Annotated in this window: 111 protein-coding genes and 4 pseudogenes (2 of these 115 only partly in view); 92 read left to right on the plus strand and 23 right to left on the minus strand. The window is 44.0% G+C overall.

Annotated features, from left to right (window positions below):
* From ASL14_RS20905 to ASL14_RS20960, 12 genes are all read left to right on the plus strand, one after another.
* Positions 1-92 carry the final stretch of an ABC transporter permease gene (locus ASL14_RS20905; protein ID WP_189338192.1) on the plus strand. Its footprint begins 919 nt before the window's first position, so the window shows 92 of its 1,011 coding nt (coding positions 920-1,011); its start codon lies off the left edge, out of view; its stop codon occupies positions 90-92.
* A gap of 33 nt (positions 93-125) precedes the next feature.
* The gene (locus ASL14_RS20910) at positions 126-1,034 is read left to right on the plus strand and encodes an ABC transporter permease (protein WP_134913302.1); all 909 of its coding nucleotides are present in this window, start codon (positions 126-128) and stop codon (positions 1,032-1,034) included.
* A gap of 35 nt (positions 1,035-1,069) precedes the next feature.
* Complete coding sequence (locus ASL14_RS20915; RefSeq protein ID WP_134913303.1) at positions 1,070-2,662, plus strand: ABC transporter substrate-binding protein; 1,593 nt, start codon at positions 1,070-1,072, stop codon at positions 2,660-2,662.
* Between the two features lie 134 nt (positions 2,663-2,796).
* Positions 2,797-4,068 (plus strand): M20 family metallopeptidase, encoded by a 1,272-nt coding sequence (locus tag ASL14_RS20920; RefSeq protein WP_134914598.1) that lies wholly within the window; start codon positions 2,797-2,799, stop codon positions 4,066-4,068.
* A gap of 14 nt (positions 4,069-4,082) precedes the next feature.
* Entirely contained in the window at positions 4,083-5,018 is a 936-nt protein-coding gene (locus tag ASL14_RS20925) for a DUF1177 domain-containing protein (RefSeq protein ID WP_134913304.1), read from the plus strand.
* A 59-nt stretch (positions 5,019-5,077) separates the two neighbouring features.
* A complete protein-coding gene (locus ASL14_RS20930) occupies positions 5,078-6,067 on the plus strand; it encodes an ABC transporter ATP-binding protein (protein WP_134913305.1) in 990 nt (329 codons plus the stop codon).
* The gene (locus ASL14_RS20935) at positions 6,051-7,052 is read left to right on the plus strand and encodes an ABC transporter ATP-binding protein (protein ID WP_134913306.1); all 1,002 of its coding nucleotides are present in this window, start codon (positions 6,051-6,053) and stop codon (positions 7,050-7,052) included. Before ASL14_RS20930 ends, ASL14_RS20935 begins: the two co-directional genes overlap by 17 nt.
* Positions 7,053-7,320: 268 nt before the next feature.
* A complete protein-coding gene (locus ASL14_RS20940; RefSeq protein WP_134913307.1) occupies positions 7,321-10,098 on the plus strand; it encodes an alpha-L-rhamnosidase in 2,778 nt (925 codons plus the stop codon).
* 28 nt (positions 10,099-10,126) lie between these two features.
* On the plus strand, positions 10,127-11,323 hold the full coding sequence (locus ASL14_RS20945; protein ID WP_134913308.1) for an MFS transporter: 1,197 nt from the start codon (positions 10,127-10,129) through the stop codon (positions 11,321-11,323).
* Between the two features lie 86 nt (positions 11,324-11,409).
* Entirely contained in the window at positions 11,410-12,408 is a 999-nt protein-coding gene (locus tag ASL14_RS20950; RefSeq protein WP_134913309.1) for an AraC family transcriptional regulator, read from the plus strand.
* A 168-nt stretch (positions 12,409-12,576) separates the two neighbouring features.
* Positions 12,577-13,584 (plus strand): phosphotransferase, encoded by a 1,008-nt coding sequence (locus tag ASL14_RS20955; protein ID WP_134913310.1) that lies wholly within the window; start codon positions 12,577-12,579, stop codon positions 13,582-13,584.
* Between the two features lie 366 nt (positions 13,585-13,950).
* A complete protein-coding gene (locus ASL14_RS20960) occupies positions 13,951-14,490 on the plus strand; it encodes an SMI1/KNR4 family protein (RefSeq protein ID WP_134914599.1) in 540 nt (179 codons plus the stop codon).
* Positions 14,491-14,578: 88 nt separating this feature from the next.
* Here the strand turns inward: ASL14_RS20960 and ASL14_RS20965 are convergent, their stop codons facing one another.
* Positions 14,579-16,303, minus strand: a complete 1,725-nt coding sequence (locus ASL14_RS20965; RefSeq protein ID WP_223264075.1) for an ABC transporter substrate-binding protein — start codon at positions 16,301-16,303, stop codon at positions 14,579-14,581.
* Positions 16,304-16,522: 219 nt separating this feature from the next.
* A pseudogene (locus ASL14_RS29660) lies at positions 16,523-16,756 on the minus strand (GyrI-like domain-containing protein); the annotation flags it as partial.
* Between the two features lie 275 nt (positions 16,757-17,031).
* Here ASL14_RS29660 and ASL14_RS20975 point away from each other — a divergent pair.
* Positions 17,032-19,425 carry a polyprenyl synthetase family protein gene (locus ASL14_RS20975; protein ID WP_134913312.1) on the plus strand — a complete coding sequence of 798 codons (2,394 nt, stop codon included), beginning with the start codon at positions 17,032-17,034 and terminating at the stop codon, positions 19,423-19,425.
* 104 nt (positions 19,426-19,529) lie between these two features.
* Here the strand turns inward: ASL14_RS20975 and ASL14_RS20980 are convergent, their stop codons facing one another.
* Entirely contained in the window at positions 19,530-20,108 is a 579-nt protein-coding gene (locus ASL14_RS20980) for an RBBP9/YdeN family alpha/beta hydrolase (protein ID WP_134913313.1), read from the minus strand.
* Between the two features lie 326 nt (positions 20,109-20,434).
* Between ASL14_RS20980 and ASL14_RS20985 the strand changes: the two genes are divergently transcribed.
* The gene (locus ASL14_RS20985) at positions 20,435-22,180 is read left to right on the plus strand and encodes a methyl-accepting chemotaxis protein (RefSeq protein WP_134913314.1); all 1,746 of its coding nucleotides are present in this window, start codon (positions 20,435-20,437) and stop codon (positions 22,178-22,180) included.
* Positions 22,181-22,379: 199 nt separating this feature from the next.
* On the opposite strand, the gene ASL14_RS20990 is transcribed toward ASL14_RS20985, so the two are convergent.
* On the minus strand, positions 22,380-22,949 hold the full coding sequence (locus ASL14_RS20990) for a DUF1697 domain-containing protein (protein WP_134913315.1): 570 nt from the start codon (positions 22,947-22,949) through the stop codon (positions 22,380-22,382).
* Between the two features lie 31 nt (positions 22,950-22,980).
* On the minus strand, positions 22,981-23,367 hold the full coding sequence (locus tag ASL14_RS20995; protein ID WP_134913316.1) for a hypothetical protein: 387 nt from the start codon (positions 23,365-23,367) through the stop codon (positions 22,981-22,983).
* A 466-nt stretch (positions 23,368-23,833) separates the two neighbouring features.
* Here ASL14_RS20995 and ASL14_RS29120 point away from each other — a divergent pair.
* From ASL14_RS29120 to ASL14_RS21060, 13 genes and pseudogenes are all read left to right on the plus strand, one after another.
* Positions 23,834-23,992 (plus strand): annotated as a pseudogene (locus tag ASL14_RS29120) (winged helix-turn-helix transcriptional regulator); the annotation flags it as partial.
* A gap of 66 nt (positions 23,993-24,058) precedes the next feature.
* A complete protein-coding gene (locus ASL14_RS21010; protein WP_134913317.1) occupies positions 24,059-24,604 on the plus strand; it encodes a GNAT family N-acetyltransferase in 546 nt (181 codons plus the stop codon).
* 147 nt (positions 24,605-24,751) lie between these two features.
* Entirely contained in the window at positions 24,752-25,291 is a 540-nt protein-coding gene (locus tag ASL14_RS21015) for a CueP family metal-binding protein (RefSeq protein WP_134913318.1), read from the plus strand.
* Positions 25,292-25,957: 666 nt separating this feature from the next.
* Complete coding sequence (locus ASL14_RS21020; protein WP_134913319.1) at positions 25,958-26,383, plus strand: AAA family ATPase; 426 nt, start codon at positions 25,958-25,960, stop codon at positions 26,381-26,383.
* 8 nt (positions 26,384-26,391) lie between these two features.
* The gene (locus ASL14_RS21025; protein ID WP_189338193.1) at positions 26,392-26,907 is read left to right on the plus strand and encodes an OLD family protein; all 516 of its coding nucleotides are present in this window, start codon (positions 26,392-26,394) and stop codon (positions 26,905-26,907) included.
* Positions 26,908-26,971: 64 nt separating this feature from the next.
* On the plus strand, positions 26,972-27,754 hold the full coding sequence (locus tag ASL14_RS21030) for a hypothetical protein (RefSeq protein WP_134913321.1): 783 nt from the start codon (positions 26,972-26,974) through the stop codon (positions 27,752-27,754).
* A gap of 33 nt (positions 27,755-27,787) precedes the next feature.
* On the plus strand, positions 27,788-28,453 hold the full coding sequence (locus ASL14_RS28350) for a DNA cytosine methyltransferase (protein WP_223264076.1): 666 nt from the start codon (positions 27,788-27,790) through the stop codon (positions 28,451-28,453).
* Between the two features lie 139 nt (positions 28,454-28,592).
* Positions 28,593-28,721: a DNA cytosine methyltransferase gene (locus ASL14_RS29665; protein ID WP_223264077.1), complete on the plus strand. Its 129-nt coding sequence runs from the start codon at positions 28,593-28,595 to the stop codon at positions 28,719-28,721.
* A gap of 560 nt (positions 28,722-29,281) precedes the next feature.
* Positions 29,282-30,277 carry an ABC transporter substrate-binding protein gene (locus ASL14_RS21040; RefSeq protein ID WP_134913322.1) on the plus strand — a complete coding sequence of 332 codons (996 nt, stop codon included), beginning with the start codon at positions 29,282-29,284 and terminating at the stop codon, positions 30,275-30,277.
* Between the two features lie 385 nt (positions 30,278-30,662).
* Entirely contained in the window at positions 30,663-32,726 is a 2,064-nt protein-coding gene (locus tag ASL14_RS21045) for a methyl-accepting chemotaxis protein (RefSeq protein ID WP_134913323.1), read from the plus strand.
* 306 nt (positions 32,727-33,032) lie between these two features.
* Complete coding sequence (gene xerA / locus ASL14_RS21050; RefSeq protein ID WP_134913324.1) at positions 33,033-34,172, plus strand: site-specific tyrosine recombinase/integron integrase; 1,140 nt, start codon at positions 33,033-33,035, stop codon at positions 34,170-34,172.
* Positions 34,173-34,342: 170 nt separating this feature from the next.
* Positions 34,343-34,765 (plus strand): GNAT family N-acetyltransferase, encoded by a 423-nt coding sequence (locus ASL14_RS21055; RefSeq protein ID WP_134913325.1) that lies wholly within the window; start codon positions 34,343-34,345, stop codon positions 34,763-34,765.
* Positions 34,766-34,935: 170 nt separating this feature from the next.
* On the plus strand, positions 34,936-35,202 hold the full coding sequence (locus ASL14_RS21060; protein ID WP_134913326.1) for a hypothetical protein: 267 nt from the start codon (positions 34,936-34,938) through the stop codon (positions 35,200-35,202).
* A gap of 24 nt (positions 35,203-35,226) precedes the next feature.
* Here ASL14_RS21060 and ASL14_RS21065 read toward each other — a convergent pair.
* A protein-coding gene (locus ASL14_RS21065) for an IS3 family transposase (protein ID WP_248844508.1) occupies positions 35,227-36,383 on the minus strand; the annotation gives its coding sequence in 2 pieces (ribosomal slippage) (positions 35,227-36,128 and positions 36,128-36,383; 1,158 coding nt in all).
* A gap of 380 nt (positions 36,384-36,763) precedes the next feature.
* Here ASL14_RS21065 and ASL14_RS28850 point away from each other — a divergent pair.
* From ASL14_RS28850 to ASL14_RS21090, 6 genes are all read left to right on the plus strand, one after another.
* Positions 36,764-37,756 carry an AAA family ATPase gene (locus ASL14_RS28850; RefSeq protein WP_134913327.1) on the plus strand — a complete coding sequence of 331 codons (993 nt, stop codon included), beginning with the start codon at positions 36,764-36,766 and terminating at the stop codon, positions 37,754-37,756.
* A complete protein-coding gene (locus ASL14_RS21075) occupies positions 37,657-38,541 on the plus strand; it encodes a TOPRIM nucleotidyl transferase/hydrolase domain-containing protein (protein ID WP_237171588.1) in 885 nt (294 codons plus the stop codon). Before ASL14_RS28850 ends, ASL14_RS21075 begins: the two co-directional genes overlap by 100 nt.
* 218 nt (positions 38,542-38,759) lie before the next feature.
* Positions 38,760-40,118, plus strand: coding sequence for a HEPN domain-containing protein (locus ASL14_RS21080; protein WP_134913329.1), 1,359 nt, complete (start codon positions 38,760-38,762; stop codon positions 40,116-40,118).
* A gap of 553 nt (positions 40,119-40,671) precedes the next feature.
* On the plus strand, positions 40,672-40,764 hold the full coding sequence (comI, locus tag ASL14_RS27495) for a competence inhibitor ComI (protein WP_007431380.1): 93 nt from the start codon (positions 40,672-40,674) through the stop codon (positions 40,762-40,764).
* A 424-nt stretch (positions 40,765-41,188) separates the two neighbouring features.
* A complete protein-coding gene (locus ASL14_RS21085; protein ID WP_134913330.1) occupies positions 41,189-41,785 on the plus strand; it encodes a DUF2441 domain-containing protein in 597 nt (198 codons plus the stop codon).
* A 314-nt stretch (positions 41,786-42,099) separates the two neighbouring features.
* A complete protein-coding gene (locus ASL14_RS21090) occupies positions 42,100-42,336 on the plus strand; it encodes a hypothetical protein (RefSeq protein ID WP_134913331.1) in 237 nt (78 codons plus the stop codon).
* A gap of 13 nt (positions 42,337-42,349) precedes the next feature.
* On the opposite strand, the gene ASL14_RS21095 is transcribed toward ASL14_RS21090, so the two are convergent.
* Positions 42,350-43,390, minus strand: coding sequence for an IS630 family transposase (locus ASL14_RS21095; protein ID WP_134913332.1), 1,041 nt, complete (start codon positions 43,388-43,390; stop codon positions 42,350-42,352).
* Positions 43,391-43,508: 118 nt separating this feature from the next.
* Between ASL14_RS21095 and ASL14_RS21100 the strand changes: the two genes are divergently transcribed.
* On the plus strand, positions 43,509-43,907 hold the full coding sequence (locus ASL14_RS21100) for a hypothetical protein (RefSeq protein WP_134913333.1): 399 nt from the start codon (positions 43,509-43,511) through the stop codon (positions 43,905-43,907).
* A 386-nt stretch (positions 43,908-44,293) separates the two neighbouring features.
* Positions 44,294-44,677, plus strand: a complete 384-nt coding sequence (locus ASL14_RS21105) for a hypothetical protein (RefSeq protein ID WP_223264078.1) — start codon at positions 44,294-44,296, stop codon at positions 44,675-44,677.
* Positions 44,678-44,873: 196 nt separating this feature from the next.
* Here the strand turns inward: ASL14_RS21105 and ASL14_RS28365 are convergent, their stop codons facing one another.
* Entirely contained in the window at positions 44,874-45,161 is a 288-nt protein-coding gene (locus tag ASL14_RS28365; RefSeq protein WP_134913334.1) for a hypothetical protein, read from the minus strand.
* 171 nt (positions 45,162-45,332) lie between these two features.
* Here ASL14_RS28365 and ASL14_RS21115 point away from each other — a divergent pair, with 171 nt between their 5' ends.
* From ASL14_RS21115 to ASL14_RS21150, 9 genes are all read left to right on the plus strand, one after another.
* Complete coding sequence (locus ASL14_RS21115) at positions 45,333-45,536, plus strand: helix-turn-helix domain-containing protein (protein WP_045244330.1); 204 nt, start codon at positions 45,333-45,335, stop codon at positions 45,534-45,536.
* Between the two features lie 194 nt (positions 45,537-45,730).
* Positions 45,731-46,132, plus strand: coding sequence for a hypothetical protein (locus ASL14_RS21120; protein ID WP_189338194.1), 402 nt, complete (start codon positions 45,731-45,733; stop codon positions 46,130-46,132).
* Between the two features lie 38 nt (positions 46,133-46,170).
* Positions 46,171-46,353 (plus strand): hypothetical protein, encoded by a 183-nt coding sequence (locus ASL14_RS27500; protein ID WP_189338195.1) that lies wholly within the window; start codon positions 46,171-46,173, stop codon positions 46,351-46,353.
* Between the two features lie 178 nt (positions 46,354-46,531).
* A complete protein-coding gene (locus tag ASL14_RS28370) occupies positions 46,532-46,765 on the plus strand; it encodes a hypothetical protein (RefSeq protein ID WP_223264079.1) in 234 nt (77 codons plus the stop codon).
* A 366-nt stretch (positions 46,766-47,131) separates the two neighbouring features.
* Positions 47,132-47,707, plus strand: coding sequence for a GNAT family N-acetyltransferase (locus ASL14_RS21130; protein WP_134913335.1), 576 nt, complete (start codon positions 47,132-47,134; stop codon positions 47,705-47,707).
* A 244-nt stretch (positions 47,708-47,951) separates the two neighbouring features.
* Complete coding sequence (locus ASL14_RS21135) at positions 47,952-48,305, plus strand: hypothetical protein (protein ID WP_134913336.1); 354 nt, start codon at positions 47,952-47,954, stop codon at positions 48,303-48,305.
* A 245-nt stretch (positions 48,306-48,550) separates the two neighbouring features.
* Entirely contained in the window at positions 48,551-48,931 is a 381-nt protein-coding gene (locus tag ASL14_RS21140) for a VOC family protein (protein ID WP_134913337.1), read from the plus strand.
* Between the two features lie 311 nt (positions 48,932-49,242).
* Entirely contained in the window at positions 49,243-49,581 is a 339-nt protein-coding gene (locus ASL14_RS21145; RefSeq protein ID WP_134913338.1) for a P-loop NTPase family protein, read from the plus strand.
* A gap of 280 nt (positions 49,582-49,861) precedes the next feature.
* Positions 49,862-50,032, plus strand: coding sequence for a hypothetical protein (locus tag ASL14_RS21150; protein ID WP_223264080.1), 171 nt, complete (start codon positions 49,862-49,864; stop codon positions 50,030-50,032).
* An 84-nt stretch (positions 50,033-50,116) separates the two neighbouring features.
* Here the strand turns inward: ASL14_RS21150 and ASL14_RS21155 are convergent, their stop codons facing one another.
* The 4 genes from ASL14_RS21155 to ASL14_RS21165 all read right to left on the minus strand — a co-directional run bounded on the left by ASL14_RS21155 (position 50,117) and on the right by ASL14_RS21165 (position 55,550).
* Complete coding sequence (locus ASL14_RS21155) at positions 50,117-51,799, minus strand: type 2 periplasmic-binding domain-containing protein (RefSeq protein ID WP_134913340.1); 1,683 nt, start codon at positions 51,797-51,799, stop codon at positions 50,117-50,119.
* 104 nt (positions 51,800-51,903) lie between these two features.
* A complete protein-coding gene (locus ASL14_RS21160) occupies positions 51,904-53,181 on the minus strand; it encodes a helix-turn-helix transcriptional regulator (RefSeq protein WP_223264081.1) in 1,278 nt (425 codons plus the stop codon).
* Complete coding sequence (locus ASL14_RS28375) at positions 53,181-53,513, minus strand: response regulator (protein ID WP_223264082.1); 333 nt, start codon at positions 53,511-53,513, stop codon at positions 53,181-53,183. The genes ASL14_RS21160 and ASL14_RS28375 overlap by 1 nt, the downstream gene beginning before the upstream one ends.
* A 237-nt stretch (positions 53,514-53,750) precedes the next feature.
* On the minus strand, positions 53,751-55,550 hold the full coding sequence (locus tag ASL14_RS21165) for a cache domain-containing sensor histidine kinase (RefSeq protein WP_134913341.1): 1,800 nt from the start codon (positions 55,548-55,550) through the stop codon (positions 53,751-53,753).
* Between the two features lie 174 nt (positions 55,551-55,724).
* Here ASL14_RS21165 and ASL14_RS21170 point away from each other — a divergent pair, with 174 nt between their 5' ends.
* The 4 genes from ASL14_RS21170 to ASL14_RS21185 all read left to right on the plus strand — a co-directional run bounded on the left by ASL14_RS21170 (position 55,725) and on the right by ASL14_RS21185 (position 59,540).
* The gene (locus ASL14_RS21170; protein ID WP_134914601.1) at positions 55,725-56,675 is read left to right on the plus strand and encodes an ABC transporter permease; all 951 of its coding nucleotides are present in this window, start codon (positions 55,725-55,727) and stop codon (positions 56,673-56,675) included.
* Positions 56,676-56,691: 16 nt separating this feature from the next.
* The gene (locus ASL14_RS21175) at positions 56,692-57,564 is read left to right on the plus strand and encodes a carbohydrate ABC transporter permease (protein WP_134913342.1); all 873 of its coding nucleotides are present in this window, start codon (positions 56,692-56,694) and stop codon (positions 57,562-57,564) included.
* Between the two features lie 585 nt (positions 57,565-58,149).
* The gene (locus ASL14_RS21180; RefSeq protein ID WP_044649242.1) at positions 58,150-58,734 is read left to right on the plus strand and encodes a histidine phosphatase family protein; all 585 of its coding nucleotides are present in this window, start codon (positions 58,150-58,152) and stop codon (positions 58,732-58,734) included.
* A gap of 359 nt (positions 58,735-59,093) precedes the next feature.
* Positions 59,094-59,540 carry a DinB family protein gene (locus ASL14_RS21185; RefSeq protein WP_134913343.1) on the plus strand — a complete coding sequence of 149 codons (447 nt, stop codon included), beginning with the start codon at positions 59,094-59,096 and terminating at the stop codon, positions 59,538-59,540.
* A gap of 375 nt (positions 59,541-59,915) precedes the next feature.
* Here the strand turns inward: ASL14_RS21185 and ASL14_RS21190 are convergent, their stop codons facing one another.
* Positions 59,916-60,203, minus strand: coding sequence for a hypothetical protein (locus tag ASL14_RS21190; RefSeq protein ID WP_134913344.1), 288 nt, complete (start codon positions 60,201-60,203; stop codon positions 59,916-59,918).
* Positions 60,204-60,371: 168 nt separating this feature from the next.
* Here ASL14_RS21190 and ASL14_RS21195 point away from each other — a divergent pair, with 168 nt between their 5' ends.
* From ASL14_RS21195 to ASL14_RS21215, 5 genes are all read left to right on the plus strand, one after another.
* Positions 60,372-60,575, plus strand: coding sequence for a helix-turn-helix domain-containing protein (locus ASL14_RS21195; protein WP_019686344.1), 204 nt, complete (start codon positions 60,372-60,374; stop codon positions 60,573-60,575).
* A 207-nt stretch (positions 60,576-60,782) separates the two neighbouring features.
* Positions 60,783-61,175, plus strand: coding sequence for a DUF6979 family protein (locus ASL14_RS21200; protein WP_134913345.1), 393 nt, complete (start codon positions 60,783-60,785; stop codon positions 61,173-61,175).
* Between the two features lie 215 nt (positions 61,176-61,390).
* Positions 61,391-61,939 (plus strand): GNAT family N-acetyltransferase, encoded by a 549-nt coding sequence (locus ASL14_RS21205; RefSeq protein ID WP_134913346.1) that lies wholly within the window; start codon positions 61,391-61,393, stop codon positions 61,937-61,939.
* Between the two features lie 117 nt (positions 61,940-62,056).
* Positions 62,057-62,293 (plus strand): hypothetical protein, encoded by a 237-nt coding sequence (locus tag ASL14_RS21210; protein ID WP_134913347.1) that lies wholly within the window; start codon positions 62,057-62,059, stop codon positions 62,291-62,293.
* A 630-nt stretch (positions 62,294-62,923) separates the two neighbouring features.
* Positions 62,924-63,964, plus strand: a complete 1,041-nt coding sequence (locus ASL14_RS21215) for an NAD(P)/FAD-dependent oxidoreductase (RefSeq protein ID WP_134913348.1) — start codon at positions 62,924-62,926, stop codon at positions 63,962-63,964.
* 467 nt (positions 63,965-64,431) lie between these two features.
* On the opposite strand, the gene ASL14_RS21225 is transcribed toward ASL14_RS21215, so the two are convergent.
* Positions 64,432-65,295 carry a sulfurtransferase gene (locus ASL14_RS21225; protein ID WP_134913350.1) on the minus strand — a complete coding sequence of 288 codons (864 nt, stop codon included), beginning with the start codon at positions 65,293-65,295 and terminating at the stop codon, positions 64,432-64,434.
* 74 nt (positions 65,296-65,369) lie between these two features.
* The gene (locus tag ASL14_RS21230; protein ID WP_134913351.1) at positions 65,370-66,314 is read right to left on the minus strand and encodes a DMT family transporter; all 945 of its coding nucleotides are present in this window, start codon (positions 66,312-66,314) and stop codon (positions 65,370-65,372) included.
* A gap of 210 nt (positions 66,315-66,524) precedes the next feature.
* Between ASL14_RS21230 and ASL14_RS21235 the strand changes: the two genes are divergently transcribed.
* From ASL14_RS21235 to ASL14_RS21265, 7 genes and pseudogenes are all read left to right on the plus strand, one after another.
* Complete coding sequence (locus ASL14_RS21235) at positions 66,525-67,430, plus strand: hypothetical protein (protein WP_134913352.1); 906 nt, start codon at positions 66,525-66,527, stop codon at positions 67,428-67,430.
* A 111-nt stretch (positions 67,431-67,541) separates the two neighbouring features.
* Positions 67,542-68,255, plus strand: coding sequence for a 2,3,4,5-tetrahydropyridine-2,6-dicarboxylate N-acetyltransferase (dapD, locus tag ASL14_RS21240; protein WP_134913353.1), 714 nt, complete (start codon positions 67,542-67,544; stop codon positions 68,253-68,255).
* 186 nt (positions 68,256-68,441) lie between these two features.
* Positions 68,442-69,578 carry an N-acetyldiaminopimelate deacetylase gene (locus ASL14_RS21245; RefSeq protein ID WP_134913354.1) on the plus strand — a complete coding sequence of 379 codons (1,137 nt, stop codon included), beginning with the start codon at positions 68,442-68,444 and terminating at the stop codon, positions 69,576-69,578.
* Between the two features lie 74 nt (positions 69,579-69,652).
* Complete coding sequence (locus tag ASL14_RS21250; RefSeq protein WP_044647358.1) at positions 69,653-70,762, plus strand: ABC transporter ATP-binding protein; 1,110 nt, start codon at positions 69,653-69,655, stop codon at positions 70,760-70,762.
* On the plus strand, positions 70,752-71,564 hold the full coding sequence (locus ASL14_RS21255) for an ABC transporter permease (protein ID WP_044647357.1): 813 nt from the start codon (positions 70,752-70,754) through the stop codon (positions 71,562-71,564). Before ASL14_RS21250 ends, ASL14_RS21255 begins: the two co-directional genes overlap by 11 nt.
* Positions 71,554-72,375, plus strand: a complete 822-nt coding sequence (locus ASL14_RS21260) for an ABC transporter permease (RefSeq protein ID WP_025685655.1) — start codon at positions 71,554-71,556, stop codon at positions 72,373-72,375. The genes ASL14_RS21255 and ASL14_RS21260 overlap by 11 nt, the downstream gene beginning before the upstream one ends.
* A pseudogene (locus ASL14_RS21265) lies at positions 72,372-73,444 on the plus strand (ABC transporter substrate-binding protein). The gene ASL14_RS21260 and the pseudogene ASL14_RS21265 overlap by 4 nt, the downstream one beginning before the upstream one ends.
* Positions 73,445-74,000: 556 nt before the next feature.
* Here the strand turns inward: ASL14_RS21265 and ASL14_RS21270 are convergent.
* Positions 74,001-75,164 (minus strand): aminotransferase A, encoded by a 1,164-nt coding sequence (locus ASL14_RS21270; protein WP_134913355.1) that lies wholly within the window; start codon positions 75,162-75,164, stop codon positions 74,001-74,003.
* Positions 75,165-75,346: 182 nt separating this feature from the next.
* Here ASL14_RS21270 and ASL14_RS21275 point away from each other — a divergent pair, with 182 nt between their 5' ends.
* From ASL14_RS21275 to ASL14_RS21330, 12 genes are all read left to right on the plus strand, one after another.
* Positions 75,347-76,582 carry a hypothetical protein gene (locus tag ASL14_RS21275; protein ID WP_134913356.1) on the plus strand — a complete coding sequence of 412 codons (1,236 nt, stop codon included), beginning with the start codon at positions 75,347-75,349 and terminating at the stop codon, positions 76,580-76,582.
* Between the two features lie 116 nt (positions 76,583-76,698).
* Positions 76,699-78,717 carry an S-layer homology domain-containing protein gene (locus ASL14_RS21280; protein ID WP_134913357.1) on the plus strand — a complete coding sequence of 673 codons (2,019 nt, stop codon included), beginning with the start codon at positions 76,699-76,701 and terminating at the stop codon, positions 78,715-78,717.
* 111 nt (positions 78,718-78,828) lie between these two features.
* Positions 78,829-79,230 carry a VOC family protein gene (locus ASL14_RS21285; RefSeq protein ID WP_134913358.1) on the plus strand — a complete coding sequence of 134 codons (402 nt, stop codon included), beginning with the start codon at positions 78,829-78,831 and terminating at the stop codon, positions 79,228-79,230.
* A 111-nt stretch (positions 79,231-79,341) separates the two neighbouring features.
* Positions 79,342-79,872, plus strand: a complete 531-nt coding sequence (locus tag ASL14_RS21290) for a GNAT family N-acetyltransferase (protein ID WP_134913359.1) — start codon at positions 79,342-79,344, stop codon at positions 79,870-79,872.
* 201 nt (positions 79,873-80,073) lie between these two features.
* Positions 80,074-81,483: an aspartate ammonia-lyase gene (aspA, locus tag ASL14_RS21295; RefSeq protein WP_134914602.1), complete on the plus strand. Its 1,410-nt coding sequence runs from the start codon at positions 80,074-80,076 to the stop codon at positions 81,481-81,483.
* Positions 81,484-81,648: 165 nt separating this feature from the next.
* Positions 81,649-82,239 carry a restriction endonuclease gene (locus ASL14_RS21300; protein WP_134913360.1) on the plus strand — a complete coding sequence of 197 codons (591 nt, stop codon included), beginning with the start codon at positions 81,649-81,651 and terminating at the stop codon, positions 82,237-82,239.
* A 131-nt stretch (positions 82,240-82,370) separates the two neighbouring features.
* Positions 82,371-83,375, plus strand: a complete 1,005-nt coding sequence (locus tag ASL14_RS21305; protein ID WP_134913361.1) for a BMP family lipoprotein — start codon at positions 82,371-82,373, stop codon at positions 83,373-83,375.
* A 28-nt stretch (positions 83,376-83,403) separates the two neighbouring features.
* Positions 83,404-85,068 carry a methyl-accepting chemotaxis protein gene (locus ASL14_RS21310; protein WP_134913362.1) on the plus strand — a complete coding sequence of 555 codons (1,665 nt, stop codon included), beginning with the start codon at positions 83,404-83,406 and terminating at the stop codon, positions 85,066-85,068.
* A 231-nt stretch (positions 85,069-85,299) separates the two neighbouring features.
* On the plus strand, positions 85,300-87,756 hold the full coding sequence (locus ASL14_RS21315) for an AraC family transcriptional regulator (protein ID WP_134914603.1): 2,457 nt from the start codon (positions 85,300-85,302) through the stop codon (positions 87,754-87,756).
* 130 nt (positions 87,757-87,886) lie between these two features.
* On the plus strand, positions 87,887-88,894 hold the full coding sequence (locus tag ASL14_RS21320; RefSeq protein WP_134913363.1) for a tripartite tricarboxylate transporter substrate binding protein: 1,008 nt from the start codon (positions 87,887-87,889) through the stop codon (positions 88,892-88,894).
* A gap of 48 nt (positions 88,895-88,942) precedes the next feature.
* Positions 88,943-89,944, plus strand: coding sequence for a 2-keto-3-deoxygluconate transporter (gene kdgT / locus ASL14_RS21325; protein WP_134913364.1), 1,002 nt, complete (start codon positions 88,943-88,945; stop codon positions 89,942-89,944).
* A gap of 153 nt (positions 89,945-90,097) precedes the next feature.
* On the plus strand, positions 90,098-90,457 hold the full coding sequence (locus ASL14_RS21330) for a hypothetical protein (protein ID WP_134913365.1): 360 nt from the start codon (positions 90,098-90,100) through the stop codon (positions 90,455-90,457).
* 107 nt (positions 90,458-90,564) lie between these two features.
* Here ASL14_RS21330 and ASL14_RS21335 read toward each other — a convergent pair whose 3' ends face one another.
* Positions 90,565-90,918 (minus strand): DUF3139 domain-containing protein, encoded by a 354-nt coding sequence (locus ASL14_RS21335; RefSeq protein ID WP_134913366.1) that lies wholly within the window; start codon positions 90,916-90,918, stop codon positions 90,565-90,567.
* Between the two features lie 141 nt (positions 90,919-91,059).
* Here ASL14_RS21335 and ASL14_RS21340 point away from each other — a divergent pair, with 141 nt between their 5' ends.
* Positions 91,060-91,521: a hypothetical protein gene (locus tag ASL14_RS21340; protein ID WP_134913367.1), complete on the plus strand. Its 462-nt coding sequence runs from the start codon at positions 91,060-91,062 to the stop codon at positions 91,519-91,521.
* A 267-nt stretch (positions 91,522-91,788) separates the two neighbouring features.
* On the opposite strand, the gene ASL14_RS21345 is transcribed toward ASL14_RS21340, so the two are convergent.
* Positions 91,789-92,271, minus strand: a complete 483-nt coding sequence (locus ASL14_RS21345; protein ID WP_134913368.1) for a helical membrane plugin domain-containing protein — start codon at positions 92,269-92,271, stop codon at positions 91,789-91,791.
* A gap of 13 nt (positions 92,272-92,284) precedes the next feature.
* A complete protein-coding gene (gene fdhF, locus ASL14_RS21350; protein ID WP_134913369.1) occupies positions 92,285-95,227 on the minus strand; it encodes a formate dehydrogenase subunit alpha in 2,943 nt (980 codons plus the stop codon).
* A 641-nt stretch (positions 95,228-95,868) separates the two neighbouring features.
* Between fdhF and moaA the strand changes: the two genes are divergently transcribed.
* The 8 genes from moaA to ASL14_RS21390 all read left to right on the plus strand — a co-directional run bounded on the left by moaA (position 95,869) and on the right by ASL14_RS21390 (position 103,420).
* The gene (gene moaA / locus ASL14_RS21355; protein WP_134913370.1) at positions 95,869-96,882 is read left to right on the plus strand and encodes a GTP 3',8-cyclase MoaA; all 1,014 of its coding nucleotides are present in this window, start codon (positions 95,869-95,871) and stop codon (positions 96,880-96,882) included.
* A gap of 40 nt (positions 96,883-96,922) precedes the next feature.
* The gene (gene fdhD, locus ASL14_RS21360; RefSeq protein WP_134913371.1) at positions 96,923-97,735 is read left to right on the plus strand and encodes a formate dehydrogenase accessory sulfurtransferase FdhD; all 813 of its coding nucleotides are present in this window, start codon (positions 96,923-96,925) and stop codon (positions 97,733-97,735) included.
* Between the two features lie 133 nt (positions 97,736-97,868).
* Entirely contained in the window at positions 97,869-98,117 is a 249-nt protein-coding gene (locus ASL14_RS21365) for a MoaD/ThiS family protein (protein WP_134913372.1), read from the plus strand.
* Between the two features lie 55 nt (positions 98,118-98,172).
* A complete protein-coding gene (locus ASL14_RS21370) occupies positions 98,173-98,901 on the plus strand; it encodes a molybdenum cofactor biosynthesis protein (RefSeq protein ID WP_134913373.1) in 729 nt (242 codons plus the stop codon).
* A gap of 63 nt (positions 98,902-98,964) precedes the next feature.
* Positions 98,965-100,044 (plus strand): thiazole biosynthesis adenylyltransferase ThiF, encoded by a 1,080-nt coding sequence (locus tag ASL14_RS21375; protein WP_189338196.1) that lies wholly within the window; start codon positions 98,965-98,967, stop codon positions 100,042-100,044.
* A gap of 103 nt (positions 100,045-100,147) precedes the next feature.
* Entirely contained in the window at positions 100,148-100,969 is an 822-nt protein-coding gene (gene modA, locus ASL14_RS21380; protein WP_134913374.1) for a molybdate ABC transporter substrate-binding protein, read from the plus strand.
* Positions 100,970-100,996: 27 nt separating this feature from the next.
* On the plus strand, positions 100,997-101,662 hold the full coding sequence (modB, locus tag ASL14_RS21385) for a molybdate ABC transporter permease subunit (protein WP_134913375.1): 666 nt from the start codon (positions 100,997-100,999) through the stop codon (positions 101,660-101,662).
* A gap of 222 nt (positions 101,663-101,884) precedes the next feature.
* Positions 101,885-103,420 carry a right-handed parallel beta-helix repeat-containing protein gene (locus ASL14_RS21390; protein ID WP_134914605.1) on the plus strand — a complete coding sequence of 512 codons (1,536 nt, stop codon included), beginning with the start codon at positions 101,885-101,887 and terminating at the stop codon, positions 103,418-103,420.
* Between the two features lie 209 nt (positions 103,421-103,629).
* Here the strand turns inward: ASL14_RS21390 and ASL14_RS21395 are convergent, their stop codons facing one another.
* Positions 103,630-104,940, minus strand: a complete 1,311-nt coding sequence (locus ASL14_RS21395; protein WP_134913376.1) for an amidohydrolase family protein — start codon at positions 104,938-104,940, stop codon at positions 103,630-103,632.
* Between the two features lie 156 nt (positions 104,941-105,096).
* Here ASL14_RS21395 and ASL14_RS21400 point away from each other — a divergent pair, with 156 nt between their 5' ends.
* Together ASL14_RS21400 and ASL14_RS21405 are read left to right on the plus strand one after the other, a co-directional pair.
* Positions 105,097-105,525, plus strand: a complete 429-nt coding sequence (locus ASL14_RS21400; RefSeq protein ID WP_134913377.1) for a MarR family winged helix-turn-helix transcriptional regulator — start codon at positions 105,097-105,099, stop codon at positions 105,523-105,525.
* 270 nt (positions 105,526-105,795) lie between these two features.
* Positions 105,796-106,143, plus strand: a complete 348-nt coding sequence (locus ASL14_RS21405; RefSeq protein ID WP_025685630.1) for a Na-translocating system protein MpsC family protein — start codon at positions 105,796-105,798, stop codon at positions 106,141-106,143.
* Positions 106,144-106,160: 17 nt separating this feature from the next.
* Here ASL14_RS21405 and ASL14_RS21410 read toward each other — a convergent pair whose 3' ends face one another.
* On the minus strand, positions 106,161-106,589 hold the full coding sequence (locus ASL14_RS21410; protein ID WP_134913378.1) for a DUF4395 domain-containing protein: 429 nt from the start codon (positions 106,587-106,589) through the stop codon (positions 106,161-106,163).
* 398 nt (positions 106,590-106,987) lie between these two features.
* Between ASL14_RS21410 and ASL14_RS21415 the strand changes: the two genes are divergently transcribed.
* Positions 106,988-107,431, plus strand: coding sequence for a hypothetical protein (locus ASL14_RS21415; protein WP_134913379.1), 444 nt, complete (start codon positions 106,988-106,990; stop codon positions 107,429-107,431).
* 646 nt (positions 107,432-108,077) lie between these two features.
* Here ASL14_RS21415 and ASL14_RS21420 read toward each other — a convergent pair.
* Complete coding sequence (locus ASL14_RS21420; protein WP_134913380.1) at positions 108,078-108,293, minus strand: helix-turn-helix domain-containing protein; 216 nt, start codon at positions 108,291-108,293, stop codon at positions 108,078-108,080.
* A 170-nt stretch (positions 108,294-108,463) separates the two neighbouring features.
* Between ASL14_RS21420 and ASL14_RS21425 the strand changes: the two genes are divergently transcribed.
* The 6 genes from ASL14_RS21425 to ASL14_RS21440 all read left to right on the plus strand — a co-directional run bounded on the left by ASL14_RS21425 (position 108,464) and on the right by ASL14_RS21440 (position 111,071).
* The gene (locus tag ASL14_RS21425) at positions 108,464-109,114 is read left to right on the plus strand and encodes a hypothetical protein (protein ID WP_134913381.1); all 651 of its coding nucleotides are present in this window, start codon (positions 108,464-108,466) and stop codon (positions 109,112-109,114) included.
* An 84-nt stretch (positions 109,115-109,198) separates the two neighbouring features.
* On the plus strand, positions 109,199-109,312 hold the full coding sequence (locus ASL14_RS28380; RefSeq protein ID WP_223264084.1) for a putative holin-like toxin: 114 nt from the start codon (positions 109,199-109,201) through the stop codon (positions 109,310-109,312).
* 153 nt (positions 109,313-109,465) lie between these two features.
* Positions 109,466-109,627, plus strand: coding sequence for a hypothetical protein (locus ASL14_RS29670; protein WP_442953269.1), 162 nt, complete (start codon positions 109,466-109,468; stop codon positions 109,625-109,627).
* On the plus strand, positions 109,551-109,775 hold the full coding sequence (locus tag ASL14_RS27505; RefSeq protein ID WP_189338197.1) for a hypothetical protein: 225 nt from the start codon (positions 109,551-109,553) through the stop codon (positions 109,773-109,775). The genes ASL14_RS29670 and ASL14_RS27505 overlap by 77 nt, the downstream gene beginning before the upstream one ends.
* A 3-nt stretch (positions 109,776-109,778) precedes the next feature.
* Entirely contained in the window at positions 109,779-110,231 is a 453-nt protein-coding gene (locus ASL14_RS21435; RefSeq protein ID WP_134913382.1) for an ATP-binding protein, read from the plus strand.
* A gap of 9 nt (positions 110,232-110,240) precedes the next feature.
* A complete protein-coding gene (locus ASL14_RS21440) occupies positions 110,241-111,071 on the plus strand; it encodes a siderophore biosynthesis protein (protein ID WP_134913383.1) in 831 nt (276 codons plus the stop codon).
* 38 nt (positions 111,072-111,109) lie between these two features.
* Here the strand turns inward: ASL14_RS21440 and ASL14_RS21445 are convergent, their stop codons facing one another.
* Entirely contained in the window at positions 111,110-111,598 is a 489-nt protein-coding gene (locus ASL14_RS21445) for a hypothetical protein (protein WP_134913384.1), read from the minus strand.
* A gap of 1,024 nt (positions 111,599-112,622) precedes the next feature.
* Here ASL14_RS21445 and ASL14_RS21450 point away from each other — a divergent pair.
* Together ASL14_RS21450 and ASL14_RS21455 are read left to right on the plus strand one after the other, a co-directional pair.
* Positions 112,623-114,088, plus strand: a pseudogene (locus tag ASL14_RS21450) (hypothetical protein).
* Positions 114,089-114,380: 292 nt separating this feature from the next.
* Positions 114,381-115,343, plus strand: the 5' portion of a protein-coding gene (locus ASL14_RS21455; RefSeq protein ID WP_134913385.1) for a transthyretin-like family protein. 504 nt of this gene lie beyond the right edge of the window; only the first 963 of its 1,467 coding nucleotides appear in the window; its start codon is at positions 114,381-114,383; its stop codon lies off the right edge, out of view.

Below are 115,343 nucleotides of genomic sequence, written 5' to 3' on the forward strand. Positions count from 1 at the left end.
TTACCTTGGTAAGTGCGCTGATTTACAGCTTTATCAATCTTGGAGTCGACCTGGTTTACGGATTGATTGATCCACGTATCCGGTATGAATGATAACGAAGCACAAAAGTAGGGGGAGGTACTCGGATGAGCACTGCAAGTGATTTGGTGGCAAAAGCGGCTGTACCTCAGCCTAATGCAACCGCTATACCGAAACGAAAAACCTTTTGGCGATTGCTGTTTGGCAACAAGCTCGCTTTAATCGGATTCATTTTTATCGTTGGGTGGACGCTCATTGCCATCCTCTCATCCTGGATCGTTACACATGACCCTTACGTAACCGACCCGGCGAACAAGCTGCTGCCGCCAAGTGCAGAACATTGGTTTGGGACCGATAATTACGGACGTGACATTCTCAGCCGTGTTATTTACGGAGCGAGAATCAGCATATGGACAGGGATGATCGCCGTGTCGATCTCATTTATCATCGGCGTACCGCTTGGAGCAATCGCAGGTTTCTATGGCGGTCGAATGGGCAGCATTATTATGCGCTGTATGGATATTCTGCTTGCTTTCCCGTCGCTGGTACTCGCCATGGCGATCGCTGCAGCGATGGGGCCAGGACTGATGAGCGCACTCATCGCCGTGGGAATTGTAGGCATACCCGAATTCGCCAGACTGATTCACGGACAAACCATCTCTCTCCGGGAAAAGGAGTTTGTTGAGGCCAGCCGGGCGATCGGTGTAACGAACGGAACGATCTTGTTTCGCCACATTTTGCCTAATGCACTTGCCCCACTGCTTGTGAATGCAACGCTTGGAATGGGCTTCGCCATCCTGACCTCTGCCAGTCTCAGCTTCCTGGGACTCGGTGTCAAACCCCCGATTGCCGAATGGGGCGCAATGATTTCGGAAGGGCGAGCGTATATAATTTCCGGTGAGTGGTGGATTGTAACCTTCCCGGGTCTTGGAATTGCGACAGCTATATTGGGCTTCAATTTGCTTGGAGACGGTTTGCGGGATGTTCTTGATCCTAGACTGCGCTCTAGCAAATAAAAATAAATAGATCATTAAAGGGGAGAACGTAAGCCATGTTGAAAAAAAGTCTTTCTTTAATTGTCGTCTTGTCTACGTTGCTTTGGACGGCAGGCTGCGCAAGCAATGCCAACAGCCCGTCCGCTTCGCCTGGAGAGAAAGGAGCAGATGCCCCATCCCCACCAAAGGCGATTACACTTGCTTACTCGGAGGGAGGGTCAACCATGGACCCTGCTGAGGCAAGTGATCTTACATCGGACACCCTTGTGCTTGCGCTCTATGATCAGCTTGTGACCTATGGCAAAAAGTCTACTGATAGCGGCGAAGTGGCAGATACGGAAGCAATTAAGCGCATGCTGGCTGAAAAATGGGATGTTTCCGCTGATAACATGACTTATACATTGCATCTGCGTAAAGACGTTAAATTCCAAAGTGGCAATCCACTGACCGCCAATTCCGTGTTGTATTCCTTTGAGCGGCTTAAAAATTCCGATTCCGGTAGCTTTCTGTATGGTATGAGCTCCATTAAAACCGCTACAGCACCGGATGAGCACACCGTTGTTATTACATTGTCCCAACCCAATCATATGTTTCTGCAAATCCTGTCATTGTACAACTTCTCCATTGTGGATGATGTGGTTGTCAAAGAAAATGGCGACGGCGACTATTTGAAAACACATGCGGCAGGTTCAGGTCCGTTCAAGCTTGAAAAATGGGACCCTGCGACAGAAGCTGTCTTTAATGCTAATGCCGGCTACTGGCAAGGAGCGCCAAATCTGAGCAAAGTAACGATGAAGTTTACCAAGGAAGCTTCCAACCGTGTACTTCTGCTGGATAAAGGCGATGTGGACATGGCGATTGAGATTCCTGCAAAGGACGTTTCGAAGCTGGAAACCAACGCTGATTTGAAGGTTCAATCCAATGCAAGTAACCGGATTCTGTATTTCGCCATGAATAACAAAGTTAAACCTTTTAATGATCCAAAAGTGCGTCAAGCGATTGCTTATGCCATTCCTTACGACCAATTAATCGACGATGTCATGTACGGTCAAGCAAAGCAAATGAAGAGTTCTGTAGCGAGTAACACGCCTGGCTACACCGATGCGGGCTACAGCTACAAGCACGACCTGGACAAAGCAAAACAACTGCTTACAGAAGCGGGTTATCCTAATGGGTTTAATTTTGACCTGACACTGGGTTCCGGCTTCCAGGACTGGGCAGATGATGCTGTATTGATTCAAGCTGAACTTGCCAAGATTGGCGTAAAGATGAATGTTGTCAATGTTGCTCGTGCACAGTTCCTTGAACAGCAACGAGAAGGCAACCTGACAGCATACATTTCCAAATGGACTTCTTTCGTCAACGACCCTGGTTACCATCTCGGGTTTCTGATGTACAGCGGCGGTTCTTCGAATTATATGCATTACGCTAATGCAGAAGTGGATAAGCTTTGGGAGCAAGCAGGCAAAGAGCAAGATGAAAATAAACGTAAAGAGCTGTATGGCAAAGCACAAGAACTTATAAATCAAGATTCGCCATGGGCGTACCTGTATGAATACAATCGGGTTGTTGGCATGAGCAAAGACGTCACTGGATATGTTTACTACCCAGATGAGGTTATCCGATTCTATTCATTGAATAAAGAGTAAGTTGTGATCTTACCTTATGCCTTCGGTTTTTACAGCCGAAGGCTATCATTTTACACCTGAAGTATGAAGCTGATCCCGAGGGATCGTAAAAAATTTTGTTGGCTAAATGGAAAACGTGAAGGGACTGAATGGAAATGACAGATTGGAAAACGTTAGTTCTTAATGAAATAGATAAACGGCAAGACGAATTGCTTGAGCTATGCTCGCGATTGATTCAGTTTCCTTCGGAAAATCCTCTAGGTGACTCACGCGAAATTAGTCAGTTCATTATGGACTATCTTAAAGAAGCAGGTATAGAAACAACGGTGTATGAATCCGGGCCGAATATGTGGAATCTCATTTCTGATTATGGCGCTGAAACGGCGAACGGAAAAAAACTGATTTTCTGTGGGCATACAGACGTTGTGCCGGCAGGGGATCGTTCTCGTTGGGATTTTGATCCGTTTTGTGGTGAAGTACGGGATGGCTATCTCCTGGGCCGCGGTGCTTCGGACATGAAAGCAGGACTGGGCGGATTAATATTTACCGTTGTGCTGTTCTCCAAATTGGGCGTACCGCTCGAAGGTGCGTTGTCGTTGCTTGTAGTTCCAGACGAGGAAACCGGGGGACATCTTGGAGTACCTTGGGTGCTGGAAAGAAAGCTGATTGAAGGAACGGCTGCTGTGATCGCAGAGCCTTCAGGCCCGCAAAACCCGACAATCGGTCAAAAGGGAAGCTGCTGGTTTGAGTTTACCGTTGAAGGTACGCCGGGTCATGGCAGTCTGCAACCGATCGCAGGTGAAAGTGCTATTTTGAAAGCGGCCAGAGGGATTGAAGCCCTGCAACAACTGTGGGACATCGAACCGGACATTCCGGAAGAAGTCAAAGAGATCATTGAAATTTCCAAGCGTTATGTAAGCGAACGGGAAAACCCGGCTTATGGACAAGCCTTTGACCATGTAACAGTGAACATCGGTACGATTCAGGGAGGCACCAAAGTCAATGTGGTTGCTGACCGTTGTACGGTACAAGTGGATTCTCGTGTTCCTTTTGGTGTAGACCATCGGGATGTACTGGCTAGAGCGAAAGAATTACTTGCTAGTGTAGACATTCACGTTGAACCCAAGCAGTTCGGGTTTTTCGGTAATGCCAACTGGACCCCACCAACCGAACCAATTGTGCATGATCTTGTGGATTCCATCGCTGAAGTCAGCGGTAAAGAAGCTTATGGCGTACTACAATGGGCAACCAGCGACGCACGTGCATTCCGCAAATATAATATTCCGGTATTGCAATATGGACCTGCCGACCTGGGAACCATCCACAACTTCAACGAAAGAGCTCCAGTATGGCAGATCCTTCAATCCGCGAAAGTATACGCCTTGACGGCGCTTAAATATCTGAACACAACAAAAACAGAAGCTTAAGGGGAGCTAGACGTATGATGAAACAAGTTTACGAGGTATATGATCTTTTGGACAGCCCGTCCGCTAGCGGGGCAGAAGTAAAAGCTTATCTGGAACAACTGGGTCAAGCGGACATCAGCGTCACAACCGTTGAGGGTCAGAAAGGCTCTACGGATTTTATCAAAGTTGTTATTGTTGGAAAAAACGGTCGTATTCGCGGTGGCGATTGCCCAACCCTGGGTGTGATTGGTCGTCTTGGCGGACTTGGAGCACGTCCGGAAATGATCGGATTTGTATCTGATGGTGATGGCGCGGCAGCAGCGATTTCAGCAGCAGCCAAGCTTTTGTCTATGCAGTCCAAAGGTGATGTGCTGGACGGCGACGTGATTATCTGTACACACATTTGCCCGGATGCACCTACCCAGCCGCATGATCCGGTTCCATTTATGGATTCGCCAGTAGATATTTTGACCATGAACCAGTATGAAGTGACTCCCGAGATGGAAGCTATTCTGTCGATTGATACTACAAAAGGGAATCGTGTCATCAATCATAAAGGGATTGCTATTTCCCCTACCGTACGTGAGGGCTACGTGTTGCGGATCAGTGAAGACCTTGTTGATATTGTGCAGACCGTAACCGGCGAACCGTGTGTTACTTTTGCTGTGACCACGCAGGATATTACACCTTACGGCAATGATCTGTATCATATCAACAGCATTTTGCAGCCAGCGGTGGCAACCTCGGCCCCGGTTGTGGGTGTAGCGATTACCGCAGCCGCCCCCGTACCAGGCAGTGCAACGGGTGCAAGCCACGAAGGCGATATTTCGCTGGCTGCTAAAGTGGCTGTGGAAACAGCCAAGGCCTATGGACGCGGCCAATGCTCTTTTCATTCGAAAAAAGAATTTCAACATATCACCAAGCTGTACGGAGACATGAAGCATCTGCAAACGATGGGCCAGTCCGAATAGGCTCGTCCTTTTAGATAAAAACGTGAAGATTCATGATGGACAAGGAGGGGAAAGAGGACATGGCACAATTGCTTGAAGTAACCAATCTCCGCACAGAGTTTAAGACTGCGGCGGGTACCATCCGGGCAGTGGACGGCGTCGATCTGTCGGTTGGCAAAGGGGAAACACTCGGGATTGTTGGGGAATCCGGGTGTGGCAAAAGCATCACTTCCCTTTCCATTATGCAACTTCTCCCCAAAGGGCTTGGGAAAGTAGCTGCTGGTGAAGTGCGGTTTAACGGCGAAAACATGCTGGATTACTCAGAGCGGAAAATGCGTTCAATTCGAGGTAATGAGATCGCTATGATTTTTCAGGAGCCTATGACCTCGCTGAATCCTGTGTTCAAAATCGGCAAACAAATTGCTGAATCTGCCCGATATCATCACGGTGTAAGTAAACATAAAGCCAAGGACATGGCAGTGGAAATGCTGATTAAAGTTGGCATCCCGCGCCCGGAAAAAGTAGCCGTTGCTTATCCGCATGAGCTCTCGGGTGGTATGCGCCAGCGGGTTATGATTGCGATGGCAATGGTCTGCAACCCGAAGCTGCTAATCGCCGATGAGCCGACAACGGCACTTGACGTGACCATTCAGGCGCAAATCCTTGATTTGATGCGTGACCTGCAAAAGTCCGAAGGAACTTCCATTCTGATGATTACCCATGATCTCGGCGTTGTAGCCGAAATGTGTGATCGGGTAGTTATTATGTACGCTGGGCAGGTGGTGGAAGAGACGGATGTCAAAACACTTTTTAAAGATCCAAAACATCCTTATACGCAAAGCTTGCTGGCTTCATTGCCGCAGTTGAACAGTGAGCAGGATCGACTGGCTTCAATTCCGGGTCAGGTTCCAAATCCGCTGGACATGCCGGCAGGCTGCCGCTTTGCACCACGCTGTCAGTTTGCCAAGGAAATTTGTCGTGAGGAGGCACCGGTGCTTAAAGAAGTGGAGTCCGGGCACAAATGCCGTTGCTTGCTACAGCAGGAGGGATATCATGAGTACACTGCTTGAAATACGTAACCTGAAAAAACACTATCCGATCAAAAAAGGACTTTTTGCCAAAGAAGTGGGAGCAGTCAAAGCGGTGGATGGTATAACGCTGTCGGTACAGCAGGGCGAAACTCTCGCCATTGTGGGGGAATCCGGCTGTGGCAAATCTACAACAGGTCGGGCAATCCTCAGACTGATCGAGCCGACGGATGGAGAAATTCTATTTAACGGTACGGATATACGGAAGCTGAATACCGAGCAGCTGCGCAAATTCAGAACGGATATGCAAATGGTGTTTCAGGACCCGTTTGCTTCACTTGATCCAAGATGGACGGTGCAGCAGGTGCTGGAAGAACCGCTAATCACTCATGAAAAGTTGAGCAAAACACAGCTCAAAGATCGTGTGGAAAACCTGCTCGAAGTGGTTGGATTGTCCCCTTATCACGCCAATCGTTACCCGCACGAGTTTTCAGGGGGTCAACGCCAGCGGATCGGGATTGCAAGAGCACTGGCGCTTCATCCCAAATTTATCGTTTGTGATGAGCCGGTTTCGGCGCTCGATGTGTCCATTCAGGCGCAGGTGCTTAACCTGATGAAGGACTTGCAAAAACAATACGACCTGACGTATATGTTCATTTCCCATGACCTGTCGGTCGTGAAATTTATTAGCGACCGTGTTGGTGTGATGTACCTGGGCAAGCTGGTGGAGCTCGCACCCACCCAAGAAATGTTCAAGGAGCCGCTGCATCCGTATACAAAAGCGTTGATGTCTGCGGTACCTGTAGCCGATCCAGAAGCGGAACGGGACCGGATCGTGCTTAAAGGCGATGTGCCGAGCCCGGAAAATCCGCCAAGCGGCTGCGCGTTTCATAACCGTTGTCCGGCAGCGATGGACATTTGCAGCAAAGTGCAGCCCCTCTTTGCCGAGGCGGCACTGGGTCGGCAGGTGGCTTGCCACTTGTACCCGACTTCTGCACCGGAACAAGCGATAGCCGGACAGGAATAAGCTAGCTGAAAAAGAATAAATATACTTTATAGTAAAAATGAAGCCTGAATCCGCCCCCAAACGGATTCAGGCTTTTTTAAGGAGTGCTGCTCTGAAAAAGTACATATTTATCTAATAGATCCATTTTAAGATTCAATATAAGGGGTGGAATTTCAACACCTGTAAATCAAGCATATAACATGCAGGGATACAACATTGCGCACAATCAATGGAAGCGTTTTAATTTGAATATAGAAACACAAAAGAAGACCTCAGGGAGGATATAAGAATGCTAAAAGTGAAAGCGCTTAGATGCGAACATTTAAATAATCCGATTGGATTGGGTTGTCTAAAACCGCGACTCAGTTGGCAGATTGAATCTGACAAAATGTATGTTTCACAAAAACGGTTCCAATTGCAAGTATCCGTTAATCCCACTTTTGAATCGCTGATCTGGAATCATTTTGCCTATTCGGATCAATCCATTCTGTTTCCATATGAAGGCCCTCCACTGGAATCAGGACAAAGATATTATTATCGGGTAAAAGTGTGGGCTCAAGGAGCGGGTGACACAGAAGCAGAAGAATCGAAATGGAGTGAGTCCGGCTTTTGGGAGATGGGGTTGCTCCATGAGCAGGACTGGAAAGCACAATGGATCACGGTGAAGGAGCGGAGCATAAATGAAGAGTTTCAGACAAGAGCTCCTTTTGCCACTTCCAAGTGTTTTTCAGTTGAGGGGAAAGTGAAAAAAGCAGTCATTTATGCTACAAGCCTGGGTCTATATGAACTGGAGTTAAACGGGCAAAAAGTGGGCGATGCCTACTTTACCCCAGGATGGACGGATTATAACGATCGTGTCCAGGTGCAAGCGTATGACGTGACTTCTGCCATTCAAGAACAAAATAACCGAATCACAGCAACGGTGGGAGAAGGCTGGTATAGCGGTTATCTGGGCTGGCAGAAGCGCAAGGACACCTACGGGGACACGAATGCATTGCTACTTCAAATGGAGATTAGTTATGAAGATGGCCGTTCTGAACTCATTTGCTCTGATTCTTCTTGGGAAGAAACGAACTGTGCCATTTTAATGTCGGATATTTATAACGGCGAAATCTATGATGCCAGACTTGAGCAGCGGGCACCCGAACATAGCTCTTTAACCGAACGGAAAATGATGCAGATCGTCCCGTTCCCATTAAGTCATCTGGTTGCTCAGGAGAATGAGCCTGTCCGTGTGATGAACCGATTGAAGCCTGTTGAGCTCATTCGAACCCCCAAAGGTGAGCTTGTGCTTAACTTGGGCCAAAATATGGTAGGCTGGCTGGAATTTAAAGTTGAAGCCCCTGAAGGTACGGTTTTGAAGCTGGTTCATGGTGAAGTGCTGGATCAGCAAGGGAACTTTTACAGAGATAACATTCGTGATGCAGCACAGCAGATTACGTACATTTGCAGTGGGAAGGGGAAGGAGATATTTCGGCCACATTTCACTTTTCAAGGCTTTCAATATGTGAAGCTTGAGGGCTTTCCGGATGGCGTTACAATTGAAGATTTTACGGGCGTTGTTCTGCATTCGGATATGGAGAATATCGGGGTGTTTGAGACATCCGATCCGAAGCTCAATCAATTACAGCACAATATTATGTGGGGACAAAAGGGGAATTTCCTGGATGTTCCAACTGATTGCCCGCAGCGCGATGAGCGATTAGGCTGGACCGGTGATGCACAGATTTTTGCCAGAACGGCCAGCTTCAATATGAATGCGGTTTCCTTTTTCCGAAAGTGGCTGAAGGATTTGGCTTATAACCAGCTGGAGAATGGGGCAGTGCCTTTTGTAGTGCCGGATGTCCTCAAAGGAACCTTTGCGGATAATATGGACAAAACGACAGCAGCATGGGGAGACGCGGCGGTTATATGTCCGTGGACCCTATATCAATGCTATGGGGATAAGCAAATTTTAGCTCAGCAGTATGACAGTATGAAAGCATGGGTGGATTACATCCGTGCCCAGGGGAACGAAGAATGTCTTTGGGATACCGGTTTGCAGCTGGGAGACTGGCTGGCGCTGGATAGCGAGGAAGGAAGCTATTTTGGGGCGACCGACGGAACACTGGTCGCAACTGCTTACTTTGCGTATTCGACTCATATTTTGGCGCAGACGGCCAGACTGCTTAATCGTTATACCGATTACAACACATATAAAAGCTTACATGAGGGGATTAAAACCGCTTTTGCGAACCGCTACTTCGATGACGCTGGCCAACTGACCTCCAATACCCAGACTGCACAGATTGTTGCTCTGCACTTTGGATTGGTGCCGGACAAGTATAAAACGCAAGTGATCCAGGAGCTTGTACGGCTCATAGAAAAAAATGATATGCATCTGGATACCGGCTTTGTGGGCACACCCTATCTATGTCTGGTTTTGTCCGACAATGGCTATACGGATGTAGCTTATAAGATTTTATTTCAAAATGATTATCCTTCATGGCTCTATCAGGTTGAACGGGGGGCAACGACCATGTGGGAGCATTGGGACAGCATCAAAGTGGACGGCTCGTTCTGGAGTACGGATATGAACTCGTTCAATCACTATTCATACGGTTCAGTTGGAGACTTTATGTACCAAAATATTGCCGGAATCGATGTGCTTGAAGCGGGTTATAAAAAATCACGATTAGCTCCTAAACCGCCTGCTAATCTTACTTCGGCCCACGGGGAACTGGAAACGCCATATGGTGCGCTGGAAGTCCATTGGGAAATCGTGAATGAAGAAATGCAGATGACGGTTCGCGTTCCGCATAATACGACGGCTGAGATTACACTTCCGGGAGTTATGGAGCCGGATGCATTACAGCAGACCATTGCCATGCAATATCCGTCGATTCAGAATCCGCCTGTTTATATACCACAGGAGCTGGCTGGGAGAATGGGGATTACGGGGGAGCAGGCGATTTTCCAAAGGAGCGAAGATCATGAAATTACGTTTACGGTCGGTTCAGGGCAGTATGTCTTCCAGTACAGATACTGCCAGACTACCCAAGTTCCTGCCCATGCAACCAGAGGCTAAATAACATAGACTAGAGGTGAGTAACTTGATGAATATAAAAAACAAAGTATGGTTTAAAACGGCGTTGCTGTCCATTTCCTTAGTCCTGACATCAGCGAGTGCCATTTCGGCTATCATACCGATGATGCTGAATCAATTATCAGGGGTTTCTAGTTCCTTGATTGAAAGCGTAGTTACTATTCCATCCTTCACGATGATGCTGTTTGTGCTGTTGAGTGGTCCGATCTCTTCCCGATTGGGCAAAAAAAATACAGTCATGCTAGGACTTTTGCTCGTGGTCATCGGCGGAATCCTACCTATGTTCACAACTAACATTACATGGATTCTCGCGTTGCGTCTGGTATTAGGTGCAGGTCTCGGGATGTTCAATTCGCTGGCCGTCAGCTTAATTAGTGATTTTTTTGAAGGGGACGAACGTGCCCAATTAGTAGGCTTTCAAAGCGCCGTTCAAGGGCTCGGAAGCAGCTTAGCTACTTTTGTGGCAGGACAGCTTGCCTTAATCGACTGGAAGTTTGCCTTTTTATGCTATGCTATCACCATTCCTGTTGCGCTGTTATTCTTTTTTATCATTCCCGAACCAGAGCGTGTGGAGCCTACAGCGGAGCGTTCAACAGGAACGGGCCACAAGAGCGGCGGAGTATCCATACCTGTACTTGGATTAGGAGCTGCACTTTTCCTGTTTATGACCTTTATCATGATTGTGTATACCAAAACAGGTATTATGATTGCTGAAAAGAATATGCCTAATCCTGGTTTTTTAGGAACGGCGTTAACGCTGTTCTCCCTGGCAACTATGATTGCAGGCTTCTTGTTTGGTAAAATTTATAAATGGTTTAGAAATTACGCTCCCTTTATCTCCAGTCTATTAACAGCAACAGGTTTTGTACTGCTGTGGTTTGCTCAGAATGTTACCATGGTTACCGTTGCCATGCTTATCATTGGCTTTAGCTTTGCGCTGTTTATTCCTTATATTTTTACCATACTAACTAAAATCGTGCCTAAAGGCAGTGAGACGATTTCCATTTCAATTGCGATGGTAGGCTCCAATTTGGGAGCGTTTGCTTCGCCTTATGTTATCAAGTTAGTTGGCATGTTGTTTGGAAATGAAACCGCCTCATTTTCCTTCCTCGTTTCTGCGATTGTGTTTACAATTGCTGCACTCATCTGTCTGGGAATCGCTATTAGAGGAAAGGGCAGTAAGGTTCAGGCGGCAGTTCACAGTTAATGGGAGGCATCAGGTATAGGTAGTTTTTTTAACGGGCGGAGAGCCGCCCTTTTTTCCATCATATAATGAAGGAGGAGCCAGTGTTTATGAACCTTCATGAGTTGGACCAGTTGCTGAGAATCAAAACGGAAATTGAACTTTTACAACAACAAAACAACCAGGTTATTAATGATCTTTCCGAAGAAGCGGAGGACGAACGATACTATGATATAAATCAGAACATGTATCGTATGCCCGCTTTGTTTTTCTTCGGAGAACATGATATTTATATTAGCAAGCACAATAGATTTGCTCCGATGCTGGAGCACATGCATGAATTTATTGAATTAAACTATGTCTATTCAGGTAAGTGCAATCAAATCATAGCAGGCAAAGAAATTCAGCTTTGTGAAGGCCAAGTGTGTGTCCTGGATAAGGATGTGCCCCACAGCATCGCTCCTTTGGGAGAAGACGATATCCTTATTAATATCTTGCTGCAAAGAGAAACGATTTCTTCCCTGTTCTTACAACGGTTATCTAAGAAAAAAAGTCTGATTGGTGAATTTCTCGCCAACTCTGTCCTCCAGCATCAGCACCATAATCACTTTATTATTTTTGAGTCGCAACATAATGAAAACCTTCAATATATATTGCGCAGAATCTTAATCGAATATTTTTCCAGTCAAGAGGATTCGATGGAATTGGTCAAGGCTTATTTGCAGATTGTTTTTGGAGAATTGGTTCGTGTATTGGAAAGCGAGCATAATATTCACTTAAACCAGCAGGAAAATAATATTACATCTATTCTGAATTACATGGAAGAGCATTATCAGCATTTAAGCTTGCAGCAATTATCTAATCATTTCAGTTACAATAGTACGTATTTAAGTAATAAGTTAAAAAAAGTAACTGGTCTTACTTATACTCAGCTTATTGCCAACATTAAACTCAATGCAGCTTATTCTCTGGTTGTGAATACCAACCTGCCGTTCGAAATGATATTTAAGCAAGTTGGATATAACAGCATGAGTTTTTTCTATAAAAAATTTAAAATGGCTTATGGTGCTACCCCGCAAAATATCCGAAACAAGCAGTTGAGGAAATGAAGGATATCAAAGGAGCATGTAAACGCTATGACCATTACATGATGTAATAGACGTCCAATTTTTATTGGGCGTCTATATGTTATAATATCTGCAAATTCATAAGCACAAGGCTAATGAAATGATAGGTTGCTGGATACCTTTATTTCCGGCAAGAGGGAGGATGCATCCTTGGAAGCGATACTAAGACGGCACTGGCCGGAGTGGAACGGAACGTTGCAGAAACGAACCGGGGGTTGGAATAATACGACGTATTTTGTTAAGGATGGTATGCGAAGCGGGGTGCTGCGCGTCTACGATACACACAGAGATAGGGACAAAATTGAATTTGAGCATGCGGTTTTGCAGGCGCTGAGTATGCATTCTCTATCATTCAGGGTGCCGATACCAATTCGAACAGTGACGGGAGAGACAATCGCTCAGCTTGAGAAGGAAAGCGGCAAATATGTCTGTCTGTTCGATTACATAGAAGGCAAATCACCACTGGAGCAGGATTCAAGCTTTTCCTATTCCTTTGGCGAGGCTACGGGTGAATTATCTGCTGTACTTGCGACTTTCAATCTTGATATGGCTCCAGTTTACCGACCGTATTACGCCTTGCAGCAATCCTACCCATTGTGTAACCAGGAGATCGTTCGAGAGATTTGCCTGCATCCGCCTGAGCCTCTAAAAACTTTGCATGACGAGCTGCGATGGATAGGAAAAGTATATGAAGAGATTACAGATTCGCTTCATACATTGGAAGAGTTGCCGCATCAGCTTGTACATGGGGACTTGAACGCTTCCAATTTGTTAGTAATGGATACTGATCATAGCCAAGTGACTGCATTGATTGATTTTGAGTTTTGTACGTTAGACGTTCGGGTCATGGAACCAGCGGTCATCTTATCAGGATTTTTGGGACAACCGGAGGAGACGCAAGCAGTTCGGGATTTTTGCCAGGGCTTCAGTTGCCAAGTTCATCTTTCCCATGCCGAGATTGATGCGGTGCCTGTATTGATGCTGCTTAGGAAGGTAGATGTATTTCTTCATTTCTTGAGTCGCTTTCTGGAAGGAACTGACCAGCCACATGTGTTACAAGAGCAGATCAAGCAGATCGCTGCCGACTTGCTGCAACTGTCTACCAGAAGTAGCTGGATTCAGGAGGAGTTAATCCTCGCAGGAATGGCGTATGAATGAACTTTATCACAAGATGAGGAGGAGATTGGCAGACACTCGTTCATATGGAGAAAAGGTACCACCTGAGTGGACGTATCCAAAGCATGAGATCACAGCAATTGTAAGAGGATACGACGAGCTGAATCAGTAGGTGATTTTGGATCAAACACAGGTCTTAAAGACTCAGCATGTGGATTGAAGGTTGAGATTAGGACAATGAGAGGGGAATGAACATGCATACTTTAACGGTTGATGAACTGTGTTCGCAAGCTTCAACCCGGCAAGGGACGAGGAGTAGAAGGGGTCAATAGCTGAAGTCTGGAGAACAAGTATAATATCCGTTATAATTTAGGTTAAGAGACACTGATTCATCGGAGGTTGGCTATCATCTGGAATATTCATTTTGAACATCAATTTGTAAAATGTCCAAGTGTAACGAATGAACAACTATCCCGTTTTCTGAACACATGGAACATAAAGCTTTCGGAGCAAGAGATTTATGAAATAAAAGAAAGACAAGTGAACCCTTTTTCGAAGTCTTCTCCATATTACGATCAATATAAACCTCTGAATCCTGTTGGCTGGCATCTGCCTCAAGGACAATTTCCGGACAGCTATATCCATTTTTTGAAATACTCTAACGGCGGGGAGTTTCAAAATGGAGAACGTTATTTTCAGTTTTTCGATACCGAAGATTTGAGAGAAATGAATCTAGCTTACGAGCTGCCGGAGTATATGCCGAATGCCGTGTCGTTTGGGATGGATGGGAGAGGAAATCATTATTTATTTGATATGAGAGAAGAAAAAAGAAACAACGAATATCCTGTTCTTTTTTCTCATTCTGGTAGTTTGGGGTATGACGATTGCAGACATGCTGCAAATTCTTTCATTGAGCTATGTACAGAAACATGGGAACTTTATGAATAGCAAATAGCGAGATGCCGATTTTTTTGGGCTTCTCGCTATTTTTAATCATTTTACCCCTGAAAAACGTCAATGAAGGTGCCGTATGTCCCTATGGCTGAATTTGAGATATTTGTTCAATCAACGAATCGACCGCCTCATCCACCAGGTAGGGGCCATTGTTCCATTTATCACGGGAAACATTAATAATGTGATTATTTTTCACAGCGGGAATCGTTTGGTACACAGGCTCGCTGAATAGCTGCATGGTTTGCTTCAACTCTTGATCGGTCATTTGAGTAAAGAAATAGTCAGCCGGACGATGGACCAGAGCTTCCATGGAAAGAGCAGTTCCGCCATCGGCATATGGTTTGAATTGCTTAGGCATTTGGAAACCGAAATCTTGGTAGATCAATTTTCCGAGCGTACCGCCCTCACCTCCAAGCAGTACCTCTCCCTTGTGAATAATGAAAGAGATTGCTGTAGTATCTGCTTTAATGGGGATGTGAGTTTGTTCCCGAATGCCCTGCAATTTTTTCTCGAACTTAGCAATCCAGGATTCTGCTTCTGTTTTCCGGTTCATAATGTCGCCAAACGTCCGTAGTGTATTCACCACGTCTGGATCGCCACCCCATGCTACTGCAATAGTTGGGGCGATTTTTTGGTACTGCTCAAAGGTTGCTTTGTCGTGAAAATCCGACAGTATAATCACATCCGGCTCCAATGCGGAAATGGCCTCGACATTACCTGTTCCTTTGCCTATGCTAGCGACATCAGCCATCTTCTCAGGATAAAGATCGAGTATCTCCTGATTGACACCTACCGGTTTTAAGCCTAATGGAAGCAAATAACCGCCGTATGTAATAACAACAGCCCTTTTGGGTTGAACAGGAATTTCCGTTTGCCGTCCAAGTGCATCGGTATACGATCTTGTTTCAACTGGCTTCGCAACGTCACTCGTACCACTGCAAGCTGCCAGCAGCAATGTTAAGCTGAACAAAAGGGTAACAGCAAAAGCAGGCTTAAAACTAACATTCATATCGTCCACTCTCCAAGCGTCATGTTGATAATGATTATCATTGTTACCAATATAACGTTGTCCTGATCCGGGAGCAATGAATGATTTGAGTGTAAAATTTGTATTCGTTGAACTTTTTATAACAAGGCTATGCATTTTAAATTGTGTTGGGGTTTCGCCGGTTTGCTTTTTGAAAAGTCTACTAAAATAATAAAAATTGGTATAACCAACGTTTTCGGCAACTTCCCGAATGGAAGCATCTGTTTCAGCTAACAAGGATTTGGCCCTGTTGATGCGGGTTTGAACGACATACTCGATAGGGCTGCATCCATATTTGCGCTTAAAAACCTTTACGAGGTAGTGGGTACTGTAATGAAATTGTTTAGCCATCGTCTCCATAGCGATTGGTTTTTGAAAACGCTCTTGAATATATTGGGCTATTTGTGTAGCCAGATCCGGCTTGGATATTTTGATCTCCTTCATCTGTAATTGACGAAAGTGTTCATGCACGAATTGATAGAACAATCCATTCACTTGCAGTTTGTCCAGTTCATTTCTATTAGACCACTGGTGATTCATTTGTTCGACAAGCGATATCAGGGGGAGCGGATAGAGGGCCTGAAACGCATAGTTTTGTCTAAATAGAGCCATCCGATCTTTTCGTTCGAACGGACTTTGACCCGCTTGTTCTTGAACGGGTTTGTATAAAATGAGGTAGTATTCAAACGGCTGGTTTAAGCACCAGATATTCAGACTTGCTCCTTTTCCGCCGTGGAGAACCTGAAACTTGGCTGCTGAGGTTTCGATTTCATCAAGCATTAATCTGGCTTCTCCTTGATTGGCGAATAGAAATCCGCTTGAAGGCAGGGAATAGGAACTCAATCTCTCTCCAGGCTTCATCGTAAAATGACGAATGTCCAGCACCTTAACCGGCGTTTGGTTCCATAATCTGATCGTTTCCAGCCACTCCATAAAAACACCTCGAAATAATATAAATTAACACATGCGTAGCAGTACATTCTGCTCTTGTTACATCGACTAAGCTTCCCAAGGCATATAAATATCTATCGTGCTGTCCTTTTGTTCCAGAGAATGAATATCAGTCCAATACTCGAAATCAAAAGAGCGAGAAGCGCTGATCCCCCTATCACGGATTGAGTCATAGGCTCCATCTATTTGGGATTCAGGTCCCTGATGAGTGACCTTCACATATTTTCCAGCCGGTATCGTATGACGAGCTAATCCCTCGGGAATATGTGCAAAATCGCTAACCTCTACCGCAACCCCCTATTCGTAACATTCATATTATAACTAGGTAGCCAGTCAACAGACGGTTTAAAATCGATTATACTATATAATTCGAACGGTATCAGACCAGTCAGTAAAGGTACATCTGCTTGATGAAGCCAATAAGTGTATTTCGGTAAGCAGCATGATAATTTCGTAACCTTACAGATTCTTTCCCGTATAAAGATAAAAACATGATCCGCCCCATTCCCGTTAGGGAAGAAATGCAACCATGTTTAACAAAAATAGAAGTTGAGGTAATGCATCGTATGAATGAGGAATTTATAAATCATGCCAATACAGGATATCAGCTGGCTGAGCAGAAGGCGGTTCAGTATTTTGCATCACTTTATGCACAGGTCATAGACAAAACTTATGTGACTACCCTGACAGAAGATATTCAAATGTGGAAAAGGGATCATATTCATCATTCTTCATGGCTATCCTTCTTTTCGAGGGCAAAGAGAAAACCTGATACTCGGGATTATCATAGATACATTCAATGGCTGAATTATACAGGCAAATTGGATGATTACCTGGATCGAAGCGTCTCCTATATTTATATGAGGGATCTAGGCAAAGCTCTGGATTCTCCTGACACACAGACCCGGATTCAGCGTGTCATTGCTGACATCAAAAAACACTTGATTCAATCCACCAGTGCAAACGGGGGAGACCAACCAGAATTTATGAATTTGGCCGGGTTGTATCGGTGGGCCCAGAAGGAAGGCATAGAAACCGCCACAATCTGGGTGATCAACAAACTTAGGTCCGTATCCTCCCATATTCCAAAGGAAATGGATGCCGAGCAAGCCCAGCGTAAACTGATTAAGATCATTATCGGAGTTATTCTGCATGTGATGGAAGAGATGGACGATAAAGTGTCACCTGTGGAACGTGCTCGCAGACTGGATGAAGCCATCAGGCTTGGTTATTCCTATGGTCTAACCTATCCTTTCATTGACGATCTTCTCGATTCCCAGGTTTTGACCGCTCAAGAGAAAGAACAATATTCCTGTATGATACGTGCCGCGCTTCTCACTGGATCTGTGCCTGAGTTGGGCGATTGGACCGGAAATAATATGGAGTTAATTCAATACATACACTCAGAGCTCTCGGATGCTTTTGAGTATATTAAGGAACATCAGCGGCCGGATACACAGCAAACATTTTTCGAGCAGTCCTATGTCTTTTTTCATTCCCAGGATATCGACCGTGTCAAGGACCTAACGCGTGCTAATTACACCAATGAAGAGCTTTATATACCTGTCATTTTAAAATCTTCTTCTTCCCGATTGATTGTCCGTTCCGTGATTGGTGCTCCCGAGGATGAGGGCTTTGAGCAACGAACATTCTTTTATGGTATCTATAACCAGTTGGCTGATGATTTTGCAGATATGGTTGACGATATGAGAGATGGTGCGGTAACACCCTATACCTACTATTTAAAATATCATGATCAGCGTTCGGATCTTATCAATCCCTTTGAATTATACTGGGCGGTTATTTCCTATTTGATCCATAACGTATATGATTCCGATGCCATGGCCCGTGAGGTGATATTGGATCGTGCAATGAATGGACTCAAACGTTATAAAGAACGTGTAGGTACTGAAAAGTATAATGAAATGATGGAGATTTTTGCATCTGGAAATCCGGAATTCAATCGTCTCATCCAGCAGATGGTGCGAAAGGCGGATGATGTAGATTTCTTTGATAAACTGCTTCGGGACCAGATGATTACCCATCTGAAAAACGATTCGAAGGAAAAGGAAGATTTTTTCAATACGTTCAAAACGATCCGCCATCAGATTAATAACCAATTGAAAATTACCAAACCTCACGGGATTCCGGTGATGAAGGAACAGCTTATCGATGCTGCAAATTACAGTCTTGAAGGGGATGGGAAGCGGATACGGCCTATATTAACTTGGGTGATGGGCGTGAACGAATATGGACTAGACGCATCGGCAATCGTGCCTCTTGTGAGATCATTGGAGTATATGCATACCGCATCCCTGATCTTCGATGATCTGCCTTCTCAGGATAATGCGTCTACCCGTAGAGGGCGTCAGACCTTGCATCAGGTACACAATAGCGCTACGGCGGAATTAACCGGTCTGTATCTGATCCAGAAGGCGATTGGGGAACAATCGTCACTTGACCAGTTCAATGCCGAAACCGTACTTGCTTTGATACAATACTCGGCCCAAAAGGCAGAAGATATGTGTATGGGACAGGCGATGGATCTGGATTCCAAAGGAAAGCAATTGACACTGGAGCAGTTAAATATGGTGTGCTTTTTCAAAACCGGAGTGGCATTTGAGGCTTGTCTGGTGATGCCAGCCATGCTTGCACAGGTCAAGGAGTCGGAAATTGCTGCTTTGAAGAAATTCGCGTATCACGCGGGGATTGCTTTTCAGATTAAAGATGATTTGCTTGATGTGGAAGGAGATATGCTCTTACTCGGAAAACCTGTTGGCCAGGATTCTGAGAACAACAATTCGAATTTCGTATCCATCCTGGGTCAGGAAGGTGCCGGTAAAGAGATGTGGGAACACTACTGCCTTGCTATGGAAGCGTTGAAAGAGGTACCCCGCAACATCGCTTTTCTGAAGCATTTAATGAATTATATGGTAACCCGGGACCGTTAAAAAGGGGCGTACCCCATTGCTTAATATAAGCGATGGGGTATTTTGCGAATTTAAGTGTTACCTTTTACGCTCACTCCACGGAATCCATTCGGGCCCAAAGCTTTTCAACTTTTCATCATATCCATTAAAACTTGATATGCAATGGGTAAGGAAGTAAAGCCGTCACGCTCTAAAAAGTGTCCTCCGTGTTCTACTTCGTGGAAATCAGCCTGGATGTCATTCGCAAGTTTCTTACTGAGTGCAAAGGGGACAATCGTGTCATCTTTTGAAGCAATAACTGTACGCATCTTTACTGAATCCATGATTTGCTCATAATCCAGCTTATCAGTTGTAAACTCATCTAATGACGGCAGGGTTGGCACTGGATCGGTAAAACCGGAGACGAAGACAAGACCACTGAGTTGCTCTGGGATACTTACTTGCTGCAAATATCTTAATATGGAAACACACCCCAAGCTATGACCAACAAAATAGGTATCCTTATGTAGAACCTCAATATTTGATAATAAATGTTGGGTCCACTCATGAAGCTGGGGAGCTTGCGAATTGGGCATATCCAATATAGCTACAGAAACGCCATCCTCCTGTAGCTTGTCTTGTAGCCAAGGAAACCAATGATCGGCTGGTGAAGCTGTATACCCATGGATGATATACACTTGTTTTTGATTTTGTAGGTTTGTCACTATAGGTTCTCTCCTATCATCCTGAGTTTGTTCTTGATTAGTTGATGATATATGTCCCACTTTGGTATAAAGACTACTATTTTAGTTTAGCAAATTTTCCAAGCTCGTGAGCACCTAAAATAATAATCACATTTGTCTGTCCCAAGCTCACTTTCACGGGACTGATATTCTTTATTTTAGCAGCACTGTTATTATTATTAAAATATTAAGCGCTTTCTACCGATATATATCTCATCACGGTGTAATCTCTTAATTTTTATTGTTTGGGGGATAGCGTTTATGAGAGCAGCGTGATCTATTATACATAGACGACTGGAGGAGTTTTGATGAGAACAAAACTATCAGACAGCACTAAAAAAGTAAAAGGATTTAGAGATTTAAAGGTCACGACAACGATGGTCTCCATGATCATGATCAGCTTGGTGGGCTTGCTTATTGTATCGTTGGTAGGGGTTTTGGGGATGAATCAAGCTAAAGAGGGCCAAGGTATTTTGTATATGGATCGCTTTCAGCACCAAACGAATATACTTGAAGTCAAAAGTGATTTCTATAATATGCGGGCTAATTATACAAAAATACTCGATAATAAGGAGTACACAGATAAACAGTATAAGCAGGTGCAGAAAGGAAAAGATAGCGTTGCAACCGGGCTAAATGAATTCTCACAAAGGGATTTGGATGCTAAGGAACAGAAATTGTACGAGGAACTACGGGGGAGTATAGACACATATTATCAGGATATTGAGCAAATCATGGCAGTCAAAAAAAATAGCGGAACGTATGACACGGAAGAGAGAGGCCGGATTAATAAATCCAGTACGGCAATTGTTACGATGCTGACTACGATTTCTGATTATAACAATGAGCAATCCGCCAACTTATATCAAAATACGCAAAATGAGATAAAAATGCGCACAATTGTTTTGATCGTGATTCTGACTCTAGTGCTGGCTGTCCTTAGTATGATCTCCTTTTCGGCCATTCGGAATATCCGTTCTCGGATGAGCACCATTACGAAATACTGTGAAGAGATTACCCAAGGCAATTTAACGGCAGCACTTGATCCGACCCTGCTCAAGGGAAATAACGAAATCGCTGTCATTGCACGTGCCATTCAACAAATGACAGATTCAACCTCAATGGTTATTACGGGGGTTATCAATGAATCTCGCCAAATTAATCAGCTAAGTGATCAGACGAATCATAATATGGCAGATCTCAATGAGCGGATTAGAGACGTATCGGCTACGGTCGAACAGCTGTCCGCAGCGATGGAGGAGACTTCGGCATATACAGAAAACATGAATCATTCTGCGGATGAAATGCAGCGGGCGGCAGAGTACATTTCGGTCAAGACTCAAGAAAGAGCCCAGTCTGCCTATGATACAAGTCTAAAGGCCGAAGCGTTGAAGCATGAAGCTATTGAGTCCAATAAAGCATCCAAAGAGATTTACCGGAAGACCAGTGAAAAGATGACGGAAGCGCTAGAACAAGCCAAGGCGGTAGACCAAATTCGCATACTCTCCCAGTCTATTCTGGAAATTACGGCGCAAACCAATTTGCTGGCTCTAAATGCATCCATCGAAGCGGCTCGTGCCGGTGAGTCAGGTCGGGGATTTGCGGTTGTGGCTAACGAGATTCGCAAGTTGGCAGATGGGTCCAAACAGGCGGTAGACCAAATTCAGAGTGTTACTCAAGAGGTTGTACAATCTGTAGCCAATCTAACGACTAATGCCGAGGAATTACTGGATTTCCTGCATGCCAAGGTGAGCAAGGATTATCAGCTGCTTGAGGATACGGCAGCACAATATTACAATGATGTAGTTGAGCATACGAATACAGTTAATGATTTGAACGCCACCTCTAAGCAGGTGAATGCAACGATCCAAACCATGGTGAGAGCTATCCATGAGATTGCAACAGCCAGCGAACAGTCCGCCGTATCTACCCAGCACATTGCTGAGAACATGGTTTCATCGACGGAAAAGTCTCTTGAAGTGGCACAACAGTCTGATCAGGTGAAGGAAAGCGCTGCCCGATTGAATGAACTGGTCGACGGTTTTACAATTTGACGAAGCTAGTCCGATGAGTGGTATTCCATATGAGGGTTGACTTCATCAGCTCGATAGCCAGAGTCTAGAGGGAACAATACATCCAAGAATTGCAGTTGGGGAGCCGCAAGAATGCTCCCTTTTTGATTTTTATCCTCTACGGTAGCTCTCGGATTTGTCTACTAAACGAAAACAAAATGCTTAGGAAGGAGGCTTCCAATCAGGAGTCTAATGCACGTAACTCTTCCTGTTTAGCCATTTGCATCAGCTTATATATCTGCCGGGTCGTGTTCACATTCCGCACCGTCATATGCTGGTATAGACTGGAGCCGACCAGTTTCGTCATCCCGCTTTTTGTGACATATTCTCTGCTGACAGAAAACAGAATGGCCCCAGGCGTATACATTATATTGCCTATTCCTGGCTTCAAAGGGAGCTTCTCCAGAACGGAGATATCGTTAATTTCATCCCACAGAAAAAATATATCACTTTTCATCTGTGTATCATTAGACCATTCCTCCGGCAATGCCTCCATAATAGTTTGTATTTCCCTCATATTGCGGACGATGACCCGGATAGGCAAGCTAAAATCCTCCAGAATCGCCTGCTCCAGTTGGAGCGACAGCTCCTCGTTGGATTGAACTTCACTGGAAAAAATGATGTTTCCGGAGTTGATGTAAGTCGTCACATGGCTCATGCCTGCCTTCTCAAACGTTTCCTTGAGTTTTTTCATATTAATCTTGTTGTTGCCACCCACATTAATGCCCCGCAGCAATGCAATATAAATCATATAAGGCCCACCTCTCTTGTACAAAAGGATTTTATTCACAAAGGGATAGGTATTCGAATAAATAAGCGGTTTGATTTTCGCCAAGCAAATGATGCAACAACGGTTCTACGTGCTCGATAAATTCATTTTTGGTTTCGTATGTGTCTTCGTCTTTTAGCTCTCCCTTAAAGGTACGAGCATCCCCGATTTCAACGGCCGTATTTTTCAATTTATGTGTTCCCGCTGCATTGGCATCAATCATCTCATAATAGCTATATAGATACTCAAGCTCAAGGGATACAGGAATCCGACTGTCCCAGCAATCTATTAATTTCTCCGTTCGGGGTCGGATGTCGTGGTCGTGGAACAGCCCGTAGACTTCATTATACAAGTTTTGTTGTTGTACAAAACGGGCCAGAGCTTCGCCTAATTGTTTCATGTGTGTTCATTTCTCTCTGCTTGCAGGAGACTTAAATACGCCTTTTTTCAGAACCCCCCTACATATTATCCGTTTCTAAGATATCATAATAACGAACGCATTTCTGATTTAAATCATGAATATTTTTTTTATTCCTATCCTGATCAAGAGCAGAATCTAAGAATATTAACCATGAATATAAACGATAAAGATGATATTTTGCTGGTGCGCTGGCATGATTTATTTAATGGGCCATCATTCGCGCCAATAGACCATGATTTTCTAAATGAAGCTGACGCCGAGCGTCTGATTAGACTGCTATCATTAGCTTTTAATGTTTTCGATATCTTATTATCAACATCAAGTTTCGCATCTAAGAGATGAATCCTATGGATTTGAGATTGCCCAGGACAGGGTGTTTTTTCTTCATCATCTTTTATTTGAATTGGATTTTACAGGTTCTTCTCGACTGTGTGAATGAGTATCAATCTCCAACAGAACAGTTAATCTCCCATCTGATACTGATGAAACTACCAGTCCTTCCAACTGTTTAGTTACTGACGGACTTATTGAACGAACAGTATATCCTGAAATACCGCCAAAGGTGTGTTATAAGATAACAGAGTATGGAGAATCTTTTAGTTCTGTTTTCGAGGCGACACTACATCAGGCCAAATGCAAAAAAAGACTAATGACCAGGAGTTTTGACATCATGAAAAAACAGTTCAGTATTCAACTTGCTGCTCCTTCGGATCTGGAGGCGGCGGATCTCGTTTTTGAAAGTTCCATATCTGTGGCATTTGAACAGGAGGGTCTGGAAGCCTTAATCGACGACATGCAGCAGGAGATTGAGCACAAAAAGCGGTTGCTGCGTACATCTTTGTCAGCTTTGAATTCAGACTTGTTCTTCCTGATGGCCAAACATAACCATAACGTCGTTGGAACGATCTCTTATGGCCCTTGCGGAGAAGCTATCAGGAAATGTACCAACGATGAACTCCGACATGTGGGGACATTGGGAAGTTTATATGTGCTGCCCGGTTACCAAGGACAAGGAGTAGGCTCGACGCTAATTCGGGCTTTGATGACCAGGCTGAAGGAAATGGAAGTTACGCATTTTTGCCTGGATAGCGGCTTCAAAATAGCCCAGACCAAATGGCTACGGAAATTTGGCGCACCCTACACCATTGCGAAGGATTATTGGGGCAAGGATGGAGATCACATGGTGTGGCTATGTGAAGTGCAGGATTTTTTATAAGAAATGGAGTGAAAACCGTCTGTTGCTCAATTCTTGACCTGTATAGCAGATGAATGTGAGCATATGGTGACATAAAGAGTCCATCCTGCCATCCTGATGTGCACTCGTTTATAATAGTAAAAAAAGGGACAAGGAGATGAACTCAAGATGAAAAAAATAACCTTGATAGCTACGGGGTTAGTTGCGGTTGCCATAGGGACATATCTGATTGCAGGAAATGCCCAGCGAGAAGAAGCCGACACCCAAGGAGCGTCAAATATCAAGCAATTGGTGCATGATTTCAGTACAAGAAAGGCAACGGCCCAGTCCGCTTCCATCACTTCCAGTCAGTTGAGCGTATCGGAGGATGGTACCACAACAAAGACCTACGCTCTGCCTGATAACGAGTTTTTCCTTTCGATAGCTCCATATATGGAACAGACCCACCCTTGTGCAACCCATAGCCTGACCGGTTGTCAAGGCGAAATGAAGGATGAAGAGTTCAGTGTAACGATCCACGATTCTGATGGAAATTCAGTCATGAATAAAACCTCAATAAAATCCCAGCCCAATGGATTTATTGATCTATGGCTGCCGCGTGACAAAACCTATAGCGTTACGGTGGAGCGTGAGGGGAAAACTGCAAAATCCAAAATCTCCACGTTTGAAAACGACGATACCTGTATTACCACGATGCAATTGGGTTAACGCAGTGAATTCAAATCTATATCCGGATTCCTGTGTGCAGGAAAGGGAATGGGAATGCCTACAAAGCTTTTAACATTCGGAAAATATAACAATATCAGGCCTGCGCAGATGTTGGCACTGGCCTGGTATTAGTCCCCACCCCTTACAGCATTCATATTGCTAATTGCCTACCACTTGCCAGCAAGATTAAGTATCCATATATGTATTTATGTAAAAAAAGGAATTATCCATTCATGAGCAATTCCGCCCCCTGTCTTTTATCCGAAGGTACCGGCTGGCAATCAAGAATTTAATTATTGCTTTCCGAACACTTGAGTCTAACTTGTACATAGGCTTCACCTTGTCTCTCAATCTGAATAGGGAAAGTGTTCGTCCCCGTTGCCGGAGAGTGTAGCATCTAATTCACCCAAATATCCGTGTGCTCTGCTCATTTCTGACACCCAAGTTTTATACCCGGCCACCCAAGGTTGCTTTCCTGATGACTAGCATCATCTTTGTGGGCATAATCGAAAGCATTTCATAAATAATAATATCTTTGATGTAGAATTTTGTAATATAATTAGGTTAACAGGGGTTACGAAAAACAATATGATCGGAGAAAACGACAGAGTTGCTTAGAAGTGATTGGTGAAGATAAGGGAAATATATTCGAAGTGAGGACTAATTTTGAGACAAGAAGAAATTAATGAAAGATTTGAAAAAACGATAGCCGATATTCTTAAGATGAAAAAAAAGGACGGTATATTTAATAATTATATTAATAGAATAGTTTTTCCTTTTTTTAAATACTTTACATTTCATTCCGAAATCAATTTTCAATTTCCTCTAACCATTTTAGCCGGAAAAAATGGATCAGGAAAAAGCTCTGTACTTCATGCCTTATACGGTTCTCCTAAAGGATACAATATAGGTGACTTTTGGTTTTCTTCACAGTTAGACCCAATAGAGGACTTTGGGGGAGAAGTTCAAGAAAGGCATTGCTATTTTATGACTATATTTTTGAAGGGAATAAACATTCAGTTTTATATCATAGAATCCATCACAAGAATCGTAATGACATGGAATACTGGGAGACTTCTCGACCCCGGGTAAAGTATCGTATGAATACTAGTCTGCAGCGATCTGCTCCAATCGAAAAAGAGTTAGTTTATATTGATTTTAGAAAAGAATTAAGTGCATTTGATAAATTCTTTTATTTTGGAAATATAGACCATTTAAAATCAAAATCAAGGCAAGACTATTTAAGATTGAAATCAGTGGAGTTAAAAAATCTAATTGATTCTGGTGAAATTCATGAGGTTCGTGGGAAGCCGCAAAATAAAGCTGTAATTCATTTAACTGATCCTGAAATACAAGCTATTAGATCAATATTACAAGAAAATTACGTGGACATAAAATTAATTAATCACAAGTTATTTCAAAGATGGGGCACATCCGTTGTGTGGAGCAAAGATGGGTTTACTTATTCAGAAGCTCATGCTGGTAGTGGAGAGATAGCTATTGTAATATTAGTGCATAAAATACTTAACGCTCAACCAAATAGTTTAATCCTTTTGGATGAGCCTGAAGTCTCACTACATCCTGGAGCTCAAAACTTTTATTACTTTTTTTATTAGAGCAAATTAAAATTAAAAAGCATCAGGTTGTTATGTCAACACATTCTCCTGCTTCGCTGAAGGGATGCCAGAAGCAGCAATTAAAAGATGTATTCGTAACCCGGACACAAATAAAATAGATATTCTTGATGAATGCTTTCCTAGTGAAGCTTTTAAATTTTTAGGACTTTCCTCAAAATATGATAATGCTAAAATACATGTAGAGGATGAACTTGCTCGAAGGTTAGTAATTAGTGTAATACAAAATAATTCAGATCGCTTTGATAACTTTCATGTTTTTTTTGCTCCAGGTGGAGCCTCATATATGAAACAAAATTATATATTGCACTATTCTCAAGAGAACAACAACAAAAATTTTGTATTATTTGATGGGGATCAACATTATGCTTGGCCCATTTTAGATTTGGATTCGTTACCAGCGAAAGATCTTAACAATAAAGATTATCTAAAACAAGAAATAAAAAACTTTACGCGCCAAGATATTGATTTTGCCAAAGACGGAGGTAATGGGAAAAGCAGAGACGACCAAATTATCGAAGCACAACAAAAGTATATTACCTTCTATAAGCGCTGCGTTAGGTTTCTACCTAAAGAAACACCCGAAGAAATTATTTGGGATGATAGTCTTGTAGGTAAGCTACTTCAAGAATCTGTATATTTAATAGATGTATTAAATGAGCCGAATTACAAACTTAAAATCTCTAAAACAGCTTTGGCATTTATAGGGAATTCTGATCCTGGATCCATACGTGCTATACAAGATATACTCATAAAGAATTGGATTGAAAAAGACGATGATTGTCAGTTGGAAATTAAAAAATTCTATTGGAGTTTATGGGGATTGTAAATGATTTGGAACTCATGTTGAGGTGATTTTGAAATGGAGATAACTGCAATAGATTTGTTTGCTGGTTGTGGTGGGTTAACTCAAGGGCTAAAGCAAGCAGGGGTAAATGTAGTAGCGGCGGTCGAAATTAATGGAAATGCGGCTAAAGCTTACAAAATGAATCATCCGGAAACTACTCTTATAGAAGACGATATCCGTAATATAGATGTAGAAGATATTTCGAACTTTGTTTCGGAGAAAAAGATAAATTTAGTTGCTGGGTGTCCACCTTGTCAAGGGTTTTCTAGTGTACGTACTAGGAACAGAGGAAACATTGTAGAAGATGAAAGAAACACACTAATCCTTGAATTTTTGAGAATAATAGAAGGGATTAAACCTAATTTTATTATTATGGAAAATGTTCCGGGTATCATACATTATCATTATTTCAAAGTAACAGTCGATCGCTTAATTGAACTAGGGTATTACCTCGATTATCGGGTGATTAACGTAGAGGATTATGGAGTTCCTCAACGTAGGAAAAGGTTAGTACTTCTAGGTTCCTTAGTGGGAGAAGTATCAATTCCTTCAGATACAGCGTACAAACGAACTACAGTGAAAGATTATATATATAATCTTCCTCCTGTGGAGGAAAGCAACGATCCGATGCATAGAATATTATCAAGGCATAGTGAAAAAGTAAAAAAATTATTTCTTTGATTCCTAAAAATGGTGGGAGTAGAAAAGATCTTCCTAAAGAATATTGGTTAGAGTGCCATAAAAAGAAGGGGTTGGATTCTCAGATATATACGGGCGTCTAAGTTGGGACAAAGTCTCTTCAACAATAACTGGTGGGTGTTTGAATCCATCTAAAGGAAGGTTTTTACATCCTATAGAAGATAGGGCTATTACAGCACGCGAAGCTGCACTACTTCAAACATTTCCAAGTGACTATAAGTTTCCTTCGGATATTTCAAAGGAGAATTAGCTCAAATGATAGGCAATTCTTTCCCACCTAAATTTTCCGAGATACAAGCATCTTATTTAAAGAGCTTGCTCACTACTGATGCTATAAAGTATAGGCAGAATATATGAAGATCATAGGGATAAATTTTATTGCCTAATTCCAATTAATACTGATTTGTTCAATTTATGTTGATTTGGAAATTAAATGGTTAAGAAACATAAAGGATTTAGGGTCAAGGTAGACAAGTGAACAGACGAAATCACAGCCCGTCATTAAGAAATTGAGATATGTTTGTATGTAGAGTCTCACATTCTTAGTGAGTAAAAAAGCACCACATATTTGGGGGAGGGCTACCCCATAGTGATGAAAATTCGAAATTAGACAAAACAGACACAGGCTGTTTACCCATTTACTATAAAGTTGCTAATAATTCACTGACCCAAACGGAAAATATCTGAGTTCCCGTTGAATACTCGATCCTGCCTGTTACCATTGACAAAATTATATTTCTCCGTCATAATCCAAAATGATAACGATTATCATTATCTATAAAATGTACATACACGAGGAGAATATGTTCTATGAAAAAAGGTTTGAGTGGGATTGTAATGTTGCTGATTTTTGCGCTTGTTCTGGCAGGCTGCGGAGCTGCAAGCAATACATCGGAAAGCCAGACGGCAACTCCGGACAGCACACCAGCCGAAGCGGCTGGTCCTGTGAAAGTAAAGCATAATCGTGGTGAGATCACACTCGACAGCCCGGCAAAGCGTGTTGTCGTGCTGGAATGGACATTTACGGAGGATATGGTTGCGCTGGGTGTTCAGCCTGTTGGTAATGCGGATAATGCCGGATACAAGCAGTATGTATCTTCGGAGGCGGGGCTGGACAGCAGCGTGACCGATGTAGGAACGCGCGACGAGCCCAATCTGGAGGCGATTGCTGCATTGAAGCCGGATCTGATTATTTCCAATGTTGATGGAAATGCAGCTATCTATGATCAACTGAAAGCTATTGCACCGACAGTCGAATTTAGCCTGAATAGCGGCAAAGGCTACGATTATGACAAAATGGTAGAGATATTCAATAACATCGCGGTCGCTCTTGGAAAAGAAGATAAAGCGAAGCAGGTGCTGAAGGAGTTGGATCAGCATTATGCGGAAGCCAAAGAAAAGCTCGCCACTGCGGGTAAAGCGGACTTTCATTATAGTTTGACACAGGCGTTCACTTATCAAAATGCGGCCAGTCTGCGTATGTTTTCGGATAACTCGGTAGTCGTCGGAACATTGGTGAAGATCGGGCTGATTAACGATTGGAAGCCGGACAAACTTGAAACGTATGGTTTTTCAACCGTGGGCATTGAAGCGCTGCCTGCCGTTCAGGACAGCAACTTCCTCTATATTGTGCAGCCGGACGATGATGTTTTCGGTGCAGCGCTGAAAAATAATTCGGTCTGGAACGGCCTGAATTTTGTCAAAGAAAAACGTACCTATGCATTGGACAGCAAGACATGGACGTTTGGCGGTCCTGTCTCGTCAAAAGCGTTGGTTGACAACGTTGTTGCGGCGATTACGAAATGAGCCGGGGCTGAGTATTCTGTCCAGTTTATAACTGGTGCATGGCAAGCATGAATGGGGCGGTCTAACCGCTCTCATCCATGCTTTTTTTTATAGGCTTATAGAATGGCTGCTATCTCGTTGCATCTCTATTCGTTGTTTCCCCATTTTGTTCATTCTTCAGTTTATTCTTCACCCGTAGCTACAGGGTTCTCCTCATAGCTAATCCAGTTGCTCGTCGACGGAAATCGAGCCTGGGGACATACGCTACATCTCCTGTATACTATAGGCATCCAGGTCCCGTTTAATACCTTAATTTGTATATACTAAAAACCTATTAAAACAGCTGCAAACTTCCGACATATTATCTAAGAGCTTCTCGCTCAATATTCCTCGGGGAGATGGCAGCATGTCACAAAATATTAAAAAGCGCGTATTCAGATCATCCAGCATCGCCAACACATTGGCCATGGTCTTGTTAGTCATTATCGTTGTCGTCTTTGCAACCTTGGGGACGTTCATGTTTGCAAGCACGCAAAGCATACTTGTCAAGCAGCAAGAGGCCATGCTCCAGACCAAGACGCAGGCCGTTGTCACTCAATTCGATGCGTTGTTTAAGGAAAAGGGATCACTTGTCAAACAAATGTCAACGAACAATCTTTTTAAACAATATTTAGAAACCACCCCATCGGCAGAAATGGTGAAAACTTCTCCTTATGCTGCGGAAACAGTAGCGACTTTGGCAGCCATTGTAAAGGCAGAGCCATCTTTTGCCGACGCCTGGATTGCAGGAATATCTGGTAAAGGCTTCTTTCTTCAGAATGATGGTGTTGCTTCTAAACCGGATTTTGATATCCATACACGCCCATACTTCAAGCCAGCTGTTGAAGCAGACGGTTTATACTACTCAGAACCCTATAAGGACGTCAATTCGGGTAATGTGCTCATGGGCATTTTCTATCCGATCAAAGATAGCAGTAACCAATTAATCGGATTTGCTGCTGTCGATATTGCTTTCAAAGACATCCCTGCCGTTATGCAAAGCTATTCGCTTGGAAGCACAGGTTATTCGATTCTTGCATCCAAAACAGGTGATATTTTGTATCACCCCGATCAAAATAAAGTGCTGAAAGAAAAGATTAATGAAAGCACAGGTGATCTTGGAGAGATCGGAAAGAAAATGATTGCCGGCGAGTCCGGAGTACAGCTAATTAATGATAATGGCGAACGTCGTTATATCGGGTATGCAACCAGTAAAGATACGGGGTGGTCTGTAGGCTTAACCATTTCTGAAGAAGAGGTGCTCTCAGAATTAAGAGCGTTTACCTGGATTACCATTGGCGGTTTTGCGGCAGCCACCATCCTGCTCGTTGTGATTTGTTATATAACGCTCCGTTATCTGTTGAGATCAATCCCGAAATTGCTTGCAAAAATCAAGCTGATTGAAAATGGAGATTTGACCGTTCAGTTTGATACGCATTCCAATAACGAAATCGGGCAAATTTCTCAAGGAATTTACAATATGGTTCAAAAAATTCAAGGCATGCTCCAAATGGTGGGCGGCTCAGCTCAAGTTTTGAATCAGTCTTCAAATGATTTGCAATCCATTTCTTCCAGAACCGCGATCACGATGAACGATACGGCGACAGCAATTAATGAGATTGCCAATGCAACGAACTACCAATCTATCGAAACAGATAACATTTTACAAAAAACCGGAGCATTATCCGGCCAAATTGACGAAATTGCCAATGATGCCAAAGCCATCGAAACGATGGTGCAAATCTCTGCTGAGCAAAGCGGACAGGGGCTTGCTGTAGTAGATCAGTTATCCAGATGGGCGGAAGAAAATCACAATTCCACACAAGCGATGTCGTCTATTATTCAGGAGATTGATCTGAGCCGTCATGAGATTTCCAGCATCGTGGATACGGTCAACCAAATTGCAACGCAGACCAACCTGCTGGCGCTCAATGCTTCCATTGAAGCTGCACGTGCAGGAGAACAGGGCAAAGGGTTTGCTGTTGTTGCCGGGGAGGTTCGCAAGTTGGCTGAGCAGACTGCACTGGCGACACAGGAAATCTACAAGAAGGTACGTGTGATTGAAGAAAAAACCAGTGTATCGGTTGAGCATACAGTTCATGGTCTGAAAATTGCAGAAGAAAATGCCAGATCGGTGGAGGACACGAAGCAAGTATTCTTTAGCATTAACAAGGATTTGGAAGATTTGAAATTGCGAATGATCCAGATCAGCAACAACACCTCCAAAGTCCACAAGCACAAAGATGAGATTTTGCAGGCGCTGGAGATCATCTCTTCCACCACGGAGGAGAATTCAGCTTCAACCGAAGAGGTTAGCGCCAGCACGCAGGAACAATTGGAGAGCTTCGAACAGGTTGCTGAACTATCCAAACAATTAAACCAATTGTCCAATAAGCTTCAAGACGAATTAAAACAGTTTAAGGTTGAGTAACAAATCTAGGCATGATTTTGACTAAATATACAGCGAAGCCCGCGATCAGCGCGGGCTTTCTTGCGGCTTATCTTATTTTCTTAATAAAATAATCAGGCTATTCTTTTGTTTCTTCGGTGATGTGACGGAGGAACTGGACAAGTAAAGGTAAAACATTTTATGGTAACGTAAATCGGGCTTAATAGATCAATAATTTGCTCCGAAAGAATCAGGTACTTAAGATGAATATCCATCTTAAGTACCTTTTTTATGCAAAAATAGATTTCCAATTTTTTGAACGGCTGATATACTAAGGAGGCAAGCGAGATGAAGATTAACCTACTTTATCGGGATGAAAAAACGATCGGCGTACGGTTGGAGCGATACGGAGTCGAGGAGCGAGAAGGGATTCGGTCCATACCGGGCAGGAAATGGGTTCCGGACGAAAAAATCTGGACGATTCCGTACAGCATCGCGGCTGTAGAAAGCCTGTTGGAAGCGTATCGGAGCTGCGAGTTCGAGTGCGAAGAGCGCTTGAATAAAGAACTGCCGTACATCCAGGAATGGCTGGATCAGCGGGGCACGCAGAGAAATACGGTTCTCTCTTCTTCGGAACGAGGTGAATGGAATCCGGATCGGCGGAAAGAATTGCGCGATGAATTGGTGGCAAGGGGTTACAGCAGCAAAACGATTAAAGCTTACGTATCGCAAATTGAACGCTTTTTCGCCGATTTGCAAGGAGCCGAGGCAAGTATAAATGATGCGGCGGTGCAAAAATATGCGCTGGCACTGCTCGAAAAAGGCCTTTCGCACGCTTATGTTAACCAAGCGATCAGCGCGCTGAAATTTTACTTTCGCCATGTGCTAAAGCAGTCAAAATCCGCCGCCTATGTTCGTTCGAAAAAGGAGAGTAAACTGCCGGATGTGCTGTCCCTGAATGAGGTCATGCGTCTGTTGAAAGCAGTGAAAAATCCGAAGCATCGGGCTATTCTGTACCTGACGTATACATCTGGGCTGCGGGTAAGCGAAGTGGTGAGGTTGCGTCCCGAAGACTGCGACCGGGAACGGAAAGTGCTGAAAGTCCGTCAGGGAAAGGGCAGGAAGGATCGGCAAACGCTGCTCTCCGAAGCGGCTTTTTCGGTGGTCGAGCAGTACATAGGGGCGGAGCAGCCGGAAGACTGGCTGTTTCCAGGGCAGAGGGAAGGCCGCCACCTGACGGAACGTTCAGCGCAGAAAGTGTTTGAAAAAGCGCTGGCTGAAGCGGGAGTTCGCAAACAGGTGAGTATCCATTCGCTAAGGCATTCCTTTGCGACCCACTTGCTGGAGAATGGGATCGATCTTCGCTATATTCAGGAACTGCTGGGGCATCAGAGTGTGCGAACGACGAAGCGGTATACACATGTGAGCAGGCGGGACATTGGGCGGATTCAAAGTCCGTTGGATCGGCTGGGCGGGCTGGACGATTGAAACGCAGAAAGTGCGGGAATAAGGAGAAAAGTGCAGGATTCACGAAGTTCGTGAATATGACGAAAAGAGCATTCTTTCGGAAGTTCGTAAATAAGACGTTATCAGAAATCAGTGCTAAGTGTTAGCCAATAAGATATTCAATGAAAAAGAGTGAAATGGGAGGATCTACAATGAAGATTGATTTTGCGATTGAATCAGATTATGAGTATATCTCGTTAAGAGACAAGCACATACATAAGACACTTATAAAAACAAAAATAAAAGAAAATGAAATTCTAATAATTAGAGAATCCAATCAAGAAATAGGTTGGATGAGATACGGATTTTTTTGGGACAACACACCATTTATGAATATGATATGGATAGATGAGGGGTATAGAGGAACAGGTATTGGTAAAAAAGTTGTCCACTATTGGGAAGAATTGATGAAACAAAAAGGATTTGAAATGGTTATGACCTCAACACTTTCAAATGAAGAAGCTCAACATTTTTATAGAAAGCTTGGATATAGAGATGCTGGATGTTTAATGCTTGAGAATGAACCTCTGGAAATAATACTGACAAAGGAGTTAACAAAAATTGACGTTGAGTAAATCAAGGAAGGAACTGACATCTGATAACATAATATTCAAGCTGCGGCTCCAATGGAGCCTAGGTCTGCGAGTTGGATTTCGAAGAGGGATTTCAGCAGACAACCCCTTTGGGGTTCATGAATACAGAAACGTTATGTGTAATTATTGAAAAGATCATGGAGGGGAAATCTATGAAAAAGAAAGAATATAAAGATAGATTAATTGAATTACTTAATGAAGGAATTGAAGAACTAACAACAGACCAAGTAATCCACAAAACGAAATTATTGATTTTTGAATATGAGAAAAAACAAGCGTATAGTACAGAAAATAAGGGGAGACCTTGGACAGATGAAGAGTTAAGAGTAGTATTATCATTTGCCGCAACTAAAGAAAACATACTGAAGTTGGCCAAAGGATTTAAATGTAGTTACGGGAGTATGGACTACTGTCAATAGAATGGACACCCCAAGTCGAGAACTTCAAGCGGGTTTTCGGTACAATCGTTCATACTGATTTGGAGATACATAACCTAGGGAAGAGTGGATTCGTTTCCCATTATAAAAGCATGTAATATATTCGAAAATCTGCTTCTTTGCCTCACGACGGGTTTTGTAGTGGTCTAAGTAAATCAGTTCCTTCTTTAGAACGCTGTGGAAGGATTCGATACAGGCGTTGTCATAACAGTTCCCCTTGCGGCTCATGCTGCCTTTCATATGGTACTTAACCAGCTTAGCTTGATACTCGTGAGATGCGTATTGGCTCCCTCGATCCGAATGATGCAGAACCCCTTTGCCCGGTCGTTGGACACGATATGCTTGGTCAAGGGCCTGAATGACTAACTCTTTAGTCATCCGAGAATCCATGTGGAATCCTACGATTTTGCGGCTGTACAAGTCCATCACGCTCGCCAAATAAAGCCAGCCTTCATCGGTGGGAATATACGTAATATCCGTCATCCACACCTCGTTTGGAGCCTCAGCAACAAACTGTTGGTTTAAAAGGTTCTCATGAACAGGCAGTTGGTGTTTGGAGTTCGTAGTTGCTTTGTATTTTTTCACGGTTCTGGACGTTAAACCAAGCTCCTTCATGATTCGCACTACTGTTTTTTGTGACACGACAACTCCTTGCTGAACCAAAGCTTTATGAATCTTCCGGCTGCCATACAAACGGCGTGAATCCAAGAAGATCCGGCGGATACGTTGTAAAAGCTTTTCCCGTTGTTTTTGTCGTTCTTTATGAATCGTTCGAGTTTGTACCCATCTGTAATAGCCGCTTCGTGAAACACCAAACACCGCACACATCTTTGCAACACGACACTGGAAGCGGTGATCATATATAAAAGAAAAGATCAGCGTCGGTCTTTGGCAAAGTAGTGCATCGCCTTTTTTAGAATATCGTTCTCCTCTTCCAGATCACGAATGCGTTTGTGGAGTTCTCTTGTGGCTTGATCCTCTGGCTTCAGGTTCCCACTGCCAGGGAAAGCCTGTTTCCCATCTTGGTTGTGTTCAGCTACCCAACGATACAGCGTGTTCGCGGAGATGCCCAATTCTCTCGCTACTTGAGAGACAGGTTTACCTTCTTCTTGAATCATTTGAACGGTTTGAACTTTAAAAGCCTTGTCGTAGTTTTTACTCATAGGGAAGCACCTCGAATGTGTTTGATTTTATTCTCGCATTCTCGATTCTCGGTGTCCACTTTTTAGTTTAGCATCAGTATTGAACAAATTTTTAGATGGGCTGTAACCACCGATGAAGAGATTATAAATAAGGGAAGGGAAGATGATAGTTTTATAAAACAGATTAGAAGATTGTATAAAGAGATGGGTTGGAAGGCGTAAATTAGGGTGTCAATCAATGGAGTGATAACTACACATAACATAGTATTCAAGCAGCGGCTCCTTTGGAGCCTTGGTCTGCGAGAAGGATTTCAGGGAAGCATTTCAGCAGACAACCCTTCGGGGTTCATGAATACAGGAACGTTATACGACAGAACAAATAAATAAGGAGAAGGATATTTATGAGCTATATTAGAATAAAAAGCATTAGTGTTGAAAACTATAGATCATTTGGAACAAGACAGACAATACATTTTCCTGATCAGAATCATAAGAAACCTGTAGCTATCGTTGGGTATAACAATTCAGGGAAAACAAATTTTCTCAACGCAATTCTATATGGGATAAAAGAGAAAAATGTTAATAAGGATACATTCACAATTAACGATTTTCACAACCGTGATTACAATAATCGTCCTTTTATTGAAACTGAAATTGAAAGCAGCATAGAAGTTAAAGGAGACGGAAACCAAGCAGAGCTTAAAGGATTTCATTCATTAAGAATAAGCGTAGTGGATAATGAAATTGAGCACGCTGGAGTCCGATCTTTTCGTGACAAGGAACAATTAACAAAAAATCCTGATGCTTCGGGAGCAGCAAAGTATTTTAGGATTTTCTATGTGAATTTTCATGATGTAAAAAAAGAGTTATCAACAAAGAAGACTACCTGGGGAAATCTTACTTCGTTTTTAGCGAAACATATTAAGAAAATTGTTGAAGCAGATGCGAATATGAAAGGAAAAAGAAAAACTTTTGAAGGAGAAGTGAAGGATTCAACTGATAGGGTTCTAGCAGATTCGAAGTTACACAGTTTTCTTGAGGATATAAGGTCAAATTATTCAACAAACCTAAGAGACAGTAATTTTTTTATAGGTTTTGAATTGCCTGATTATGAAGATATTTTTTTGGATATGATTTTTAAAATCGGTTTAAATGGTGATACCGAAAACCTTATTTCTATAGATCATTTCGGTGATGGATATATTTCTATGTTTGTTATGGCTATCATCAAGCAATTGCTGAGAGCAACAAGAGTGATAAATGTTTATTTTTATTTGAAGAGCCTGAAAGTTTCTTGCATGAAAATCATCAAGAGTACTTTTACAAAACTGTCCTCTGTAACTTGGCAGAAAAAGGGCATCAAGTTATCTATAGTACTCACTCGGACAAAATGATAGATGCTTTTGATACACGAGGACTTATTCGTTTTGAATTTGATGATGAAGCACACGAAACAATTTTGAAATATAACAAACCAGATGAGAATATTTCAGAAGCTGATTTAGAAGGTTTCTCTTTGGATCAAGTAGCAGACTTTAATAATTACATTAAAATGATAGAGCCAAATTTGAATAAAATTGTGTTCAGTCAAAAGGTGGTTTTAGTAGAGGGGCCAAATGATTTACTGACCTACAAAGAAATTATAAAGAAAAAGGTATATCTGTTAACTAAAGATTCTATGTATTCAGAGACATACTTAAACTTTAAAAACATTTCTATAATTCCTCATCATGGTAAGATTACAGCCAGAATCTTGGTTAAGTTATGTAAACATCTTGGAGTGGACTTTTTTTGTATAAATGATTTTGACTTCAAAAACAATTTCATTTCAGAACTTTTATTTGATTCACTTGAAGATTTAAAGAAAAGTGAATTATACACAAAAAGGATATTGGATTTAGAAGAATTTAATTCTAAAGGCAAACCTCTAAGTGACAGTACAAAACGACAAATGGTTACTACAAATTGGGGATTAATTAAAGAAGCTTCTTTGGAAAAAATACATTTCAACATTCCTAAGTTAGAAGCTGTGATAGGTTACGAATCAAATGATAAAAGCAGTTTAGGCATATGGACTAAACTCCAAGAAACATCAGAATTCGGAGAGGGAATTTTTCCAACATCTCTAAAGAAATTCGTTGGAATTGAAACTTTAGAACAAGCATGTTCCAAACAATAATCGAATCAAATACTTCATGTAAATTCAAGTAATGTTCCGTCGTATAACATAATATTCACGCTGCGAGCATTCGCTCTTGGTCCGGCATTCGCCGGACACCCAGCGTGCGCTGGGTCGTGAATACGGGAACGTTATAAGAAATTGACTAAACTGCTATCTTCTCTGTTTGAATAAAAGAAAGAGTCAGAAAAATAAAATATATGTAAAGGAAGACGAGAATGAATAGAGATGAAGCAAAAAAACTATATGTTTTAGCTATAAATGAAATTGAAATTGTGCCTAACGATTTTTTTGTGTTCGATTTACCAGCAATAGAAGAGGATGAGGCAGGAAAACTTATCTATAAAATTTACTTTTCTCCCACTAAGAAGGCTGTTTTCTCGAGTTCATGCAAAAGCAAATTTGATGAAGTCTCAAAGTGGTTATTAAAATCGGAAAAGGTACATAACAAGTATTCGCTTGATGATGTTATCTTAATTGTCATGAAAGAAGCGATAAATCATGTTGGGAATAGTGATGTTATCATTATTGAATCCTTTACAAAGTTGAGAGATAGACTTCAAGAACAAATACCACCACTCTTAACAATTGTACCTGTGAAAGGTATTACGACAAAAAAGATATTCAAGATAGAGAACGTAGTTATAGGGATGTTAAGTGAAGAATTAGAAACATTGATTGATTCAACAAGCAATGATTATGGCTCTCCTTACTTTAAATTTACTGACGATGTAGTCTGGACTGAAGACTATTTACATTGGAAGAATTCTTATGATGAAGAGGACGAGATTGATATTTCTGATCTTCCAATCCTTTTTTCGGTATGGACTCACCAACATGGTTATAAATCAACTGAGAGAATACATGAATATATAGACTTATTTGCATCCACGATTAGCTACCTAAAATTTAAAGAAATAACTTCTGGATATATAGCGCCAGATTTTCTTACAATAAATGATTATTGTGAGATTTATCAAAATAAGAACCATGAGTATGGTTATGACTCAAAACAATTCTTAGTTCATTCGCCGTTGAAGAAAATAAATAAAAGTGAACTTTTTCAAATGCGTGAATCCTTTTTAAATATGGATGATTTGACAAAAGATGATTTAAGCTTTATTGGTAGAATGTTTCGTACTTTAGAGGGTGATGCTAAAAGTTGGGAGATAAGATTCGCACGTTTTCTTCACTGGTTTCATGTCGGTAATAAAGGTATAAATATTTCTAATTCTATGGTTTCATATTCTATTGCTCTTGAAAGTCTTTTAAATCCTGAAAGAGTTCCTGACAGTGTAACAAATACAATCGCAGAAAGAGTGTCATACTTAAATGAGTCCGCTTCTGCTGAGGAAAGAATAAAAATTTTTAAAAATATAAAAAAGGTGTATGACAAGCGTAGTAGAGTTACTCATGGTCAAGAAATCATGTCATATGATATGGATGAAATAATTATAAAAGAAATGGTACAGTTGCTTTTTGATATTAGTCAAAACTTCTTGATTTGCGCCAAAGAACAAGATTGGAAAGAAGATGCGGACATGGATAGATTTTTTGAATTGAAAAAATTTTCATAAGATAATTTATATTTATAAAATCGAACTCTTTGCATACGTAATGATCTTAGCCATGTTCTACATGACAATTTTTCTGCTTTGAAACAGTCCAAACGCTTGTTTTGTGCCAAGAGAATTATGGATCAGATTCTGTAATTTAAAGCAAAGGCAAGTTGTAATATTATACCTTTTAATTATTTTATCGATTGCATGAATTTATTAAGAAAATCAATAGGTAATCAAAATTTTTCATGATGGAATAATAAGAGTTCTAAACAAGATGTAAGAACAAAGACTGATTCGAATGCAATTCAAAGAAGAGGTCAACATCCCATAACATAATATTCACGCTGCGGACATTCGTCCTGGTTCCGGCAGTCGCCGGACACTCAGCATACGCTGAGTCGTGAATACAGGAACGTTATATAATAGAAATGGAAAACAAATATGGATTAAGAAAAGAAAGTACAAGAAAGCAGATAAGAACACTTGTGCGCAGAAATAAATGCAGGTAAAATATAGATACAATTGAATCTTGGGTGGGTATGGTTTCCCTTCGAAAGGAGGTGAAACCATGGAAGTGAAAGATGCGATGACTCTGATGCTGTTATTTGGAACATTTATTCTTGCACTTTTAACGTACATCAATAACAACAAGAGAAAGTAAAAACCCACCCCAAGGTTGACCGCCAAAGGTGGGTTTTTTATTCCCAATGACTTAAGAAGGGATAAACCATCCAAGCCAATTGTACTGACCAAGTGTTCGACGCACTTGGTCTTTATTTAAGAATATGATAACACATCAGAAAAGATGAATCAAAATAAAATGAGTATCCAAATGAAAAAAGAAGAGGTTAACGAGAAATCTCGAAGAAGCATTCCCATCATATAACATAATATTCAAGCTGCGGCTCCTAACGGAGCCTTGGTCTGCGGGATGGATTTCGAGGAGGCATTTCAGCAGACAACCCTACGGGTTCGTGAATACGAGAACGTTATAGGAAATAAGCGTAAAAATTAAATATCAAAATCAATATTGTTAGTTACTTATTGAATTGTTTTTTTACGTTAAGGTCAAACGGAGGTAGACTATGAATGAGAACGAAATGCTTGTTTATCATATTGTGACTAGGAAAGAAATGAGTCCTGGACAGATTATCAATTTTGACAAAAACCAGAAGAACAACCTGTATCATTTCTTTTTTGAGAAGACATATACAAATAATAACGGTGAAGATATTTTTAAGATTTTACATGATCATTTTTCAAATGAAGGATTGAAGCTGGATAAAGAGAACGCTGCAGCAACGATGAAGTATGCAGGACAAACGATCAGATCTGTTAGAGAAGTAATAGTAGAAATGGTGAGATTACAAGAATATCCGGATTATCCTTCTAGATTGTCTTGCTTATATGCTGCGAGAAGTTATGAGGATGCTTTGAAATGGAAGGAGATATTTGATTCTTTTAATCGGAAAGTTTTGCAGATTGTTAAGCTACGAGTAACAGGGAGTTATTTTGAAGGTGATGGGAACCTATTACCAAAGGTAGACGGAGCATCATTTTCAAAAAAAATCGAACAGGCTAGAGAATATTGGAAGGGAAATGTAAAAAACGAACTTCCTGAGCTTCTGATTAATGGAAAAATTGAAGTTGTTGAAATAATTGATGATTTCACATTAGTATAATCTGAGTATTTCAAAGGAGACGCTGACATCCTATAACATCATATTCACGCATCGGAGCCTGGCGGCTCCTCGGTCCGCGAGATAATGATCGGCAGAGAAGTGGATTCAGCGGACACATCCGCACCGACTAACTGCGCAAGCGCAGCCGGACCCTGGAGGGTCCTTAAGTCGGTGGGACGTCGTGAATACGGTAACGTTATCGGAAATTGTAACAAAGGATATTAAACACTCAAAACTAATACGGACAACAAGAAAAATGCATGCATTTAGTTAATTGAAATATATACTAGTAAGTTTAAGTGGAGGAGAAAATATTGAGTGAGATTTTAAGCAAGACTGAAATGTATATTGAGAGAGCAAGATTTCAAGAATTAGTTCATAAAAATATTGGAGAAATGAGTCTTCGTAAAAATATCTTTAAAGGCGTAGCAAATTTTATCTATTCAACGCTAATTATTGGCTTTTTCTTTTCCTGGGCAAGTGCATCAGACACAAGTAATATTTTTGTGTTTTTAAATAATGTTTTTGAAAGTAAACTAATAGTTATATAGACCGCAATTAAGATCATAACCTGACAAGCAGGCGATCAATCGTTTCCAACGGTTGCTGATTGATTCGCTTCATAAATTGACTGACATGAAGTTTAATCTTATAGAATTTTTCAAAAAAGACGTTGTTCACTACATCGGCTTTGAGCCACAACCACAGCCCTTCAACTGGATTGAGGTTTGGACTGTAAGGCGGCAGAAAAACCAATTGCAGACGCGAGTGTTCCTCCAAAAAAGGCTGTAACTCTATGGCATGATGAATCCGGCTGTTATCCAGAATTAAAGCGATTTTTCCATTCGGATATGCAGTGAGAAGATCCTGGAGAAATCGAATAAAGGCTTCTGTGTCGGCCTTTTCTTCTTCCCGGTGATGCACCTGACCGGTTTCATAGTTAATGGCTCCAAACAATTTGGCTCCTTCGTGTTTACCGTACGTAGGCACTTTGCGTTGTCGGCCGCGCGGGAACCAATTGTACTGCAACGCTTGATAAGAGCGAATCATCGACTCGTCTTCAAAGAGCAAGTGATTGATCTTTTCGGCTTCCACTTGCCTCTTGAGCTCAGCAAAAGTGTGCTTTTTAAAAAAGGCTTGGGCGTCTTCATCGGCTTTAGCTAGCGTATAGGTGGCTTTGGTAAAACTGAAGTTCATCCGCTTCAGCATCGCACTAATCCCACGCACGCTCATGGTGACACCGAACTCCTGCTTGATCCACTCCGCCACTAGCGGAAGTGTCCAGGTATACCGAGCTTCAAAACCTACATCGGCTGGTTGATGCTGCTCCAGCATCGCGGCTAACTGACGACGCTGCTCCTCCGTGAGTTTTGTCGGTTGTCCAGGAGAGTGATCCATTTTAAGACCGGACAGGCCCTGTTTCTGGTAGGTGTGCCAATAGAGGCTGATGGTTTGACGTGCACGTCCGAGTATATCACCGATCTCTTTCAGTGTATGGCCTTCCAGACGAAGTCGGACCGCCAGATACCTTTCGTAGAGTCGTTTGTCTGATACCTCTTTCATCGCTGTATTCAAATACTCGATTTCTTCATTGTTCATCTTCATCGCCGCCTTGTGGTGAGTTACCCTTTATTACTCGATTTGGCGGTTGAAGTGAATTTGGTAGCTTATTAATTGCGTTCTATATAGTTACTTTTTTTATATTATAATCCATATATTACTTATGATTCCGGTGATAGCGATTTTCTTAGATGCTCGTCATACACAACGTGCTGTAATTATTAATTATTTGGCATATAGAAGTATATATAGAAAATTTTATAAAGACTTTATTATAGGTAAGCTTACAAATAAGAAATATTCAGAATTAAGGTTTGATGAAAAGAAAGAACTATTTCTTTCTAATCAAGGAAGAAAGATAGAGTTTGAATATTATGGGTTTGAGAATTATATAACTGAAAGATTAAGCGAGCCAAGATTCAAAATTTCAGGTTTTTTTCCCTCAAGCTACGCAAATTTTATACTACTAAATGAATGTATTGATGGGACTTTAATAATGGCGCGTTATGGAGATTTAGGAGAATACGGAGAATTAATTGATGGAAACTATCATTTAATGTAGAGAAAATATATGGCTAATATAAAAGCATAAGTTGTATTAAGTATTTCGATGAAGTCACAACTCCCGATAACATTATATTCACGCATCGGGCATACGCCACGGTCCGGCAGAAGGACTTCAGGAAGCAGAAGCAGCCCGGACACACTTGGCGTTCGCCAAGCGTCGTGAATACAGAAACGTTAACTGAAATTGCTTTATAAACAATCAAAAATTAAATATTCGGAGGTACACATTGCTAGAAAGACTTATTGAAATATTCGAGAAGGCAAATAGAGATTTTTTAAAAAGTGATCTTGACTTATTTATATCTAAAGTTTCTGAGAGGACGCTTTGTGGTGCACTAATGTTACATATAAATAACATAATTTGCAGAATACAAGGTAGACGTGGAATATAATCGGAATAAAAATGGGAAAATCAAAACAATTGTAAAAACTATTTATGGACCTAAGGATGTTGGAGTTAAGATAAATTGCGATCTTATTGTTCATAGCCGGGGGAATAACATTAATCAAGATAATTTAATAGCGATTGAGATGAAAAAATCCGATAGAACAAAAGAAGAGAAAGAAAGTGACAGAATCAGACTAATTGCTTTGACCAAAGACAGTTATGATGATGTTTGGTCCTTTGATGGAAAGACATTTCCGGAACATGTATGTAGATATGCATTGGGCGTTTATTATGAAGTAAATTATAAGAAAAGAAGGATTAACATTGAATATTATAAAGAAGGGCATATATTTGATGAGAAGGAAGTCAAATTTTAAGGTAGTATTTTTAATATATATGTAACTCAATGATGTATACAACTTCAGTTAACATAATATTCAAGCTGCGGCTCCTTTGGAACCTGGGTCTGCGAGGTGAATTTCGAGGAGGAATTTCAGCAGACAACCCCTTTGGGGTTCATGAATACAGAAACGTTATACGACAGAATCAAAATGAAAAAGAGCTAGAAGGCTCTCAATCTAAAGATATATGTAATTCGTTATGCAGGTGAAAAGCGTCCTTAAAACCTTGCAAATAAATTTCACGTTCTAAAATAGCTTGAACAGAAAGCTCAGCATCATCGTAAAGGAATAGGGTCTTCTGTATATTCTCCGGTACTCCTTCATGTAACTGCTTAAAGTAGAGATTCCGTTCGGATGAGAACTGGTTGTAGCTGGAGTTGTTTTTGATAAGCTCGCAATATAAAGATTCAATTCGAGTATGAATCAGTGAATCAAGTAAGAGTTCTAAAGAATTATGCATTTTGAACACCATCCAATGTATTTGATTTTATGAATAAAAGTTCAACTTATTAAACATAATTTTATCATATCAAATAATTAAGTCAATACATGTTGAAGATGTTTTTGATAAAGAAAATATACTTTCATATAATTAAAGAAAAATTCACTTGATGTGTGAAAGGAATATCAGATGATTAGTTATAAACCTTTTCAAAAATTATTGATCGACAGGGAGATTAAGAAGCAGGATTTATTGAAAATGACAGGTATTTCGTCTGCTACAATGGCGAAACTCAATACGAACGAATATGTATCATTAGAAGTGATTGATAAATTATGTGCTGCTTTAGGTTGTCAGCCAGGAGATTTATTAGAACATATAACAGAACAATGACAGATTAGAATCAAGAATGAATTTTGGTTAATCGAAGAAGTGATTCCGTCATATAACATAGTATTCAAGCTGCGGCTCCTATGGAGCCTGGGTCTGGGAGATGGATTTCGGGGAGGTATTTCAGCAGACAACCCCTTTGGGGTTCATGAATACGAAAACGTTATATGAAATCCTAAAAAATGAGAGGAACAGAAATGACAACACAATTTAATTTTAATAAATTGAATAACATTTATGCAGAGGCTATCGCATCGGATGATAAAACATTAATCTTTGAAACCAAAGTTGGAAAAGGAAGATTCTTATTTATGATGTTTTTATCAGATGAAGACAAAGATTCAAAAGACAAATTATTTATATATCTGAGAAACACCAACCTTATAAAGCCTGTAAAGGTATATGGTAACCATAGTAAAGGTCAGTTTGAAGTATATATAAAAGATGAATTGAAAGAAGCTCTGATAAAGGAATTACAGCTAAATTCAAGTTCAGGTTCTTTTGATTTTAAGAACTTTCTTGAACAGCTTAATAGTAGCATTCCTCAAAGCATAAATCGTGACAACAAAATTACTGAATTAAGAAAAATAGAAGCATAATAAGCGAGTTAAAAGTAGTAGATGAAGCTGATAAAACAGTGTTAAAGCACGAAGTGAAACTTCCTGAAAACAAAAAGCCTCAAGATAAAACTTTAAGAAAATTATATGTTTATACTGATGGAGCTGTTGAAGATATAGCCGAGTTAATTCAACTGCTCAAGAAATTTAATATGACTGTGGCATGGACAACAAAAGACAAAAAAATAACACTTCAAGTGTAAAAGCATTGTTGGGTAAGCTAAACAACTAAACGGACTTCATATAACATAATATTCACGCTGCGGGCATACGCCCTGGGTCCGGCATTCGCCGGCCACCCAGCATACGCTGGGTCGTGAATACAGGAACGTTATGTGAAATCAGCTAGGAATAAAAAGATTATATTTAGGAGCAAGTACTATGAAGCGAATTTACAAGCATATCGAAGAATACACAGATCAGGAAATAAAAGATATTTTAACTCGTCAAGAAGTAGAAGAACTTATATATTTACCACTTTCAGTTGGAATGTATCATCACAATTGGAAGTTTGCTCAAGATATATGTCTTAAATCAGCGCAACATGATAATCCAAATGTAAGAGCGAATTCTGTATTGGGATTAGCACATATAGCAAGAACTAAAAACAGTTAGATAAAAGACTAGTAAAACCAATCATTTTGAAAGAATTAAAAATAATATAGAACATAAAGGAATAATATTAGATGCTATAAGTGATATAAATTTATTTATGAAGTGGAAACTAGCAAGGAAGCATAATTATTAGTTGACTCGAAGAAGAGCTGACCTCACATAACATCGCATCTACGCTGCGGGCGTTGCCCTTGGTTCGCTAGAAGTGGAAAGCAGAGAATCCGGGATCAGCTCACAACCCTGCGAGGCTAAGTCCGTTGGACCCGGCGCTTTGCGCCTTAAGCCTCTCGGATTCGTAGATACAAGAACGTTATCGGAAATCAGTGCGAATCATCGTAATATCAATACAAACAAAGGAGGATTTATATGCACTCTGAAAAGAACCCGTACAGCCTGACAATAGAATGTAAAGACATTATCCTTCGCGAATATCAATTAGAAGATTTAAATGAATTACATGAACTTACATGGCAACCGGAGATTTATGAGTTCTTACCAGGTTGGAATGTTGAAAAAGAAGTCAGACTAGACTGGTTGAAGAATTATGAAATACCAGAAAACAATCAATTTCTTAAACGTGTAGAAGAAGGACTGAAAGTTGGTGATCTTAGACTGAGGCTAGGGATCGTACTTAAAGAAACGGGAAAATTTATTGGCTGGTGTTGTTCAGGAATAAAAGACGATCTTCCAGCATCAAACAGAGAAATCATGTATGGTATTTCAAAAGACCATAGAAGTAAAGGATATACGACTCAAGCAGTTCAGGGAATAATTCAGTATTTATTTGATAACACGGAGATCAAAGAATTAAATGCAATTGCATTACTAGAGAATGGTGCATCGAATAGAGTTATTCAAAAAAGTAATTTTAAGTTTGTCGGAGAGATAGAAATAGATGATGAAATATATAACCATTATAAAATTCATAAGATAGATTTTTGAAAGATGGTGAGCTAATTCGGGAAGGCACTGACATCCTATAACATAATATTCAAGCTGCGGCTCCGTTGGAGCCTAGGTCTGTGAGAAGGATTTCGGAGAGGCATTTCAGCAGACAACCCCTTCGGGGTTCATGAATACAGAAACGTTATAGGAAATCAACGCATATCTTTAATGTACTAGACTCAACAGATATAGACATCTGAAGAATAATATATGACGTGATTTTAACATAAGGGGAATGTGTATGAAAATTACTATGGATATGAGTGAGTTAGCTTACGAGATAGCTAAAAAAGTATATTCAGGGCGTATTACAAGAACTGAAGGAAAGAAAGAAATTAACAAGATGACAGGAATGAATGAAGGATCGGCACAAGCATTTATCACCATATTTTTGGCAATGATGAATGGAGAAGTGTATAAAAGAGCCTTTAATAATGAAACCAATAGATTCATATTTGAAAGTATTAGAAGGGATTTTGGGAAGGAATATTTTATAAAAGCTTTAGATGCGGCCCAAAAACATGTGAATTATTATTCAACATTAGATAAAGGGAATCTTACAGGACTCCAAAGCATTATAAACGAAATGAAATAGTAGAGAATACTTAGTAAATTCAATGAAGTCGTTGACATCCTATAACATCATATTCCTGCTGCGTCGCTGGCGCTCCTTGGTCTTCAGAAGCTAAAGCGAAGAAGTGGAGGCTGGGGACAACTCTTTGGGGCTCATGAATACAGAAATGTTATTGGAAACTCGGGCAATATATTAATAAACAATCCTATTGAAAATTCTAAATGTTTGTTGTAAATGAAAAACAAAAAAAGAAAAGGATGAATAACATGACTACTAAAGGTTTTACAAATTGTCTTCAAATGTTCCCCAGCTCTGATATGAAAAAGACAGCGAAATTTTATGAACAAATTGGATTCAGGGCAGAAAAATGTCTAGATTCAGTAGAACCACATATTTGCCTTTATAAGGATCGAATCGAGATTGTACTGACAAAATCAAATAAAGAGGCTATAGTACCTAATCGAGAAGTTCATGGATATGGGTATGATGCGTATTTTATTACAGAGAATCAAGAGGAAATGGAAAGAAGTTTGAGTGAGTTAGGGGTAAAGATTGTACGGCCATTATCAACAACGGATTATAATAACAAAGAATTTGTATTCGAAGACATTGATAAAAGATGGATTGCAGTTGGCAAGAAACAATAAGCGAAATAAGTGGGTGCAATTCGAAGATGGCCTGAACATCCAATAACACCATTTTCACGCTTCGGGCTGTCGTCCTCGGTCTGGCCGAGGAATTTCGAGGGCGAGAACAGCCAGACACATCCGACATTCGTCGGACATTGTGAATACAGAAACGTTAGGCGAAAGCCTACTTGTGAAGAATTAGAACAAGAAGAAATGGTTCATTGACAAAATTGAGTATAGAAGAGAGTGCCTTAAATTGAGATCCTCTTCTATATAAGTTCTCTTTCAGAAAGCTGGTTGCCTGAACCTCAGGGCAATCGGCTTTATTTGTGAAAAGGGGCAAAGCGCTGGGGAAAGTTATTGCTCTAGCGAATCAGAAATATGGCGTTGGAAAAACGATAACTGCCTTCAACCGGGAACAGGTCCGGCTGCCGCAGGTAAGAAGGTATTTGCTGGTGGATGGGATGCTTAAGGTAATCTTACAGATTCATTGGGCTACCATGAGTCGAATAGTTGTCGTTATCTCTGGCGACATTACTTGTAAAAAGTATGATAGAAGATCGCAGGAAGGCATTTTTCAGCATGATGAGGACGTTGCACTGATGCCAAGAAATATGGAACTGTCGGCAGTTGAAGTGCCACTTGTCAACATATTGAGCAGGAGATAAATTTTTGCATTTATTTGTATATGGCGCTTGCTTCCATTCCTCTTTAATCGTTTGCTGGCAAGCCACTCAATCTATTGGAAAGTCATTTCAAAAGGAGGGGGCGCTGCTGCTTGAAGGTAGGGAGTGAATACTTATAATACCTTTGTATTATCTTTATGGCTTTTACAATTACTCCGACAGCCTCAGATGAAGTACCGGGACAATCACCATAGTCCTGACGTTTGCGAATTGATATGTAATGGTGTTTGAAGCCTTGTTTGAAGGCAAGGACGTTGAAAGGATGCCTGAATATGCAGAGTGGGAGGATCGGCATATTCTAAGCAAGGGGATACAGAATGAGAGGTTATACTTACAAGGATTACAGGATGGCATTCAGCTCACGGTTTCCTTGCTGAGTCAGTCTATGGGGGCAGAAGGCGAAAACGAAAGGCCGAATGCCTATAAAGCGTAGCGATCTTAAACTAAACCAAAGCAAGCCGAAACGACAAAAACACACGCTTCGGCTTGTTTTATATTTGTTTCTTATTTTTATCCCTTACTTCCCAGACACCGACTTGAACCAATTATTCACTTCTTGCGTAATCTGGTCACCGCCATTGGATTTCCAATTGGCTACAAATGGGTCAAAGGCATCGATCGGTAGCTTGCCGTAGATGATTTTGTTGAAGGTTTCCATTTCGGACTGGCGAAGCAGGTTCCATTTGGATACCATCGTTGGTGTCGCAGCACCGGTGAAGTAGTTTTGCTTGCGAATGTCTAATTGCGACATGACTACCTTGGCTGCGGCCCAGTTTTCGGGTTTGCGGAACTCGGCCATTTGTTTCTCATAAGGGGTTTCTGGCGTCTTCCCATCAGCCAGTTTAACGAGTGTCTTCATGTACAGATCCGGGATACGTGCCGGGCCAGTCAGGAAAGGGAACTCGTTGGAGAAGTCTTTAATCTTCTCTTTATCACTGGTCGGTTGTCCGTCCACGATGTCCCAATCGTAGCCTTTGGCGAAGCCGTATTCATATTCACTGCCAGCGGCCGGGTTAGCCAGGTTATCGAGCAGATAGTTATAGTACAGGAAAATGGCTTCAGGATGCTTCGCGTCCTTGTTAATCATAATACTGGCGTTGACGCCGGAGTTCTGCCATTTCGTACCGATGAGTCCATCTGGACCTGCTGGAATCGGATAAGCTTTAATTTTCGCTCCAGGTACATTCTTCAACAGATCGGGGGCTGGCCAGTCTGGAATCCAGTTGGCTCCGGGCAGAATGCCTGCGGCGCCTTTCGTCCAGCTCTCCGCAGATTTACCTTCATCCCACAGGGCGGAGTCGGTATGAATATAGCCTTTTTCCATCCATTCACTAAGCTTCGCGAGTGCCTGCTTTGCACCTGGATTAATGGAGCCGTACTCCAGATTGCCATCGGCGTCTTTGTTCCACTGCTCCTGGATCGTGCCGTATGCTCCGAATAACCAATCGAGTGAGCCCATCCAGGTGTTTGTATTATTTTTCAAGGAAATTGCGAGTGGGAAAACTTCATTAGGTGCTAAGCCATCCGGGTTCTCGTTCTTGAATTTATCCATGATATTTTCAAGATCCGCGATGGTTTTGGGAGCTTCCAGATTCAGCTTTTCCATCCAATCTTCCCTGAGCCACAGCAGCGTGTCGTTATTATCTGTGTATTCCAGGATCGGCATATTGTATTTCTTGCCGTCCTTGGTGAAAGGGTACCATAGCTCCGGATGCGCTGCCGCGTGGTCTTTCAGAATTTTATTTGCATACTTGTCGAACAACTCATCAATGGCAATGAATTGACCGGAATCAATAAGTTGATTGGTCAATACCGCATTGGTGGGTACCGAAACGAAATCAGGCAGCTTCTCGCCAGAGGCAATGGCCAACTGAAGCTTTTGTTTGTATTGATCATCATTGGCCGGATACCAGGTATCTTTATGCTTCATGCCCAGCGTTTCCAGCATCCACCGATCGTGAACGTTATTTTCTTTGGTGTCCCCTTGAACGTATTTCTTCGGCATCAACACCGAACTGAACTCAATGGGTGGATCGTATTTCCCTTTTGCAAAAGCAGCTTCTGCTTCGGATGAACCGACCGCCGCCGGCGTATTATCGTTCGTGGCATTCCCATTGGATGTTTCGCCACTGCCACAGGCTGTAATTGTGATAAGTGCAATGACCATGAGCAGCGACCACCATGTTTTGAATTTGATCATTCTTCAATCCCCCTACGGTGTATGATCTTTACAAATGTAACTGTATCAAGTCGGCGGGGATGGCATCTATATGAGTTTTTTAGTTTCGATAGGACTCTATCATGCTATTTATGATGGTCTCTGTACTCCTGCGGCGTGACCCCAAACTGGCGTTTGAACACCTTGATAAAATAAGCAGGGTCCATATATCCAATCTCCATGCTGATTTCATATACTTTTTTGGTGGTCATTTTCAGCTTGTGACAGGCACGATCCATGCGCAGGCGCGAGATATAATCACTTATGCCTTCACCAGTTTCAATCTTATAAATCTTGGACAAATGGGTCGGATGCAGATTGACATGGTCGGCCAGTACACGGAGGGAAACATCCAGATGCAGGTTTTTATCCGTAAAATCCTGAATCTTCTTCACATACTCGGAACGTATGTCTTTGATTTCGTTGGACGTGCCTTCCTTGAGTTTGCCGAGCACACTAAGCGACCATTTTCGCAGTTTACTGATGGTGGAGAAAGCTTTCCCGCTCTGCAGCCACTCAATATCGCTACCCATTAAGGTAGCCAGAGTAAGCCTATTTCGGTGTGCGAGATTGGTGAAAGAAGCCGTAATTAAAAAACCTGCCTCCATACAATGCTCCCACGATTCCGACCATTTCTCATCCAGCTCCTCACAGACGGCTACTATTTTTTCTTCTGCGGCATCCCATTGCCCGCTTTCCAACAGATGAATGAAAGAGGGCGGAGTATACAGGACATCCAGGGGGCCCTGCGCTGCGGGCGTTTCCACGTCACTGACCCGCATCACGAATTCGCGCTCATCTCCGACAATTTGCCGGAAATAAGCCGAGGCCTGCCGAAAGCGGTCATATAGCTGTTTTGGAAACGGGAACCACTCGGTGATGACGATGGAGAGGGAACCCTTCAGGAACTGCTTGACCTTAGACTGAAGCTGCACAGAAAGCTTCTCCAGTATAGTTTCTTTTCCAATGTCGGTATCGTTCTCTTTAAGTTGAAGCAGAAACACCAGATATCCATGTTCCTCCTTCACACCCCAGACTTCCATAAACTCACCCATAATCTCTTCAGCCATATTGATGACTGCATATTCGATCAAGGTTTGATCGTTGTTGTCATAGTGCCTGAATTCTTCTTCCATACGTACAAGCATTAACGCGTAATCTCCAGCGTGGAAGGGCAGATCGTAATTCACAAGTTTCCGTTCCCATTCGCCGGCTGCGAATCGATGTCCCTGTAAGGCCTCAAGGAGCAGTCGACCACGTAAATGGGGCAGATTCTCCCGAAGGGTAAACTGGGTTCGTTTAAGTGAGCTTATGAGCTCCCATTCTGTGTTTAATTGATCAATGGCCTTTTGAACGGCGCCCATCAATTCATCGTCAGTCGGGGTTTCAGCAAGTAATCAACGGCCTCGTACTGGATGGCTTTTTTGGCGTAATCGAATTCGGAATATCCGGATAAAAGAATACACTTTATTTTTTTGTCACGGACTCTGATCCGTTCGATCAGTTCAATCCCTGTCATTTCGGGCATCTGAATATCCGAGATCACAATATCAATGGGGTGCGTATCGATAATTTGTAGTGCTTCATGTGCTGAGTAAGCTTTATGCACATGTTCAATCCCCAGCGTGTGCCAGGGTTTGGTCATGGAAAGGTTATCTACCCAGTGTGCTTCATCGTCTACGATGATCATCTGCATGTTATTTGTCTCCTTGATGGTTTGTATATATAAGTTGAACGAATGATTTTACACGGGACCACTGCGCGGTCAGAACCATCTTCCGATCGCTGTTATCCCAGATTTTTTGAATCCCTTACAAAAGGGGAAATCCGGGGATAAGCCTATGCTTCCGATGTAGCTTTCTTTCAGAAAGCTTTTAGGCGAACGCTTCACTTCTCCAGATCTGCCCTCTCCGTTATCGTGTAAATGTTTAGTTCAACTTATATCGTTATGATTTTCTTCCTCTGTTGGAATCTCCCAGATGATCTCTGTTCGGAATCCGCCGAGCGGGGACGGCTTGAAAATAAGGCATGACTGATTGCCGAATAGATGCATGATCCGCTGGTTCGTATTCCAAAGACCACAGCCCATTTCCTCCTGCAGCGGCTGCTGCATTTTACGATTCAGAGCTTCCAACTGATCCGGGCTCAGGCCGGGTCCGTCGTCATCAATGTAAATTTTGCAGAAACCGTCCGAGCTTTCCCCGCTAATTCGGATTTCACCAGATGAATACGACTTCGCTATGCCGTGAATGACCGAATTTTCCACAATCGGTTGAAGCATTAAACGTGGAACAGACTGGCTAAGCATATGCTCAGGGATATCGATGTGATATTCAATTCTCCCATTGCGCAGCTTTTGGATATCCAAATAGTTGACGAGCAGCTTGATTTCTTCCTTCAAAGAAGACGTTTCTCGTTCCACTCGGGTGGTATAGCGATAGTATGCACTTAAGTTATAAGCCATAGAGATGACCGCTTCTTCATCCTTCATCTGGGCCATATTGATGATATAGCCAAGGCAGTTATACAGAAAATGGGGATTGATCTGCGCCTGCAGCTGCTTCAGCGTAGCTTCCCGGGCTCTGATCTTTTCATGAAATACATTCTCGATGAGATCTTGAATTTGATGAGACATATCATTAAATCGATGAAACAGAAATGAGAACTCATTCTGATCCTTGCTATGCAGACGTACGGAGTAGTCTCCCCACTCCACACGCTGTAAGCCCTGAATCAGCTTTTTGATCGGATATTGAACGTTTCTGTACAGTAGTATGGAAGCGGAAATGCCCACAACAAATAGCAGAATCATAGAGATATAGAACAGGTTCCGACTGAGTGAAATGGGTTGCAGGATCTGATAGAGTGGGACCACATCTACTAAATGCCAATCCAAATATGAAGACTTTACAGAACTGACCAGATAGTTCTTCCCATTCAGCTTCACGACATCCTGTGTAGTGTCCTCCGAAGAGTGAGTATCCAGATAACGAATGAGTTCTTCAGATAGCTGCTTGTCTGCACTGCGGTTCAGAATGGGCGAATTCCCTTTGTGATAAAAGAAGGGATCGCCTTGTCCACCTTTCTTGTACGTATCCAGCATGTTCTGAATGTTCTCATAACTGAAGCTGGCTTCAATCACCAGGTTGCTTCCCGTCAACATCCCCGGCTGGGCCAAGGAATCGGTAAAGAACCAGTAAAAAGATTGAAGCTCCTCTTGAGATTCCGTACCATGATCACCATATGTCCATTGGCCACTCATATTTCTTTTTAGGTAATTCTCATCATAACCTGATGATCTGTTGTAGTTGGCGATGACATCTTGGTTCTGCTGTGAATACACAGCATATCGGGTGGGCCATATATCGGTGACCCCGGATTGAAGCATCATCTTTTCCTGAATGACATATCGGGTCTGCATCTGGTCATAAAGATCATCCCACATGTTCAAACCATTGAATGCTCTGACATTGGGATCTCTAGAGAGAATAAGACTGAAATCCATCATCTGATTAATGCGGGAATCGATCTGACTGGATAAAAACGTGAGCTGTTTGGTATTGGATATTTGCAGCTCTTTGCTTACGACATCGTAGGTGACATTGTTCGAGTAGGTATACATGATAATAATGGGGATGAACAAAACCACGATTAAGCCGTTTATTTTGGCAAACAGACTAAACCGGGATCGAGCCGTTCCTTGGAATAATATAAAGCGCTTCCATATATTCATAAAAGCCTCCTTCATATATATAAAAGTCTCCTTCAATCGATATCCTAACAAAACCATATCCGGCCTAACAATGTTATATAGTCAGACCTGAGGATTGCCTGATACTATTTATAGCAGAGATCCCCATTACACACAAAAACTTTTTGGGAACAGGAGAGCGCTATGGAGGCTAATATGGAGGCTAACCGGGTGCCACAGGCAAACATTGGGAGCAAGCCGAATAGAAGAAAAAAGAAAGTCTATAAACAACCATGGATTCTCCACTTGATGGTGTTGCCGGCGGCGATTATGGTTTTTATTTTTTCGTATATTCCGATGTCCGGAGTTCTTATGGCATTTCAAGACTATAAACCTGCACTCGGTTTTTTTAATTCTGAATGGGTCGGACTGAAGCATTTCAGGTACATGTGGGAGAATGATTATTTCCTGCAAATTACGTGGAATACGCTGTTTTTTGCCTGTTCCAAAATGGTAATGAACCTGATTATTCCGTTTATCTTCGCCTTATTGTTGAATGAGGTCAGGAAGATGGCCCTTAAAAGAACCATTCAAAGGCTCGTGTATCTTCCGCACTTTTTGTCTTGGGTTACGCTATCAGGCATTCTGATCGATATTCTGGCCCAGACAGGGATCATCAATCAATTCCTTTCCTCTGTATTCGGCATCAAGCCGATTTTCTTCCTGGGGGATGGCAACTGGTTCCGCTTTACGATCATTGCAAGTGATGTCTGGAAGGAGTTTGGCTTCAACACGATCATTTTCCTGGCGGCACTGTCCGGTATTAATCCGTCACTCTATGAAGCGGCTGAAGTGGATGGGGCGGGGCGCTGGAAGCAGACGATGTATATTACCATCCCGGCGCTTATTCCGATTGGGATCGTGATCGCAACCCTGGCACTAGGCAATGTGCTCAATGCAAACTTCGATCAGATCTTTAACTTATATAGTCCATTAATCTATCAGCAAGCGGATATCATCGATACCTTTGTGTACAGGGAAGGTCTGCTTAGTGGGCAGTTCAGCTTCGCTACCGCCGTGAATTTATTTAAATCGGTTATTAGCTTAATCCTGATCGTGATCTCATACCGACTGGCATACCGATTCGCGGGGTACAGAATTTTCTAGAAAGGATGACGAGCCGATGTACCATAAAACGATTCCATATCGAGTATTCAGCATATTCAATAATGTGTTCCTGACCATCCTTTCGCTGCTCTGCTTGCTGCCTTTATATCACTTGCTCATGGTATCTCTTAGCGCATCCGCACCTGCCAATGCCGGACTGGTTACGTTCTGGCCGATTGGCTTTACGCTTGAAGCCTATGCGAAGACGTTTGATAATGCCAATTTCCTCTCCTCCTTGTGGGTGTCTGTGAAGCGGACGGTACTTGGAACGGGACTTGCGTTAGTGGTAAATACGATTGCAGCGTATGCGCTTTCCAAGGAGACGCGAGTCTTCCGTGCACGCAATATCTACCTTTGGTATTTTGTCATCACCATGTTATTCAGCGGTGGTCTCATTCCGGGCTACATTCTGATTCTGAAGCTTGGACTGATGAATACATTGCTGGCATTGATTCTGCCTGGATTGGTTGCGGTATTTAACATTATTCTGCTGCTTAATTTCTTCCGTACCGTACCCAAGGATCTGGAGGAAGCCGCTTTTATTGATGGGGCAGGGCATTTGCAGACTTTTATCAAAATATATTTGCCCGTCTCCATACCCGTCATTGCCACGGTTTCCCTATTCATGATGGTCGGACATTGGAACTCTTATTTTGACGGGATGATCTATATTCGAGATTCAGAAAAGCTTCCGCTGGCGACATTTATGCAGACGATTATCGTTCAGGCCGACATGTCCAAGCTCGACCCGGAAGCCGTCGCCAATCTGTCCCAGCGAACCATTCGGGCCTCGCAAATCTTTATCAGTGCACTGCCGATCCTGCTCGTGTATCCGTTTCTGCAACGTTATTTTGTGACCGGGATCGTGGTCGGGGCGGTAAAAGAATAATAAATCTACCTATTGAAATAGGGTTTGAAAAGGGAGTTACTGAACTAGTCCGAGACTAGGCCATGTAACTTCTTTTTTAACGTAGAGGTGGGGGAGAGTAAAAACTCAACGCTTAATTTAGTAGTAGTTATAACACAGCGCTATAAGCATGTCAGCACGAAAAATATCCAGCGTATTCAGAGCCTGCTGGATCACATGGATATGGAAGCTTGAGCACTCTGCTTAATATTCCTTTTTCACCAATTTTTTCTTCGCAAGTGGAACTGAGTGCGTTATCATATATGTAGTTCAGATACTAACTTGAAGATGCAGTATTTACGAAGTACATAGATTAGATGTTAGTTGAAATACACGCAATGATGAAATGAGGGAATGAGATGCCAGAATATTCTCAAATCCAAACCTATATAAAGTGCGATCAAAGTAATATAAAAGAGATCATGCTTGACTTTATAATCGCATTAAATAACTGTGGGATTAAAGACGCTGATAAGTAATGAGCAAACTGCCATCTTGTATCATTATCAGCGTTAGGTGAAATCATAGCTATGAATATATCAATTGAATATTATCCTGGGGGCAAATATGAAAACATATATTTACTTTGTTAGACATAGTGAATCATCCAAATCGGAAGGAAATGAAAGAACTCGAGGATTAACTAAAAAAGGAAAGTTTGATTCCCATAGAATAACCGAACTGCTGAAGGATGAAGGAATTAGTGTATTTATTTCAAGTCCATATATTCGAGCAATCCTAACAATTGAAGAGTTGGCACAACAAAGTGATAAAGAGATTTTAGTGTTTGAAGATCTTAAAGAACTTGTATTTTCAAGAGAGGATACGATTATTCCAGACAAAGAAGTATACTCACTCGTAAGCAAGATGTTTAAAGACCCTTATTATAAGGAACCTTTTGGTGAGTCCATAAATGACTGTCAAAGACGATCTGTAACAAGATTAAAAGAAATAATAATGAACTACAAGGGGCAGAAGATAGCAATAGGAACACATGGGTTGGTCATGATATTAATGATGAGATACTTCGATGATCAATACGGGTATGAGTTCTTAATGAAAACCTCAAAACCAGATGTATATAGAATGGAGTTCAATGATGAAGAATTAATAGATACTCAAAGAATATATAAAGAAGTGAATTGTGGGTGAATTCGAGAAAGGCTGTGATATCATATAACATTGCATTCAACGCTGCGGGCCGAGACAAGCTCGACCCTTGGTCCGGAAGAGGCATTTCAGGGGAGTGGATAATCCACCGGACACATTCAACCGGCTAAGTGGCAGAGCCACCCGGACCTGCGGTCCTTAAGCCGCTTGGACGTCGTGAACACAGAAACGTTATAGGAAATCAGCAACATTATAAAAATACATTATAAGTTATTGATCATTTATTACAAAGATGCCTTTCAGCTATCGGACGGTTGAGTTAAAGAACGGGTAGAACTTTGTTTTCTCTTTTTATAGAATTCATATAAAACAAGTGATTGATAATGTAGGAGGCGGTACCATTGAAAACAATTCAAAAGATGTTTGAGCATTTAAATTGGGCTAATCAAAGCATTCTAGAAGTATTTCAAAATGTAGAGATTGGGGAGCAGCAGTTAAGTTTATTTACTCATATTCTATATGCTGAACAAATATGGTTAACTAGATTAAAAGGAATGGACAGTTCACAAATGCCTATCTGGTCGGATGGTGATATAACAGTCTGTGCAAAACTTATTAAACAAAATGAAGAAAACTTCAAAACATTTCTCGCTGAAATAGCAAAAACTGACCTGGATAACTTAATAACATACACAAATAGTAGTGGTAAAGAGTTTATGATTTCTATACGAGATATTTTAACTCACGTAGCACTTCATGGTCAGTATCATCGAGGACAGATTAACTCGCGACTTCGAGTAGATGGTATTGATCCAGTTAACATTGATTATATTACTTTTGTAAGATAGATGTATCAGATTAAGTAACCCCTTGCTGAAGAACTGTTCTAATTGTTTGCTTGTTGAACTCATGGATAACGTTGCTACGTAAACTTGTAAAATACAATTCAGATATTACGCATTGTTGTTACGCTAACGAGACACGATATTTAAAAATAACTAAAGTTGGGGAATACAAAGAAGACGCTGACATCCTATAACATTAATTTCTGCTTCGTCGCTACCTTTCCTTGGTCGCCAAGTGGGTTTTCGGAGAAGCTTATTCAGACGATCATTCAAACGGCTAAGTCTGACGACCCGATGCTACGCACCTTAAGCCGCTTGAACGTAAGAAATGTGCAACATTATACGACAGAATCAAAAGAAAAAAGAGCCAATAGGCTCTCAATCTAAAGATAAATCTAATTCGTTATGTAGATGAAGAGCATCTTTAAAACCTTGCAAATAGATTTCACGCTCTAAAATAGTTTGAACAGAAAGGTCTGCGTCATCAAAAAGGAATAGAGTCTTTTGTATATCCTCTGATAGTAGTTCATGTAACTGCTTGAAGTAAAGATTCCGTTCGGATGAGAACTGGTCGTAGCTGGAGTTGTTTTTGATAAGCTCGCCATATAAAGATTCAATTCGATTACGAATCAGTGAATCGAGTAAGACTTCTAAAGAATTATGCATAATTGAACACCATCCAATGGATTTAATTTTGCGAATAAAAGTTTAACTTATTGAATATAATTTTATCACGAACATATAAGTCAATACATGTTGAAAATGTTTTTGATAAAGAAAATATAATTTCATATAATTAAAGAAAATTCACTTCATGTGTGAAAGGAATATCAGATGATTAGTTACAAACCTTTTCAAAAATTATTGATCGACAGGGAAATTAAGAAGCAGGATTTACTGAAAATGACGGGGATTTCGTCTGCTACAATGGCGAAGCTCAATACGAATGAATATGTGTCATTAGAAGTAATTGATAAATTATGTACGGCTTTAGGTTGTCAACCAGGAGATTTATTGGAACACATAGCAGAGCAATGACAGATTAGGATCAAGGAAGAATTTTGGTTGATCGAAGAAGTGATTCTGTCGTATAACATAATATTCAAGCTGCGCTCCTGACGGAGCTTAGTCTGCGGATGGATTTCGAAGAGGCATCTCAGCATACAACCCCTTTGGGGTTCATGAATACAGAAGCGTTATGCGAAACACTTGCATATATTTGAAGTTAACTCAAGGGGGATTTAAATGAGCAAGTATGACCAAGCAGCTATTGAAGCAGTAGAGCTAATTTATCAAGGAGCAACTAATTCACCAGTCGAAGCCTGGGATATTGCTACGTCTGAATTGTTTGGTAAAGGATCATGGGGGCAAAAGAAGGGGTGTCCAAAGAACGCTTTTCTGGGATTATGCGAAGAGGGATGTATTGAAGGGATTCCAAAAGGTCTTTATAACACAAGAAGAAAATCAAAAAACAAGGATTATGCAATTAAGGCTGTTAAATTAATAAAGGTACAACCAAATCTATTAGAAAACATTAAAGAACTATGGAACAAGGTTACTAATAATAGTGGAATATCACACAATCATCAAATGGATGTTGTAAAGGCACTCTCTAAGAAGAATTACATACAAGGATAATCCTCATGGTATTCTCAGGGATGGCAATTGCAACGCATAACATAATATTCAAGCAGCGGCTCCGATGGAGCCTGGGTCTGCGGGAAGGATTTCGGAGAGGCACTTCAGCAGACAACCCTGACGGGTTCAGGAATCGTTAGAACATTAGGCGTAATTCCTAAAAAAATAATTAATGAACTGACTATAAGATCATTTCAATTAGGGGAAGATTCGTAATGATTATTAAACCAAATGACTTTAATGTGAAAGAACTAAAATATCGTATTAGATCTACAGCAGTTGAAGATGCAAAAAGCTTGTCTGAGCTACGATTACAAATTGATAGCGAGACAGAAAATATGGACAGAGAAAGTGGAGAAGAATTTATTGACGCCTCCGGATTTGAGGAGATAATTAAAACAGATCAAGCGAGTCCAAGGAACCTATTCTTAGTTGCTGAAATTGAAAATCGCATTGTTGGTTTTTCGCGGTGCGAAGGAACAAATTTAAAGCGACTATTGCATAAAGTGGAATTTGGAATATGCGTACTAAAAGAATTTTGGGGATATGGAATTGGAAAGAATCTATTAAGAGAGTCTATAATATGGGCTGATTCAGTTGGTATACAAAAAATGGTATTGAACGTGTTAGAGACAAATGAGAACGCAATAGAATTATATAAAAAACAAGGATTTGAAATTGAAGGAGTATTAAAACATGATAAGTTGCTTACTGATGGTAGACTATACAGTAGCATTGTAATGGGTAGATTTAAAGAAAAATAAAACAAATGTTAGCAATTCATAGGAGTCAGGAACTACGCATAACATAATATTCAAGCTGCGGCATATGTCAAAATCATAAAAAGAAGAATTAGGACGAATTTGTAGGAGGTAGAACACATGAAATGGCAAGAAGTTAGAGAACTGTTCCCTGACCAATTTGTTCTGGTTTCTATAATTAATTATCATGAGGAAGACAACAAAAAAATAGTAGATGAAGTTGCACCGATTCGCACAATATCAGAAGAAGATGCGAATAAAGAGTTTTTTCAAGTAAAGCCTGGGAACATAGTGTACCATACATCAAATCAAGACTTTGTGATTCACCTCCGCAGAGATACAGCATTCAAAATATAGAAATAGATGTAGGCATATTGCCTTAAGATACATAAAGGACTCCTCGGGTTGGATATTCTGAAACAACAAAATTTTATAATTGACTTGAAAACATTAGAATTACGTAAGTGAATTTTGAAAAAGAATAAATGAATTGAAATTAAGGATGTCGCCGAAATCATATAACAATGCATCTAAGCTGCGGGGCTTTTGCCCTTTGGTTATCAGGTGTCAAGCACAGAAGCATATTCAGATAACACACGATAGGGCCTAAGATAAGAGCTATCTAAGGTCGGGTCATGTCATAGATGCGGAAACGTTATATGCAATCGGGGCAAACCAATAGAACGTAGAAAAAAGTCAGCTTTGGAGTTCTGTAGAAGGTTGCAATTTCAAGAAATCATTCTCACTAAGCTCAAGTTGAGTTCTTGTTGATTTTCAAACAAAGCAAATAAACTGCCATGAGCTATAGTTGCTTGGGCAGTTTATTTGCTTTAGAACCTGTGTATCCGTTGAGAATGCCTATTCCTCTCCGGTAGCCACCGGATTTTCCTCATAGCTGATCCAGTCGCTCCAACTGCCCTCATATGTTATAACGTCTGATTATCATGACGCCTATGTTACAATAGGGTGACAAAGGAGGAGTCATTATTGAATAAACAAAAAATCGTGATTATTGGCGCAGGGATTGTCGGGGCTTCCGTGGCCTATCATCTGGCCAAACGAAATCAAGATGTAACAGTTATTGAACGACACCCCGCCGCGGCGCGTGAAGTCACGGAAAAATCTTTTGCATGGATACATACGACTCATAGGGTGGCTCCCGAATACTGGCATTTGTACGATGCAGCTTTGGAAGAATATCATGCGCTTCAGCAAGAGCTGTCCGAACTGAAAATTCATTGGCATGGAGCGCTGACTTGGGGCACTCCGCCCCTAAGGGAGCAACTCCACTTTCAAAAATTAAACCGGGAGCAGCTTGAGGCATTGGAGCCGAATCTGAAGGAATATCCAGATGAAGCGATGTTTGCCAGCGAAGAAGGTGCGGTAGACCCTATAGGGGTAACGGAGCTGTTGTTGAGCAAAGCGCAGGAGTACGGAGCAAAGGTTCAGTTCGGTACCAACGTTACACAGCTGCAGCAAGAAGATTCCCGCCTGGTCGGCGTCCATACGTCCAAGGGTTTTCTGGAGTCGGATGTCGTGGTATTGGCCGCAGGTACAGGCATACCCGAACTTTGCAACCCGTTAGGTTGTCCCGTGCCGGTAACGTCGTCGCCTTCCATTCTGATTCGGATGAAAACTGCGAATAAACTGATACGCACATTAATCTCAAATGCGCAATTTGAAGCGCGTCAACTGACGGATTATACGCTGCTGGCTGCGGAAGATTATATCGACGAGTCGGAGGAAAACGGACCAGAGGCGGTCGGTAAGCGAGCGTTCGACACGTTGCGTCGCAGTCTGAAGGACGGGAATCAACTGGAACTGGAAAGCATAAAGGTCGGGATGAGACCAATGCCTGAAGACGGCTATCCGATCGTGGGCTTCCAAGATCACATAAAGGGACTTTATCTGGCGGTGATGCATTCTGCGATTACGCTGGCGCCGCTGATTGCGCATCTGGCTGCAAGTGAAATAATCGATCGGGAATCAAGAAGTGAATTAGACCCTTGTCGACTCTCCCGATTTTAGGACCACTCGAGGGATGTTCTCGCTGTTTCTCGCGCGTGAGGTTGTGAATCAAGTGGAATCGCATGTACGTGAGGTGCTGTAGGACAATATACAGCTCCAGCATGACGATGGTGGTCGTCCGACCACGAGCAAAATCACAGTGTCTTTCAACTTTCAAAAGGTGGGGGCCAGAATGTAGAATACAAAGCTTCCCAAAATCAACATTACCGTTTTGTAAGTACGTTCACCCCCATTCGTTGACTCCGTGTTGACCTCGATACTCCTGAGCACAACGCAAAAGAGTACATCGCCACATGAGCGATGTACTCCAAATTACATACTATATACCTACTTAAGCCTTCTACTCTTCCCCAGTCGCAATAGAATTTTCACTGTAAGAAATCCAACCGCTCCTGCTAAAGATATAACTTAGGAAATCGCTTGGTGATGTATTCAGACTTTACATACTGCTATGCATCTTTCCGCTTTTACTCTTCCCCCACCACAATTGGATTCTCCTCATAAGAAATCCAATCGCTCCAGCTCCCCGGATATAACCGCACCTTACTAAATCCTGCCTCATTCAAGGCCAGAACATTCGGGCAGGCGGATACGCCTGATCCGCAATATACGATGATCTCAGCGTTCTGATCGAGGTCGGCAAAGTGCTGCTGCAACTGTTCCGAATTTTTAAATGTACCCTTTTCGTCCAAAACCCCTTTCCAAAAGAAATTCACCGCACCGGGGATATGCCCCGCTGCTTGATCTATGGGCTCTTCCAGTCCCAGGTAGCGCGGCCGCTCTCTGGAGTCGATCAATATAGGTGAAAAACCGATATAGGAGCCAATAGGAACAGAACCTTCGGATATACGTTGTACTTCTTCCATACTTGTGAGCATTTGTGGCTGAACGTTCGCTACAAAGGTTGAGGGAATACGAATCGGCTGGTCTGCTGTAATTGAGAACTTCGCTTCCTTCCAAGCATTGTAGCTTTCATCCAGCACATATACCTGCTCATGTCCCAAATAGCGCAGCAGCCACCAGAAGCGGGAAGCCATCATGCCGCCTTGATCATCGTAGGCGATGATGCGCGAAGAGGCGTTGATTCCGGCGCGACTCAGGCGCGCGGCAAGTGTGTCAGCATCCGGCAAAGGATGACGTCCACCATGTTCACCCAGAGGAGCCGTGAGGTCTTCCTCCAGGTCGAAGTGAACAGCCCCCGGAATATGATCCTCATTAAATTGAGCCCGTCCCGCTCCGGCTTGTCCGAGCAGAGAACGGCAGTCTGCGATGATGATATCTGGCTCATATAGTCGAGCTAACAGCCAGCGTTTGGATACAAGGGATTTCATAAGGGATTCCGCCTTTCCTTTTTATCATTAAGATCATTCAATTGAGTACCGTTCATGAAAATGGGGTAAATAAGTTAGGAGCCTGTCTTAAGGGGAAGCTCACTGGCAGGCAATTCACTTTGGTGGACAACTTGCTTCTTGAAATCTGTTCCGTATCGGATAAAAATCCATACCCCGAACAGAATGATGAAGCCTGCGCCAAATTGTAAGGCAGAAAGTTTTTCTCCTAGCAACACCCAGGCTAGCAAGGAAGAAATAACGGGCTCACCGAGTACTGCCATCGACACCGCTGTGGCGTTAATGTATTTGAGCAGCCAGTTAAACAGGTAATGGCCGAACAGCGTGGGCACAATGGCGAGCAACAGGAACAATCCCCATTCCCGTGGAGCATATCCGGTAAAAGGAATCGTGTTGATCACATTATACAGCGCAAGCGATGTGGCCGCGATGGCGAATACCCAAAAGTTATACACAAAGGCGCTCAAATGCTCGCGCAGATGCTTGCCCATCAGCATATGGATAGAGACGGCCACCATCCCCAGAAAAGATAAGGCATCTCCAAGCAGGGCTTGTCCCGAGGCATGAAAATCCCCGGCTCCGATCGCCAGCGAGCCAACAAAAGCCAGGCCCACTCCGATGAGCATAGCGCGGTTTGTGCCCGTGCGGAAAAACAAAAAAGAACCGAGCATGACAAGGATCGGCTCCAGTGTCATAATAACGGTAGAGCTTGCAACTGTGGTCAGTCGCAGCGAGCCCATCCAGAGCAAGAAGTGCAGCCCTAGTGCAATACCGGACCAGATGATTAGCATCCATTGCTTGCGAGTCAGGCTAAACAGCTCGGTGCGGTATTTCCAGACCAGAGGCAGCATGACCAGATTGGTCAGGTACAAGCGGTACATAGCGATGACGGACACCTCGGCTTCAGACCATCTTACGAAGATCGAGGAGAACGAAATAGCGATAATACCTACGATGTACAGTAGTTCAAAGGAAAATGACGGTTTGTGCGCTTGATTCATGTGACAGCTCCATCCAGTACGGAGGAAGAATAATACGTGTACGTTTCCTTCCTTCGGTATCTCGAAAATTAGGTTTAATACAGCCCATTATACCGTACCTGACATCTGCGTGGGATATAAAAAGCAGGAGCAGGGAGAAGGATTTTAAGTATGAAGCTGCGTAGAACTTTTGCCGCACAAACTCGTCTATCATAAGTGGAGGTGGATTTTATGAAAAAACGCAACACATTTTCAATCATACTGTTAACTGTAGTGTCAGTGCTGGCTCTGTCAGCCTGTGGAACGAAACCGCAAACCAATAATACCGCAACTCAAGGGGCAGACCAACCGCAGACGCAACAGCCACAAGTTAAACCAGAGCCAATCGCCGAGCCTGAGGTTAAAAAGGGAACGGGCGTATACAACGGAGCCGCTGACCCGCACACGGTTGAAATTGAAACCAATGGTGAAGCCCAGTCTTTCCAACTGGGTGACGGACTGAACACGGTGGTAGCCGGACTTGAGGAAGGCGATTCGGTCGCATTTGAATACAACGAAAAAGCAGTGGAAGGCGACGCGGTTGCCAAGCAACTGATTTTGACGAAAATTGAAAAAACAGAAACTGCAACAGACAGCACGCAAAACGGCAGCTCCGGTCAAGCAGTAGGCGGTGAACGCCCGAAAACTCAAGCTTTTGAGCTTGGGCTTGAAGGGAAAAAGGAAAAGCAGACCGCTACATTGGCTGAAGGAGGGGGATATTCACTGTATGTGTTTGACCCCATGTCCCTGTTTCCTGATCAAAACCGCGTAGCCTTGGCTGTAGATGATAACTATTACGCTGAAATTACGAAGCTGCCTTCCGATTTTAATCTGGACGAGCTTCAAAAGGAAGGCGAAAAGGATCTGTCTTCTATGGGTAAAGCGGTGAAAGTAGACAAAGCCAAAGTGCCTCAAGCGCTGACCAGCAGCCGTCTGTTCCTGCAAGCGAACGGTTCGAAGGTCACACGCCAATATATTGTTGTAGAAAATAAAACAGGCGGCTTCATCGTGAAGGTAAACATTCCTCAGGGCGAGCCTGCCGAGGGCTTCGAATCCTTCATTTATACATCGCTGGAGAGCCTGCAAGCCAACAAGTAACTCGAATCCGTAATTGCGAGACCTGCACTTTTGTGCTATAAAGGATGAGAGAATAAGATCATTCCGGCTTGCGAAGTCGTATGAAGCGATGAAGGAGTTGTTCGATTTACTATGTCCATCGAAATGAATACACAAGAAGTCATCAACGTGATTAAAAACAGTAAGAAAAAAACACCTGTTAAAGTATATGTAAAAGGGGCTTTGGCTTCCGCATCATTCGGCGAGAATGTTCAAGCTTTTATTTCCGGAGACAGCGGCGTTGTATTTGGCGATTGGGCCGACATCAAGCCTGTATTGGACAGCGTTAACGCTAAAGAAGAAGACTATGTGGTGGAAAACGACCGCCGCAATTCCGCAGTGCCTATGCTCGATCTGAAAGGCATCAATGCCCGCATCGAGCCAGGCGCGTATATTCGCGATATGGTTGGTATCGGTAATAACGCAGTCATTATGATGGGTGCAGTCATTAACATCGGTGTCACCATTGGTGAAGGCACAATGATTGATATGAATGCTGTACTGGGCGGTCGTGTTAAAGTAGGTAACATGTGTCACATCGGTGCAGGCGTAGTCCTTGCGGGTGTTATTGAGCCTCCATCTGCACAGCCTGTTGTGGTAGAAGACGATGTATTGATCGGTGCGAACGCCGTCGTATTGGAAGGCGTGCGAATCGGTAAAGGTGCAGTCGTTGCAGCCGGAGCTGTCGTAACCGAAGATGTACCTGAATACTCCGTAGTTGCCGGTACACCTGCACGTGTGATCAAACAGGTCGACGATAAGACCAAATCAAAAACTGAAATCTTGAAAGACCTGCGCGTTCTGTAAGATTGAAAAAAGAATTTTTAAATGCACAAAAGGTGAACGATTCCTTGTCAGTGGCATGATGCATTGACAGCACAATTTAGGGACGAAGCACAACGGACAAGGCTCGGCGGCTGCGCCGGGCTTTTGTCCTTTTGTTCTTTTGTCTGATAAACCTGATAAGTTAGGAAAAGGAGGCGGATCAGCGGAATGAGCACGGTCGATTATCTTTCTTTTGTTCAAATACGAAGGGATTTGCATCAAATTCCCGAGCCAGGTTTTGAGGAATTTAAAACACAGCAATATCTGCTGAATTATTTGGCAACGCTCCCTCAGGAGCATCTGGACATACGTACATGGCGTACTGGCGTACTGGTGTTGATTCATGGAACGGCTCCTGCACGTCGATATGGATATCGCTGCGATATGGATGGTTTGCCAATTGTGGAAGAGACGGGCTATGATTTCCGTTCGACCCATCCCGGCTACATGCATGCTTGCGGTCATGATTTACATATGACGATTGGATTGGGTATTGTTTCTCACTTTGCAAACCACCCGATCAAGGACGATCTGGTTGTGATATTTCAACCCGCCGAGGAAGGACCGGGCGGAGCGTTGCCGATGCGGGACAGCAGCGAGCTGGCAGACTGGATGCCAGATGAAATTGTGGCACTGCATGTTGCACCGGAGTATCCGGTGGGTACGATTGCAACTCGCCCCGGCATTTTGTTTGCGAATACATCAGAGCTGTTTATCGATCTGAAGGGTACAGGCGGACACGCGGCATATCCACACAAAGCGAATGATATGGTGGTGGCGGCCTGTCAGTTGGTTGGACAATTGCAAACGGTTGTAGCACGTAATGTGAACCCGCTGGATTCAGCAGTCATTACGATTGGCAAGGTCAGCGGCGGTACGAAGCAGAACATTATTGCTGAAACAGCTCGTTTGGAGGGTACGATCCGAACGTTGTCAGCCGATACGATGACACTGGTTAAATCACGGATTGAAGCGCTGGTGCGCGGTGTTGAAGCTGGGTTTGAATGCCATGCAGAAATTCATTATGGCTCAAATTATTTGCAAGTGTTCAATGAAGCCAAGGTGACAGAGGAATTTATGAACTGGGTCCGTGAACGGCAGGATGTACAGCTCATTGAATGTGCGGAAGCGATGACCGGAGAGGATTTTGGATATTTTCTGGAGCGAATTCCGGGGCTGATGTTCTGGCTTGGCGTTGATACGCCTTATGGTCTGCACCATGCCAAGCTGGAGCCTGCGGAGGAAGCCATTGGGATGGCAATTCGTGTATTGACAGACTATTTCACATGGAAATCCCAAGGTTAAATGATATAGTCTGAATAAATAGGTTTAATGAAGTGAATGAAATGGAATGAAGTCGAATGTTGAGGGAGGGTGTTATGGGAGAGCAAACCATCATCCGATTCGAACGGGTGACCAAGCAATATGACAACGATCCACCGGTGCTGGCTGATGTCAGCTTTGAGATTGAACGTGGCAAATTCTATACGCTGCTGGGGCCCTCCGGCTGCGGTAAAACGACAATTTTGCGTATGATTGCGGGTTTTGCAGAGCCGACGGAAGGCTCGATTTATTTGAATGACAAGCTGATTAATCGTGTTCCAGCCAACGAACGGCAGGTCAATACGGTTTTTCAGGACTATGCCTTATTTCCACATCTGAATGTGTTTGAAAATGTGGCTTTCGGTCTGAGAATCAAAAAGATGAACAAAAAGGCCATTCAGGAGAAGGTTGCGCAGGCATTATCCTTTGTCAATCTGGAGGGCTACGACGAACGGGAAATTTCTGAAATGTCCGGAGGCCAACGCCAGCGTGTTGCCATTGCACGGGCCATTGTCAATGAGCCGGACGTTCTGCTGCTGGATGAGCCGCTGTCTGCACTGGATTTAAAGCTGCGGACAGAAATGCAGTACATTTTGCGTGAAATGCAGCAGCGTCTTGGGATCACCTTTATTTTCGTTACGCATGATCAGGAGGAAGCGCTGGCGATGTCGGACGAAATTTTTGTTATGAACAAAGGGAAGATTGAGCAGAGCGGTACGCCGAATGATATTTATGATGAGCCGATCAATCGGTTTGTTGCGGATTTTATCGGGGAGTCCAATATTGTGCCAGGACGCATGATCGCGGATTATCAGGTGGAGTTTAATGGTCGGCAGTTTGAATGTGTCGATGGAGGATTACGCCCGAATGAACCGATTGAAATTGTGATTCGACCCGAGGATTTGGAGATTACAACCGTTACAGAGGGCAAACTGCGAGTAAAGGTGGATACCCAGTTGTTCCGCGGTGTTCACTATGAAATTAGCTGCTATGATGATTCCGGTCAAGAGTGGCTGGTGCATTCTACCAAAAAGGCGGAGCTGGGCAGTGAAATCGGTCTCCATTTTGACCCGGAAGCGATCCATGTGATGCGGTTCGGGGAAACAGAGGAAGAATTTGATCGCCGTCTGGAGGCCTATGAAGAGGTGGAGCAGCATGTCCGGTAATACGAGAGCAGCGTATCTGCTGCCTTACTATTTATGGATTGTGCTGTTCGTAGCAGCCCCGGTCGTGCTTGTGTTTTACTATTCGCTATTTGATGTGGACGGCCATTTCACGTTCAGCAACTATGCCCAATTTCTGACCCCTGTCTATTTGAGCATGACGCTGAGCTCATTTTGGTATGCGCTGTTGATTACGGTATTCTCGCTGTTAGTGGCTTATCCGGCGGCGTATTTGCTGACCCGAACCAAGCATAAGCAGCTGTGGCTGTTGCTTATTATTTTGCCGACGTGGATTAACTTACTGCTTAAAACATATGCTTTTATCGGGATTTTTGGTACGTATGGTCCGGTGAATGCTGTGTTGGGCTTGGTTGGACTGGGTGGTCAGCAATTATTGTTTACCAGCTCCAGCTTTGTGTTTGTATCGGTTTATATTTTTGTGCCGTTTATGATCTTGCCCATCTACAACGCGCTGGAAGGGCTGAACCCTTCACTGCTGGACGCCGCGCGTGATCTGGGCGCTTCCAAGTGGACGGCGTTTCGCCGGGTCATTTTCCCATTAACGCTATCAGGTGTGCGATCCGGGTGTATGGCGGTATTCATCCCGGCGCTGTCGCTGTTTATGATTACTCGTCTGATTGCGGGCAACCGCGTCATTACATTGGGAACGGCGATTGAGCAGCATTTTCTGGTCACACAGGATTGGGGTATGGGCTCTACGGTTGCGGTGTTCCTGATTTTGGCGATGGCAATCATTATGCTGATTACCTCGGGAACGAAACGGAGGGTGCGGCATGGCAAATAAAAACCGGTTCGGGAATATTTATTTGGTGCTCGTCTTTCTTGTGTTGTATGCGCCTATTCTGTACTTGATGTATTATTCGTTCAATAGCGGCGGGACGATGCACCAATTTGAAGGCTTTACGCTCCAATACTACAAAGAGGTGTTTGCTGACACCCGCTTGATTATCATTGTCATAAACACCTTGGTCATTGCATTGTTGTCCTCTGCGCTGGCTACGATTATTGGCATCATGGGAGCGCTGGCTATTCACCAGATGCAGAACCGTCGGGTCAAAAATACGTTGCTGTCGCTCAACAATGTGCTGATCGTGAACCCGGACGTCATTATTGGCGCATCCTTCCTCATTTTGTTCACGATGGTGGGGATCAAGCTGGGCTTTTACTCGGTGTTGCTGTCCCATATTGCATTTAGTGTGCCGATTGCTGTCATTATGATTTTGCCACGGCTTCAGGAAATGAGTCCATCGCTGGTGGATGCAGCCCGGGATTTGGGTGCCAGCCGGATGGATGTGCTGACCAAGGTCATTTTACCTTTTATCAAGCCGGGGATTTACGCGGGCTTCTTTATGGCGCTAACCTACTCGCTGGACGATTTTGCGGTGACCTTTTTTGTGACAGGCAGCGGCTATTCTACCTTATCAGTGGAAATTTACTCGCGTGCCCGCCAGGGGGTTTCCCTGTCTATCAATGCGCTGTCCACGCTCATTTTCCTGTTTACCGTGCTGTTGGTGGTGGGTTACTACTTTATTATGCGCAAGGCGAATCGGAATGGGAAAAAGGAGCCTGCGGCGGAAATGGGGGTACCTAGATGAAGTCGCTTGTGCGCGTGTTTCTGTCGATTTTTATCATCTCGTTCGGTCTGATGGGGTGGCGGCATGGCTGAACTCCAGTCAAGGCTATTCCGGTGGCAATACGCTGACGGTCTACAACTGGGGAGACTATATCGACCCTGAGCTGCTGGCAAGGTTCCAGAAGGAGACGGGGATTACCGTCATTTATCAGACGTTCGACTCCAATGAGGCGATGCTGACGAAAATTGAGCAGGGAGGAACATCGTTTGATGTAGCGGTTCCTTCGGAGTATGCTCTGGCTAAAATGAAGCAGGAGCACCTGTTGCTCCCGCTGGATCACAGCAAGCTGCCGAATTTGAAGCATGTGGATGCTCATTTTCTGAACCTTTCGTTTGACCCGAAAAACCAATACTCTGTGCCGTATTTTTGGGGTACGGTTGGGATTGTGTTCAACCCGGAGCTAACGAAGGGCATTGATTTTCATAGCTGGGATGGTCTGTGGAATCCAAAGTTGCGTAACAACCTCCTGCTGGTCGATGGTGCGAGGGAAGTCGTGGGTATGTCACTGAACAGCCTTCACTATTCCTTGAACGACACGAATGAGGCGCATTTGCAGCAAGCTTTAGCGAAGCTGGAGAAATTAGCGCCCAATGTCAAGGCCGTTGTCGGTGACGAGATTAAAATGCTGCTGGCAAACGAGGAAGCTGCTGCCGGGATTGTGTGGTCCGGCGATGCGTCCGAAATCATGGATGAGAACGACAAGCTGGATTACATCGTGCCGGATGAAGGCTCCAACCTGTGGTTTGATAACATGGTTATTCCGAAAACCGCCACCCATGTGGACGCGGCCCATAAGTTCATCAATTTCATGATGCAGCCCGATGTAGCCGCCCAAAATGCCGAGTTTGTAGGCTACTCCACACCTAACGCGGATGGAAAGAAGCTGTTGCCCGAGGATATATCCGGTGATGAGCGCTTCTATCCACCATCTGAAATTACGGATAAGCTGGAGGTCTACGACAACCTCGGCAAGCGGATGCTGGCTCATTACAATGAACTGTTCCTGCAATTCAAAATGCATTTAAAGTAAGAGAGTGGCGGGGGCGCGTGGATTCAGGTTTGAGCTTTAAAGGACGCTGCGGGGGCGGATGGTGCTTACCATCGCTGTTAAATTCCGATTTTTTGATTTGAAGTCTAAAGGTGAAAATCGGAATTTAAAGGCGAACGCTTCGCTTGTCCAGCACCATTCCGCCCCCTTCGCTGCGCCGTGCTTAAAGCTTGCACCCATGAATCCCTACGCCGATGGTGAGGGAGTAGTGTAAGAGCGAATAGGCCCTTGAACCACCTGTGCGGGTGGTTCAAGGGCCTATTTTGTTTACTCACCGTGCAAAAGCGGTGAGTATTGTTTTTAACCCTGCTGCTCCACACACGTTAGAGACTTGTGGGACTTTAAGGTGGGTGTAGCGAAGCGGGCCATTTGAATCTGAAGAAGCGGTAGCGTTCGCCTGAAAGCTTTCCTTCGGAAAGCTCGCTTCGGAAGCATATACTCAGGGGGATTCTTACCTCTAAATGTCTTACACAATCCAAGAATCCCCCTGCAACAGCGATCGGAAGATCAAATGGACCGCGTAGCGTCTCCCCCCACCTTAACTCCCCACAATTCCTTTAACAAACCTTTCTATTTTATCCAACCCCTGCTCCAGCACATCCTGTCCGTAAGCATAGGACAACCGAATGTACCCTTCGCCATAGGAGGAAAAGGCATCTCCGGGCACGACAGCCACCCCATGCTCTTCCAGCAGCTTCAGGGTGAAATCCATCGAGCTTAAGCCAAAATGGGCGATGGAAGGGAATAGATAAAAGGCTCCCTCGGGCTTTTCAAGTGGAATGCCCATGTCGGTTAGCCTTCCATGTACATAATCACGGCGCTTGCGGTATTCCTCGCGCATCGGAAGTGCATCGTCGACACCGACGGTCAAGGCTTCCAGTGCAGCATATTGGCTGATCGAGCTGGCGCAGGTCACGTTGTACTGATGAACCTTGACCATATGCTGTGTAATTGCAGCGGGTGCAAGCGTAAAACCAATCCGCCAGCCCGTCATGGAGTGCGATTTGGATAGGCCGTTGATGACGATGGTGCGTTCCCGCATGCCTGGAAGGGCAGCAATAGACACGTGTGACGCATCGTAAATCAGTTCGCTGTATATCTCATCTGAAATGATAAACAGATCACGGTCTCTCAGCAAATCTGCGACGGCTTCCAGCTCTTCGCGGCTCATCACTCGTCCGGTTGGGTTTGAAGGATATCCGAGGATGACGGCTTTCGTCCGTTCGGTCAAATAAGGCTCCAGTATCTCAGCAGTCAGCTTAAAGCCGCTTTTGCGGGTATCAGCCAGCACGGGCACCCCACCTGACAAGCGAATCAAAGGCTCGTATCCTGGGTAGATGGGCACAGGCAAAATGACCTCGTCACCGGGTGACAAAATGGTACGCAGGGCAATATCCAGCGCTTCGCTGGCTCCGTTCGTTACGATAACCTCATCCTGTCCACGGTAATTCAGTCCGTATTTATGGGCTACAAACGCCGCGGCCGCTTCCCGTAGCTCGGGCAGTCCCGGGTTTGGCGTATAGGACGTGCGTCCTTCGTTAATCGCCCGGTGGGCAGCCTCCATAATATGCGAAGGGGTAGGGAAATCCGGCAGTCCGATCGTTAAAGACAGGGTTCCGGGCAATGCGGCCACTTTATTGGCAATCTTGCGGATGCCGCTGATTTGAATGTTTTTAACCTGATCGTTAAGCAAGTGCTCCATAGCGTATGTGCCACCTTTTTCTGTATTAGAACAAGTTTACAATAATTTGATCAGATTATGCTACGGCAGGAGCCATTCATTTTACATAATTCAGGTACTGGTTTGACTATTTTATGGTATGTTTAAACTTGGAATATATTTTGTAAGCGTGATCATAGCTAAAATTGGGAGGAGCGCGTCTTTTGATGAAACAAGAATACATAGCAGTAACGTTACCCAGGAAGTTAAAAAGGTTTGGGATCGCATGGCTTAGTGCGGCACTGGTGCTGTCGGGTGGAGGGCCGGGGTTACTGTCCGATGGAAAAGCTTCAGCAGAGCCTGCATCTTTAGTAGAAACGGGGGTACAATCATCACCCACGACTGTAGCAGCCAGTGTATATGCAGATGTCTATGTGCCGGATAAGCTCCGTATCCATGATATACAGGGAGCAGCTCATCGCTCACCTTATGAGGGGAAAAAGGTAACGGATGTTGAAGGAATAGTGACGATGGTGAAGGGAAGCAGCTTCTTTATCCAGGAGGCGGACGATAAGGTGGATCAGGATGAAAAAACATCCGAGGCCATTTTAGTGTACAAGCCTGGCAGCGGTGTGCAGGTTGGGGATGAGGTATGGGCAAGCGGCTCTGTGAAGGAATATACAGAAAGAACCTACGCCAGCAAGCCGGTAGACCTGACGACCACGGAAATTGTAGCTTCTTCGGTTTCGGTGGTTGCCAAGGACCGTCCACTGCCGTCTCCGATTTTGCTTGGAAAAGAGGGGCGTGTGATGCCGACATCTGTTGTGGATAATGACGGAATGACGGTGTTCGATCCGCAGGAGGATGGTTTGGACTATTTTGAAAGTCTGGAGGCCATGCGTGTTGAGTTGAGAGATGCGCGTGTAATCGGTCCTTATGGTTATGAAATCCCGGTCAGGATTGATAACGGGACGGACACAGGCGAGGTATTGACTGAAGCAGGGGGATTGATGCTGACTGAAGCAAGTTTGAATCCGCAGCGGATTTTGATCGACGCCAAGCCCGCGGTTCCGTTGAAAACAGGAGATCGTTTTGCGGGTCCCATCACGGGAATTGTGAGCTATAGCTTTAGTAATTTCAAGCTGTTGCCTGAGCGTCTGCCGGATATTGTGTCAGGGGCTTTCCAGCCAGCCAACACACGTCTGGTGCAGGATGATCATAAGCTGACGGTCGCTTCCTTTAACGTGGAAAATTTCGATCCCGGTGACGGAAAACGGATTGAACAGCTCGGACAGGCCATCGCCGTGAATTTGAATCACCCGGATATCGTAGGGCTGTTGGAGGTTCAGGACAATAACGGTGAGAAGGATGACGGCACCACAGATGCCTCAGAAAGCTTTCGGGTGCTGATTGAGGCGATTCGTGCTCATGGGGGCCGGAGTATACTTTTACAGATATAGCACCTGAAAATAATAAGGATGGCGGCGCTCCCGGCGGCAATATTCGGGTCGGATTTCTCTACAATCCGCAACGTGTCACGCTGACGGATAAGTCGAAGGGAGATTCGGTTACATCGGTGACCTATGGAGAGCAGGGGCTTTCTCTCAATCCCGGTCGTATTGATCCGCTGAATGCGTCATTTGAATACTCACGCAAGCCGTTGGCTGCTGAATTTGAGTTTGAAGGTCAGCAGGTGATTGTGATCGCGAACCATTTTAATTCCAAAGGGGGCGATCAGGCGCCATTCGGAGGGATTCAGCCACCCGTACGAAGCAGTGAAATACAGCGGGCGAAGATTGCAACGATTGTGAATGGTTTTGTGAAGTCGGTGCTGGCTCAAAACCATCAGGCGAATATCGTCGTGTTGGGAGATTTAAATGATTTTCAATTTTCCGAAACGCTCGCTTTGGTCCGGGGACAGGAATTGACGAATCTGGTAGATAAGCTGGATGAGAAGGAACGATATTCGTATATTTATGAGGGGAATTCGCAAACACTGGATCATTTGTTGGTCAGTCCGTCCATAAGTGAATCATCCGTGCTGGATATTGTTCATATCAATGCGGATTTTAGCGCCGCGGACGGGCGGGTAAGTGATCATGATCCATTGGTTGCTCAAATTGGCTTGCCACGCCAAACAGTGGAACCGCCAACAGATGGCGAGAGTGGTCGGAATAAAGATGATGACGATGATCAGCAGGAGAGCAATGGCAGCAACAACACCGGGAACAATAGTAGCGGTAACGCGAGTGGAACGACGAATAACGGACAGGGTGAGACTGCAAATAGCGGGCAGAATGGTAACGGTTCGTCAGGCGTTAATGTGGTGCAAGCCAAGTCCATAGTAACAGAGCAAAACGGACTGAAAAGAGCAGTCGCACAGGTACCAGCCGCTGACATACAAAATGCGATTCGGAACGGGGCGAACGGTACGCTCATAGTCCGTGCAGGGGAGCAAGCGGATGTTAAGCTATTCGAAGTGAATCTAAACGGAGATGCTTTGGGTACCGTCTTGAATGACCGTATTCACACCCTGCGAGTAGAAACGCCACAGGGAGGCTATGAAGTAGGAACAGGTCGTTTGTCTGTTCAAAAGCTGGCTGACACCTGGCAGGTGCCTGTAAAACAGATTTCCTTGAGCTTTACAGTTACGCCGAACGAAGGATTGGCTAAACGCACAGATATTCCAGCAGGGCGCAAGCTGGTGCGAGCTGTTGATGTTGTGGCGGAGTTACGAAGCGAAGATGGACGCAAGCAGTCGTTGGCAGGTAGCGATAATTCCGGTAAAGGGTATGAACGGTATCTTCTACGTGTTCCCGCAACGGTAGACATGGGTCAACTTGCTGTAGTGAAGGTATCCACCAACCAAGCCGGACAGTTGTCCTATCATCCGGTTCCGTTTACCGCTTCTGGTGAGGAACTGACTGTGTATGGACGTTCGGGTGGAACCTATGTCGTGCTGGATGGCGGGGAAACTAATGTAAGCAGATCGTTCAGCGATATTTCCGGTCATTGGGCGCAGCAGGACATTACACGCTTGGCTACGCGTCTGATTGTGGCAGGGGCAAATCAGTCGGCGTCCACCGCGAATGAGACTGGTGAGATGGGTTTATCGAACGTACGCTTTGAGCCGAATGGTCAGGTACGACGCTCGGAGCTGGCTACGATGCTGGTTCGTACGCTTGGACTGGAGCATTCAGATCGCACGGTGAAGGGCTTTGACGATGTGCAGCCGGAATTGTGGTATGCGGATTCGGTGCGTACCGCAGCCGCTGCTGAACTGATCAATGGCTATGCAGACGGCAGCTTCAGACCTGATGCTCCGGTATCGAGGGAGGAACTGGCTGTGATTGTAGAGCGAGTCTTGCGCTTCGCCGGGACTACGGAAGATACAGCGGCAGGAAGTGCCTCAGCGTCATTATCGGATGCACAAGCCATTTCTACATGGGCAGCTCCGGCTGTCAGTACTCTGTCCAGCGTGGGCATTATGAAGGGAGACGGGAAAGGCCGTTTTGCTCCAACTGCATCGGTGACGAGGGCAGAAGCAGCGGCTGTATTATCTCGAACTCTGGATAAGTTGAATTGGGAACAGTAGTATAATGATTGAAATATCAGATTGATTGACTTTCTACGGTAGTTTAGTTATCTTTTGTTGGAGAAGCAGCATAAAAATTTGATTTTATAACTGATGAAGAGGTGAAATGTCATGGCAGTAACAGCCAAACAAATTTTTGTGAATTTACCAGTAAAAAATCTGCAACAGTCCATTGATTTTTTCACAGCAATCGGATTTGAATTTAACGCGCAGTTCACCGATGAGCATGCAACCTGTATGATTGTCAGTGAGCAAATATTTGTTATGTTGCTGGTTGAAGAGCGTTTTAAAGCATTCACTACAAAAGAAATTTCGGATGCAACGAAAACAACAGAAGCGATTGTTGCCTTATCGGTGGAGAGTCGAGAAAAGGTGGACGAAATTGTCCACAAGGCTCTGGAAGCCGGCGGAAAGCCTTCGAACGAACCTCAGGATCACGGCTTTATGTACGGATGGAGCTTTCAGGATATAGATGGTCATTTGTGGGAGTTCTTTTATATGGCAGAGCAGTAAGGGGACATAAAGCATATATAGAAACTAAAGTAACACCATGGAAAGTAAGCGATCCTAAAAGGATGGTTTGCTTTCTTTATTATTATCAAATATCACCGGGGAGGAATCACCATGTCTAATGAAATAGCAGTCTATCCCGTTCAATCTCTGAACGATGCACTGACAGATACACTGACCCGGTTGTTGATCGACGTGGTGGCGGACGGTGCTTCTATTGGATTTTTACCGCCACTGGCTTATCAGGAAGCAGCAGCTTATTGGAAGAGTGTCCTTCAGGATAGTGTAGTCCTGTGGATTGCGGAGAAGGACGGTGTGCCTGTTGGAACTGTGCAGCTCCATTTGGCTACAAAGGCAAACGCAACTCACCGTGCGGAAATTGCGAAGCTCATGGTGCATCCGTCCGGGCGCAGGCTTGGGATTGCGCGTCAACTGATGCAGGCTGCGGAAGAGGAGGCGCTGCGTCAGGGCAGAACGCTGATGGTGCTGGATACGAGGGTGGGCGATCCTTCCAATAAGCTATACGAATCTATCGGATTTGTGGAAGCGGGCGTGATTCCAGGGTATGCCCAATCGGCTGACGGTCAACTGGACGCTACCCGATTTTATTACAAACCACTAAATCCGTATCTGAGCCGTTGCTGATGATTTGGCGAATAACGATATTATATACAGGTAATAATAGCTTGTTATACGATTTCATATGCTTTTCCGCTTTTATTCGACTGGAAAAGCAAGGGAATGGGAACGTATAATGAAATGAGGACCGTTTAAAGGGTCTTTTTATGTCAATTCGGCTGGTCCGGATTGAAGATCGTAGTATATACAGCGGAGGAATCGAAGAATATGAGGCTGGAGCATGATTTTCTAGGTACCAAGGAAGTGCCGTCAGACGCCTATTACGGTGTGCAAACACTGAGGGCAAAAGAGAATTTTCCAATTACCGGCCAACGGCTGCATCCTGAGCTGATTAAAGCCATGGCGATCGTCAAAAAGGCGGCAGCAACGGTAAACATGGAGCTGACCCGCTTGCATCGTCCCAAGGCGGAGGCTATTATTCAAGCAGCTGACGAGGTGATTCAAGGACAGTTGCATGACCATTTCATCGTCGATCCGATTCAGGGCGGCGCAGGCACGTCCATTAATATGAATACAAATGAAGTGATTGCGAACCGGGCGTTGGAGCTGATCGGCAAGCAGCGTGGAGATTATCAGGAGATTAGTCCTAACAACCATGTCAACATGGCGCAATCGACAAACGACGCTTTTCCTACGGCTGTCCATTTGGCTGTTCTAAGTATGATTGAAAAGCTGCTGGTCACCATGAGTGAGCTTCAGGAGGCGTTTTCCCGTAAAGCGAAAGAGTTTGACAGTGTGATTAAAATGGGCCGAACCCACTTGCAGGATGCAGTACCGATCCGGCTGGGACAGGAGTTTCAGGCTTATGCGCGTGTGCTGGGCCGTGATATCGGACGTGTCCGTGCCACGAAGCTGCATTTGCTGACGGTCAATATGGGCGCAACTGCGGTAGGCACCGGCTTGAACGCAGATCGTCGTTATATTCAGCGTGTCGCGGAGGTGCTGGCTGAAGTAAGTGGTTTCCCTGTAGAGGCTGACGAAAATCTTGTCGATGCCACTCAAAACACGGATGCTTATACGGAAGTGTCTGCCGCGTTAAAAATTTGCATGATGAATATGTCCAAGGTGGCGAATGACATTCGCCTGATGGCCTCGGGGCCGCGTGCTGGTCTCGGAGAGCTGAGTCTGCCCGCCCGCCAGCCGGGTTCATCTATTATGCCGGGTAAGGTAAATCCGGTAATGTGTGAGGTCATCAACCAGATTGCTTTTCAGGTCATTGGGAATGATCATACGATCTGTCTCGCTTCCGAGTCTGGTCAGCTGGAATTGAATGTGATGGAGCCTGTGCTTGTCTACAACCTGCTGCAATCGCTGGAAATTATGAAGCAGGGCTTTCATGTCTTCCGCATTCATTGCGTGGACGGAATTGAAGCGAACGTGGAGCGGTGTCGTGAATATGTCGAAAACAGCGTAGGCATTATTACCGCGCTCAATCCCCACCTTGGATATGAGGTCGTATCACGCATCGCCCGTGAGGCGATTACAACTGGCAAATCGGTACGCGAGTTGTGTCTGTTGTATAATGTACTGACTGAGGAAGAGCTGGACATTATTTTGGACCCGTATCAAATGACTCAGCCGGGTATTGCCGGAGAGTCCCTGCTGAATCGGGAATAATATTGCGGAGTTTAGAATGTAGGCAGCTTTGAGGCAAAATGAAGACAGCCCCGTCGAATCCGGCGGGGCTGTCCTTGTGTAACACGAGTGTCAGCGCGTGATAAAGTGGAATGTCTTGAAAAGGAATACACCGCTGCACGCCTATTGTAGAAAAGGGGAAGAGGAATGCTGCTTGAGCAATTATCGGCATATAAGGAATTAGGAATAGGACTTATTGTACTCCTACTGTTACTCATACTCATCATCAGAGGACTGGTACGTCGGCGCAGAAATCGGATTTTACGTGATCTGGACCCGCGAAAAATCGGAATTCAGGATATAGACAGGATGGAGGATGGCTCAGAATTTGAGCTGTATCTGCAACGGTTGTTATCTGCGCTTGGCTATAAGGACATCTACAAAACGACCAGTAGCCGCGATTTTGGAGCGGATCTGGTTTTTACAGACCGTGAAGGTGTCAGAGTCGTGATTCAGGCCAAGCGTTATGCAGTACAAAACCCGGTCGGCTTGGGCGCGGTGCAGGAAATTTACACCTCCATGCGTTATTATGCGGCAGACAAGTCTGTCGTTATCACTTCCGGACGCTACACGGAATCCTGTAAAACACTTGCTGCTGTTAACGGAGTTAAGCTATTGGATCGCGGCGATCTGGTGGACATGATTGATCTGTTCAAGGCTAAACATCGTGAGGAGGTCATGGATCTCATAGAAAGTAAAACCGACGTGATGGCCTCCAAATGGAGCAGGAGCAAATGATAAATGGGAAATATCACCTCAGTTTACTTCTCCCATTACAATGAATTTACAGAAAACCTTATGAAAAAAAATGCCTTTATAACCGATATAAAGATGTTGGGGATTTGCAAATTATGCTGAGGTGATATGTCATGAAGAAACGAGTTCAGTTATTAACATTGAGGTGGGTTCCCATTGTCACTATTTTTGCATTACTGCTGGGTGCATGTGGACAGCCAGCAGCACAAACCAAGGAGCAACCGATTAAGGTAGGAATTGTACTGTCAGATATTGGTCTGGGTGATCAGTCTTATAGCGACGCGGCTTTTCGGGGTTTGGTCAAGGCACGGGACGAGGGGAAAATCGTTTTTGAATATCGGGAAATTTCCAAGACCAAGACATATGATGCTGCTTTTGAACAGCTTGTTCAAGAAAAATCCGATTTGATTATCGGGTTGGGGTACATGGTGAAAGAAAGTCTGGAAACCGTTGCGAAAAAATATCCGGATCGCAAATTTGTAATTGTGGATGAAAAATCGGATTTACCTAATGTGGCTTCCATTACTTTTAAAGAAGAAGAGGGCAGCTTTTTGGCAGGGGTCGTTGCAGGAATGGCGAGCCGAACCGATCAGGTGGGTTTTATCGGGGGAGTGGAGTCTCCGCTGTTGAAAAAGTTTGAGGTTGGATATCGGGCAGGGGTTCGCTCCGTTAAGCCTGATGCCAAGGTTACCGCTACGTATGCGGGAGATTTCGGCAAGGCGGAGCTGGGCTCGGAGATAGCGCGCGACATGATAGATCAGGATCGAGTTGATGTGATTTATGCGGCGGCAGGTCTTACAGGTGTGGGTGCGCTACAGGAGACGCAAAAGCAACAAAAGTTCGCAATCGGGGTCGACAGCGACCAGTTCTTCATTGCGGAAAAAGCAGTAGTGACCTCCATGATTAAAAATGTGGATGTCGCCATTTACACGGCAGTCAAAAGCTTTGCAGATCATCAAAGAAAATTTACGGACCAGAATATGGTGTTCGGTCTTACGGAAGAAGGCATAGGTTTGGCGCCTGTTCGTATTTTGACATTGAACCCGGAGCAGCAAAAGCTGCTGGATGACTTGAAGGAACAGGTCAAGTCCGGCAGTCTTACTGTGCCCACCCAATAAATTTTCGTAAAACGGAGGATGATTCCTGATGAAACTGCAAGGTAAACTGGTGCTTAACGCGATGGTTTCCCTGATCGCATGCCTGGCTTTGGTGGCCTATATTATTTTTGAATTGATCCGTATCAACTCGCAAAGCAGTAGTCTCGTTCCAGCCATGCTGAATGTACAGCAACTCAATGCTTATTTGATTCAGTCAGGACAGGCGCTGCAAAACTACTCTTCTTCTATGACAGAGAGCAACAAAACGGATGTGCAAAATCAACTGGGTCAGGCGGAAAAAACGATTGCTTTGCTTTCGCAAGGCATGATGCAGACTGAAGCGCAGCAAAAGCGTCTGAATACCGTTGAAACGAAATTCAGCGAATTGAAGGCTGCGACGGATAAAGCGATGAGCACCGGAAGCAGCCCTGAATCCAAACGTAATGCGATGCGTGTACAGGGGATCCAGAACGATGTGTTCATGCTGGATATTCTAACAAAAGCGCGTTATGACGAATATACAGAGGAATTGACCAAGAGTATTCGTTTTACTTGGCAATTGGCCTTGGCAGGAGCTGTTCTGCTTCTGGTGGCGGTCGGGCTATATAATACATATACATCCAGGCAGCTTGCCCTCAGAACTCGCAAGTTGACGGATGCCGCGAAGCAAATTGCCGATGGGAATTTGACGGTGCAGCTCGCGCAAACGAAGGGACGTGATGAGCTGGACGAGCTCAACGAATCGTTCCGGTTCATGATCGGGAACTTGCGTAACATTGTGCTCTCTATTGACCAGTCGGGGAATCGTGTTGATCTGATGGCTCGGGATATTGACCAGCATAATGAGACCATGAAGGAAATCGTGACGCAAGTTAGCACCTCAACAGAGGAACTGGCGATTGGTAGTCAAAAAATTGCCGAGGATCTGTCGACCACCGTTGGCGTTGTGGATGAGATGCAGCAGAAGTTTGAAGCGAATTTGTTGGAGACCAAGCAGTCCTCTACATATAGCGAAGACGCATTGCGTGTCATTGAGCAAGGTACACGTGTGATGAGCGATCAGCTACGCATTGTAGCGGAAAATCGTTCAGCGATGTCCGAGGTGGAGCAGACAGTCAAGGAACTGGAGGCCAATGCAGCCGAGATTACGACGATGACCGGTTATGTATCCGAGATTGCCAGCCAGACGTCGCTGCTGTCCTTGAATGCTTCAATTGAGGCTGCGCGTGCGGGTGAGGCTGGAAAAGGTTTTGCAGTCGTAGCCAACGAAGTGAAAAAGCTGGCAAATCAGTCGGAGTCGGCTGTGAAGCAAATTTATACCGCAGTCGAGGGCATTACGCAGGCTATGAACAAGGTGAAGACCTCTGTGGCGCAAAGTCAGGAGCTATTCCGTGAGCAGGAGAAGGCAACGTCGTCCACCGGGGAATCGTTCACTGAGATAAGCGGTAAAGTACAGCAAATTGCCAGCCAAGTCAGCAAGCTGTCGACGGACATGAATGTATCTCGGGAACTGAGCGTACAGGTACAGCAAGCCATTGAGAACATCAGCGCGATTACCCAGCAATCCGCCGCAGGCAGCGAAGAAATTACCGCCTCTACCGTGGAGCAGAAGCGTTCCTTTGAGGAATCGGCTGAGAAGGTGAAAGAGCTTCGTCAGATTCGTGAGGAGATGCAACGGGAGCTGGATCGTTTTCAGGTGGAAAAAACGGGCTAAGCAACACGAATTCAACACATTTTTTGGCTATATGATAGATACAGGATAAACCCATAGAAGAAGTCTTACCCATGCAGGGAGGCTTCTTCTTTTTTATTGAAAGTGTCTAATGATTGACAATAATAGCTACCTTTTATTGCTCTTCGTAGAGTTAATAGCAGGGAATTCCCCATCCTGTGTCAAATAGATTTAGGGAGTATATGTTAGCCTGTACGTTGTTGGCAAGGGATGCTGGAAAACGAAGTCCGGAAGGATGAATTTACGGGAATGCTGCGATTAAAGCTTCGATTGATTCTGAAAAATAAACAGACAAGGCTCATTCTGCTACTCACTCTAAGTGTATCACTCATTATTAGTGTGATCGGCTTGCTATCGTATTCGGGATATCGCAAGGGTTTGGATACCGAATTGAACACACCGAACATAGAACTGCTGCAAATTAATCTGGATGTGACCAACAGGGCATTTCGGGAGTCCGATAATAAGGCGCTGGATGCAGCCTATTCCCCGGATGTTGAGGCATTTGCACGTTTACAAACAGATGGGAAATCACTGTCAAACAACGTTCCCGTCATCAAACGGCTACAGAAATACTTGAAAGCCCTTTCTTCGCATGAAGAGATTCATTCGGCTGAAGTTATTTCTTTGGAAAAGCATGCTCTCGTATCCAGCGAATACGGCTATGTACCCGATTGGGACCAAGCGCCGGATACGACTTGGGTTCCCTGGATTCGGGACATTCAAAAGAAGCCATTACTGATTAAGCGAAGATGGTACGGCACGAATCATGAACATGGAACGGTAGAACTCCTTTCGCTGGCAAGACCCGTGGTAAAGGATGGGCAGGTCATCGGCGCGGTGCTGATCAATCTGGATTATGATCGCTTTTTCTCCAAGCTGTATATTCATTTGTCCAACTCGCAATATGTGTACGATCTGGAGGGTGAGTTGATCTATCCCAAATTAAAATCGTCTGTACCCCTACACGAAATGGACAAGGTTTTAAAAGAGCTGGATGTGAGCCCCTATGCTTATGTAGAGGTAGGGGGGATGGAGTACATGGCGAACCAGACCTTTTCAGATGTGACGGGCTGGCGTCTGGTATCGCTTGTTCCTATGGATAAGCTGCTGAAGCATGTCAAGCTGGCGCGCAACATGATGTTGTGGTTGGCCTTTATTTCCATACTGGCGGGTTGCTCAGCGGTCTACTATTACAATTATGCGGCGTTTCGCCCTATGAAAAGAATTAATAGCCTGTTAAATTCAGGCTACAAAGGAACGCGCCAAGGTGGATTGTATGATCTGGAGCCGGTCATTGGCAAGCTGGTTGGAGAGTTCCATCGCAAATCACTGGTGGTGGAGCGAAGTCTACCGGAGTTGCGTTCCAAATACATGGAAGATGTCATCCAGCGTAGAATGGGCATACAGGAAATGCGTATGAAATGGGAACAGTATTTTTCCGATTGGGACGGCAGCTCTTTGGCTGTGATGATCGTGTCAATCGATCGGTATTCTATTTGGGCAGCAAGCTTTCCAGAGGAGGATAAAATGCTGCTCAAATATGCGTTGAATAATATTTTGCTGGAATGGCTTGAACCTCACTGGAAGGCGGTAAGCGCGCCAGATGAGGAAAGCGGGTTCGTTGTACTACTACAGTTAAGTGAGAGCGAAGATGAAGCTATAACTGGGACTGAGACTGGGGCTGATGCCGATGTCACAGACAGCATTCTGCTCCGCAAAAGCGCAGACAGGCTGATTCAGGTTGTGAATGAGCATCTTCCCCTGACTATTTCCATAGGAATGGGTCCTGCATTCTCCGATATCCATGAGTTACGTCAGTCATTTGTAAAGGGGAAAGAAGCCCTTGGTTTGCGTTTGTATGAGGGATATGGATGTTCGCATATGAGCACGGATAGCATGGGGATGGACATGGATGTTACAGAGTATTTTAGGCCAGAAGAGCATGCTCATGTTTCATCAGCGGTGGAAAACCGGAATGTGGAAATCATTCGTGCCGTGGAGTCACAGGAAGCCGGGAAAAGTATCGAGCTGATCAGCCAATGGGGAGAAGAACTTCGTCTTCACAGGACCTCCCCATTGCAGGTGTATCTGTCTGTTCATGAACTGATGGAGGAGCTGCTGAAATGGTGCATGACTCATGGCGTGACGCCGCCGGACAAGCTTGTTGATTACCACTGGAATCAGATTCAGACGCTTGATCTTGCAGATATCGAGAAGCAAATGTATTCGATTGTAGCTGATATCGGCGAAAAACTCTCTGGACACAGACAGTCCAAGGAGTTTGTACGTGTACAGGAGATGATCGATTACATGGAGCATCATTTGCATTTAAATATTGGGCTTCAGGAAATTGCAGATCAGGTCCATATGAGCGTGTCATCGGTAAGCAGTATGTTTAAGGAAGAGACAGGTAGCACCGTATACGATTTCTTGACTGGTTTGCGAGTGAAAAAAGCGTGTGCATTACTGTGCGAAACACATCTGAAAATTGCAGAGATTGCTGATCAGGTCGGCTACCGGAATGAGAACAGCTTTATCCGTGTATTCCGGAAGCATAAACAGGTGACCCCCGGGAAATTTCGGGAAATCAGCAAATGTTCCAATAGATATGCAGATCCGCCAAAAGGTCGGCATTTTGGGGATTTGGAAGATAAATTCGAAGATTAAGCGATAGCTGTAGCCCCCGCGTTGCGGTACATTGACTTCATGCAAACGCAAATATCATGACCGAAAACGTCTGGGGGTGAAAACGGGTGCGTGACTGGCCCAGTTCATTTTTTGGAAAAGAGGAAGCGTAATGAAGAACAAGCCATGGCAAAAATATGTGCTGGTTGCGGCGGGAGTGGCTTTTCTTTCTGCCTTGAGTATCAGTGAATATGTGGATCAACACGCTTTGCGTGACCACAGTGGTGCATTTCCTGTGAAGCCCATCACGCTCGTCGTTCCTTATGCGGCGGGCGGCGGTACGGATATCACGGCAAGAGCATTGGCGAAAGCATCCGAAAAGCATCTCGGCCAGCCGATCATCGTCGTTAACCGGACGGGTGGAGGCGGTTCGGTCGGGCTGATGGAAGGGGCTGAGGCGCAGGCGGACGGTTACACTGTAACGTATCTGGTTGCGGAGCTGACCACGCTGCCACATCTGGGACTGCTGCCCCTTACCTATGAGCGCTTTAAACCGCTGGTCCAAACCAATATGGACCCTTCTGCCATCACGGTTAGAGCGGATGCTCCCTGGACGACGGCCGAAGCATTTCTGGAGGACGCTCATGCTCATCCTGGCAAGCTGAAAATGGGCAATGCAGGCACGGGGAGCATCTGGCACCTCGCTGCTGCGATGCTGGAGCAAAAAAGCGGAGTCCGCTTTACCCATATTCCCTATGAGGGAGCTGGGCCAGCCGTTTCAGCGTTGATGAGTGGCTTCGTGGATGCTGTGCCGGTCAGTCCTGCCGAAGTGAAAAAGTATGTGGACCAAGGGAAGCTGCGCATACTGGCGATACAGGCAGACACCGTTTCGGAAGCGTTTCCAAGTGTGCCGACGTTACAGCAGTCTACTGGGCTGAGTGTACATTTTATCGGGACTTGGAGAGGGCTGGCTGTGCCCAGGGATACGCCGGATGAGATTGCTCAAACCCTGGCGGACGCACTGATCAAGGGGACGAAAGATGAGGAATTCAGGGAAGAAATGCGTAAGCATGGATTGGGGCTACGTGTTAAGGATGCAGAAGCATTCGCACGGCAGTTGAAGGAGAGCCATGAAACTTTCGCAAGGTTGATTCCCGAATTAGGCTTGAGCCGCAAGTAATACGGCCTTGTTTTTGCGCTGGCAAAAACGAAAGGGTTGAATGAAGTTATGAAAATCAAGCAAAGCATTGATAAAATTCCGGGCGGCATTATGTTGGTGCCGCTGTTTATAGGAGCATTGGTTCATACATTTATACCGTGGGCCGGGGACTACTTTGGATCGTTTACGAAGGGACTAATGACGGGGACGGTACCGATTTTGGCGGTGTGGTTTTTTTGTATGGGCGCTTCCATTGATGTACGAGCTACGGGTACGGTATTACGTAAATCAGGTACGCTCGTATTAACCAAAATCGTAGTTGCCTGGGTAGTGGCTATCATAGCATCCAAATTGCTACCCGTCGGCGGCGTGGAAAGTGGGTTGTTTGCGGGCCTGTCGGTATTGGCGCTGATTTCTTCGATGGATATGACGAACGGTGGGCTATACGCCTCCATTATGCAGCAATACGGTTCCAGGGAAGAGGCGGGGGCATTCGTGCTGATGTCCTTGGAATCTGGTCCGTTAGTGACCATGCTCATTTTGGGCAGTACGGGATTGGCCGTTTTTGAGCCGCAGGCTTTTGTGGGGGCGGTACTGCCGTTTCTGGTCGGGTTCATGCTGGGGAATCTGGATCACGATTTTCGTAAATATTTTGGTAGCGCTACGCATGCGCTTATTCCGTTTTTCGGTTTTGCACTGGGCTGTTCCATCGATCTGAGTGTGATTGTCCAAACCGGCTTACTCGGTATTATATTGGGCATCGGCGTCATTATTATTACAGGCATTCCGCTGATCCTGGCGGACAAGTATATCGGCGGCGGCAACGGTACAGCAGGACTTGCAGCCTCCAGTACGGCAGGTGCGGCGGTTGCCAATCCGGTCATTGTTGCGAATATAAAGCCAGAGTTCCTGCCCGTAGCGCAATCCGCAACTGCGTTAGTAGCCGCTTCGGTCATCGTTACCTCTATATTGGTGCCTATTCTAACGGCTTACTGGTCCAATTATGTTAAACGCAAAGGAGAATCGAAGGGAGCAGGTCCTGTAAATCCAGGTGCCAATGTCCCTAAATAAAGTTCGGATGATCCCGGATCGGATGATTCAAGATCATTTCCTGAGTCTCTCCATTACCCGGGAAATGCTTTTGCAGATACATCTTATATTTTCACACCACAAACTTGTCCTAAAACGCTTCCGCAAACATACATATGTAAGCAGAGGAGCGTGATGGAATTGGAAAACAAGGTGCGTCGCTACTATCAGTTAAAGCAGAAGCAAAAAGAAATTGAAGGCGAATTGACTGATTTGCGTAATGACATTACAGCTCATTGTGCGCAGCAGGGAGTGGCAGATTGGGAAATTGGCAGCTACCGGGTCAAAGTTGTGCAGCAGCACCGCAAGGAATACGATCATACCAAGCTGTATGATTCACTGCCTGATCCGCAGCTATGGCGCTTGTTTTCCAAACCGGATACTTCGAAGATTGCCAGTTTGCTTAAACTCAAGGTCATCGCAGAGGAGCAAATCAAAGATGCTGTTTCCCTCAAAACAGTGACGTTACTGCAAGTGGATAAAAATAAAATGTAGATCATAGTGTTACTTTATAAAGTGCTGTAGCCCCAGAAAGGTTGTTCGGTATGCGTCCGAATTGCCTTTTTGGTGTCTGCTAGTAGAATGAGCATCATCTGGGATGTCTATGGTATGCTGCGTTCTTCTGCATGTTTGTAACTGTAATCCACAGGATTAACGCCTCGAAGGGGCGCACAGCTATACTGGAAAATGATGCCATCTACCTGCCTGTAGAAATATCGCGTTTGAGCTTCATCGGTAAATCGGACCTCTGTACTCACCACAGGGGCCTTGCCAAATGCCGTCTGGATGGAAGCAATATCTTCGTTGGCATATCCTCGTGTGTGTAGAAGGTAGTCTTTTACTGCCGCCTCGGTGTGATTTTTTATAAACCAGACCCATCCAGCCCCAAATAAAATAATGAATACCACAACAGAGAATAGAACGTTTTTGAGCCTTATCCCGTGTATCCTTCTCATGGGAACCTCTCCTTTAATTCTTGCTTTATGATCTGTTTTACTCTATTAAAATTTGGATCTATAAGAATAATTCGCTATACTACTCAGAGTATATAAGTGAGAGTTAAGAGAGCCATACTTATCCGTACGGAGGAATTAAACTTGGAGACTGCCGTCAGTAAAGTATTTTTATATATATTTTCAATTCTCATTGCGCTAGCTTCCTGTCACGGGTTCATGTTGTACTGGATGTGGCAATTGCCGGAGCTTGAACATGAATCTTCTGATTTGGAAAATGGCTTTGCTCTATTTGCCACAGGTATCATTTTTGCCTTCATTGCTTTTGCTGTTCACCTGATTCTGCATATTCTGATCTTTGTCCATCTACTTCATCGTAACGACCATACTATGGATATGAAGAGGTTGCTGTTCCGCAAGGAATCAAGCAACAACGCAATCCTCCGTATCTGTCTGCTGATAATCCTGTTGATTTGGATCGTTTATGCTACCATTGTACATACAATTCCGCTGTTTTCGGTCATTAGTTTTACGCTGGTTTTTATCAACTATAGTATTTGGCTGTTGCAATTTTTGACGGAGAGACGAGGCAGGGAGGTTCGGTAGTAGGGGATGTATCAAGGGAACAAGAAAAGAGCTGATTCCCGTTTGTAGTGGGGCCAGCTATAAAAGAGAAGCGTGTCTTTTCTTTTTGCCGAAGCTTCCTGACGAAATCCTCATTCATTTCCGTTGTTATTGCAAGCTCCCCGATCAAAGTCTCCACATAAGGCCAGCAATGCTCCAGCAATAGCTGAAGGCATTCCTGATCGTCCTCCTGCTGATAGCGTCGAATATACTCCTGTAGCTCGATGTCCATATCCACGCTATATTCAGCTACTTATCGGACAAGCCTTTCCCCAGCCCTTTGAGAAAATGAATGCCAAAACCCATCGCCCGGTTTACATCCGGATCATTCATGGCCTTCATGAGATCGCGCAGGCGAGTCTTTTTGTTCTGTTTTAAATGCTCTTCGGCTTCGTTCAGGCCCGTAGTAACGCTGCCTACCAGTTTTTTCATCAGCTCAGGGTCGACCTCGGATAGCATGCCGGCTGCCCCCATCAGATTGTTGATGATGTTTGTCACAGGCTTGCGCGTCGCTTGTCCTACAGCGATTTTGGCGATGCTTTCTTTGGCTTTCAGCATAGACTGAGCCGCTTCGAGAAGACCGCTATCGTGCAGCTCACGTACAATTTCGAGCGTCTTCTGCAAGGCCGCCCCGCTGTCCGCCAGATCAGCAGTAAGCTGATCCAGCGATTGTTTTTGTCGTTCTTCTTCTGTCAACACACGCTTTCGTACGATTGAAATAGGCTTAGCCATGAGTCCGACCTCCTTATTTTTGATCCACCAGATCGACATAACCGGGACGATTCCATTTCCGCTCCACTTCAACCCCATTTTGCGGATGACGCTGTTTATAGCGCGGGTTGATACGTGGCAGCGGATTTTGACCATCTACCTCCAAAATGTGCATTCGTACCTTGTTTTGCTTATAAGCTGGTGTGTTGGTGATTACATCGAATGCTCCGCCAGTTAACAGGTTCACGGCGCTGTCATGGCTGCTGGAGTGCATAGGTACGTAGACATCGGTTCCATGCATCCGGTCGGTGACAAGAACACGCAGCTTCACGGCACCATATGGCGATTCCAGACGAACCAGCGATCCGTCCTTGACTCCGCGTTCCTCCGCCAATTCCGGCGATACCTCCACAAATACACTTGGAAGCTTGAGCTGGATGCCCGGTGATTTGGTCGTCAGATTTCCTTCATGGAATTGTTCGAGCAGTCGGCCGTTGTTTAAGGTCAGATCGAACTCAGCCGGGTATTGTTTAGGCGGTACATATTCGAAAAGACCGAGACGTGCCTTTTTGTCCGGGAAGTTAAAGCCGTTGGTGTGTAGAAGTGGTGTGTTGCTGCCATCCGGCGATCCCCAGTGAAAGCTGTTCCAGCCTTCCAATACATCATAATTACATTGGGAGAAAAATGGAGTGAGTGACGCCATTTCCTCAAAAATTTCACTTGGATGGCTGTAATCCCAATCAAATCCCATGTGCTTGGCAAATTGGCTGAAAATCCACCAATCCGGTTTACTGTCTCCCATAGGGCGGAGTGCTTCATATAAACGCTGGACACGACGTTCGGTGTTCGTAAAGGTTCCGTCTTTTTCAATCGAAGGTACGGCTGGCAAAATGACATCCGCGAATTCTGCTGTTTTGCTCAGGAATACATCCTGAACGACGAGGAAATCCAAATTCGCCAGCATTTCCTGTGTGTGGTTGGAGTCCGCATCCACCCACGCCATTTCTTCTCCGGCGATATACATCGCTTTTAGCTCACCTGTTTCAATGGCTTCCAGCATTTGAATATTGTCCAGTCCGCGTTGGCCTGGAATGTGTACCCCGTAGGCCGCTTCGAACTTGGCACGAATGTCATCGTTGGTGACAGGCTGATAGCCCGGGAAAATATCCGGCATCGTACCCATATCGGCAGCACCCTGAACATTGTTATGTCCGCGAAGCGGATATGCGCCTGCACCCGGACGCATAAAGTTTCCGGTCACCAGCAGTAGGTTGGCAATTGCAATCGAAGTGTAAGAGCCTGCGATGTTTTGCGTCACACCCATGCCCCAGCAAATGGCAGTGCCGTCGGCTTCGTGAATCATAGTCGCTACCTGAATCAGTGTCTCTTTGGAAATACCAGTTTCCTGTTCGGCAAATTCCAGGGTGAAACGCTCCAGCAATTTCAAATATTCAGGATAGAAGTTTACATGTTCTTCAATGAATTTTGCATCATGCCAGTTTTGCTCAATGATGTATTTGGCTACAGCGGATAACCATACATAATCAGTACCTTGCTTCGGACGAATGAACAGATCTGCGCGTTCTGCCATTTCATGCTTGCGCAGGTCGACCGAGATCAACTTTTGACCGTGCAGCTTATGCGCACGTTTGATACGAGTAGCCAGCACTGGATGTCCTTCTCCTGGCGCACAGCCGACCAGCATGACCAGACCTGCTTTGGCAATATCTTTAATCGTACCGCTGTCGCCGCCAATGCCTCCGGTGTGTTGCAGCCCCCATGAGGCGGGGGATTGGCAATACCGCGAACAGTTATCAACGTTATTCGTTTGGAAGACCTGACGCGCCAACTTTTGCATCAAATAGTTCTCTTCATTGGTAAATTTGGACGAAGAAATAAAGCCGAGTGCTTTACCGCCATACGTTTCTTTAATAGCACCCATTTTGCTGGCCATCAGACTCAGTGCTTCTTCCCAGGTCGCTTCCACAAATTCGTCGCCTTGACGAATTAAGGGGGTAGTCAAACGCTGATCGCTGTTCACAAAATCCCAGCCAAATTTCCCTTTTACGCATGTCGAGATACCGTTAACAGGTCCTTCAGAGGTAGGTTGTACCTTCAAAATTTTGCGGCCTTTGGTCCAAACCTCAAAGCTGCAACCTACACCGCAAAACGTACAGACGGTTTTCGTTTTTTTCGTACGGGTTTCACGCATCGCTGCTTCGGCTTCGGAAATGGCAAATATCCCGCTATAGCCCGGTTCCACTTCCTTTATTAAATCCACCATCGGATTTAATAAGTCTTTATCCATGCCGCTCATAAAGCCTGCTTCACCCAGCATAGATTTCTCCATCAAGGCATTGCATGGGCAGACGGTTACACACTGACCACAGCTAACGCAGGAGGAATCGTTAATCGCAACCCTATCATCCCATATGACGCGAGGACGTTCAGCCTCCCAGTCGAGGGACAGCGTTTCATTGACCTGAAGGTTTTGGCATACCTCTACGCATTGGCCACAGGCAATACACTGATTTGGGTCATAACGGTAAAAAGGATGGGACATATCTACTTCCGTTGGGTCGACTTTCGGTCGATATGGATATTTTTGATGTTCAATTTCCATAAGCTCTGCTGTATTATGCAATTTACAATTACCGTTGTTGTTATCGCACACCGTGCAGTAGAGGAGATGATTTTCCAGTAGTCGGTCCATGGCCTCGGTTTGAGCTGCTTTCGCGCGGTCCGAGTTTAAATGAATATTCATGCCATCCGCAGCATGTGTCGAGCAGGAACGCATAAGTTTTCCGTCCACTTCCACAATACAGGTGTCACAGGTGCGGATCGGATCAACTTCGGGAACGTAACACAGTTGGGGATGGGCGATTTTGTTTTCGTTAATCACTTCAAGAATCGTTGCGCTGTTCTTCGTTTTCAGTTCCTGTCCGTTTAATGTAATTTTGATCGTACTATCAGTCACGGTTCAGGCTCCTTTCAGATTTTAAATTTAAAAATTAGGAATAAAAAAACTCCACCATAAACACAAGTGCTCGTGTTCCAGCACTTGTGTTTATGGTGGAGTAGTGACCAAGCTCTAGGTCCTGGAGGCCAATCCGCCATTTGAATATGTATTAATAACAAACAGTACGCACCGTCTGTATATCAATAACTTCTGAATAACTTAGATATGTCATTTTCTGCATGTCATCTCGTGTAACTATAACGTAAAATTTAAGATAGTTCAACGGTACATTATTAATTTTTTTAATTGATAATGATTATCGTTTGAGAAAACGAAAAATCATTGACAAACGTTCCAGGATTGCTAACAATAGGAATGTAATCTATTTCAGAGCAATCGTAAATGGAGTGTACGTGGGAATCGCGTATATTTTATTTGTCGCAGCGCTTGTTAGTTTGATTTTTCTATATCACATGATGTGGGATTCGTAAAATCCTGATGTAGATAAATTAACCGGCATTTAGCAGATTCTTCGATATTCATAAGCGAAGAAGTTGTTGTGATGCCGGTTTTTTGGTTCAGTATAAAATGAATGGAAATGCCGTTCCAATTTAGAGTGTAAAGAGTTTTATTAATGAAGACGGATTGAGGTGAACAGGATGGCGAACCGGAGCGACGATCAATGGAATCGTCCGTTACGGGACTTAAGAATATCCGTCATAGACCGATGTAATTTTCGGTGCCGATATTGTATGCCGGAAGAAATATTTGGCCATGACTATCCGTTTTTGCCAAAAGAAAAAATATTGACCTTTGAGGAAATTACACGCCTTTCCCGTATTTTTGTCTCGCTGGGCGTTACGAAGCTGCGTATTACTGGTGGCGAGCCGTTGCTGAGGAAAAATTTATCCTTGCTTATTCATTCGTTAACTCAGCTCGATGGGGTTGAAGATATTGCAATGACGACAAACGGCGTATTTTTGCCTAAATATGCTGCAGCACTGCGAGAGGCGGGACTAAAGAGAGTGACGGTTAGTCTGGATTCGCTCGATGATGATCGATTCCGCCAAATGAACGGGGGCAGAAGCAGCGTAAAGGCGGTGCTGGATGGTATTGAGGCTGCGGCTCAAGCAGGGATGCAGGTGAAAATAAATATGGTCGTGCAAAAGGGCTTTAACGATCAGGATATTGTTCCCATGGCCGACTATTTTCAAAAGAAAAAGCATATTTTACGTTTTGTTGAGTTTATGGATGTAGGCAACACCAATGGCTGGAAATTGGATCAGGTCGTTTCCAAGCAGCAGATCATCGAAGCCATTCACGAGCATATGCCGTTGGAGCCTGTCCCACCCCAGTACAAAGGTGAGGTGGCGATGCGCTACAGGTATCAGGACAGAGACGGGGAAATTGGCATTATTTCGTCTGTTACGGACGCCTTCTGCTCCACATGTACACGAGCGAGAATTTCTGCTGAAGGCTCCTTGTACACGTGCCTGTTTGCCTCTCAAGGGTACAAGCTTCGCGCGATGCTGCGTTCCGAACAGTCCGATGACGAGATTAGAGCTTACATTGAGCGTGTTTGGAGAGAACGTACCGACCGCTATTCAGAGGAACGGCTGAATCATACACAGCAAGCAACGTCTAAAATTGAAATGTCACACATCGGCGGGTGAGCCGAAGAGCCAGCCTGTCAGAAACAAGGGAGTGGAGCACATGGAAAAGCCAGCTGAGGTAAAACGTGAGATTCTACGTTATCGTGACGGTCAGATCAAGCGTTTTGAAGACACTGTGGTGACGGAGCATCCGGTGACCATCAAAATCAATCAGCAGGAATTTGCTACCATGGTTTGTACACCGGAGTATGTGGAGGATATGGCAGTAGGTTTTTTGGCCTCTGAAGGCGTCATTCAACGGTACGATGATATCGAAGATATTTGGGTTCAGGAAAAAGAAGGCTTTGTTCATATTAAAACCCGTCGAATGAATGAGTTTTATCAAAACTTCCATTCCAAACGGTACATTACCTCCTGCTGCGGAAAAAGTAGACAGGGCTTTTATTTTATGAATGATGCGAAAGTGGCAAAAAGAATGAATGACACCCATGTTACGCTGTCTTTTGACGATTGCTTCCGCTTGATGAATTTAATGCAAAGCTCGGCACTTACGTTTCAGGAGACCGGTGGTGTTCATAATGCAGCGCTGTGCGACAAAGACGGGATGATCCTGTCCAGAATAGATATCGGCCGACACAATGCGCTGGATAAAATCTATGGGCATTGCCTAAAACATGATATTGTATTACAAGACAAAATCATAGTATTCAGCGGACGCATTTCGTCTGAAATTTTGTTGAAGGTTGCGAAGATCGGCTGTGAAGTTGTTTTGTCCAAGTCAGCTCCCACAGAGCTTGCACTTGAGTTGGCTGAGGATCTGGGAATTACGACCGTCGGCTTTATACGCAGTCGTTCTCTGAATGTATATACGCATACCGAACGGATTGATGAACTGTTTGAATCTAAAATATAATATAAAAATCTTCAATGTACACCGTCATAGTTAACCAGCATGGAATAAAACCTTTCGGGGTATTAGTTCATGTTGGTTTTTCTTGGTACATATGTGGTGGACATTCACTGTACTGAAAAGGAGGGCATGTTAAATGAACTATCATATTCAAGTATTTGCCGGACTTGCGGAACAGATGGGAGGGCCTATAATTACGGTGCCTACTGTGCAAGAAACGATGACCGTTGCCGCATTAAAAGACATGCTATCCGAGTGTTTCCCTGAATCAGCAGCTCAGTTGCAGGGTTCTTTTGTTGCCAGAAATCAAGCCTACGCCGCTCCTGAGGACCTCGTGAGTATACATGATGAGATTGCGATTATTCCTCCGGTTTCAGGAGGGTAAATTCTATTAATAGGATAGATGAATTCGATAGAATAGGTGCAAGGGGGCAGATCATATGCAGTACCGTATTCAACTATTCGCAGATATGGCGGAGCAACTTGGTGATGTGATCACGGTAGAACTTTCACAGGGAGCGGTGACCATTGCAGACATTCGAAAAAAGCTGAATGAGCTGTACCCGGAAGTGACTTCACAACTGCCAGGTTCTTTTTTTACCCATCATAAAAAGCTGGCTTCTCCAGATGAACTTGTGCTTCCATCAGATGCAATTGCTCTTCATCAGTCAGCACCCGGGATGGAAACGGTCGTTTCAAAATGTGGTTTATTTGCCATTACGTACGACCCGATTGATGCCGATGAAGTAACCTCAAAGGTGCTCGATCCTTCTCATGGAGCCTCGCTGACCTTTAATGGTACGACTCGGGAATTTACGCAAGGTCAGCGAACGGTGCTACTTGAATATGAGGCGTATGTCCCGATGGCCATGAACACGATGAAGCAGATTGGTGACGAAATTGCAGAGCGCTGGCCTTCTACACGTACTGCGATTACACATCGGCTTGGCACGGTAAGGATTGGAGAGACGAGTGTGGTGATTGCTGTCTCTGCTGCACACCGCGATACTTGCTACGAAGCCAGCCGCCATGCCATTGAACGGTTAAAGCAAATCGTACCGATTTGGAAAAAGGAAGTGTGGGAGGACGGCTCAGAATGGAAGGGGCATCAGCTGGGTGGCTGGAATCCTCAAAATACCCCAAAGCTTTCGAATAAGGGCGACATTTGAACTTTTAGCTTGTCTGATCAACTTGTAGCTATCAATGGATAAGTATGGAGGCGTAAATCAACGATGTCAGAAATGGACAAAATCCAGAAAATGGAAGTTGCTGCACAAGCACATGCGCATGCGTCTCATGCCCGTTATTCTAGACAGGAATTATTCTCGAAAATTGGACCGACAGGCCAGCAAAATATCCGTAGTAAGCACGTGCTGATGGTGGGGGCCGGCGCACTGGGCACTGCCAATGCTGACATGCTGGTGCGAGCGGGCATCGGACGGCTGACGTTGGTAGACCGTGATTATGTAGATTGGAGCAATTTGCAGCGCCAACAGCTCTATGACGAAGCGGATGCCCGTGATCAGATCCCCAAGGCAGTGGCCGCGCAGAAGCGATTGCAGCAAATCAATTCGGACGTGGACATTCGTGCGCTAGTCCGGGACGTCTCGCTGGAGGAAATCGATGATATCGCGGCAGGGGTAGACCTCATCATAGATGCCACCGATAACTTCGATACCCGTCTGCTTATGAACGATTACGCGGTCAAGCACCAAATCCCTTGGATTTACGGGGCGTGTGTGGGCAGCTATGGGACAACCTTTACCATCGTGCCAGGACAGACACCGTGCCTGCATTGCCTGCTCGGAACCGTACCGCTCGGCGGTGCGACCTGTGATACGGTCGGTGTGATTAGCCCGGCTGTACAAATGGTGGCCGCTTATCAAAGCGCCGAGGCATTGAAGCTGCTCACTGGGGACGAATCAGCCTTACAGGGGAAGCTGATTTCTTTCGATCTGTGGAACAATCAGCATCAGGCAATCCAAATCAGCGCGATGAAGAAAGCCGATTGTCCAACGTGTGGTGAGCACCCAGTGTATCCTTTTTTACAATCGGAGCATCAGGCTAAAGCGGCTGTCTTGTGCGGACGAGATACGGTTCAAATCCGCCCGGCCCCGGGTGCTGTACGTGATCTGAATGAAGCGGCACGTTTGTTATCCCGTCAGGGGGGCAAGGTGGAGCATAATCCATACCTGGTATCCGTTGTTATCGGAACGCATCGAATCGTTCTTTTTCAGGATGGACGCGTCTTAATTCATGGCACGAAGGACATCGCCGAGGCGAGATCGATTTATCACAAATATTTGGGTTGACCCAATAGATTCGACCCGTTATGAGATGTACAATGTTTCCTTATTTTCGCTATCACATTTTCGTCATCTCATTTTGGAATTTATAGGATAGGGGAAGAACAAGTTGAAAAAGAAATTTGGGTACATATTCACGTTCGTTGGATTGTTGGCATGGGTTCTGGCTGGTTGCTCGTCTCCGGCTGCTGTACAGTCGGCACAGTCCGCACCCAAGACAGAACTAGTCGTATCAGCCGCTGCGAGTCTTCAAGATAGTCTGAATACGCTCAAGGGCCAGTATGAGAAACAGCACCCAGATATCAAACTTACCTTTAACTACGCTTCATCTGGTACATTACAAAAACAAATTGAGCAAGGCGCACCCACTGACGTATTTATTTCGGCAGGCTTGAAGCAAATGAAGGCATTAACCGATGCTTCATTGGTGGAAAAGGATAACGTACTGCTTCAAAATAAACTGGTTGTGGTTGTTCCGCAAGATAAGGCGAAAAGCACAGATAACAAAAGCATTACGCTCAATGATCTGATGGGTCCTTCTTTCCTGAAAGTGGCTGTTGGGGAGCCTACTACCGTTCCCGCCGGACAGTATTCCAAAGAATCGCTGACGAAGGCCGGACTATGGGACAAGCTGGAACCTAAGATGGTATTCGCCAAGGACGTAAGACAGGTATTGAATTATGTTGAAACAGGCAATGCCGATGCAGGGCTCGTCTATCTGACGGATGCCAAATCATCCGATAAAACGGTCATAGCACTGGAAGTGCCCGAGGAATTGCATGCACCCATCCTGTATCCTGAAGGCATTGTAAAAGCAACCAAACATAGCCAGGAAGCAGGCGAGTTTCTTGATTTTCTGCGGACAGATGAAGCTATGAGTGTGTTCAGTAAAGATGGATTTTCAGCCCCTACAGAAATGACGGGAAAATAGAATTCACAGATAAAGGAGGGGGTCCCGTTGGATTGGTCAGCTTTTCTTCCTCCGGTTATCGTATCTGTTAAAGTCGCTGTCGTCGCCAGCATCATCGTCTTTTTATTAGCTACTGTGGTAGCGCGGATGATGGCGAACTGCGCGCCGCGGAGGGGAACCAGCGTGATCGAGACCGTCCTACTTCTTCCGCTCGTTTTGCCTCCCACTGTTGTCGGCTTTATTTTGCTCATCTTGCTGGGAAGGAAAAGCTGGATTGGCACTGCCTTCGAAAGCCTGTTCCAGCAGACGATTGTATTTACGTGGGGAGCCGCAGTGGTGGCGGCTGTAGTTGTTGCTTTTCCACTGGCTTACCGCACGATTAAAGCAGGCTTTGAAGCTGTAGACCCTGAGGTAGAGCAGGCTGCACGTGCGCAAGGTGCCAACGAATGGCAAGTGTTTCGCCACATTACGATGCCCCTTGCCTACCGACCACTCATTTCAGGATACATTCTCGGATTTGCACGAGGGTTAGGGGAATTTGGCGCTACGCTGATGCTTGCAGGTAATATTCCTGAACAGACTCAAACCCTGCCTACGGCGATTTACACCGCGTCCGAGGTCGGAAATATGACACTCTCTTGGAGCTGGGTAGCGGTCATCATTTTATTCTCTTTTATCATGTTGATGCTTTCAAATCGACTGGTAAAGGATTAGTCCTTTTGGAATAAGAACATGCGCAGTCTGCCGATAGGGTAGGCTGTGTTTTATTTGTTATGAGAAAAAACTCTTACACTTCTTCATTCACTCTCCAACTCTTGGCATTAGAGGGCCTGGAGGCTCGCGGACGGTCAAGGCTGTACTCCGTTTGCAAGCGTAACAGATTTAGTGAATTTGTGGTATGATTTACAAAAAAATAAGAAAAGGGGGTGGAGGACCATGAAGAAATTAGGGAAAATTTTTATGGTAGGTTTAGCCATGGTTTTGGGGCTTGGTCTGGCGGTAGGAATTGTGCAGCCTCCCGCTGCCTCCGCGGCCGATACAGAATATTGTGTGGCCACGAGCGGCAGCGACTCCAACACAGGAACGAGCGACGCGCCGTGGAAGACGCTGCAGCATGCGGCCGACGTGGTTCCTGCGGGCAGCACGGTTTACGTCCGGGGCGGCGTGTACAATCAGAAACTGAAGATCACCCGCTCTGGCTCCGCCTCGCAGGGTTCCATTGTGTTTACCAACTATGGGACGGAGACTGCCATCATTGACGGCACCGGACTTTTGGTCAGCGGGAACGAAGGGCTGATCGAACTGGCCGATGTCAATCACGTTACCGTTCAGGGGTTTGAAATCCGTAATTTCACCACTGCTTCCAAGAATGCGGTGCCTGTAGGTATTTATGTCCACGGTTCGGGCGGCTTCATTAATCTGTCCAACAACAAAATCCATGACATCAAAAACACGGTCACCCCGACCGGCAAAGATCGGCTGGGCCGGGACGCTCACGGTATCGCTGTTTACGGCACGAAAGCTCCGGCTTCGATTCACGACCTTACGATCAGCGGCAATGAGCTGTACAATCTCGTGCTGGGCTCCAGCGAATCGCTCGTTTTAAACGGCAACGTGGACGGCTTTGCGGTGACCGACAACCTCATTCACAATAATGACAACATCGGGATTGATCTGATCGGCTTTGAGGGAACTGCGCCGAATACTGCTTACGATCAGGCGCGAAACGGGCTGGTGAAGGGCAACCGGGTGTACAATAATTCTGTTCAAAATAACCCATCTTACAAGAGCGATGACAACTCGGCCGGCGGCATTTATGTGGATGGAGGCAAGGACAGCATTATCGAGCAGAACTACAGCTACAACAACGACATCGGCGTCGAAATTGCTTCCGAGCATGCAGGCAAAGCCACCAGCAATATTACGGTCCACAGCAACGTGATATATAACAACCGGCTGACTGGCATTGCCATGGGCGGTTACAATGAGGAGCGCGGCTCAACGGTAAACTGCAAGATCGTGAACAATACGCTATACAAGAACGATACGTTTGACGACGGAAGCGGCCAGCTTTTGGTTCAGTACGATACGCGAAACAACGTGATCAAAAACAATATTTTCGTGGCCAGCTCCACGGATATGCTGATCTCCAATGGATACACCAAAAATTCCGGCAATGTTGTGGATTATAACTTATATTTTGCTCCGAGCGGCAGCTCGGAAGCCAACTGGATCTGGAAAAATAAAGAGTATACGGGATTCTCCGCGTACAAATCGGGGACCGGCAACGATACGCATTCTCTGTTTGTCGATCCTAAATTCGTGAATGCCGCGAACGGCGACTTCCATTTGCAGTCTTCGTCACCGGCGATCGATGCCGGGAACACGGACCGTGCCATCATTGGAACGCTGGATATTGACGGGAAGCCCAGAGTACAGGGAGTCGCTGTGAACATCGGTGCCTACGAATAAGTCTCATATTCAACGATAAAAAAAGTGCGTACCGAAACCATGCGGTGCGCACTTTTTACAATGTTCCTTGCACAGAATCAAAAAATACCGGATTTTTATATGGTTTGTGAGGGCGGCCGGATAATTATTTCGATTACACTGACATCGTCTGGTTCGTTAATAACGTATGCAATCGCTCTGACGACATTGTACGGGGATATCGACTCTGATTAACATAGTTGTTGCACACCTTTGAACCACACGGATTTGATCGACAAGGTATCCGAGATGTTGGTTGTCGGATCACCGTTTACTAGTATAAGGTCAGCGAGCGCACCTTCGGCAATACGGCCGCGATCGTTAAGCCCAAAGCAACGGGCCGGTTTTGCGGTAGCCGACTGAAGCGCTTCTGTCGGAGTGAACCCTGCCTTAACCAGCAACTGCATTTCATGATGGACGCTGGCTCCATGAGCAAGGCCGCCAAGATTCGGAACGGGAACGGGGGCGACATCCGTCCCGACCAGAATATCCACACCGGCACGGTGAAGATCCATCACATTTTTAAAGCTATTCTCCATATTGCCTTGTGGGAAAGTATGGAAGCTAGAGTTCAAAATATCGATCCATTCCGGACTTAATTTCGAATAAACACGCGGATCATTCGCCAATTCTGATGCCGAATTCCCAAGAATGGATGAGTTCAATACCAAGCACGGTATAACAAATGCGCCTGAATCCGCTATGGATTTCACCAACTCAGATGTGTATTCGGGCCTGTCGAGAAATAAGTGTCCCAATCCGTCGACCCCAATATCGATGGCGGTTTGCGAAGAATGAGCCGTCAAGACGTGGGCTATGACGATTTTATCGAACTTATGGGCTTCTGCCACGGCTGCTTTTAGAATCTCGTCGCTTAAAACAGGCAGTCCAGGGGCACCCATGACCGTCCCTTCTTCAATCATGATCTTAATATAGTCGGCACCATTCTCCACTTGGGTATGCACATGTTTGATCGCTTCTTCCACAGTCGTCACTTGGGGCACTTTTTCGTGATCGTGAGCGTAAGCGGCTAGCATAGCTTTCCGGTCTTCCTCCGATAACTTTTCCAATTCCTTTAATACGAACTCAGGTATTTCATCCCCATGCGGAAATAATTCATCCGGATGACCACCCGGAGCGGTGATCGCTGTGCCAGCAGAACGGACTTCAGCGACGTCATTCGCATTTTTCAACTGGATCTCGCGTCCTCTTTCCGTAAAATCGCCGTTCATTTCGAGCTCTGTCGTAACGCCGAATTTTAAAGCATCTCGTAACCCACCGATTGAAGTGTGGACATGCGCATCAATCAGGCCGGGCAATAATGTCGCATTTTCCCCATCGATGATCGTTGCATGCGTCGGAAGGTCTCCGCCTACCGAAATAATGGTTTCCCCATGGATGATAACATTTCTTGGCTCAATAACTTTTTCTCCATCGAAAATACGTACATTCGTAATCGCTGTAACTTTTTCTAACGTAGAGCTTTGAGTTACACTCTTCATGTCGTTCCTCCTTAGTGTTCAATTTGAAACACTTAGAATTCTAACTGTTAGTTTTACGACTGTCAATAAACTAGTTTTTATTTGACAAACAGTTTAGAGATTTATATAGTTTATTTACTGACAATTAGACTTCTAATAATTTGAGGAGGTACGATTATGAAAACCCAAAAGGATACGGTTTATCTGGATTTGTTTCAGATTATCGGTCTTAAGTTAAAGAAAAGAGCGGACGAGAGCATAAAAGAGTTGGGATTAAATGCTCAACAAGGAAAAATGATTAGCTATATCTACGAGAATCAAGAAAATGATTTAATTCAGAAGGATCTTGCCGATCGGTTTCATCTGCGCGGAGCCAGCATTACAAGCATACTTCAAGGTCTTGAGCAAAAAGGATTCATTGAGCGCAAAATCCCGGCCAATAATGAACGGCAAAAAAATATTTATGCTTTACCAAAAGGCATTGAATTAATTGAAGCTTTTAGTGACTCTTTCCAAAAGGTGGAGGACGAAATTGTCCAAGCCCTGACCGAAGAGGAAAAGCAAATTTTAGAGGAAATGTTAATCAGAATTAATGAACGCTTATAATTGCAGATAAAATCTACCTGACGTCTGTTTTCAAAGAAAATACCGAAACAGCACGGGATGAGGCGATTTTCCTTCTCAAAATATCGCCATATCAAACACTCCAGTCTAACACTTAGTATTCGTCTCCAGCTTTTTTTATCAATACCCAAAAAAGGCAACTAGAGCATGTTCCAAAAATCACTTTCGCTAGTCTCTGTTTTATATGATAGGAATCGGTTATGATGGAAATAGTAATAGGGATTTTAGTAGATTTTAGGAGAGCGGTGCGATATGAGAAGGGAAACGGGTTTTAACGAAATTATTCGAAAAGTACGTAAAGAGCTATTTGGAAAAGGCCCGGAACGCATACATACAACCTTTGTAGATAACATGGCCATCACGATGCTGTATGGAAATTTAACCCCATCCGAAAAGTTTCTGGCACAAGAGGTTGCCGGGAAAGAGATGGTGCATGCAGCCCGAACCAAAATGGTTCAAAAAATCTATCCCGTACAGTTCAACAAAGAACTGGAGGATTACATGGATTCCCGACTGCTGCACCTCTTTTCGGATATTAAAGTGGAGGAAGATATAGCTATCTCCGTTTTTGTATTTGAGGATACGATTGTTGCAAAATAGGATGAAGGGGAGACAATCTATACGTGATTTCTTCTCCGATATTGATATTGGGACCATTGGTAGAGAATAAAGCATCCGACACAAAAGCCCAGAATAGCCACCAATGCCGCCACCAGCACCATCGCCGAGAACACATAAGCGACAATACTCCATTGGAGCGTAAACCCTACCAGAGCCACCAGCAGAAAAAAGACGGCAAGGAGCTGATTAAATCTTTGCTGTCCCCGGTCCTCCTGCACATATGAGGAAGGACTTTTCTTTAAAAACAGCTTGGCTACCCGCATTACCGGATTGAAGTTGAAAAGCACACCGAGTAACCCCGCAACAAGCGGAATAGCTAACACCCCATACGCCCCTGTAATCCAGGTAAAGACCACAGACAGCACAATCACCCATTGATTAGCCCTGACCAACGGACGGGGAATCGAGGCTGGAGCTTGATTCATATATATCACTCTTTTCACATCGGAATAAAATAATTGAGATCATTATAACGTAATAGTTGGGGAATTGATAGCTGAAAAATGGTTTGAATGATCATTACCATAGACCCATTACCAAAGTCATGGTAGAGTTTTGGTATATATTCGGTAAAGGGGTCAGTTTATGAAAAAGATATTTTTATGTTTATGCGTGGCAGGGGTCGTTCTATCGGGGTGTACTACTTCCAAGAGCGATACCACGAGTACAGAGAGTGCTACAAGTTCAAATACATCAGGAGGCTCTGCCAGTTCATCTGTGCATGAGACGATAGCGACTGAAAATAAGGGATATCAAGGTAAAATTTCATTTCGCAACGTAGGCTGGGGAATGAGTAAAGAACAAGTAAAAGGCATCTGAAGATATGAAGGTTGAGGAAGAAGATCATGAGTCAGTTGGCTATTATTCCAAGATATTGGGACTGGAAAGCGGACTCATGTACTTATTTGTGGATGATCAATTGGTTCGTGCAGCTTATGTAGTGACCGAAAAACATACCAATAAAAATGAGTATATTGAGAATTATAATGACTTAAAAAAGAGCCTAACGGAGAAATACGGCAAACCTAGCAGTGATGATACCCTTTGGAAGGGAGAGTTATACAAAGATACACCAAGCCAATGGGGAATGGCTGTAGCGACAGGCGAATTGCATTATCAGGCAGTATGGGAGACAGAAGACACAGAAATTTTGCTTGATTTACATGGTGATAATTTCGAACCCGCCCTGAGTCTAGTGTATGACAGCAAGGAACTACAGCATTTGAGTGAGCAGCAAAAGGATCAGGAATTGAAAAAGAATTTATAACAGAACAAGGCAAGGGACCCGGAACATTCGCACCTCGCGCCAGACAAGGGATAAAGCGATTTTGGGGTGTGATTTCTAACATTATTGGTGAGTTGAAAAGACATTCGCGAAAAAGCGTTTACAAAGCCTTGCTGGATAAGGCTTTGTAAGGCGTGCTGTCGCTCCCTATATGGGAGCGTGGATTGAAATCAGATTGTTTATTGATCGTGAGCTGCATCATTACTTGTCGCTCCCTATATGGGAGCGTGGATTGAAATCCTTTGAAGTTTGTAATCAGCAAGTTTACTTAAGTCGCTCCTTATGTAGGAGCGTGGATTGAAATTTTGGAAGCTTTGGCTGCGCAATCGAATGAGTTTTTGGTCGCTCCTTATGTAGGAGCGTGAATTGAAAGCACGTATTTCTCATACCACACATGTAGCACAGTTATGACGTTCCTCATTTTTCTTTGAAATAAAAAAGGTTTGCCTAAGAACTTGGCAAGCCTTTTTTATGTTGGTTATAAAATGCTAATAAACTCATGATGAACAACTTTTTTATAGATGTGGAACTGTTCGGACCACCGCCCTAAAAAGCTGAACACCAAAAAAGAAGCCCGTTTTAACACAGACTCCTTAATGTATTCCCACGCTAACATGCACAAATCACGCTATTCTGTTTCTTCAAACTGCATTAACACGGAAATGTCCTTGATCTCCAGAGCATGAGCGATCTTTTCAAGCATAAGCAAGTTCACTTCTTGTCGGTCATCACTACTTAGTTTGGATATCCTTGCTTGTGAAACACCGGATAGTTCTTCTAATTGTTTTTGAGTGATACCTTTTTCTTTGAGAACTTGCTTTAGCTTGATTCTGATTTTTAACATTTGGATTTCCTCCATATATCGTTGACAAAATATGACCATATAGTTATATTTATTTTATGACCCTAAGGGCATATACGAGACTGGCATACTACAACCCAAAGGGATGTAACGAACATACCCTTAGCTTTGCTATTGCTATTTTACCAGAATTTCAATGGAGGATGATACCTATGACTGAAAAACGGAAAGCGAATGTGCAAGCGATCAAGGATATTGTACGCATGAATCAGGTGTGGGAGCAGGAAAAGGGAGAGCAAGGAGCGGCAGAGCTACACTATTATCATATTGTAGATGCACTTCAACGAAAATGGCAAACCATCGGTGTCGATGTTTCGGACGCGATTGAGGTTTTTGAAAGAGGGCATAACGATGCATGGACACGGATTATTGAGCCAGCTCCTTGGAACCCTAATTTAACCACTAATGATTTAATTCACCTGCTCAAAATCAGTCCCGAAGCTGTGCAGATTCGTCATGCTATGCAAATCATACTGAATACCGTTGAAAGACGCAATGCGTTCATCCGTCGTATTATTAATGTGAATGATCAGGCAATCCAGCATCTGCTCCACCTGATGAAAGACGAATACCTGCGTTATGAGCAACTCTCGAATGAAGCCTTTATGGCGATGTATGCTATGAATCCGGTCGAAGCCTTATCTGTATATTTTCTGGAATCCGTAGATGTGCATATGTACTGGGAATGGTGTGATGCTGGCGGTACAGGCGAACAGGCCATGCAGTATAAGCATGAGGACCCCCACATGACGCTGATTCAAGCGATTGAAAGAGTAGAAGAGGAAATGTATGCCCGTACATAACAAGCCATAGGTATAGTTGCTACGCTGACGACAAAATGGCTTGGGTGGGCAGTTGGCTAGTCTCCTGCAAAGGATGTGAGGGCTGTGGAGGTTAAAGATGCTTTGACATTAATGATGATGTTCGGTACGCTGCTGGTTGCGTTGATCGGATTAATTGTCACCATCTTAATCGCATTGAACCAACACAACAGAAAGTAGACGGCCCACTTATAGCAGATTTCAAACCCGTTTGTTACAATTCAATAAAATGGATATAGACCATACATCATAGAGGAGGACATATATATAAGATGGATATTCAACAAAAATGGATGTGGATCACAGTCCTATGAAGCCATTTGTCCTTGGTGTATTGCAGATGGCAGTGCGGCTGAGAAATGGAATGGAAGCTTCCATGATGCTGCGTGTTGCGCACATTTAGAAGACGAGAAGCGCAATGAGTTACGTATCGAACGCCAGAATATCAAGCCTGGCAAAGTACAGCATGGTTTTTGGGAAACAACCGAAAGATAAGCTTTTTGTGGAAAAAGGAGTAAATTGGAATGATCTTCCGTTTGGCAAAAGCGCGGGGTATGTATTACCAAGCAACAGTATCGCAAAGGTGGGGCTATCAGAAACAAACTACATCAACCAATACGTCTACTTGGACAAGGATGTGTGAGAGTTGGAATGTGTCATTTTTATAGGAATTCAGGCTTCTGGAAAATCGACATTTTATAAAGAGTATTTCTTTAAAACACATATGAGAATAAATTTAGACATGCTTAAAACACGGAACAGGGAAAATATTTATCTTCAAGCCTCCATCGAAACGATGCAGCGCTTTGTTGTGGACAATACGAATCCGACGGCCGAGGAACGGAAAAAATATATAGCTGTTTCAAAAAATAAGGGATTTAAAATTATAGGCTACTATTTTGAACCTGATTTTGCAAAATCTATTAAGCGTAATGAGGAACGGACAGGTAAAGAGCATATTCCTGAGATCGGTATTAAAAGCGTAATGAGTAAGCTTGAAGTACCGAGCTACGAAGAAGGTTTTGATGAGCTGTACAGCGTTACATCCTGTGAAGGAACGTTTCGGGTCGAAAAGCTGACGGATAATCACACAATGTAGGAGGAAAATATGAATATACCTGAGAAATACATCAAACATTTTCCAGCATATGAGGACGTATTTGTTGGTGATCTTGAACATTATCGGAAGCATTTTTTGCCGATTTGCTCGATTAATCTTCAATTTTTGTTCCCGGAGCAGGACGAGTGGTTGCATTTTGTTTCCGTAAAAGAAATTCACGAGAGCAGTGTAGGTGAGGATACCCAGTCATTTCACATCACATTCACGAAGGAAGATATGCTGGGGTTTGATGTGATGGATGGTAAATACAAATTCGAAGCGGATTGGGATTATTTTATCCTTCATCAGAAAGAGCAGTTGGAAGCTGCCTATGAAACGCTGAAATCCACCGGGGATAAAGCGTATCTACGGGTGAAAAGACAAGTCATGTCGTTGGATGAAGTAGAGCGTGCTTACATTGCTAATGAACAAGACTACCAATCCCGCAAAGCGTTTTTTCTGAAAAATAACAACATTTATCCTTATTCCTCTTTTGGAGATGCCACAGAGTCTGTAGAAGAACTCACCCGCGATTTTGAGGACAAACAATCGAGTGGTTGGGGGTTGAGTTTTCCTGAAGTCAACGGTATATTGGTTGATATCGCATTTCAGTCCGAAGAGGCCCAAAGCTATATAAAGGAATATGGTGAATCTATCGAAGAGATGCTCCAGTTCGAACATACGAACTTGCTTCATGTACCTAAATGTGCCAATGGCGAGACTTTTACCTATATCGGTTCTTTCACGGGATATTATTTTCAAGCGTTTGGGGCGGATTCCGTCTATTTATTTTATGACAGAGAATTAAGAAAAGCGGTTATTTGCTTCGAATATTCGTAGGTATATAGAAAAAATTCCCAAAAAGGGAGTTTTAAATCTTATTTCTTATTCATAGTCACATCATGCTCTTTGGCAAGTGCGTTGACCTGTTCGCCAAAATCTCGGAATAGCTTTCTACCCTCGCTGAGTTTGGCGTTACTTTCATTGACTAAGCCCATATCCTGTTTTTCCAACGCATCAACCATCATAATGAAGGCTTCCTTTTGAGTACTAGCAGCCTTGATGTAGGTTTCGTGGACGGCTCTTACCTCAGGAGTTTCCGTCTTTACAGCTTCTAACTTATCAACGAATTTGGTATATTCGGGGATAATGTTGTCTTTTAAAGTATTATATAGTGTTAGATCATCTGTGTATTTATCTCCGGTCACGGATTCATACTTATCAGTTACTGCTTTTTCATCTTGTGCTAAGGGAAGCATTCCATCATTCACATAGGTAATTAAATCTTTTTTTACCGGATCGGTAGAGCAGGCTGCCAAAATGGAAAAGCAACATAATACCAACATAAATACGCTAAGTTTTTTCATCTGTATTCCCCTTTTATGTATGTTATGGGTAATTCGATGTGCCTTGTAGTCAAAAAGAACTATCCATATCATTTTATTATATCGTATAAATAAGAGAATGGTAGGGTTTTTATGGTAAAATAGTGTCGAAACTAAGTTGATTGATCTGTTCATTAAAAATAGGTAACCATATAGAAGCCGATTCGGTGCGAACCCCAAGCGCACATGAAAATCCCGGGTCCTTCGCACCTCGAAACTTGTCGAAAAGTGTTGGATTGGTTATCTATCCGTAAAAGTTAATAGTTGATCCAAGCTTATTGGGCATCAGTTTTTACGGTAATGTGTGGAATTGATATCGTTAGGGTATGAATTACTGCATTTTCGCTGTCGCACTCTATATGAGTGCGTGGATTGAAATTGACCTTGGTACCTCAGATGGTCTGGCTAAAGCCCCCTGTCGCACTCTATATGAGTGCGTGGATTGAAATCGTATCGGTTAGCAAGCTTGAGGTTGTATACATTTTGTCGCACTCTATATGAGTGCGTGGATTGAAATACTATCTTGGGATAGATAATAATAGCTTCTGCGCTGGTCGCACTCTATATGAGTGCGTGGATTGAAATGTATCAAAAGCGAGTAGCCAATTCCATGCAATTGTTAGTCGCACTCTATATGAGTGCGAGATTGAAGCACAGCGCTCAAAATAACTTTTTACGTGTTTTGCGAAAAGTACATTATGTGCGCTCAAGATGTGTGCTCAAGTTTTTTAGCTTGAAACTCAAAGAAGGCTCCCTTTTAATTAGGGGAGCCTTTTTCGTCGTGATTTTTAGGAAAGAAGAGTAGAGAGAGAAAAGTGTAGGAGGCGAGTACACATAGTTCCGAAACGGTGACTTAATTATCACGGATTACAAATAAGAATATTTTAAGAAGTATATTCCATTAGAACCAAAATTGTTTTATGATAGTGGTAGACAGCTTAGAAGTTTTCCAGATGTATCTGGAAATAACGGAAATTTAGTAAAACATTTGAGAGGGGATTTCAGTATGAATAGGTTCAGAAAGGCAACTTCGGTGCTGCTAAGCACGGTGCTCCTGCTTTCTTTCGGGATGACTGCGAACGCGAGTCAAAGCACAGAGGCTAAAACGGATCAAGCGATTAAAGCAGAGTCCAATGTTCAGCTAACAACCGAAAATGAAAGCGTCATTAAACATTTAACACGGGCAGACAAGCCCGCCAGCATTACAGATTCGGTGTATGCCATTACGGAAAATATTAACTTACAAACACCACAGAAATCTGTTTTGAAAAAGAAAGTTACCCCTTCGCTGAAAGCAAGTCCAAGGTCAGCTAAAGCCGTAGCTACAGCGTCTTCCGCTACATATTCCGGTACGATTACGGAAGAGGGAGGTACACAGTTTTTATATCCGATCTACTTGCAGCCCGGTGAATTGTTGCAGGCCCAGTTGGATGGTCCATTTTCAGCACAGCTTGACTATGACTTACACTTATATGAGTTTGATATGACGACAGGTGACATTAATCCCAATGCCATTGACAATTCCGTCTACGGTACTTATTTTAACAATTATGAGCAGGGAGCCGCATCACTTCCCGAAAATGTAGGAACCCGCAACACGACTGGATCTGAAAAGGCTTATGCGATTGCAGTCCATGCCAAGAAGGGGTCAAGTATTAATGATCTTTTCTATCTGACTGTGGATACAAGCTCCAAATATGATGCATATGAGCCGGATGAGAGCGCTTTTCATGCTTATAATTTTACGATTAACAACGCAGGTTCTTCGATTAACTCACGCTCCATCCATTCCGGTGTAGATAACGATTGGTATCAAATCACAGTACCTGCAAGCCGTAATTATGATGCATTAAATGTAAAGCTGGATAGCGCTTCGGAAAGCTACGGCTACAAAGTGGAAGTTTATGGAGTGCTCACGGGTAACCAAATGGTGCTTCTCCCGCAAACCAATCACAATGTCTCCTTGAACACGGGAACTTACTATGTGCGAGTGTACACAACAAGTCAGTATTCAGCCGACCATTTGTATACACTAACCATTAAACCAGTACTCAAGGCTGGTAAAATTGAAATTACTGGCTATAATTCCAATGGCTATTATGACTATCCAACTTACTCATACGGTCGTCATTATCGTATTAATGGAGGCAGCAGCCTGATCGTGAATGGTGTCGTTAAAACGACGGATGGTCAACTGGTTCCCAATGCTCCTGTCACTGTCGCTTGGCTGGATCAGAACTGGAGCGAGGGCAGCGGTAACCGTACCAGAACGGCTTCTACGTATACGAATAATAACGGGGCATTCAGTGTGACACTTTCCCTTCCACAATCTACAGGAAGAAATGTAGATTATTTGGGGACATTGGTTCTACGCACTATTATGATCTTACAGGAGTAGCGGCTCAGGTCGACGGCACCTCGATTAGTACAACGGATATTATTTATCTTTTTGCTTACAGTATTAGAAATTAATTCATCTTTTGATGTAGAGTAATACATAAGAGTCGCTTTTTTTCGGAATGGCTTGCTGAATGCTTTCCATTTTCGAAAAAGGCGGCTCTTTATGTTTTTTTGATTCAGCCACACTACATTACTATATACGCCAATGGTCCTGATATCATATATTACAAATAAAAATATTTAGTACAGTATCTTCCATTAGAACTAGAAGTGTTTTATGATAGAGTCATACAGCCTAGAAGTTACCCTGGTTTATCCGGGGAATAGCGGGAATTCCTTAAACCATTTGAGAGGGGATTTCAGTATGAAGAGGTTCAAAAAGGCTATTGCAGTTATGCTGAGTACGATGCTCCTGTTTGCCTTCGGGATGACTGCGAACGCGAGTCAAAGCACAGAGAGGGTATCGGACCAAGCGATTAGGGCGGAGTCCAATGTTCAGCTAACAGCTGTGAATGAAGATGTTATTAAGCAGCTAACGGGGGCAGACAAGCCGGACAGTATTACTTCTTCGGTGTATGCAATGAAGGAAGATCTCAACTTCAAGACACCAGAGACACCCTCATTGAAAAAAGAAACTGTTCCTTCGCTGAAAGCAAGCCCAACAGCAGCCACAGCATCTACTGCTACGTATTCCGGTACGATTACGGAAGAGGGAGGTACACAGTTTTTATACCCAATCTACTTGCAGCCCGGCGAATTGTTGCAAGCTCAGCTGGATGGTCCATTTTCAGCACAGCTTGACTATGATTTATACTTATACGAGTTTGATATGACGACAGGTGACATTAATCCCAATGCTATTGACGCTTCCACCTACGGGACTTATTTTAACAATTATGAACAGGGGGCTGCATCACTTCCCGAAAACGTAGGAGCGCGCAACGCTATCGGATCTGAAAAAGCTTATGCGATTGCAGTTCATGCCAAGAAGGGCTCTAGCATTAATGATCCCTTCTATCTAACTGTCGATACAAGTTCCAGCTACGAAGCATATGAGCCGGATGAGAGCGCTTTTCATGCTTATAACTTTACCTTTAGTACGGGTGGATCTTCCCTTAACTCACGTTCCATCCATTCAGGCATTGATAACGACTGGTATCAAATCACGATCCCCGCAAGCCGTAATTATGATGCTTTGAATGTAAAGCTCGACAGTGTTTCGGAAAGCTATGGTTACAAAGCGGAAGTTTATGGAGCTCTCAGCGACAACCAAATGGTGCTTCTCCCGCAAACGAATCACAATGTTTCTTTGAATACGGGAAGCTAC

It is taken from the genome of Paenibacillus sp. IHB B 3084 (genome assembly GCF_001447315.1).
Taxonomy (GTDB): domain Bacteria; phylum Bacillota; class Bacilli; order Paenibacillales; family Paenibacillaceae; genus Paenibacillus.

Excerpts from the sequence above, each read along its gene's own strand:
- ASL14_RS21445 (WP_134913384.1), bottom strand. The coding sequence starts at position 111,598 with ATGAAAAAACTTAGCGTATTTATGTTGGTATTATGTTGCTTTTCCATT.
- ASL14_RS20965 (WP_223264075.1), bottom strand. The coding sequence starts at position 16,303 with ATGCTTGATGAAATCGAAACCTCAGCAGCCAAGTTTCAGGTTCTCCAC.
- aspA (WP_134914602.1), top strand. The coding sequence starts at position 80,074 with ATGAGGCTGGAGCATGATTTTCTAGGTACCAAGGAAGTGCCGTCAGAC.
- ASL14_RS21170 (WP_134914601.1), top strand. The coding sequence starts at position 55,725 with ATGGAGGCTAACCGGGTGCCACAGGCAAACATTGGGAGCAAGCCGAAT.
- ASL14_RS21115 (WP_045244330.1), top strand. The coding sequence starts at position 45,333 with ATGATTAGTTATAAACCTTTTCAAAAATTATTGATCGACAGGGAGATT.
- ASL14_RS21235 (WP_134913352.1), top strand. The coding sequence starts at position 66,525 with ATGAAAAAACGCAACACATTTTCAATCATACTGTTAACTGTAGTGTCA.
- ASL14_RS20995 (WP_134913316.1), bottom strand. The coding sequence starts at position 23,367 with ATGAAACAATTAGGCGAAGCTCTGGCCCGTTTTGTACAACAACAAAAC.
- ASL14_RS21440 (WP_134913383.1), top strand. The coding sequence starts at position 110,241 with ATGAATATACCTGAGAAATACATCAAACATTTTCCAGCATATGAGGAC.
- ASL14_RS21180 (WP_044649242.1), top strand. The coding sequence starts at position 58,150 with ATGAAAACATATATTTACTTTGTTAGACATAGTGAATCATCCAAATCG.
- ASL14_RS21390 (WP_134914605.1), top strand. The coding sequence starts at position 101,885 with ATGAAGAAATTAGGGAAAATTTTTATGGTAGGTTTAGCCATGGTTTTG.
- ASL14_RS20925 (WP_134913304.1), top strand. The coding sequence starts at position 4,083 with ATGATGAAACAAGTTTACGAGGTATATGATCTTTTGGACAGCCCGTCC.
- ASL14_RS21195 (WP_019686344.1), top strand. The coding sequence starts at position 60,372 with ATGATTAGTTACAAACCTTTTCAAAAATTATTGATCGACAGGGAAATT.
- ASL14_RS28370 (WP_223264079.1), top strand. The coding sequence starts at position 46,532 with ATGAAGCGAATTTACAAGCATATCGAAGAATACACAGATCAGGAAATA.
- ASL14_RS21345 (WP_134913368.1), bottom strand. The coding sequence starts at position 92,271 with ATGGCTAAGCCTATTTCAATCGTACGAAAGCGTGTGTTGACAGAAGAA.
- ASL14_RS21370 (WP_134913373.1), top strand. The coding sequence starts at position 98,173 with ATGCAGTACCGTATTCAACTATTCGCAGATATGGCGGAGCAACTTGGT.
- ASL14_RS20935 (WP_134913306.1), top strand. The coding sequence starts at position 6,051 with ATGAGTACACTGCTTGAAATACGTAACCTGAAAAAACACTATCCGATC.
- ASL14_RS21165 (WP_134913341.1), bottom strand. The coding sequence starts at position 55,550 with ATGAATATATGGAAGCGCTTTATATTATTCCAAGGAACGGCTCGATCC.
- ASL14_RS21225 (WP_134913350.1), bottom strand. The coding sequence starts at position 65,295 with ATGAAATCCCTTGTATCCAAACGCTGGCTGTTAGCTCGACTATATGAG.
- ASL14_RS21015 (WP_134913318.1), top strand. The coding sequence starts at position 24,752 with ATGAAAAAAATAACCTTGATAGCTACGGGGTTAGTTGCGGTTGCCATA.
- fdhD (WP_134913371.1), top strand. The coding sequence starts at position 96,923 with ATGGAAAAGCCAGCTGAGGTAAAACGTGAGATTCTACGTTATCGTGAC.
- ASL14_RS21320 (WP_134913363.1), top strand. The coding sequence starts at position 87,887 with ATGAAGAACAAGCCATGGCAAAAATATGTGCTGGTTGCGGCGGGAGTG.
- ASL14_RS27505 (WP_189338197.1), top strand. The coding sequence starts at position 109,551 with ATGAGTTACGTATCGAACGCCAGAATATCAAGCCTGGCAAAGTACAGC.
- ASL14_RS21130 (WP_134913335.1), top strand. The coding sequence starts at position 47,132 with ATGCACTCTGAAAAGAACCCGTACAGCCTGACAATAGAATGTAAAGAC.
- ASL14_RS28350 (WP_223264076.1), top strand. The coding sequence starts at position 27,788 with ATGGAGATAACTGCAATAGATTTGTTTGCTGGTTGTGGTGGGTTAACT.
- ASL14_RS20920 (WP_134914598.1), top strand. The coding sequence starts at position 2,797 with ATGACAGATTGGAAAACGTTAGTTCTTAATGAAATAGATAAACGGCAA.
- ASL14_RS21025 (WP_189338193.1), top strand. The coding sequence starts at position 26,392 with ATGAATACTAGTCTGCAGCGATCTGCTCCAATCGAAAAAGAGTTAGTT.
- ASL14_RS21160 (WP_223264081.1), bottom strand. The coding sequence starts at position 53,181 with ATGGGCGCCGTTCAAAAGGCCATTGATCAATTAAACACAGAATGGGAG.
- ASL14_RS21425 (WP_134913381.1), top strand. The coding sequence starts at position 108,464 with ATGACTGAAAAACGGAAAGCGAATGTGCAAGCGATCAAGGATATTGTA.
- ASL14_RS20940 (WP_134913307.1), top strand. The coding sequence starts at position 7,321 with ATGCTAAAAGTGAAAGCGCTTAGATGCGAACATTTAAATAATCCGATT.
- ASL14_RS21405 (WP_025685630.1), top strand. The coding sequence starts at position 105,796 with ATGAGAAGGGAAACGGGTTTTAACGAAATTATTCGAAAAGTACGTAAA.
- ASL14_RS21100 (WP_134913333.1), top strand. The coding sequence starts at position 43,509 with ATGATTCCGGTGATAGCGATTTTCTTAGATGCTCGTCATACACAACGT.
- ASL14_RS21290 (WP_134913359.1), top strand. The coding sequence starts at position 79,342 with ATGTCTAATGAAATAGCAGTCTATCCCGTTCAATCTCTGAACGATGCA.
- ASL14_RS21085 (WP_134913330.1), top strand. The coding sequence starts at position 41,189 with ATGAATGAGAACGAAATGCTTGTTTATCATATTGTGACTAGGAAAGAA.
- ASL14_RS21420 (WP_134913380.1), bottom strand. The coding sequence starts at position 108,293 with ATGTTAAAAATCAGAATCAAGCTAAAGCAAGTTCTCAAAGAAAAAGGT.
- moaA (WP_134913370.1), top strand. The coding sequence starts at position 95,869 with ATGGCGAACCGGAGCGACGATCAATGGAATCGTCCGTTACGGGACTTA.
- ASL14_RS21120 (WP_189338194.1), top strand. The coding sequence starts at position 45,731 with ATGACAACACAATTTAATTTTAATAAATTGAATAACATTTATGCAGAG.
- ASL14_RS28850 (WP_134913327.1), top strand. The coding sequence starts at position 36,764 with ATGAGCTATATTAGAATAAAAAGCATTAGTGTTGAAAACTATAGATCA.
- ASL14_RS20950 (WP_134913309.1), top strand. The coding sequence starts at position 11,410 with ATGAACCTTCATGAGTTGGACCAGTTGCTGAGAATCAAAACGGAAATT.
- ASL14_RS20975 (WP_134913312.1), top strand. The coding sequence starts at position 17,032 with ATGCATCGTATGAATGAGGAATTTATAAATCATGCCAATACAGGATAT.
- ASL14_RS21200 (WP_134913345.1), top strand. The coding sequence starts at position 60,783 with ATGAGCAAGTATGACCAAGCAGCTATTGAAGCAGTAGAGCTAATTTAT.
- ASL14_RS21250 (WP_044647358.1), top strand. The coding sequence starts at position 69,653 with ATGGGAGAGCAAACCATCATCCGATTCGAACGGGTGACCAAGCAATAT.
- ASL14_RS21040 (WP_134913322.1), top strand. The coding sequence starts at position 29,282 with ATGAAAAAAGGTTTGAGTGGGATTGTAATGTTGCTGATTTTTGCGCTT.
- ASL14_RS21375 (WP_189338196.1), top strand. The coding sequence starts at position 98,965 with ATGTCAGAAATGGACAAAATCCAGAAAATGGAAGTTGCTGCACAAGCA.
- ASL14_RS21330 (WP_134913365.1), top strand. The coding sequence starts at position 90,098 with ATGGAATTGGAAAACAAGGTGCGTCGCTACTATCAGTTAAAGCAGAAG.
- xerA (WP_134913324.1), top strand. The coding sequence starts at position 33,033 with ATGAAGATTAACCTACTTTATCGGGATGAAAAAACGATCGGCGTACGG.
- ASL14_RS21400 (WP_134913377.1), top strand. The coding sequence starts at position 105,097 with ATGAAAACCCAAAAGGATACGGTTTATCTGGATTTGTTTCAGATTATC.
- ASL14_RS20930 (WP_134913305.1), top strand. The coding sequence starts at position 5,078 with ATGGCACAATTGCTTGAAGTAACCAATCTCCGCACAGAGTTTAAGACT.
- ASL14_RS21095 (WP_134913332.1), bottom strand. The coding sequence starts at position 43,390 with ATGAAGATGAACAATGAAGAAATCGAGTATTTGAATACAGCGATGAAA.
- comI (WP_007431380.1), top strand. The coding sequence starts at position 40,672 with ATGGAAGTGAAAGATGCGATGACTCTGATGCTGTTATTTGGAACATTT.
- ASL14_RS20985 (WP_134913314.1), top strand. The coding sequence starts at position 20,435 with ATGAGAACAAAACTATCAGACAGCACTAAAAAAGTAAAAGGATTTAGA.
- ASL14_RS21270 (WP_134913355.1), bottom strand. The coding sequence starts at position 75,164 with ATGGAGCACTTGCTTAACGATCAGGTTAAAAACATTCAAATCAGCGGC.
- ASL14_RS28375 (WP_223264082.1), bottom strand. The coding sequence starts at position 53,513 with ATGCAGATGATCATCGTAGACGATGAAGCACACTGGGTAGATAACCTT.
- ASL14_RS20915 (WP_134913303.1), top strand. The coding sequence starts at position 1,070 with ATGTTGAAAAAAAGTCTTTCTTTAATTGTCGTCTTGTCTACGTTGCTT.
- ASL14_RS21135 (WP_134913336.1), top strand. The coding sequence starts at position 47,952 with ATGAAAATTACTATGGATATGAGTGAGTTAGCTTACGAGATAGCTAAA.
- ASL14_RS21150 (WP_223264080.1), top strand. The coding sequence starts at position 49,862 with ATGCCTGAATATGCAGAGTGGGAGGATCGGCATATTCTAAGCAAGGGG.
- ASL14_RS21190 (WP_134913344.1), bottom strand. The coding sequence starts at position 60,203 with ATGCATAATTCTTTAGAAGTCTTACTCGATTCACTGATTCGTAATCGA.
- ASL14_RS21230 (WP_134913351.1), bottom strand. The coding sequence starts at position 66,314 with ATGAATCAAGCGCACAAACCGTCATTTTCCTTTGAACTACTGTACATC.
- ASL14_RS21410 (WP_134913378.1), bottom strand. The coding sequence starts at position 106,589 with ATGAATCAAGCTCCAGCCTCGATTCCCCGTCCGTTGGTCAGGGCTAAT.
- kdgT (WP_134913364.1), top strand. The coding sequence starts at position 88,943 with ATGAAAATCAAGCAAAGCATTGATAAAATTCCGGGCGGCATTATGTTG.
- ASL14_RS21415 (WP_134913379.1), top strand. The coding sequence starts at position 106,988 with ATGAAGGTTGAGGAAGAAGATCATGAGTCAGTTGGCTATTATTCCAAG.
- ASL14_RS21305 (WP_134913361.1), top strand. The coding sequence starts at position 82,371 with ATGAAGAAACGAGTTCAGTTATTAACATTGAGGTGGGTTCCCATTGTC.
- ASL14_RS20910 (WP_134913302.1), top strand. The coding sequence starts at position 126 with ATGAGCACTGCAAGTGATTTGGTGGCAAAAGCGGCTGTACCTCAGCCT.
- ASL14_RS21285 (WP_134913358.1), top strand. The coding sequence starts at position 78,829 with ATGGCAGTAACAGCCAAACAAATTTTTGTGAATTTACCAGTAAAAAAT.
- ASL14_RS21045 (WP_134913323.1), top strand. The coding sequence starts at position 30,663 with ATGTCACAAAATATTAAAAAGCGCGTATTCAGATCATCCAGCATCGCC.
- ASL14_RS21055 (WP_134913325.1), top strand. The coding sequence starts at position 34,343 with ATGAAGATTGATTTTGCGATTGAATCAGATTATGAGTATATCTCGTTA.
- ASL14_RS20990 (WP_134913315.1), bottom strand. The coding sequence starts at position 22,949 with ATGATTTATATTGCATTGCTGCGGGGCATTAATGTGGGTGGCAACAAC.
- ASL14_RS21310 (WP_134913362.1), top strand. The coding sequence starts at position 83,404 with ATGAAACTGCAAGGTAAACTGGTGCTTAACGCGATGGTTTCCCTGATC.
- ASL14_RS21080 (WP_134913329.1), top strand. The coding sequence starts at position 38,760 with ATGAATAGAGATGAAGCAAAAAAACTATATGTTTTAGCTATAAATGAA.
- ASL14_RS21010 (WP_134913317.1), top strand. The coding sequence starts at position 24,059 with ATGAAAAAACAGTTCAGTATTCAACTTGCTGCTCCTTCGGATCTGGAG.
- ASL14_RS21260 (WP_025685655.1), top strand. The coding sequence starts at position 71,554 with ATGGCAAATAAAAACCGGTTCGGGAATATTTATTTGGTGCTCGTCTTT.
- ASL14_RS21060 (WP_134913326.1), top strand. The coding sequence starts at position 34,936 with ATGAAAAAGAAAGAATATAAAGATAGATTAATTGAATTACTTAATGAA.
- ASL14_RS21300 (WP_134913360.1), top strand. The coding sequence starts at position 81,649 with ATGCTGCTTGAGCAATTATCGGCATATAAGGAATTAGGAATAGGACTT.
- ASL14_RS21245 (WP_134913354.1), top strand. The coding sequence starts at position 68,442 with ATGAGCACGGTCGATTATCTTTCTTTTGTTCAAATACGAAGGGATTTG.
- dapD (WP_134913353.1), top strand. The coding sequence starts at position 67,542 with ATGTCCATCGAAATGAATACACAAGAAGTCATCAACGTGATTAAAAAC.
- ASL14_RS21210 (WP_134913347.1), top strand. The coding sequence starts at position 62,057 with ATGAAATGGCAAGAAGTTAGAGAACTGTTCCCTGACCAATTTGTTCTG.
- ASL14_RS21175 (WP_134913342.1), top strand. The coding sequence starts at position 56,692 with ATGTACCATAAAACGATTCCATATCGAGTATTCAGCATATTCAATAAT.
- ASL14_RS21255 (WP_044647357.1), top strand. The coding sequence starts at position 70,752 with ATGTCCGGTAATACGAGAGCAGCGTATCTGCTGCCTTACTATTTATGG.
- ASL14_RS20945 (WP_134913308.1), top strand. The coding sequence starts at position 10,127 with ATGAATATAAAAAACAAAGTATGGTTTAAAACGGCGTTGCTGTCCATT.
- ASL14_RS21140 (WP_134913337.1), top strand. The coding sequence starts at position 48,551 with ATGACTACTAAAGGTTTTACAAATTGTCTTCAAATGTTCCCCAGCTCT.
- ASL14_RS21395 (WP_134913376.1), bottom strand. The coding sequence starts at position 104,940 with ATGAAGAGTGTAACTCAAAGCTCTACGTTAGAAAAAGTTACAGCGATT.
- ASL14_RS21030 (WP_134913321.1), top strand. The coding sequence starts at position 26,972 with ATGCCAGAAGCAGCAATTAAAAGATGTATTCGTAACCCGGACACAAAT.
- ASL14_RS21155 (WP_134913340.1), bottom strand. The coding sequence starts at position 51,799 with ATGATCAAATTCAAAACATGGTGGTCGCTGCTCATGGTCATTGCACTT.
- ASL14_RS21335 (WP_134913366.1), bottom strand. The coding sequence starts at position 90,918 with ATGAGAAGGATACACGGGATAAGGCTCAAAAACGTTCTATTCTCTGTT.
- ASL14_RS28365 (WP_134913334.1), bottom strand. The coding sequence starts at position 45,161 with ATGCATAATTCTTTAGAACTCTTACTTGATTCACTGATTCATACTCGA.
- ASL14_RS21365 (WP_134913372.1), top strand. The coding sequence starts at position 97,869 with ATGAACTATCATATTCAAGTATTTGCCGGACTTGCGGAACAGATGGGA.
- ASL14_RS21205 (WP_134913346.1), top strand. The coding sequence starts at position 61,391 with ATGATTATTAAACCAAATGACTTTAATGTGAAAGAACTAAAATATCGT.